We start from the raw sequence: 115085 nt of genomic DNA, 5'->3' as shown, positions 1-115085 counted from the left end.
GGCACCGAGGGTAATGCCGATGCCGAACAGCGGGTGATGAATCACCGAAGCCCACGCCCCTTGCCAGTCGAAAAGCATCAGGACTCCTCCGACGCAGGCGCGTGACGTTTGACCAGGCGCTGCATCAGCACGCCGGCAAAGGCCATCGACAGGATCAACGACAGCACCAGCGCGCCGACAATCGCCCAGAAATCCGCGGCAATGTCGCTCGCATAAACCATCACACCCACCGCCGGCGGCACCAGCAGCAATGGCAGATAACGCAGCAGACTGCCGGCCGCGAGATTCAGCGGCTCGCCGACTTCACCGCGAACAATCAGGAAAACCAGCAACAGCAACAGACCGATGATCGGCCCTGGCAGTATCGGCAACAGCAAATGATTGAGCGCCGTACCGAGCAATTGAAACAGCACCAGCAGGGTCAGGCCACGTAGCAACATCCGACATCTCCGTCTTACTTTCCACTGTGCAAGTCGCCCGCATTATAAGCACGCCTGCGCTATGAATCGGCATTCGCCAAAAGCATGGTCGGTTGACCGGAGCAAATCGCCATGATGATCTACAGTGGTTCGCAGGGAGGTCAAATCCCCCCACCTGAAAAACTATAAAACCGATGAACCCAAGGAGAGTCTCAATGCCCTATGTTCCAGTTGCAGAGCTCAAAGATTATGTCGGCAAGGAACTCGGACGTTCCGAATGGCTCACCATCGATCAGGAACGCATCAACCTGTTCGCCGAAGCCACCGGTGATTATCAGTTCATTCACGTCGACCCGGTCAAAGCCGCTCAGACGCCTTTCGGCAGCACGATTGCCCACGGTTTCCTGTCGTTGTCGCTGATCCCGAAATTGATGGAAGACATCCTGATCCTGCCGCAAGGCGTGAAGATGGTCGTCAACTACGGCCTGGACAGCGTGCGTTTCATCCAGCCGGTCAAGGTCAACTCGAAAGTCCGGCTCAAGGTCGATCTGGGCGAAGTGACCGAGAAAAAGCCTGGCCAGTGGCTGCTCAAAGCCACCGCGACACTGGAGATAGAAGGCTCGGAAAAACCGGCCTATATCGCCGAGCCACTGTCGCTCTGCTTCGTGTAATCGTTCCGGATGCGAAGCAGCGCACGCTGTTTCGCGTCAACACTGGTTTTACCGGCTGCATTAGTTCACATAGCTGCGGCATACTCGGTCGCCTAATTGCCCGGATCCCGCTATGCGCTCAATTGCACGTCTTGCACCCCTTGCCTTGACCCTGATGCTCACCGCTTGCGGCGACGGCGAATCGCTGTTGCCGCCGGATGCGCGCCTGCCCGATGGCGGACGCTATCGCGGTGAACTGGTCGATGGCTTGCTGCAAGGTCAGGGCCGCGTCGACTACCCCAACGGCAGTTGGTATGCCGGGCAGTTCGACAAGGGCCAGTGGCATGGTCAGGGCGAATGGCATGGCAGCAATGGCGAGATCTATCGCGGGCAGTTCCAGCAAGGCCTGTTCGACGGCCAGGGCCGCCTGACCACCAACGCCAGCAGTTACACCGGCGGCTTCAAGCAAGGCCGCCGCGACGGCGAAGGCACCCTGAAAGAAAACGCCATGACCTACCGTGGCGAATTCAAGGCTGACCAGTATTCCGGGCTCGGTCGTCTGGAAATGGACGACGGCAGCTCCTATCAGGGCCAGTTCGCCCACGGCAAACCGAACGGCGAGGGTCAGCGCGGCGACTCCAGCGGTAATTCATTCACCGGGCATTTCGTCAACGGTCAGCTGGAAGGCAACGGTACGTTCAACAGCGCTGACGGCGACATCTATGTCGGCGGCTTCAAGAACAATCAGCTGCACGGCAAAGGCCGTTACGAAAACGCTGACGGCGATGTCTGGCTTGGCCAGTTCAAGGAAGGCGCACTGACCGGCAAGGGCGAGTTGATCGGTGCCGACGGCAGCCACTACATCGGCGCGTTCAGCGACTGGCGCTTCAGCGGGCAGGGCCGTTTGAACCTGTCTGATGGCAGCTTCTACATTGGCGGTTTCGACAACGACAGCTACTCCGGACGCGGCACGCTGGTGCTCACCGATGGCAGCGTCATGAGTGGCACCTGGATCAACGGCCAGCGCGTGCGCGACGCCGACGGCAAGTTGCTGCCCGACACCCTCGAACTCGGTTTGCTCGCTCAGGGTCGCCTGCTCGAAGACGCGTTGGCCGCCATCCCCGCGTCGACCCCGGCGGTCGAGCTGTACACCCTGACCCTCGGTGGCGACGGCAAGCAAAGCGTGTTCCTGCGCGAGTCCGATTATGTCGCCAACATGCTCAACACGCGCTTTGGTGCCTATGGCCAGATCCGTCTGGTCAACCACCGTGACCACCTCGGCGACCGGCCGATGGCCACCCGCGAGAACCTGCGCCGCGCCGCGCAAACCCTCGCCGAACGCAGCGGCCCGGAAGATCTGCTGTTCATCTACCTGACCAGCCACGGCACCGCCGAGCATGAACTGGTGCTCGACCAGCCACGCATGGAGCTGGCCGACCTGCCCGCCGACGAACTCGCCGCCGTGCTCGCCCCGCTGAAAAACCGCGACAAGATCATCGTGATTTCTTCGTGCTACTCCGGCGGGTTCATCCCGGCGCTGAAAGACGAGCGCACGCTGATCATGACCGCCTCGCGCGCAGACCGGGTGTCCTTCGGCTGCTCGGAAGAAGCCAACTTCACCTACTTCGGTGATGCGCTGTTCGCCCAAGCGCTGAACCAGACCGATGATCTGGAGCAAGCCTTCAAACTGGCCAAGGCCAACGTCGCCGAGCGTGAACTGGCGGACAATTTCGAGGCGTCAGAGCCGCAGATCTGGGCGCCGAAAACCGTGCTGGCGCACTGGCAACTGCTGCGCAAACAGCAAGCAAGAAAAGCTTTGCAAAGTGCTGCATTGAACGACGGGGCGATAAAGAGCAACTAAGCTGAACAGTATCAAGGGAGAGACACTATGTACTTGACGCCTCAGCACGTATTGCTTGCCGGAGCCACCGGTTTGACCGGTGAACATCTACTCGACCGTTTGCTCAACGAGCCAACGATTTCTCGCGTGCTCGCCCCTTCGCGTCGACCCTTGGCGGAACATCCGCACCTGGAAAACCCGGTGGGGGATCCGCAGGCGTTTCTGCCGCAGCTCAGCGGCCGCGTCGATATCGCCTATTGCTGCCTCGGCACCACGATCAAGCAGGCCGGCTCGGAAGCGGCGTTTCGCGCGGTGGATCTGGACATGGTCGTGGCGTTCGCCAAACGCGCGCGGGAGATGGGTGCGCGGCATCTGATTGTGATCAGCGCGATTGGCGCCGATCCGAAATCATCGGTTTTCTACAACCGTATCAAAGGCGAAATGGAGCAGGCGTTGCGTGCGCAGGACTGGCCGCAACTGACCATTTGCCGGCCATCGCTGTTGTTGGGTGAGCGGACTGAACCGCGTCTGGCCGAGCAACTGGCCGGGCCGTTGTCGAAGCTGATTCCGGGTAAATACCGTGGCATCGAGGCCTGCCAATTGGCGCGGGCGATGTGGCGGTTGGCGCTGGAAGAGCAGGATGGTGTGCGGGTGATCGAGTCGGATGATTTGCGCAAGCTCGGCAAATAATCTATAGCGCCCGGAAGAAAGCTTTCGCGAGCAGGCTCGCTCCCACATTTGCACCGCGTCCCCCTGTGGGAGCTAGCCTGCTCGCGAATGGAGTGCGCAGCGCTTCCCTACAATCCGCCAGTTGCCTGAAAACTCACGCCAATCACCGTGAGCAACGACAGCGGCAACAACAGCGTATCAAGCAAAGCACTCGCCGGCAGATCTACCCCCGGATAACTCGGCGCTTCAGCCCCGAACCGATCCATCGCGCAGCACCCGCCATTCATTGCGTACAAATCCAGCCGCGTCCCGGAGTACACCACTGGTGCCCCCGGTTTGGCCGCATCCAGCGTGCGTGCCGTGGCGCACCCGCTCAGCAACAACGCCAGCCCGATCAACAGCAGCTTATTCATCACTGCTCAGATGATGCTCGCCCCAACGCGGCAGCATGTCCTGAGGAATACCGAGCAGATTGAGAATTCGCGCCACGACGAAATCGATCAGGTCGTCGATGGTCTGCGGCTGGTGATAGAACCCCGGCGAGGCCGGCAGAATCGTCACGCCCATGTTCGACAGCTTGAGCATGTGCTCCAGATGAATGCTCGAATACGGCGCCTCGCGCGGCACCAGAATCAACTGGCGACGCTCCTTCAAAGTGACATCGGCGGCGCGTTCGATCAGGTTGTTGCAGGCGCCCGTGGCAATCGCCGATAGCGTGCCCGTGGAGCACGGCACCACGACCATCGCCGCCGGAGCGCCCGACCCCGAGGCGACCGGCGACATCCAGTCTTCCTTGCCGTACACGCGGATCTGCCCGGCGGCGGCCCCGGTGTATTCGGTCAGGAATGCCTGCATCATCTGCGGCTTGGCCGGCAGCGTGACATCGGTCTCCGTAGCCATGACCAGTTGTGCAGCTTTCGAAATCAGGAAATGCACTTCGCGGTCTTCCCGCACCAGACAATCGAGCAGGCGCAAACCGTACTGCGCACCGGACGCGCCGGTCATCGCCAGCGTAATGCGTTCGGGGCCATTGCTCTCAAAACGAGTGTTCATTGCAGCGCCTCGGCGAGTTTGCCGTGCAAGCCGCCGAAGCCGCCGTTGCTCATGATCACCACGTGCGTGCCGGGTTGGGCCTGGCTCTTCACGCGTTCGATGATGCCTTCCAGCGAATCGCTGACAATCGACGGCACTTTGCACAGCGCGGCGGTGCCGGCCAAGTCCCAACCGAGGTTGGCCGGCGCATACCAGATCACTTGGTCGGCATCGACCACACTGTCCGGCAAACCGTCACGGTGGGCACCGAGCTTCATCGAGTTGGAGCGCGGCTCGATGATCGCGATAAGTGGCGCGTCGCCGATGCGTTTGCGCAGGCCGTCGAGGGTGGTCGCAATCGCAGTCGGGTGGTGGGCAAAGTCGTCGTAGATGGTGATGCCGCGGACTTCGGCGACTTTCTCCATGCGGCGTTTGACGTTCTTGAACGCACTCAACCCGGCGATGCCCATCGACGGCACCACACCAACATGACGCGCCGCCGCCAGAGCGGCCAATGCGTTGGCGACGTTGTGCTGACCGGTCAGCTCCCACTCGACGGTGCCTTGCGACACGCCTTCGAACATCACCTCAAACGCCGAACCGTCTTCGCTGAGCAGTTTGACTTGCCACTGACCGCCGGCACCGGTGGTTTGCACCGGGGTCCAGCAACCCATTTCGATCACACGTTGCAAGGCCGGCTCGGTAGTCGGGTGGATAACCAGGCCTTCACTCGGGATGGTGCGCACCAAGTGGTGGAATTGCCGCTCGATCGCCGGCAGATCCGGGAAGATGTCGGCATGATCGAACTCAAGGTTATTGAGGATCGCGGTGCGCGGACGGTAGTGAACGAATTTCGAGCGCTTGTCGAAGAAGGCGCTGTCGTACTCGTCGGCCTCGATCACGAAGAACGGCGTGCCGCCCAGACGTGCCGATACCGAGAAATTCTGCGGCACGCCACCGATCAGGAAACCCGGGCTCATGCCAGCATGTTCCAGGACCCAGGCGAGCATGCTGCTGGTGGTGGTTTTGCCGTGCGTACCGGCAACCGCCAGCACCCAGCGACCTTGCAGCACGTGGTCAGCCAGCCACTGCGGGCCGGACACATACGGCAGGCCTTTGTTCAGCACATATTCCACCGCCGGATTGCCGCGCGACATGGCGTTGCCGATCACCACCAGATCCGGCGCCGGATCGAGCTGCGCCGGGTCATAACCCTGCGTCAGCTGAATGCCCTGGGCTTCAAGCTGTGTGCTCATCGGTGGATAGACGTTGGCGTCGGAGCCGGTCACGTGATGGCCCAGCTCTTTGGCCAACACCGCCATGGAACCCATGAAAGTCCCGCAGATACCCAGAATATGAATGTGCATAGTCGACCTCGTAAAACATGGCCGCAGGTTAGCGTAGGGAAGGGGAAATCGCACTCTTTAGCTGAGGGGCGGGGCTGGTTTGGCCTGGCATTTGGGTTCGCCTGTAGATTGCGGCCCCTCACCCCAGCCCTCTCCCGAGGGAGAGGGAGCCGATCTGCGTCGTTTTCAAATCCTGAGTTCGGCTCGATATTTCAGGTCGGCGTAGATCAGTAGATCTGACTCGGCCAGTCCACTTTTCGGCGGGAGAGGGAGCCGATCTCGGTCGCGTTCAAATCCTTGAGTTCGGCTCTGTAACTCAGGTCGGCGTAGATCAGTAGAGCGACTCGGTCAGTCCCCTCTCCCTCTGGGAGAGGGCTAGGGTGAGGGCCTTCTAACTGACTCGCCGCTCAATCCCATGCTTACGCAGCTTTCTATAAAGGGTATTGCGGCTGACCCCAAGCTGCTCAGCCGTTTGCGTCATATGCCACCGCGTCTGCTCCAAAGTTTTAAGCAGGGCAATCCGCTCGGCGTCAGCCAGTGGGTGTTCGCCAGACTCGGTTGGCGGAAGGACTGGACGCCCCTGCCGAATCATCACCGGCAAATCCTCAATCCCGACCCGCCCTTCATCACACAACGCCGCCAACGTGCGCAGCACATTGCGCAACTGCCGCACATTGCCCGGCCAATTAAAGGCAAGCAAAGCCTGACGCGCCGGTTCCTCGATGACTATCGTTTCACCGCCCGCCTCCTCGGCCAGCAGAAAATCCAGCAACTGCGATTTATCACTACGCTCGCGTAATGCCGGCAACGCCACTTCCAGGCCGTTGAGCCGGTAATACAAATCCTCGCGGAAGCTGCCATCCGCGACCCGCTCCAGCAGATTGCGGTGGGTGGCACTGATGATCCGCACGTTGACCGACTCCGGCTCGCCGCCGATCGGCACCACCTGACGATCCTCCAGAACTCGCAACAGCCGAGTCTGCAAGGCCAGCGGCATGTCGCCGATTTCATCGAGGAACAACGTCCCGCCATCGGCCTGCTGCAGCTTGCCGCGCATGCCGTCCTTGCGCGCGCCGGTGAAGCTGCCGCCGCGATAGCCGAACAGTTCGCTCTCGATCAGGCTTTCAGGAATGGCCGCGCAGTTGAGCGCAACGAAGGCTTTGGCGGAGCGTTGGCTGGCCTGATGCACAGCCTTGGCGAAAGCTTCCTTGCCGGAGCCGGTTTCGCCGTTGATCAGCAGCGGTACATCACGTTCGAAGACGCGCAGGGCTTTGCAGAAGTCTGCCTGCAACGCCTCATCACCGAGACAGATACCCGACAGGCGCGGCGCCTGCGCCACAGCCGGCGTCGCGGCCATCGGTACAGCTTTGCGCGACTCACCGCGCAGCACGGCAAATAAATGCCTCCCGTCACGAGTGCGCAGCGGCCAACTGGCACTGGCATGGGCACTGGCGCGGCCAAGCAACTCATCCAGCGAACAATCGAAGAACGCCTCGACCGGTTTACCGAGCAAGCCGCCACGAATATGCCCGAGCAGGTTTAGCGCACTCTGGTTGACCGCGCTGATCCGCCCTTCCCCGTCAAACGCCAGCAAGCCCTCGCTGAACAACCCGACCGATTCGGCTTGCAGATGAAAGCGCAGCAACCATTGGTTATCGAAACAGCGCAGGAAGTAGCAGCTCTCGATCATCTTCGCCGACAGATTGACCAGCGCCATAGTGTGGAACTGGCTCTGCCGCGAAACGTCGTGGCGCGCCGACGACACGTCGAGCACCGCCAGCAGTTCGCCATGCGGGTCGAACACCGGGCTCGCCGAGCAGGTCAGGCCGGTGTGGCGACCGCGAAAGTGTTCATCCTGATGAATGGTCAGGGCCTGACGTTCAACCAGGCAGGTGCCGATGCCGTTGGTGCCTTCGCAGGCTTCGCTCCAGTCGGCACCCAGCCAGAGACCGGCGCGTTCGAAGATCTTGCGTTCGGCCGGCGCGGTGACGCAGTTGAGGATCACCCCGCGCGCGTCGGTCAGCAATACCGCGTGGCCGGCGCCGGAGAGTTGTTGATGCAGGCTGCTCATTTCATTGCCGGCGATCTGTAGAACCTGCTGCAGACGTTCGCGGCTTTCCAGTACCCGGCCGTGTTCGAGCACGGTTGGCGCCATGCTCAGCGCCGGGTCGAGGTGGTAGTCCTCCAGACAGCGCAGCCACGAACGGGCAATCGACGGATCGGCACCGGGTCCGTACAGGTGCGGTTTGCCCTGGGTTGCGGTGAGAACCTGTCGGGCATGGCGACTCAAATGGTTGTCGTGCATTTCTTATTGTTCTCCCCGAGGCTCGACGGCCCAATGCTGAGGTGACGCCCAGCATCCTCCAGCCACCGACGCATTGCAATGCTGGCAAGACTGCCCGGTCATCAGCTGTACCGAAAGCGGTACAAACTGTCACCCCAACTGTACCGAAACCGTCACAGGCAAAATCCACTCGTCCGAGGAAAACCTGCCAAGCCCTTGATTTACCTGCGCTGCACGGCAGTGGCCCGACCTTTGCTCTACGCTTATAGCAAGCGCACTTGCGCGTTTCTCTAATAAGTACAAAGCCAAGGAGAACATCATCATGCGTTACGCTCACCCCGGTACTGAAGGCGCCAAAGTCTCGTTCAAAGCCAAGTACGGTAACTACATCGGCGGCGAGTTCGTCGCGCCTGTCAAAGGTCAGTACTTCACCAATACCTCGCCAGTGAATGGCCAGCCGATTGCCGAATTCCCCCGCTCCACTGCCGAAGACATCAACAAGGCACTGGACGCCGCCCACGCCGCTGCCGACGCGTGGGGCGCGACCTCCGTGCAGGCGCGCTCGCTGATCCTGCTGAAAATCGCCGATCGCATCGAACAGAACCTCGAACTGCTGGCGATCACCGAAACCTGGGACAACGGCAAAGCCATCCGCGAAACCCTTAACGCCGACATCCCCCTGGCCGCTGACCATTTCCGCTACTTCGCTGGCTGCCTGCGCGCCCAGGAAGGCAGCGCCGCCGAAATCGATGGCAACACCGTGGCGTATCACATTCATGAACCGCTGGGCGTGGTCGGTCAGATCATCCCGTGGAACTTCCCGATCCTGATGGCCGCGTGGAAACTCGCGCCAGCGCTGGCAGCGGGCAACTGCGTGGTGCTCAAGCCTGCCGAGCAAACCCCGCTGGGCATTACCGTGTTGCTGGAACTGATCGGTGATTTGCTGCCGCCAGGCGTGCTGAACATTGTTCAGGGCTATGGCAAAGAAGCCGGCGAAGCGCTCGCGACCAGCAAACGCATCGCCAAGATCGCCTTCACGGGCTCGACCCCGGTCGGCTCGCACATCATGAAATGCGCCGCCGAAAACATCATTCCGTCGACCGTGGAACTGGGCGGCAAATCGCCGAACATCTTTTTCGAAGACATCATGCAGGCTGAGCCGACCTTCATTGAGAAAGCCGCTGAAGGTCTGGTGCTGGCGTTCTTCAACCAGGGCGAAGTCTGCACCTGCCCTTCCCGCGCACTGGTACAGGAATCGATCTACGACGAGTTCATGGCCGTCGTGATGAAGAAAGTCCTGCAAATCAAACGTGGCGATCCGCTGGACACCGACACCATGGTCGGTGCGCAGGCGTCCGAGCAGCAATTCGACAAAATTCTTTCGTACCTGGAAATTGCCAAGGGTGAAGGCGCTGAGTTGCTGACCGGTGGCAAGGTAGAAAAACTCGAGGGCAATCTGTCGACCGGTTATTACATCCAGCCGACCCTGCTCAAGGGCACCAACAAGATGCGCGTGTTCCAGGAAGAAATCTTTGGCCCGGTGGTGAGCATCACCACGTTCAAGGACGAAGCCGAAGCGCTGGCGATCGCCAACGACACCGAGTTCGGCCTCGGCGCCGGTCTGTGGACCCGCGACATCAACCGCGCCTACCGCATGGGTCGCGCGATCAAGGCTGGCCGCGTGTGGACCAACTGCTACCACCTGTATCCGGCGCATGCCGCGTTTGGCGGATACAAGAAGTCTGGTGTTGGGCGTGAGACGCACAAGATGATGCTCGATCACTACCAGCAGACGAAAAACCTGCTGGTGAGCTACGACATCAATCCGTTGGGCTTCTTCTAAGCGGATCGGGGGCGAGGCAGTCGTTTCTGCATCGCCCCTCAGATAGCTTTCGCGAGCAGGCTCGCTCCCAAAGGGAACTGCGTGCACCTGCAATGTTCGACTCGACACAACGCCAATGTGGGAGCGAGCCTGCTCGCGAAAGCTGTGTGCCTTTCAACCCCATGATTCCTGACGGAATGATCGGGCCAATAAAACAATAAGAACGGTGAAACCTATGCCTAGCGAATCCCCGGCTGGCGCTCCGGCGACCGGCGCCTCCGTCGACTTTGAAAAAGTCGGATCGGATTACTTTCAACAACGCGAACTGAAAAAAGGTGCCGCCGGCTGGGTACTGCTAGTGGGCCTGGGCGTTGCCTACGTGATTTCCGGTGACTATGCCGGCTGGAACTTCGGCCTCGCACAGGGTGGCTGGGGCGGCATGTTCCTGGCGACGCTGCTGATGGCCACCATGTACCTGTGCATGTGCTTTTCTCTGGCCGAGTTGTCTTCGATGATCCCTACCGCTGGCGGTGGCTACGGTTTTGCCCGCAGTGCATTCGGGCCGTGGGGCGGGTTTCTCACCGGCACCGCGATTCTCATCGAATACGCCATTGCCCCTGCGGCTATCGCGGTGTTCATCGGTGCCTACTGCGAATCGCTGTTCGGCATCGGCGGCTGGATGATTTATCTGGCCTTCTACATCATTTTCATTGCCATCCACATTTTCGGGGTCGGCGAAGCGCTCAAGCTGATGTTTGTCATCACCGCCGTCGCCGCGCTGGCGCTGGGGGTGTTTCTGGTGGCGATGGTGCCGCATTTCGACGTCGCCAACCTGCTCGACATTCCGGTCACTGCCGCGGCGGGTGCCAGTCCGTTTCTGCCATTCGGTTATGTTGGCGTCTGGGCGGCGATTCCCTATGCGATCTGGTTCTTTCTTGCCGTTGAAGGCGTGCCGCTGGCCGCCGAAGAAACCAAAAACCCCAAACGTGACCTGCCGCGCGGCTTGATCGGCGCCATGTTGGTGCTTCTGATGTTTGCCCTGCTGATTCTCATCGTCGGTCCCGGCGGTGCGGGTGCCAATTCGTTGCTGACCTCCGGCAACCCGTTGGTCGAGGCGTTGAGCAGAGCCTATGGCGGCTCGACCTGGATGGGCAGTTTCGTCAACCTCGTGGGGCTGGCCGGACTAATCGCGAGTTTTTTCTCGATCATCTACGCGTACTCGCGGCAGATTTTCGCGCTGTCCCGGGCCGGCTACCTGCCACGCAAACTGTCCGAAACCAATAAAAGCAAGGCACCGGTCCTGGCGCTGGTGATTCCCGGCATCATCGGTTTCGGCCTGTCGCTGACCGGCCAGGGCGATCTGCTGATTCTGGTAGCGGTGTTCGGCGCAACCATTTCCTACGTGCTGATGATGGCCGCGCACATCACCTTGCGGATTCGCCGCCCCAAAATGGACCGGCCGTACCGCACACCGGGCGGCATCTTCACCTCCGGCGTGGCCTTGGTGCTGGCGTGCATCGCCGTGGTCGCGGGCTTCCTGGTCGACCCACGGGTGGTAATCGGTGCCGCCGTCATCTATGGAGTGTTAATTGCTTACTTTGCGTTCTACAGTCGACATCACTTGGTAGCAGGCACGCCGGAGGAAGAGTTCGCGGCGATCCAGAAGGCTGAGCAAGCCTTGCACTGAGTGCCGACAATCCCGGCGCAGGCTCGGTCTGCGCCGTCACGGAGAATTGTGTATGGCCAGTTTCGCTCACACGGTCGGCGCCCAGACCTATCGCTTCGACAGCCTCAAGGACGTCATGGCCAAAGCCAGCCCGGCGCGTTCCGGGGACTTTCTCGCAGGCGTCGCCGCCCTAAACGACGGCGAACGCGTGGCCGCGCAAATGGCGCTGGCCGACATTCCGCTCACGCATTTCCTGCAAGAAGCGCTGATTCCCTATGAGACCGATGAAGTCACTCGGCTAATCATCGACACCCACGACAAACAAGCCTTTGCCGTGGTCAGCCACCTCACCGTGGGCGGCTTTCGTGACTGGCTGCTCAGCGACGCCGCCGACGAAACCAGCCTGCGCAACCTCGCCCCCGGCCTGACCCCGGAAATGGTCGCGGCGGTGTCGAAGATCATGCGCGTGCAGGATCTGGTGCTGGTGGCGCAAAAGATTCGCGTGGTGACAAAGTTTCGCGGCACCCTCGGTTTGCGCGGACGCCTATCGACCCGCCTGCAGCCGAATCACCCGACCGACGAACCGTCCGGCATCGCCGCGAGCATTCTCGACGGCCTGCTCTACGGCAACGGCGATGCGATGATCGGCATCAACCCGGCCACCGACAGCATCGCCTCAATCTGCGCAATGTTGGAAATGCTCGACGCGATCATCCAGCGCTACGACATCCCGACCCAGGCCTGCGTGCTGACCCATGTCACCACCTCCATCGAGGCGATCAACCGTGGCGTGCCGCTGGACCTGGTGTTCCAGTCAATTGCCGGTACCGAAGCGGCCAACGCCAGTTTCGGCATCAACCTGAATGTCTTGCAGGAAGGCTATGACGCCGGCCTGAGCCTGAATCGCGGCACTCTCGGGCAGAACCTGATGTATTTCGAGACGGGTCAGGGCAGCGCGCTGTCGGCCAACGCCCACCACGGCGTCGACCAACAGACCTGCGAGACCCGAGCCTACGCGGTGGCGCGACATTTCAAGCCGTTCCTGGTGAACACGGTCGTAGGATTTATCGGCCCGGAGTACTTGTACAACGGCAAACAGATCATCCGCGCCGGCCTCGAAGATCACTTCTGCGGCAAGCTGCTCGGCGTGCCGATGGGTTGCGATATCTGCTACACCAACCACGCTGAAGCCGATCAGGACGACATGGACACCTTGCTAACCCTCTTGGGTGTGGCCGGGATCAACTTCATCATGGGCATCCCCGGCTCCGACGACATCATGCTCAATTACCAGACCACTTCGTTCCACGACGCGCTCTACGCTCGGCAGACCCTGGGCCTGAAACCGGCGCCGGAGTTCGAACAATGGCTGGCCAACATGGGCATCTTCACGCAAGCGGACGGCAAGGTTCGCTTTGGCAACAACTTGCCGCCGGCCTTCCGCCAGGCGCTGGCGCAACTGGGATGAGTCACATGGAAAAACCGCCCGTGGACCTGCAAAACCCTTGGCTGGAACTGCGCCGCCTGACGCCTGCGCGGATCGCCCTCGGCCGCACCGGCACCAGCCTGCCGACCACTGCGCAACTGGATTTCCAGTTTGCCCATGCTCAGGCGCGGGATGCCGTGCATCTGCCGTTCGACCATGCCGGGCTCAGCGCGCAGCTGAGCGAGCGCGAGCGCGACTCCTTGTTGCTGCACAGCGCGGCAGTAGACCGCAACAGCTACCTGCAACGCCCGGATCTGGGGCGCAAACTGAGCGATGACTCGGCCCGGCAATTGCGCGATTACGCGGCCGCGCATCCGGGCGGCGTCGATCTGGCGATCGTCGTGGCTGACGGCTTGTCGGCGCTGGCGGTGCATCGGCATACATTGCCGTTTCTGACCCGACTGGAAGAGCAAATGAGCGCTGACGGCTGGTCGATGGCGCCCGTTATCCTGGTGGAACAGGGTCGCGTTGCCGTCGGTGATGAAATCGGCCAATTGCTCGGCGCAAAAATGCTGGTGATGCTGATCGGCGAACGCCCGGGACTCAGCTCGCCAGACAGCCTGGGTTTATATTTCACCTACAATCCAAAGATCGGCCTGACCGACGCCTACCGCAACTGCATCTCCAATGTGCGGCTCGAAGGCTTGAGCTACGGCATGGCGGCGCACCGCTTGCTGTACTTGATGCGGGAAGCGTGTCGCAGACAGCTGTCGGGCGTGAATCTGAAGGACGAAGCACAGGTTCAGACGCTGGAGTCGGACGCCGGTGCGGACATGAAAGGAAATTTCCTACTCAGCCCGCCCCCTACCTGAACCGTTTCCGCATTGCGTTTCTGCGCCGGTTTCAGGCAGGATCGATGCACGGCCGCACGGGTTTCCCATCGCCGTCAGAGCAGTTGAAGACAGCCACTTGAAGACGAGACCTATCATGCGGATTATTCAAGCGACCCTCGAACATCTGGATTTACTGACTCCGTTGTTCGTCAAATATCGCGAGTTCTACGGTTCCCTGCCTTACCCGGATTCCTCCCGCGCCTTTCTTGAAAAGCGTCTGCGTCGCAAGGAATCGGTGATCTATCTGGCCTTGGCCGATGATGACGACAAGAAACTCATGGGCTTCTGTCAGCTCTATCCAAGCTTCTCCTCGTTGTCACTCAAACGCGTGTGGATCCTAAATGACATCTATGTCGCCGAAGATGCACGCCGCCAACTGGTCGCCGACAACCTGATCCGCACTGCGAAGAAAATGGCCAAGGAAACCCAGGCCGTGCGCATGCGTGTTTCCACCAGCAGCAACAACGAAGTGGCGCAGAAAACCTATGAATCCATCGGATTCAAGGAAGACACCGAGTTCAAGAACTACGTGCTGCCGATCAGCGAAGAACTCTGACTGCAAGTGCAACGTGTGATGAGGGAGCCCGCTCCCTCAGGCACCCCGAATGCTTCCTGACAATTGTTCACACCTCGACATCCCTCGCTACAAAACCGACGCGCTTTTCATCCTTCAGACCGTATAATCCCGATCTTTCCGGCTTGTAAGAAAAACTACACCCCGCTGTAGGCTTACACGAAGTCATCCGCACATGCCTGCCGAGTCGGGCCGTCAAACAGGTGCCCCCATGGATTTCAACCCGCTCGACCTTATCCTGCATCTCGATGTATACCTCGATTTGCTGGTGAACAACTATGGGCCATGGATCTACGCCATCCTGTTTCTGGTGATCTTCTGTGAAACCGGACTGGTAGTGATGCCGTTCCTGCCGGGTGATTCGCTGCTGTTCATCGCCGGTGCCGTTGCGGCGGGCGGCGGTATGGATCCGGTGCTGCTGGGCGGACTGTTGATGCTCGCGGCCATACTGGGCGACAGCACCAACTACGTGATCGGACGAACGGCTGGCGAGAAACTGTTCAGCAACCCGAACTCGAAAATCTTCCGTCGCGATTACCTGCAAAAAACCCACGATTTCTATGACAAGCATGGCGGCAAGACCGTGACGCTGGCGCGCTTCCTGCCGATCATCCGTACCTTCGCGCCGTTCGTCGCCGGCGTAGCGAAGATGCCATACCCGCGTTTCTTCGGTTTCAGCGTGTTGGGCACCATCCTATGGGTCGGCGGTCTGGTGACGCTGGGTTACTTCTTCGGCAACGTGCCGTTCATCAAGAAAAACCTGTCGTTGCTGGTGGTGGCGATCATTCTGCTGTCGCTGGTGCCGATGATCCTTGGCGTGGTTCGCAGCCGTTTCGGCGGCACCAAAGCGCAATCGCACTAGGCCGATGTGGTCGCTGAGCGCCTGGCGTCGCCGGCGCATTCTGGCGAAGCACCCGATTGCCGACAACATGTGGCAACGGGTGCGGCATCACCTGAGCTTCCTTGATGGCATCAGCGCTGCCGAAGATCAGTGGCTGCGCGAAGCCTGCGTACTGTTCCTCGAAGACAAACACCTGAGCGCTCTGCCCGGCGTCGAACTGCATCAGGAACAACGCCTGCTGCTCGCCGCCCAGGCACAATTACCACTGCTCAATCTGGGCGATCTGAACTGGTATCAGGGTTTCCACGAGATCGTGCTCTACCCCGACGACTTTCTCAGCCCGCAACGTCATCGCGACGCCAGCGGTGTCGAGCACGAATGGGACGGCGAACACAGCGGCGAGGCTTGGCAGCAGGGGCCGATCATCCTCGCCTGGCCGGGCGTGATGGCCAGTGGTGGCTGGGAAGGCTATAACCTGGTCATCCACGAACTGGCGCACAAACTCGACATGCTTAACGGCGACGCCAACGGCCTGCCGCCACTGCACGCCGACATGCGTGTCAGCGACTGGGCAGACGTCATGCAAAAGGCTTACGACGATCTCAACCGTCAGCTCGACCATGACCCTGACGCCGAAACCGCCATTGATCCCTACGCCGCCGAGAACCCGGCCGAGTTCTTCGCCGTCACCAGCGAGTACTTTTTCAGCGCCCCGGATCTGTTGCACGAGGCTTATCCACAGGTGTATGCGCAGCTGCAGCTTTTCTACCGTCAGGACCCGTTGAGCCGGTTGCGGCAACTTCAGGCCACAGACCCGGTCTATCAGGCTCACGACTAAGGTCTGCACGACTTTCGGTACATGGCATCGACGGCAGAATATGCCTATAATCGCCGCCACTTTTTGGTCAATCCGGCCAAGTGTTTTTGGTCAACTACGGGGGCAACGCCCAATGAGCTACAGCAAGATTCCGGCTGGCAAAGACCTGCCGAACGACATCTACGTCGCGATCGAGATTCCGGCCAACCACGCGCCGATCAAATACGAAATCGACAAAGACAGCGATTGCCTGTTCGTTGACCGTTTCATGGCCACCCCAATGTTCTACCCGGCCAACTACGGTTACATCCCGAACACCCTGGCTGACGACGGTGATCCCCTCGACGTGCTGGTTGTGACCCCTTACCCGGTTGCTCCAGGCTCGGTGATCCGCGCGCGTCCAGTCGGCATCCTGAACATGACCGACGACGGCGGCGGCGATGCCAAAGTCATCGCAGTCCCACACGACAAGCTGTCCCAGCTGTACGTCGATGTGAAGGAATACACCGACCTGCCGCCACTGCTGATCCAGCAGATCGAGCACTTCTTCGCGAACTACAAAGATCTCGAAAAAGGCAAATGGGTCAAGATCGAAGGTTGGGCCGGTGCAGACGCCGCCCGCGAAGCGATCACCAAGTCGGTTGCCGCCTACAAAGGCTAAGCACCTGCGCCACGCGTGAGGCTTGAAGAAAACCCCGGTTGATCCGGGGTTTTTTGTGCTCGGGAAAAGTTGTCTTAAACAGAGTGTTTATGACGGACTACAGAAAAGTTTTAGCCTGTGTAATTTCCCACAAGATCGCCTTACATCCCGTCGCAAAATTCAGCCCGTTTTTGAACGTCCGGTTTATTCAAACCGCTCTGGCACGGCCGTAGACTCCGTGTTTATGAGAAAGAACACTAGCGGTCCAAGATTCAAGGCACTCCTGGAAGCTGCGAACATCTCGACGACGGGTTTCGCAAAGTTCTGGGGCACGGAAGCCCAAAATGTCCACAACTGGTACACCCGGGGCGTCCCGGCGTATCGCATGGAAGAAGTCTCACGCCTGCTGTCCGTCAACAGCGAATGGCTGAAAACCGGCCAAGGCACAAAAGAGCTGCCAAGCCTGACTCCGCCTGCCAGCAACGGCGACAGCTTTGACGCCCATGATCCACAGGGCGCGTATAGATTCATCCATCCCAACGACATCGAACTGGCCTTCTTCAAAGAAACGCCACTGACCAACGGTTCCGACAAAACCCACGTCATTCAGGACCCGGACCTGTCCATCCGCCTGCTGCGTGCACAGGTTGATCAACTGGAGATCCGCCCCGCCGATGCCATCTGCGCGCACATGATCGGCAACAGCATGGCCGAACGTATCGAGGACGGCTCCGTCGTCGCGATCGACCGCGGCCTGACCCAAGTCGTCGATGGCGAGATCTACGCTATCGAACACGACGGCATGCTGCGCATCAAATACCTGCACCGCATGCCCGGAAACGGCCTGCGCCTGCGCAGCCACAACAGCGCGGAATACCCGGACGAAGTGTTCCGCCCGGCGCAGATCGAAGAGCAACGGATTCACATATTGGGCTGGGTGTTTTGGTGGTCGACCGTGAGCAAGCGGCGGCCGGTGGTGCCGTTTCTCTGACTTGATGCGGTTTGTCGACCCTGCACAGAACCCTGTGGGAGCGAGCCTGCTCGCGAAGAGGCCCGGACAATCGGTACAAATCCCGGATTTCTGGCGTAGAAGTCGCTCTAAACCGCACTTCAGACTGGGAATCCCAAGCAAAACTCAGTATCCTGCGCCCCACATTTGCGCATCGACCCGCCCCGCGGCTCAGAGAGCGCCCGACGCGGCAGACCAACGTCTGACCAAGTCCCACAGCCGGACGCAGATCCGGATGTACGTTTTGAAGGCTGGCAAGGCTTACCAAAAATAGGCCAAGCCAGTCCCCGAGAAGCCGGCCACAAGCCGGCTTTTTAATGCCTGCAAAAAAACACGTTTACCTTGGCGAGCTTGACTCAACACTTGCCAACCCTAACCCCCTCAGTGCTAAATCCTGCCCAACACCCACCCCCTCTTTTTTTACCCGCATCCCCGACCCCGGCCGGATTCCGGTATTGAGCCTCACGGGAATCCATGGAATGGCCCTGCATATCCCGACCCTGCTGGTCGTTTCGGTCTTCGTCTTCTTTTTGATGGGGCTTTTGACGCTGCACGCCTGGTATCGCGAAACCCGCGAGCCGCCACTGGCGTACCTCGGCAGCATGATGCTGCTGGGCGCCTTGGGCGTGGTATTGGTCAGTTGGCGTGATCGAGGGGTCGACTTCATTCCCATTGTGTTCGGCAATGTTGTTCTATTGCTCAGTGCAGCGCTGAACTGGACGGCCATGCGCACGCTGGTCGGACGCAGACCGTCAGTGTCCGGCATTCTGGCGGGGGCGTTCGCCTGGCTGACCTTGTGTCTGATTCCCGCCTTCTACGAGTCGATGCCAAATCGGGTTTTAATCTACTCCTTGCTGGCATTCGGTTACGGCGTGCTGACAACGCTAGAGCTCTGGCGCAGCCGCCACACTCTGAACGTCGCGTTTATGCCGGCGCTGGTGCTGACCGTTTTGCACACGGTGTTCTACGCCGTTCGCAGTGCGACCGATGAAGGGCTGCCGGTGACAAAGGCGCTGCTGGGCAGTGGCGAAGGCGTGCCGTTTTTCTCGTTCATGCTGTTCGAGTCGATGCTGTATGTCATCGGTATCGCCTACATCACCCTGGCGATGGTCAAGGAGCGTGCCGAGCTCAAGCTCAACGCGGCGGCGTTCAGCGATCCGCTGACGGGCATTGGCAATCGTCGCGCGTTCATGATGAACGCCGGGCAGTTGCTTACTGAAAGCCAGCAACACGCAGAACCGGCGGCTTTGCTGCTTTGTGACCTGGATAACTTCAAGCGTCTGAATGACACCTATGGCCATCCCGTTGGGGATCAGGCGTTGATCGCGTTCGGCCGGATCGTGGTCGAGAGCCTGCGCAAGGAAGATGTTTGCGGGCGGATCGGTGGTGAGGAGTTTGCTTGTCTGCTGAACAATTGCGATGAGCAGACTGCATTGGAGATAGCCGAACGGATCCGTCGCTCGTTTTCCCAATTATCGATTCTTGAGCTGGGTTTGCTCAGCGTCAGCATCGGCGTGGTGACCACCCGTGAATCCGGCTACGACTTGTCACGCCTGCTCTCGGAAGCGGATCAGGCGCTATACGGCGCCAAGGATCAGGGGCGCAATCGTGTACAGACGTTGCGCTCGCTGTACCTGACGCTGATGTAACTCTTGAAAGCCAGCCATTTCGGCTCAAGCAAGCGTTGCGATGTCTAAACTGAAATAGCCTCCGTTACCGAATCAACAAGCGGGAATCTCTGTTTCAAGCGCTCAATCGTCCAACGCCATTTAGGTGTAGTAGGCCGACAAATCGTATTTTGGTTACCAAACATCCCTATTTCCCGCACAGCCTGTTCTAGCGGAACGGTCTCAAGCCACTCAATCGGAACGAAGTATTCACACCGCTCTGGGTCATCCACAAACTCAGCGTGATATTTCGCACGTTTTGCAACCTCAAGCACAGGTCGCTCAATCCCATTCTGTAAAACCGTAAACGCCTCTGCAGGCGTGACGGTTCCACGAACCAGTCCAACGCCAACGTAGCCTTTTTGAGGAATGTTGACCCAAACTCGATCCCCCGGCGCTAAGACCTGCAACGTCTTGCTGTACCAAGTACCGCCGCCACCGGCAATAAATCCAAACTCTACTGCGTCAGCCCAAGAGCGAGAGATGGAATCCCCAAACGAGCAATAGAACTCGCCATTCCAAGGTTCGTTATGACCTTCGCTCGTCGACACCGCGTTGACTTGAGTATGAACTGGGTCAAGCAGCCAGGATCGACTCAACAATTGTTGGTCGCCAGCTTCGAAAATCTGAAAACACAAAACGTTAATCGGAATATCTCGTTTGCTTAGGTATTCAACGATTCGCTCACTGCTGGAATCCAACTCCGTGGCGACAATAATCAATTGATGGGTTTTGTTCAGTTCATCTTCATCCAGTACACGCCCAAAGCTAGCTAAAAAATCTACGTCCAAACTGCAGCCGGGTTTGAAACGTTTGTAGATTTCTGCGATTTCATCCCCCCGCAAACTTTCTACCCAAGCCGCGTAATCCAAGGTCTGAGCGACGACTTCTCTAGGAGTACGATCACGTTTGAGCTCAATCAAGACCAACGCGCCATCAGGTGCAATGGCCAACAAATCGATTCGCCCTCCGGCACCAGTATTTTCTTGCCGACCTATCAGCATCCATTCATCCAAGAGAATGCTGGGCGAACTGATGATCATCTCTTCCAGCAGCTGCTCACTTGCCAACCTGCTCTGACGCAGCTTGTTCGGTGACAGTCCAAACCGTCCAGACATCCGTTTTGATGGGCAAGTGATGTGTCCTTAAAAATCTTATGGATGCTAATTCAATAATTTGGTCAGCAACCTGCTGACCAATCCCCCTCACGGATAACTGAATGACTTCACCAGCGTCAGCTCTCCCACCGCGCGCATAGGGATCAGAAACGTCTCCATCTTCTCGCTCGGCGTGCCCTCTTCGGTAATCACCGTCACCTGCGCCGTGGTCAGCGCCTGCACCGCCTCATCGCCGCCCTCGTCGTCCCCGCGATAGCCACCGCCGTAATAATTCACATACACCAGATACTGGCCCTTGATCGGCGCCGGCATGGCGAAGATTTCCGGGCCGTAACCGGTGGTGACGTCGACGTCGAGCGCGGCGCCGTTGGCGGCGCTGCGGTTGCCGTACCAGATGTGTGCGCCGTCGGGGGTGACGAGGTGCAGGTCGAGGTCGGTGCCGTCGCTGTCCCACGCCAGCAGTACGCGCAGTTTGGCCGGGGTGGCGCCGCCGCTGGTGTTGAGGAATTGCGTGCGGTGGCGTTGTTGGCCGTCAGGGCTGCGCACTTCGACGCTGTTACTGCCGTTGGGGAACGAGAACGGGCGGTCGAAGTGGCCGCTGTCGTCGATTTTCAGCGGCATGCTCACGCCGTTGACGATCAGGCGGCCGGGGTCGTTGTCCTTCCGCGCCGCTTTGATCTCGCCGCTGATGCGCGCGGTGTTGGCCTGGCCGACCGGGGTGTTGACCGATGAGGCCGGGTAGTTGACGGTCTGGCGGAAGCTTTCGCCCTCGCCTTCCGGTGCGCCGCTGCGCCAGCCGCCGACCGGGGTGTCGAGTTTGACGCTGTCGGCGGCCATCGCCGGCGATAGCGCGGTCAAGGTGCAGAGCAGCAGCAAGACCTGTGGATAACGGAGTGTCATGGTCTATTCCAGCAAAAGGTGACGGGCAAGCCCTTCGATGTAGGTTTCATCCTGGCCGTTGGGATGCGCTTCAAAAGCCAGGTGCAGATATTCGTGGGTCAGGTCGAGGCGATCCTGCAAAGTCAGCACGCCGCGTACGTAAATGCGTTGGCGTTCACGGTCGACGAAGGGACGGCCGAAGGCGAGTTTGCACACGGCGAAGGTGCTGACTTCGTTGTAGCCGGTTTCGCTTTCCAGCTTCGGGCGCCAGCCACGTCGCTGTTTCTGCAGCCAGTCTTGCGCGGCGGGCAGCGCTTCGCAGGAAGCGACCGGGTTGTCCCAACGGCTAAGGCTGGCGCGCGGATAGGCATGTAGCAGAATCGCGTCGTAACGCTGACCGGCATTAGCTTGCGCGACGGCTTGTTGCCAGGCGAGTTTGTCCGGGCCGGGTTGATCGGAGTGATAGGTGACGGTGCTGCCGGCCAGTACCAGGTCTGCCGTCCAGGCGGCGATCTTGCGGGATTCGGCCGAGGCTGGACGCGGGGCGACGCGCTGGCGATTGCTGCTGTCATCGATGCTCAGGCAGTCGCCGTTACGTGTGGCGTTTTGCAGCAGATAAGTGCGGATCGCTACGGCCAACGCCTTGGCCGCTTCGGCGGGTTCGGATTTGGCTTCGCGCTCAAGGACGCGAGCGACATATTCGTCGCGATCAAGCCTTGCGACGAGTTTGTCGTTGAGCAGAAACAGTTCGCCGTCGCTGTGGATATCCAGCGCGTTGCCGTTGGCGAATTCGACGCGGTAGTCGCCATGCAGCGGGCCGGAATTCACTACCTGCTCGCCAGCCAATACACGCCTAAGTGGATAGCGTGAAAACAGACCGACCTGAACACAACGCCCCGCCTCTGCCGGCCAAGCCGCAGGTAACACCGTCGCTAGCGCTTGCCCGTAATGACGTAAAACCATCTGACTAGTGCCGCGCCCGCCTGCCCAGACCGGCGAGCCATCAGCCGTCCAGCCAGCGAATCCACCCTGTCGCGATTGCGGATCCTGATCACCGAGCCAGCTCCAGGTTTTCACCCGTAGACGTCCGCCAAGTTCACCAACGACATTGCCATCCGCCGCATTCAGCACTACATCGAGTAGCACTCGACGTGCCTGATCCTGAGCCGGCAAAGTGGCCAATACTTTCAGCAACTCAACCACGGAAACCCGTTGCGCCGGCTGCACCGACGGCAAGTCGAGCAACCACGACGGCGCCTGCCGCGCCTGCCAATAGGTACGCCAATCCGCCGCTGCAATCCCCAACCGCGCCGGCTCAAAATACAACCCGCAGGATTTCACCAGCGCCTGATCGCGCTCGATCTTGCCGCCCGCCGAGCAGCAATAAACCTCTTCCTTCGACTGCCCGCGACACTCATACGCCGGCTCCCGCGCGCCGGTGTCCACCAGCCACGCGTAGACAAACAATTTCCACAGACTGCCCAACGGCGTATCCAGCGATGACGGCAACGGCTCACGCTTGATCAGTTGCGTCTGACTCAACGACAACAATTCGCCCTTATAGGCCACGCGCAACGGCTCATCCTGCGCTGTCGCCAGCGCAGGCATCACACACATCAGCAGCCACAGCAGCGGCCGGGTCATGTCAGTTGACCGTGACCTGACCGAGGGCGGCTTTCGCTTCCTGGGCCTGATGCTGCGGTGCGTAGACCTGCTTGAAACGCACCGGCGGCAAGTTGAACTGGCCCTTCTGCGAGAAGCGCACCAAGTGGCGCAGGCGCAACTCGCCGCTCAGCGCATCGACCGGCACCGCGTAGGCCAACTGGCCCGGTTCGAAACGCGCCTTCTCCAGCGCAGTCGGTTCGTTGCCGTCCTTGCCCTGCAACTTGATGCCCCACGTCGTGCGCTCAACATCAGCGCCCGGTGGCAGTGGCACTTCGAGCATGCCGTAGCGCAGTGGTTTCGGCGCTTTGCTGGTGAGGATCACTTCGTCCAGATACAGGCTGTCGCTGGACAGCGGCTTGGTGCCGACCGGCTCCAGTTTGAAGGTGAACGCTTCGTCGCCCGGCACCAGTCGCGACACGCGTCGGGTGATGGTCACGGCCATTGGATCGACTGCCGGTTGCTGGGTCTGGAAGCTCAGCGCCGCGCGCAATGGACGCTCTTGCGTGCCGGACACTGTCAACACGCTCGGCACCGGAGTGGCGCCCTGCCAAGTCCAGTACATCTCACCGGTTGCACCGTAGTTTTTCTTCCAGCCTTCACCCGGCGTCAAGGCAATGGTCGGCGAAGCCTGAGCGATACTGCGTTGCAGCCAAGTCAGTGCCAGCGCACGTTCGAGGGTCGATTGCTGCGGCAACAGTCGTTGCAACAGCACTTGCGCACGCGCCTGATCGAACGGTTGCAGCGACAGGTTCAGCGCCTCGGCAAACGGCTGCGAACTGACCGACAGACGCTGTTGTGCAGCGCCCACCTGACGATTGAACGCGTCAGGCAAGGCGACTTTCGACTGAGTGGCCAAAGAGGCGGTTAACACCCGTGCCGCTGCCAGACCGAGCGCCGAATCCGGATCACTCATCACCAGACTGTCTTCGCCATCGTCCATCAGCGTTTCAGCGTTGCCTTCGCCGGCCTTGGCCAGATCGTCCATCAAACCGCTGAGCAACGTGTTCACCGGCAAATGCATCTGCTTGGCGAACGACAGAATCAGCGCCCGTTGCAGCAACGGCGTGTTCGGCGCCTGCTTGGCGTAAACCTCCAGCACCCGCTGCCAGTGCTCCGGCGGCAGGGTCAGCTCCAACACTTGGCTGGCATTCCAGTCGGCGTAATAGGCGTAAGCGGTGAGGAACGCATCCGGCTCACCGTCGTAACCCCACCAGGTGAAACTCGCCGATGGCCCGGCCATTTGCACCAGACGCAGACGGCTGTTCTGCATGATCAGGCGCAAGCGATCACGGATCTGCGGATTCGACGCCAGCGACGGATAAGCGATGCTCAATGGCAGCAAACGACTGGCCGTCTGCTCGACGCCGCCGTACGGATAGCTGAGCAGATCATCGAGTGCCGAGCGGAACAACGCTTGCGGACTGTCATCCAGACGCAGGCGAATATCCGTGGCATCCGCCGGCAGGCTCAACGGCGTGTCACCACTGGCGACATCGAGGCTTTGCGTCTGCGTCACTTGCCAGCCGTCACCGGTCGCACTCAGGCGCACGGCGAGAGAGTCGGCAGTCTTGCCGTCCTGCACCAGCTCCGCCGTCCACTCGCCGGAAGCCAGGGCGAATGCCGGCAGCGGTAGGTAGTTGATGCCGTTGTTGAGGGTCACAGGGACACGCTGTTCAGCGCCTGCGTAGTGAGTGACCAGTTCAGCCTTGACCGGTTTCTCGGCCTGACTGAACGCGAACACACCGAGTTGCGGCTGATCGCCTTTGCGGAATTTGCTCGGGCCGCTCCACTTCAGATACAGCGGTTTTTCCGAGCGAACGAACTGCTTCCTCTGTCCGACCTGACCGTCATCGGCGATCGCGCGGGCGGTGATGCGCCAGCGGGTCAGCGAGTCCGGCATCTTGAAAGTGAAGCGGGTTTTGCCGTCGGCACCGGTCAACAACTCTGGCTGCCATGCGGCGGTATCGATGTCTTCACGACGCGGCCGCTCCAGCACTTTCACCCCGCGCTCGCTGCGGTTGGCTTTACCCGGTGCGCCGGGGCTACCCGGCAACGCGACGTCGTAACTGATGAACGACAGACTCGCGCTGGTGCGCACGTTGTTGCGGCGCGGGTGATAGAAGAACTGGTCGATGGTCGGCGCGACTTCCGGTTGCAGCGCATAAACCATTTCGTCAACGACGCTGACGGTCAGATGCGCCGGAACGGCTTTGCCGGCGAACTGCGTGGTCAGGTCAACAGTGACCGTGTCGCCCGGCAGATACACCGCTTTGTCGGTGTTGATCGCCACGTCGATTTGCGGCGCGACCACTTTGATCCCGGCGTTCTGAAAGCTGTACTGACCGCCCTTGGTGTACAGCACGGAGAAGGTCAGGTTCGGTGCAAAGTTGTCCTTCACCGGGATGCGCGCGCGGTATTGAGTGTCGCTGAGTTTTTCCAGTTTCAGCCAGTCGCCGCCCTTGGCCAGCAGCGCGGTGTCTTCGACCTTGTCGCGTTCCAGCGAAAGCAATGCATCGCTGACCGTTTCCGGGAAGGTGATCAGCGCCAGAGCTTCATCGCCAGCCTTGTACTCAGGCTTGTCGAGGACGATTTCCACAGTGCCCGGCACTGCTTTGACGCCATCGCCAGTGACCGAATGACCGGTGGCGCCGAGGACGCGACCGTGTTGATCTTTCAAGGTCAGGTTGTAAGTACCCGGACGCTCGAAAGCGAGACTGAAGCCTTTATCCGTCGCCGCCAGTTTGCCTTCACCGGTGCTCTGGTCTTCCAGACGCACCCAGCCATACGTGCTCGGCGTCACCGCTTTGCTTTGCTCGGTGCCGCCCTCGTTGGCGTAGCTGAACGCAACCTTGTCGCCGACTGCACTGAAGCGTTGCGGCGCGCTAACGCGGAAGCTCGCGGCGCCACGGTCGATGAGGACTTCCTTGGTGGTCTTGACCCGATACGCCGCGCCATCGCTGGCAAACACGGTGAGCATGTAGCGGCTCGGGTTGTCGGCGGCCGGCAGGTCGAGGGTCGCGTTGCCTTTGCTGTCGGTGGTCAGTTCGGTGCTGGTCAGTTCCACCGGGAATTGCCCGAGGTATTGCAGCTCGTTGTCGACCATCGACAGTTGCTGAGCGCGCAGGCTCAGGGTCAGTTTGGCGTTGGCCACCGGTTTGCCGTCCGGATAGAGCAACACCAGACTGCCTTTGACCGGCTCGCCGGTGCGGTAATCCTGCTTGGCCAGGTTCAGCGAAATTTCAAAATGCGGTTTGATGTATTCGGCCACACGGAAGGCGCTGCTGTAGGCCTGATCCTTATAGTTGAACCGAATCTCGTAACCGCCCGCCACCGCGTTGTCCGGCAACTGGAAACGGCCCTGAGTACCGGCCTTCGAATCGAGTTTCAGGTCAAGATGTTGCAGCTCGGTGCCGGTGGCGTCGAGCACGCTGACCGTGACATCCGCCGCGCCCGGCAACACCGAATCCCGCGCGTTCTTGAACTCACGACCGACGATTTTCAGCGACACCCAATCACCCGGGCGATACAGCGGCCGATCGGTGAAGGCATACAGTTTGGTGTCGTAGATTTCGCTGTCGTAATAGAAGTTTTCAGAAACAAAGACGCCGCCCTCTTCATCCTCGCCGATGACGAACGAACGCTCCGGGCTGACGTGTTTCAGGCGTAGCAAGCCATCGGCATCGGTCGCGCCACTGCTCATCACGCCGAGGCCGTCAGTCCACAGCACATTGACCTTCGGTACCGAATTGCCTTCGTGTTTGCGCGCGGCCCAGACCAGCAATTCGTCGCCGGCAATCTTGCTCACTGCGACGGTGTTGGAAACGAAAACCATGGTGGTCGCGCGGTACTTGCCGATCAATGCTTCGACCAGATACAGACCCGGCTTCAGATTGCCCAACGGGATGTAAACGTTGCCCGGCGCGACACTGACGAAATCGCTGGAGGAGCCGGCCAGATTGACCCCGGCCGGCGGCTGAATCGGCTTGGCCTGCCACAACGGATAACGGAACTGGCTGACCACCGGTAGACCCGGAATCAGAGCAAATTGCGGTTGCGCGTCGTACGGCGTCGGTGCGGCGATGGCATTGCCCATCTTCAGTTCCGGCACTTCTTCGGTGACCTGTTTGCGCGACTCATAGGAGAAAGCACGCTGCATCACCCGACGAGATTTGCGGTACCAGTTGTCCCACAAGTAAGCGAGGGTGTTGGACAGGCCTTCACCCTTGAATTGGCCGTCGCTGACCACGCGGTGCAGGTTCTTCTGGCGCTTGAGGAAATCCAGCGGTTTGTCGATGCGATACACGCGAATGTCGACGCCGCCGTACGGTTCCATGCGAAAACGACGGTAGTCACGACCCGGCGCTTCGAGGCGCACCATCGCCTGCTCGTCCGCCGCGAAACTACTGTCGGCGAGGAGGAAAAAGCTCTCACCGGACACCGGCGTATAGCCGCTCGGCTCAACCGAATCTTCGGCGTTAACGGTCGCCAATGGCAGCAACAGCGCCAGCAGCAAAGGAATTCGGGAGCAAAGTCGCAACATGCGGGCACCGGTCATTGGGAGAGAAAGTTCAGTCGATAGACGCCGATGAAGTTGGGGTTGGCTGCGTCGGGTATCCATCGGGTGTCCTTCCATGTCATGAGTTGCTGCAGGCTTGCCGAACGCATGCCGTTGTCTGTGGGAGTAGTGGTGCCGGTGTGATAGGCGATGTAGCGGCCCATCCAGATCATCAGGTGCTGGTCGTCGCCCTGATCGAAAAACATCAAGTCACCGGGCCGTGCTTGCGACACATCGCGGCTGACCAGGTGGCTGTTGAACTGAATCAGTTTAATCGCGTTGACGTACGGCCCGACCTTGCCACCGCCCTGCTGCCATTGCTGGGCGAGCTTGCGTTGCTCATCACTGAGCGAAAGCTCCGGCGGCAGATAACGATTGGACAGGCCATTGCTACGCAGCCATTTGTCGTCGTGGACTTTCAGCGCTTCGTTGGCGGCAAAACGCACCAGCCCGGCACAGTCTTGCTGATACCAGCGCGGGCTCGGGCCTTGGCTCAGTTGCTCTTGGGCAATACGCACGAACCAGGCGCGAAACACCTGGGACTGCGCCGGATCCAGTGCCGGCGTTTCAACGGCGCGGGCGCCCGCGCTGAGTAACAGCGCGAGCAGGCCGAGGCTGCGGATCAGTGTCGTCACAGCGCTTTCCATTCCAGCGGCAACCACTGCCAGTGGCCGTCAGGCTCGCTGCCTTCAGGCAAAGTCAGGGCATATTTGCCGTAGCCGCCGAGGGTACGCAGTTTCGGAATCAGGTAGGTTTGCGCGGCGTTATAGAACACCGGTTCCATGTCCTGCGGCAGGCTATCGAGGGTTTCTTGCTGCATCAGTTGCGCCATCGAATCCGGACCGAAATAGATCGGCATCAGCACATCTTTGGGCAGCACGTCGGCCATCGGCGGGAAGCGTTTGTCGAGGGTGCCGAGGGCCTTGTCGACCAATTTGTCGTCGAGGGAAAACAGCAGTGTCGAGCCGTGACGGGCGAGGCTGACTTTCATGAACGCCTTGCCGCTGATTGCGTCCGGGTTCTCGGCAGTCTTCGCCGCATACGGGCCGAAGTTGGAACTGACCTGACGCTGCCAGACATGGTTCTGGCCTTCTTGTTTCTCGACCACGGGGAAGACGTTTTCTTCGACGTTGGCTTCGAATGCGCCGACCATCGAACCGAACAGTTTGCCGAGGTCGCCATCGAGTTTACTGCTGTCCTCGTCTTTCAGACTGGCCACCAACAATGGCGTGTACAAACGCGAATCGGCGTACCAGCACAGGCCTGCCGCGCCGGCCACATGTTCGGTGAGGGTCTGCGCTACCGCTTCTTCGGCGCCGAGTTTTACCAGCAATGGTTTTTGCGGTTCGGCCGCGACCGGCAAGGTTACGCAGGCACTGGCGCCCAGCGGCATTGCTTGCCAGACCGGTTTGAAATCGAAGTCGGGCTGATTGTCCAGCTCGTCCATGGCGAGGTAGCTGTGCCAGCCCTTGTCGTCCATGTCGAAGCGCAGCCCGGCGAAGTTCGGGATGAAACGTTGATAACCCATGGCCAGAACGCTGGAGTTGACCGACAGGCGTTGTTTGGTTTCCGGGGCTTTCGCCGGCAGACCGAACGCTTCGGGGAACAGTTTTTCGCCATTGAGCAGCGCCGCCAGCGCTTGTGGCGAGACATGGCCCGATTCTTCGGAGACGCCGCTTTCGGGGTCGTAATACTTGGCCGGATTTGACAGCACCACCAGTTTGTCGCCGTGAGAGGCGAACAACAGGGCTTTGCTGGCGTTATAGGTCAACTGATACAGCGGCACGCTATCGCCGCCGACTTTGAGTTCGCCCATCTGACTGAGCTGCGTGTCATCCAGCGCTACTTTCGCCAGCGGCTCGAGCAGTTTCGCCAGCCCACCACGGTCCATCACCAGCAGGAAATCTTTCAAGCGCCCATCCGCGCCACGCCACAGCGCAACGTCGGCTGGCTGATCGAAAAGTTGCTCGATCAGGCTGTCCTGCAGTTTCAGGTCATGCTCGTAGATGATCCGGCGCAGACTGCCGATCAAGCCGAGGCGATCAGCATGGGTCTCGTAATAGAAGACGAAATCCTCGGTGAGCGTGGCCTTGAGGAACGGCACCGTCAGCAGGTCCTTGGGCAACTGACTCAGCGAGCGGGTCTCCAGCAACGCGTCCGGACGGCTCAGGCCAAGCTTGTCACTGGCCAATTCCGCCGGCGGTGCCTTGGGCTTGAGCAGCAGCCAGCCAAAACCACCCGCCACGCCGGCCACCAGGCATAACCCGGCCAGGAGCAAAGGCCAGCGCCGCGAAGGTTTGGCCGCTGGCGTGTCGGCAGCCGGAGTAACAGTGTTATCGCTCATCTTCTCGCTCATTTCCCAAAGCTCAGGATTTCATCCGTGGCGGAATGCTTAATAGTTGAAAGTCTTGACCAGCAGCAGATCACCGATCGCCCGCAGGGGCACGATGAACGTTTCGCGTTTTTCGTCGACGGTGTTTTCGTTGAGCACCAGCGTGATTTGCGAGGTGATCACCTCGTTCTGGTTGCTGGTCTCCTCGAAGTTATAGCCGCCGTTGCCGAAGTTGCCCCAATAGTTGACGTAAACCAGATAGGTGCCGTGCAACGGCGCGGTCATGGTGAACATTTCCGGGCCCGGGCCATCGACGCCATCAGGGTCCAGACCACCGCCATTGCTCAGTGCCGGCTGCGCCCAGAACGCATGCTGACCGTCGGGCGTGACAATGTGCAGATCGAGCTCGGCTTTCGGATCGTCCCATCCCAAGACAAGACGAATACGCGCCGGCGTGCGCAAATTGTTTGCTTCATAAAATTGCACGCGCTTGAGCGACTGGCCCTCGGCGCTGATCACCTCGACACTGTTGGAGCCGGCGCCGAACGCGTACGGCCGGGCGAAACGGCCCTGGTCGTCGGTGTACAGATTCAGTGGATTGCCATTTACGGCGAGACTGTGCGGCGGGCGCATATGGCCGATGGCCTTGAGCTGGCCCTGGATCATCGTGCGATTGCGCTGGATGCCGCGATCGATCGGCGGCGTCGGGTAGGCGACTTGCGGGTTTTCCGTGCGGTCGAGCAAGCCCTGATAGCGCCAGCCGCCGACCGGCTCCGACAACTCGGCACTCGGCGCAGCCAGCAACGCGGGCGCGCAGGACAACCCGATCAACAGCCAAAGAAATGAACGCATGTGATGCCTCCTGCCATGCCTGAACGAAACCTTGCACCCGATCCTCGGTACTTCACAGCGGTGAAACTGCGTTTCGTCTGAAAGACCCGTGACTATGGGGTCGTAGAAGGCGCGAAGATTAGCGATTCGGCGGTTTTTTAACAATCAGATACATGTGCTGTTGCTGTAGGAAACCTGCTTTTTAAGGGGCGTGAGCCGAATAGAGAGATTATTCGGCTCACAAAATGAGCCGAATAGGTTTCAGCTTTCCAGAATCGCCTCAGGAAAAAGGGCCGGTCGCACCCCGCTCATTTGCCCATACCCCCCCTATCTGCTAGTGTCGCGCCGGTTTAACGTCAACCGGAAATCGCCGCCATGGCCCGCAAAAAAGCTGCACTGGATTTCGAACAGTCCCTCGCCGACCTGCAAACATTGGTCGAGCGTCTGGAGAACGGTGAATTGTCGCTGGAAGACTCGCTGACCGCTTTCGAGCAGGGCATCGGTCTGACCCGAGATTGCCAGGCAGCGCTGGCGCAGGCCGAGCAGAAGGTGCAAGTGCTGCTGGAGCGCGATGGCGAACTCGCCGAGGAACCCTTCGACGCGGAACAGCCAGAATGATTGCGGCGTATACGGCGACCAGCCAGACCCGGGTCAACGCAGCGCTGGAAACCCTTTTCAATGCGCCGCTGCCAGAGTTGGCGCGGCTTTACGAAGCCATGCGCTACAGCGTGATGAACGGCGGCAAACGCGTGCGCCCGCTGCTGGCCTACGCCGCGTGCGAAGCGCTCGGTGGCAGGGCTGAACAGGCCAACGGCGCAGCCTGCGCGGTTGAGCTGATCCACGCTTATTCGCTGGTGCACGACGATTTGCCGGCGATGGACGACGACGATCTGCGTCGCGGCCAGCCGACCACCCACAAGAAATTCGATGAAGCCTGCGCGATTCTGGCCGGCGACGGTTTGCAGAGTCTGGCGTTCAGCGCCCTGCTCGACCCGCGCCTGAGCGATTGCAGCAGTGACATCCGCCTGCAAATGGTCACCGCACTGGCTAACGCCGCTGGTCCGGCAGGCATGGTCGGCGGTCAAGCCATCGACCTCGGTTCGGTCGGCCTCAAACTCGATCAGAAAGCCCTCGAACAGATGCATCGGCACAAGACCGGCGCGCTGATCGAAGTCAGCGTCAAACTCGGCGCCCTGGCCAGTGGTCGTGCCGAGCCGGATGAACTCAAAGCCCTGCAGACTTATGCACAGGCCATCGGCCTGGCCTTTCAGGTACAGGACGACATCCTCGACGTCGAAAGCGATACCGAAACCCTCGGCAAACGCCAGGGCGCCGATATCGCTCGGGACAAGCCGACCTACCCGGCGCTGCTCGGTCTCGACGCCGCCAAGGCCTACGCCCTGGAACTGCGCGATCAGGCCCTGCACGCCCTGCGACCGTTTGACGCGGCCGCCGAGCCATTGCGCGAACTGGCCCGGTATATCGTCGAGCGGCGCAACTGACGGCGTATCCGCCAAAAAAGACCAACGCGTGGGCAGGGGGCGATGCATCAGGTAAACTGCCGCATCTTCTATACCTATAACGATTCGCCTGATGCCCACGACGTTTCATGAGATTCCCCGCAAGCGCCCGACCACGCCCCTGCTCGACCGCGCGAACACGCCGGACGGCCTGCGCCGGTTAGGCGAAGCCGAGCTGGAAACCCTGGCCGATGAGTTGCGCCTGGAATTGCTCTACACGGTCGGTCAGACCGGTGGGCATTTCGGTGCCGGCCTGGGCGTGATCGAGCTGACCATTGCGTTGCATTACGTCTTCGACACGCCGGATGACCGGTTGGTGTGGGACGTGGGTCATCAGGCGTATCCGCACAAGATCCTTACCGGTCGCCGTGAGCGCATGGAATCGCTACGCCAGAAGGACGGCATTGCTGCCTTCCCGCGTCGCGCCGAGAGCGAGTACGACACCTTTGGCGTCGGCCACTCCAGCACCTCGATCAGCGCTGCGCTGGGTATGGCGATTGCCGCCCGCCTGCAGAACAGTGATCGCAAGGCAATCGCAGTGATCGGCGACGGTGCGTTGACCGCCGGCATGGCTTTCGAGGCGCTGAACCATGCGCCGGAAGTCAACGCCAACATGCTGGTGATCCTCAACGACAACGACATGTCGATCTCGCGCAACGTCGGCGGTCTGTCGAATTATCTGGCGAAAATCCTTTCCAGCCGCACCTACGCAAGCATGCGAGAGGGCAGCAAGAAAGTCCTGTCGCGCCTGCCCGGCGCCTGGGAAATCGCTCGTCGCACCGAAGAATACGCCAAAGGCATGCTGGTTCCCGGCACGCTGTTCGAAGAGCTGGGCTGGAACTACATCGGCCCGATCGACGGCCACGACTTGCCAACGCTGATCGCCACGCTACGTAACATGCGTGATCTGAAAGGCCCGCAGTTCCTGCACATCGTCACCAAGAAAGGCAAAGGCTTCGCCCCGGCGGAAGTCGACCCGATCGGTTACCACGCCATCACCAAACTCGAACCGCTGGACGCTCCGGCCGCCGCGCCAAAGCAGGCCAGCGGGCCGAAATACTCGGCGGTGTTCGGCGAGTGGCTGTGCGACATGGCGGCGGCTGATCCACGTCTGGTCGGGATTACCCCGGCGATGAAGGAAGGCTCGGACCTGGTGGCGTTCAGCGAACGCTTCCCGCTGCGCTATTTCGACGTGGCGATTGCCGAGCAACATGCGGTGACGTTTGCGGCCGGCATGGCCTGCGAAGGCGCGAAACCGGTCGTGGCGATCTACTCGACATTCTTGCAGCGCGGTTATGACCAACTGGTGCATGACGTGGCGGTGCAAAATCTCGATGTGCTGTTCGCCATCGACCGTGCAGGTTTAGTCGGCGAAGACGGCCCGACCCACGCTGGCAGCTTCGATCTGTCGTACCTGCGCTGCATCCCGGGCATGGTCATCATGACCCCGAGCGATGAAAACGAACTGCGCAAGATGCTCACTACCGGCCACCTGTACAACGGCCCGGCGGCAGTGCGTTATCCGCGCGGCAGCGGTCCGAATGCGACCATTGAGAAAGACCTCGAGCCGATCGAAATCGGCAAGGGCATCGTCCGTCGCCAGGGCAGCAAAGTCGCCCTGCTGGTATTTGGTGTGCAACTAACCGAAGCGCTGAAAGTTGCCGAGAAGCTGGATGCCACCGTGGTCGACATGCGTTTCGTCAAACCGCTCGACGAAGAGCTGGTGCGCGAGACTGCCGACAGCCACGAATTGCTGGTGACCATCGAAGAGAACGCGATCATGGGCGGCGCTGGTGGCGCGGTCAGCGAGTTCCTCGCGCGCGAGAACATTCTCAAGTCGATGCTGCATCTGGGCTTGCCGGATATCTACGTTGAGCACGCCAAGCCTGCGCAGATGCTGGCCGAGTGCGGGCTGGATGAGGCCGGGATCGAAGCGTCGATTCGTCAGCGTCTGGCCTTACTCGACAAGTAAACGCAATACTCTTGTGGGAGCGAGCCTGCTCGCGAATGCGGACTGTCAGTCAAATCAGGGCTGACTGATACACCGCATTCGCGAGCAGGCTCGCTCCCACATTTGATTTGAGTACACCTGAAACACCAGTGGAACGTCCATGAAACTCTCGCGCCTCGCCCTGCCCTTCTTTCTGCTGCCAACCGCCAACGCCCTCGCCGACAGCTTCGAGCGTAACCAGGCACTGAAACTGCCGGACATGCTGATCTCAGCCAACCGTCAGGTCGAAGCCCGCAACGACAGCAGCGCCGCCAACACGGTGTTCACCCGCGAAGACATCGACCGCCTGCAACCGAGCGACGTGCCGGACTTGCTGCGTCGCGTGCCGGGCGTGCAAGTGGCGCAGGCCGGCGGGCGCGGCAGTCTGCCGGGAATCTACATTCGCGGCACGCAGTCGGCGCAGAGTCTGGTGCTGGTCGATGGCCAGCGTATCGGCAGTTCGACCTCTGGTGACAGCAACCTGCAGCACCTGAACATAGAGCAGATCGAACGGGTGGAAGTGCTGCGCGGTTCGCGTTCGGTGATTTACGGCAGCGATGCGATTGGCGGGGTGATTCAGATTTTCACTCGACGCGGCACTGAGCAAGGCTTGCAGCCACGGATGCACGTCGGTTTCGGCAGCAACCAGACTTGGGAACGCAGCCTCGGCTTGTCCGGTGGCGATGAGAAAACCCGCTTCAACCTCGGCGCCAGTCTGGATGAAACCGCGGGGATTGACCGTACTCATGAGTCGTACCCGAGCGATGGCGATCACGATGCCTATCGCAACAAATCCGTCAGCCTGAGCCTCAGCCATGCGCTGACCGATGACATCGAAATCGGCGCCAATCTGCTGGATAACCGTGGCAAGGGCGAGTTTGACAACCCGTTCGGTAGATACGACTTCGCGACGGATCAGTCCTACCAGCAGCAGCCCTACAGCGATTTCAACGTCAGCAGCGTCAGCAGTTACATCGATGCGCGGGTCAACGAGATCTGGAAAACCCGCGTCGAGTTCGGCCACACCGAAAACCGCGAAAAGACCCTCGACAAGCTCAGCGACGAACGCACGGTGTTCAACACGTACCGCGATTCGGTGAATTGGCAGAACGACCTGACACTGGACGCGCGCAACAGCCTGATCCTCGGCGGCGACTGGTACGAAGACCGGGTCAACAGCAGCACCGCGTTTGACGAGGACAGCCGCTGGAACCGCGCAGCATTCATCCAGCACCGTTATCAGGCCGACAGCTTCTCCACCGAACTGGGCTTGCGCCACGACGACAACCAGCAATTCGGCAGCCAGAACACCTGGAGCGGCACGTTCACTCTGCCGCTGAATCCGGACAACGACTTGCTGTTGAGTTACAGCGAAGGTTTCCGCGCGCCGACCTTCAACGACCTGTACTACCCGGACTTCAGCAACCCGGATCTGAAACCGGAAACCTCGAAAAGCTACGAGCTGCAATGGCGCAGTCAGTTGACCGACAGCAGTCGCCTGGAAGCGTCGATTTACCGTACCGACCTGGAAGACGCGATCATCTTCGGCAGCAATTCACGCCCGGAGAACGTCGCTTCGGCGCGAATCAACGGCTTTGAAGCAGCGCTGAAGCAGGAACTGTTCGGTTGGCAGAGCAACCTCGGCGTTTCGATCATCGATCCGCGTGATCGTGATAGCGGGCACACTTTGGCGCGTCGCGCACGGCGGACGTTGAGTTGGGATCTGGATCGCCAGTTGGATCAAGTCAGCCTCGGTGCCAGTTGGCAGGCGGTCAGCAGCAGTTATGACGACAAGGACAATACGCAGGCGCTGGGTGGTTATGCGCTGTTCGGCTTGCGCAGCAGTTGGGCGTTGAACCGCGAGATCAAGCTGGATCTGAAAATCGATAACGTTTTCGACAAGGGCTACAGCCGGGCGAATTACAGCTATGACGGCAGGCAGTATGGTTATCGCGAGGAAGGTCGGGTGTGGATGTTTGGGGTGACCTGGACTCCCGAAATCCACTGAAATCCACTGTAGGAGCTGCCGAAGGCTGCGATCTTTTGATCTTGATCTTCGGCGATTCCGACTCAGTCAAACAGCAAAATCAAAAGATCGCAGCCTTCGGCAGCTCCTACAGGGTTACCTGTCAGGCGCGATCAATTGGCAGAGTTTGGCGGTAGCGCTGATCATTTGGCCGCTTGGGCGTTCAAGGCCTTTGTCGGTGATCAGCAACAGATTACCTCGCTTCACCGCCGCCACCTGTGGCCAGGTTTTCCACGCATTCAACTGCGCCTGATCACTCGTCAGAATCACTTCCGGATCTCTCTGCAATACCGCTTCGATGCTGACTTGTGGCGCAGGTAAGGCCAGATCACTGAACACATTCCGCGCCCCGCACACTTCCAGCGCATCGCTGATGACTTGCCCGCCACCGACGGTGTACAGCGGCTTGTCCCAGACCTGATAAAACACCCGCAACGGCACGTCCCGGCGATAGCGCTGGCGCAGTTCTGCGAGTTGTTTACGCAACGCCGCCGCCCGTTTCACCCCACGTTCAGGTCGTCCCAACTGCGCAGCAATGGCTTCAATCTGGGTAGTGAGCTGCTCGAAGGAATGCGGTTCGGCGACGAAGGTCGGGATGCCCAGACGCTTCAACTGATCACGCTGCGCCGGGCCGACGCTGCCGGGCCACAGCAACAACAAATCAGGCTTGAGGCTCAGTAGCTGTTCCATGTCGAGTTGGCCATAGCGGCCGACAGAGGGGACGCTGGCAATTTCAGCCGGCCGCTCACCGGCATCGAGCACACCGACCAACAGATCAGCCGAATCCAGTTCAACGACGATTTCAGAAAGAGACGGCGCGAGGCTGACCACCCGCAGGCTCGCCAGCACCGGAGTCGAGACGGCCAGCAGCAGAACCGCCAGCCACAGACGGCGCATCAGCCGAGTTGACGCGGGATACGGTAGAGATAAAACAGTACCGCCGTGGACAACGCCAGCAGCATCAACGGAACGGCTTCAAGACCGACGAACACTGCCAGTGCGCCGATCCACGCCGGCAAGGCTGCCGCGAGAAAAGCCGCACGACGACGGGCTGCGAGGGCAATCCACGCGGCCGGTTCATCCGGGGTATCGAGGGCTTTTTGCGTGGCGATCAGCGCATGTTTATAGCGCCCGAAAAACTTCAGACTGACAAACATCGACGCGACGCCGGCAATGAAAAACGGCATCGCCAGTACTGGCAGAATCCCTTCGCCCTGACCAAACAGCGCGTTGAGCACGAACAACGGCACCAGCGCCAGCGCGAGGTATTTCCACCAATCGACCGACAATCGGCGCCGCACCTGACCGCGAGTCACGCGCGATCAACCTCGCCCTGATGCTCATTGCCCATCATGTGGTCGAGCTTGCTGGCCTTGGTTGCCAGGTAGAGTTTGTTGTGCGGGTTGTGGCCGGTGTGCAGCGGCACGCGCTCGGCAACGGTAATGCCCATGTCGGTCAAGGCTTTGACCTTGCGCGGGTTGTTGGTCATCAGGCGCAGGGATTTCACGCCCAGGTGCTCCAGCATCGGCAGGCACATGGCGTAGTCGCGCTGGTCAGCAGCAAAGCCCAGACGCTCGTTGGCTTCAACGGTGTCGGCGCCGCCGTCCTGCAGTTCGTAAGCACGGATCTTGTTCAGCAGACCAATACCGCGACCTTCCTGACGCAGGTACAGCAGCACGCCTCGGCCTTCGCGGGCGATGGCTTTAAGCGCGCCTTCCAGTTGCGAACCGCAGTCGCAGCGCTGGCTGAACAAGGCATCGCCCGTCAGGCATTCGGAGTGCAACCGGCCGAGTACCGGGGCACCGTCGGCAATCTCACCCAGGCTCAGTACGACGTGCTCGCGGCCGGTGGCTTCATCGAGAAAACCGTGCATGGTGAATTGCGCAAAAGGTGTTGGCAGCTTGGAAGCGGCGACAAAGACGACAGGCACCGGTGTGCTCCTGATCTAAAGAGTCTGAAAATTCGCAGGCCGGCATTGTAACAGCAGGTTCCTGCACACGCTTAGGCTGAATTATCGGGCATAACGATCAAAAAGTTTGATAACAACCCGGTCGACATGGATCCCTGTAGGAGCTGTCGAGTGAAACGAGGCTGCGATCTTTTGATCTGGTTTTTGAATCAAGATCAAAAGATCGCAGCGTGCCGCAGCTCCTACAGGGGATTCGTCGCGCCCGTAGTGAAGGGATAGGGCTGCTTCCACTTCTCGAAGATTGGCTTCAACTCGCCGCTCTTCATCAGTTGCTCCATACGCTGGTCATACAGCGCCATCAGCGCTCGCGCCTGTGGAGTGTCGGCAAAGCCGAGAAACAGCGGCAGCTCGGCCAAGTGTGAATGGCGATACTGCGCTGGATCGGCTGCGGTTTTCACCACCGCTTCAATCTCGGTCAGCGCATCGATGTAGTAATCCGCCCGCCCCTGCTTGAGCATCGACAAAATACCGGTACGCCGTTGGATCGGGTTGTAACGCTTGATATTCGGCAGGTAGTTTTCGTAACGATAACCGCGCACCCAGGCCAGACGATATTTGCCCAGCGTCGCCAGGGTCGGCACCGGATTGCTTGCCAGACCCAGCGCATAAATATGGTCGGAATCGAAATTCCAGTGCGGATACAGCACCTGATCGGCTTCGTCGCGGTAGGAGCCAACCAGCGCGTCAACCTCCTTCAACTGCACCAGCCCGACCGAACGGGTGTAAGGCACGCTGCGGATATCCAGCTTGACCCCGGCCGGTTCGAACACTTTGCGCAACACGTCCCAACCGAGGCCATGGCCATCGGCGGCGGTGTAGTCTTCCCAGTCTTCGCTGGCCAGATGGATGACCGCCGGCGTCGGCGCAACTTCCTGCGCACCGGCCACGGTACTCAGCAAAGCCAAAACCACTAACGCCAACCAGCGTCGAGCCATCCCTCGTCCCCTCACTTGACCCCGATATCCCTTGGAATCAGGCGAAAACCCACACCAGACCCTGCATCGCCAGCCAGGCAAACACACCGGCCAGCACGTCATCGAGCATGATCCCGACGCCGCCATGCACATGCCGGTCGATCCAGCGAATCGGCCATGGCTTGAGAATGTCGAAGAAGCGGAACACCAGAAAACCCGCGAGCAACCAGTACCAGCCTTCCGGTACCAGCCACAGGGTGATCCACATCCCGACCATTTCGTCCCAGACGATGCCTTCGTGGTCGTGTACCCGTAGATCGTCGGCGACCTTGCCGCACAGCCAGAAGCCGAACAGCATGGTGATCCCGAGCATCAGCCAGTACCCCCAGTCGGGCAGCATCTGCCACAACGGAATAAAGGGTAGCGCAACTAACGAACCCCACGTGCCCGGGGCTTTCGGCAGGGTGCCGGAACCAAAACCGAACGCGAGGAAATGCCAGGGATTGCGCCAGACCGACGGCGGAACGAATTCGGCCGGAACCTGTTTCGGGTGATCTGTCACGGTGTCTCCTGAAAATGTTGATAACCGCGGATTTGCGGGGTGATGTCGTGCCCTTCGCGGTCCAGCAGGACCACGCCCTGACCTTCTGAAACACGACCGATCACGTGAATCGGCCAGCCATTGGCCAGCAGCACCGGCAACTCGACGGACGGCAGGGTGAACGCCAGCACGTAATCATCGCCACCGCTCAGCGCTGCACGCTCGGCGCCACGCTGACCGAGAAACGCCACTAAAGCATCCGACAGCGGTACGCGCTCGCGTTCAATCTCAAGTCGCACCTTCGATGCCAGTGCGATGTGGCCACAGTCGGCGAGCAGGCCGTCGGAGATGTCCAGCGCCGACGTGGCTTTGCCACGCAGGGCCTGGCCGAGGGCGAGTTGCGGTTGTGGCGACCAGTAATGATCGAGCAGCGGTTGGGCGATATGAGATTCGGCGTCACGCTGACGCAACACCAGCGGCAGAGCGCCGGCGGCATTGCCCAGCTCACCGCCGACACAGAGCAAATCGCCCGGTTGCGCACCGCTGCGGGTCAGCGCCTGACCCGCCGGCACTCGACCAAACACAGTCACCGTCAGACTCAACGGCCCGCGCGTGGTATCGCCGCCGACCAGCGCGACGCCGCAACTCTGCGCCATACGGTTCAAACCGTGGGCATAGGCTTGCAGCCAATCGGCAGTCACCGTCGGTACAGTCAGGGCAAGGGTAAAGGCAACGGGCGTGGCGCCCATGGCGGCCAGATCGCTGACCGCGACGGCCAGCGAGCGCTGACCGAGCAGAAACGGATCGCAGGGGTCGGCGAAATGCACACCGGCCACCAGCGTATCGGTAGAGATCGCCAACTGTTCCCCGGGGGGAACAGCAAGCAAGGCGCAATCGTCGCCGATCCCCAGAGCAACGCCTTCGCCGCCCTGCGCACAGGGCGCGGCGGCGAAGAAATTGCGGATCAGCTCGAATTCGCCCATTGAGGTTTCAAGCGCGATTTAGCGCTTGAACGCCTTCACTTCAGCTTCACGCAGGCGCGGGGCCAGCTTGTCGAGCACGCCGTTGACGAACTTGTGACCGTCGGTGGAACCGTAGACTTTCGCCAGTTCGATCCCTTCGTTGATCACAACGCGGTACGGCACGTCGACACGTTTGAGCAGTTCCCAGGTCGACAGGCGCAGTACGCACAGTTCAACCGGGTCCAGCTCTTCGATGGTCAGGTCCAGGCACGGCGCCAACGCAGTGTCGATCTCGGTCAGACTGGCCGGAACACCGTGCAGGATGTCGTGGAAGTAGCTGGCATCGGCGAAGGTGAAATCGTTATCGACGCGGAACTGCGCTTCGATTTCGTTCAGCGAAGTACTGGCCATGTGGCGCTGGTACAACGCTTGCGTCGCCAACTGACGGGCAGCGCGGCGCTTTTCACTTTTCGAAGGCTTGCCGGCGTCAGTTGGACGCGGTTCGCGCGGGTTGAAACGATCGCTTTCGTCGCTAATCACTTGGCCTCCAACTGTGCCAGCAGGCTGACCATTTCCAGTGCGGACAGGGCAGCTTCGGCACCTTTGTTACCGGCCTTGGTGCCGGAACGTTCGATGGCTTGCTCGATGGAATCAACGGTCAGGACGCCGAAAGCGACCGGCACGCCGAACTCCATGGAGACCTGGGCCAGGCCCTTGGTGCACTCGCCTGCCACGTATTCGAAGTGCGGAGTACCGCCACGAATGACCGCGCCCAGTGCAATGATTGCAGCGAACTCGCCTTTCTGGGCGACTTTCTGCGCAACCAGCGGGATTTCGAAGGCGCCAGGTGCGCGGATGATGGTGATGTCGCTTTCGCTCACGCCGTGGCGAACCAGGGCATCAACTGCACCGCTGACCAGGCTTTCAACCACGAAGCTGTTGAAGCGGCCCACTACCAAAGCGTAGCGGCCTTTAGGGGCGATGAAGGTACCTTCGATGGTCTTCAGGGTCATTCGTCAGTTCTCTTAAAGAGCCGGGACGCGTCTGCTACGCGTCCCTCAGTGATTTATTTGCCGCGAATTCGGGTCCGGAAACAACCGGTCATTATTCGGAGGGCACGTATTCTACAACTTCCAGATCGAAACCGGATATCGCATTAAATTTCATTGGTGCAGACATCAAGCGCATTTTGCGTACACCGAGGTCACGCAGGATCTGCGAACCGGCACCGACGATGCTGTAAGTCGTCGGTTTTTTCGGCGCGGCCTGATCACCGGTTTCACGGATGTGCGCCAGCAACACGTCGCCATCGAGCGGGTGACCGAGCAACAGCACCACACCGCTGCCCGCCTCGGCAACTGCCGCCATGGCGGCGCGCAGGCTCCAGCGGCCGGGTTGTTTGACCATCAGCAAGTCACGCAGCGGATCCATATTGTGCACGCGAACCAGCGTTGGCTCTTCGGCGCAAACAGTGCCCAGGGTCAGCGCCATGTGCACGTCGCCTTCCACGGAATCACGATAGGTCACCAGGTTGAATTGGCCCAGTTCGCTGTCCAGCGGCTGCTCGGCAATCCGCTGAACGGTACGTTCGTGGATCATCCGGTAGTGAATCAGGTCGGCAATGGTGCCGATCTTGATGTTGTGCTCAGCGGCGAACGCTTCCAGCTCAGCGCGACGGGACATGGTGCCGTCGTCGTTCATCACTTCGCAGATCACCCCGCTCGGCTCGAAACCGGCCATGCGCGCGAGGTCGCAAGCGGCTTCGGTGTGACCGGCGCGAGCGAGGGTGCCGCCGGCCTGAGCCATCAACGGAAAGATGTGGCCCGGGCTGACGATGTCTTCAGCCTTGGCGTCTTTGGCGGCAGCCGCTTGCACAGTGCGCGCACGGTCGGCGGCGGAGATACCGGTTGTTACGCCTTCGGCCGCTTCGATCGAGACGGTGAACTTGGTGCCGAAGCCGGAACCGTTGCGCGGCGCCATCAGCGGCAGCTTCAACAGTTCGCAGCGCTCGCGGCTCATCGGCATGCAGATCAGGCCACGGGCGTGCTTGGCCATGAAGTTGATGTGCTCGGCCTGGCAGCATTCGGCGGCCATGATCAGGTCGCCTTCGTTCTCGCGGTCTTCGTCATCCATGAGGATGACCATCTTGCCTTGGCGGATGTCTTCAACCAGTTCTTCGATGCTATTGAGCGCCACAAGGCACCCCCTTCAGTCAGGATTTGAGATAGCCATTGGCGGCCAGAAAGCTTTCAGTAATGCCGCCAGCGCTCGGCTCTGCCGCCTTGTCACCGAGCAGGAGACGCTCCAGATAACGCGCCAGCAAATCGACTTCCAGATTCACCCGGCGACCTGGCTTGTAGGACGCCATGATGGTTTCGCTCAGGGTGTGCGGAATGATCGTCAGCATGAATTCGGCGCCATCGACTTCGTTCACGGTCAGGCTGGTGCCGTCGACGGTGATCGAGCCTTTATGGGCGATGTACTTGGCCAGTTCCTTCGGCGCGCGAATGCGAAATTCCACGGCGCGGGCATTGTCGCTGCGCGAGACGATTTCGCCGACACCGTCGACGTGGCCGCTGACCAGGTGCCCGCCGAGACGGGTGGTCGGGGTCAGGGCTTTTTCCAGATTGACCGGGCTGCCGCTTTTCAGGTCGTTCATGGCGGTGCAGTCGAGGGTTTCACGGCTGACGTCGGCGGCAAAGCCGTCGCCCGGCAGCTCAACAGCGGTGAGGCAGACGCCGTTGACCGCGATGCTGTCGCCGAGTTTGACGTCGCTCAGGTCGAGCTTGCCGGTGGCGACGTGGACCCGCACATCACCGCCCTTTGGGGTCAATGCGCGGATACTGCCGATGGATTCGATGATGCCGGTAAACATGGGGTTCTCCTTGAGAACTGGGCCAGCGCTAACGCGATGGCCGGGAATTATACGCTCGCCGAACGGACAGGGATGGCAGTGACTCGCCAGTCATCGCCGACCGCACGAATTTCAGTGATTTTCAGCTCCGGCGCATCCTTCATATGGGCCAGCGGCCAGTCCAGCAATGGACGCGCCGTGGAACCGAGAAACTTGCCGGCGATGAAGATCACGAATTCGTCGACCAGACCGAGCTGAGCAAAGGCGCCGGCCAAGCGTGGGCCGGCCTCGACCAGCACTTCGTTGGTGCCACGGTTGGCCAGTTCGATGAGTAATTGATGCAGATCGACCTGACCATCGTCACCCGGCACGATCAGGCACTCGGGGCCGTGAGCGTATTGCTCTTCGATCGCGACGCAGGTGGCGACCAACGCTGGGCCTGCCTTGAAGAACGGCGCATCCAGCGGCACCCGCAGGCGGCCGTCGATCAACACGCGCAGTGGCGGACGGCTCATGGCCAATGCGGTTTGTTCGGCATCCAGACCCAACTCATCGGCCCGCACAGTCAAACGCGCTCCATCGGCCAGCACGGTGTCGGCGCCGGTCAGGACCACGGCGGCCTGGGCGCGCAAACGCTGGACGGCCGAACGTGCGGCCGGGCCGGTGATCCATTGGCTCTCGCCATTTTCCATCGCCGTGCGACCATCGAGGCTCATGGCCAATTTGACCCGCACGAACGGCAAGCCGTGTTCCATGCGTTTTAGAAAACCTTGGTTGAGCTTGCGCGCTTCAGCTTCGAGCACACCACTTTCAGTGGCGATACCGGCATCGGCCAGACGCTGCAAACCACGACCGGCGACTTGCGGATTCGGATCGCGCATCGCCGCTACGACTCGGGCGACACCGGCATTCACCAGCGCATCGGCGCACGGCGGCGTACGCCCGTGGTGGCTGCACGGTTCTAAAGTCACGTAAGAGGTGGCCCCACGGGCCAGCTCACCGGCGGCGCGCAGGGCATGGACTTCAGCGTGCGGTTCGCCGGCGCGTTCATGCCAGCCTTCGCCGACAATCTGCCCGTCACGTACCACCACACAGCCAACCCGTGGATTGGGGTGGGTGGTGTAGTGGCCTTTGCGCGCCAGTTCCAGCGCACGCGCCATGAAGTGAGCGTCGAGGATGGCCTGCTCGGCGACGGTGGTCATTCTTTCACCGGTTCGCGAGCGAGGCGGTCGATTTCTTCGCGGAATTCGTTGAGATCCTGGAAGCGCTTGTATACCGAAGCGAAACGGATGTAGGCGACTTCATCAAGCTTTTGCAGCTCGGCCATGACCAGTTCGCCGACCACAAGGGATTTGACCTCGCGTTCGCCGGTGGCGCGCAGCTTGTGCTTGATGTGAACCAGAGAGGATTCGAGGCGCTCGACGCTCACCGGACGTTTCTCCAGCGCGCGTTGCATGCCGGCGCGGAGTTTTTCTTCGTCGAACGGTTGGCGGCTGCCGTCGGTTTTGATCAGGCGCGGCAACACCAGTTCGGCCGTCTCGAACGTCGTGAAACGCTCGCCGCAGGCCAGGCATTCACGCCGGCGGCGCACCTGTTCGCCCTCGGCGACCAGACGCGAGTCGATGACCTTGGTGTCGTTGGCACCGCAGAAGGGACAGTGCATGGTGGCTGGCAACAAAAAAAGGGAGGGCCATGGTAGCGCATCCCGGTGGCAAGACAAGCCATAGGCTTTGCGGTATACAGAACGGCATGATCGTTTGATCCATGGATTTCATTTTGCCGGAGCATCCAATGCCGTTACGTCCGCTCGTTTTGCTCAGTCTTTTCAGCCTGCTGGTGGCCTGTGGCAGCGATGCACCCAAGCCCCAGCCGCCAACGCCTGGCCCGGCGCCGCAGCAAGCGCAGAAAAAAGCCAAGGAAGCCGCCGAGCTTGGCCCGCTGCCGGCCTATCAGCGCGAACTGAGCGGCACCCTGCAAGGCGTGCCTGCCGGCGCCGAAGTCGAACTGGCGCTGCTGGTGATAGATGAAAAGGATCGCCCGCAACAGTTGCTCGCCAGTTCCAGCCTGATCGGCAATAACCAGATCCTGCCGTTCCGCCTGCGTTTCAACCCGGACGCATTTCCCGCCGGTGCGCGGGTTGAATTGCGTGGCCGCGCCAGCCAGTCCGGCCAGTTGATCCTGCACCTGCCGTCGCAAACCATCACCCAGCCGACCACTCAGGCGCTGGGCCAGCTGCAATTTGTCAAAGCACCATGACTGCACCGCTCGACCTGCAACAGGCGTTAGGTGAATTGCTCGGCGACGCCAGACTCAAGGTCTGTGCGTTGCCAGACGTTGATTTACAGCTATGGCTGATCGATGGCGACAACATGGATCGCCAATTCAGTCAGGAAGAAATTCAGCGAATTCTGCACGAGCCACCGTACTGGGGTTTCTGCTGGGCCAGCGGTCTGGCGGTGGCGCGCTATCTGGCGGAGTTTCCCGAATGGGTGCGTGGCAAGCGCGTGCTGGATTTCGGCGCGGGTTCCGGGATTGCCGGGATCGCGGCGGTGAAGGCCGGCGCGCTGGAAGTGGTGGCGTGCGATCTCGATCCGCTGGCGATTGCCGCGTGTCGGGCGAATGCCGAGCTGAATGATGTGCAGATGAGTTATTCGACGGATTTCTTTGCCGAGGCGGATCGCTTTGATCTGATTCTGGTGGCGGATGTGTTGTATGACCGGGCGAATCTGCCGTTGCTCGATGCGTTTTTAAGTCGTGGCCGTGAGGCGCTGGTGGCGGATTCGCGGGTTCGGGATTTTCGCCATCCGTTGTATGAGCGCATCGAGATGCTTGAGGCGATGACGTTGCCGGATCTGGCTGAGCCGGAAGAGTTTCGGCATGTCAGCCTTTACCATGCGCGGCGTGATTGAAATCGTTAAAAGATCGCAGCCTTCGGCAACTCCTACAGGTGCAATGCGTGTCCGCGTGTAGGAGCTGCCGAAGGCTGCGATCTTTTGCGCCACCGCTTATAGTGCGTTCATTAACGTATTGACGAGATCCCCCATGAGTGAGCAAACGCCGTACATCTTCGACGCCACGACGGCCGATTTCGACCAGTCGGTGATCGAGGCTTCTTTCAACAAACCGGTGCTGGTGGACTTCTGGGCCGAATGGTGTGCGCCGTGCAAGGCGCTGATGCCGATGCTGCAAGGTATTGCCGAGAGCTATCAGGGCGAGTTGCTGCTGGCCAAGGTCAACTGCGACATCGAGCAGGACATCGTCGCCCGCTTCGGTATTCGCAGCCTGCCGACCGTGGTGCTGTTCAAGGACGGTCAACCGGTCGACGGCTTTGCCGGTGCACAACCGGAATCCGCCGTACGCGCGCTGCTTGAGCCACATGTGCAGATGCCGCCACCGGCCGCCGCCGATCCGTTCGAACAGGCTCAGGCGTTGTTTGATGACGGCCGTTACGCCGACGCCGAAGCGGCGCTGGTGGTGATGCTCACTGAAGACAACACTAACGCCAAGGCGCTGATTCTCTACGCGCGTTGCCTGACCGAACGTGGCGAACTGGACGAAGCGCAAACCGTGCTCGACGCAGTCAAAAGCGATGAGCACAAGGCTGCACTGGCCGGGGCCAAGGCACAGATCAAGTTCCTCGGACTTGCTCGTGATCTGCCGGACGCCGCCGATCTGAAAGCACGCCTGGCGAAAGATCCGCAAGACGATGAGGCGGTGTATCAACTGGCGATTCAGCAACTCGCTCGCCAGCAGTATGAAGCGGCGCTGGATGCACTACTGAAGCTGTTCATCCGCAACCGCAGCTACAGCGAAGGCCTGCCGCACAAAACCTTGCTGCAGGTGTTCGAGCTGCTGGGCAATGATCACCCGCTGGTGACGGTGTACCGCCGCAAGATGTTTGCTGCGCTTTATTAAGATCAAAAGAACGCAGCCTGCGGCAGCTCCTACATTGGGATCGTGTACCCCTTGGAGCTGCCGCAGGCTGCGATCTTTTGCAACTCACTCGATCCAGCTGTAGAGCGGCGTATCCCCGCCGCTCACCACTTTCACGTCCGCACTATGGCGCAGGCGCACCAGCAAGCGCTTGCCTGCCACCGCGCTGCCGGTCAGCCCTTCCAGTTGATCAAGCAGATCCGGACCGCTGAGCTGCCCAGCCTTGCGCAAAAGGTCCTTGGCCAACTGCCACAAGGCATCGTCCTGATTCAGCGGTTTCGCTGCCGGAGCTGACGCGAGCGCTTCAGATTGCGCAAGCGGCGCCTGCCCATTCAGCGCCGAACCGAGCTTCGCCCAGTCGCCTTCATCCAGTTCCACCGTCAAGTCCACCGGCACGTCGCCGACGGTTCCGCGTATCCGCAACATTGAGTTCGCTCCCGCACTTTTCTGACCTGCATGCTCCCACGGGACTTGTGCAACGCCAAGCGCACGGGCAAACTCTGCGCACTTTCGTTATAAGATTACATAACAAACTCTTCACTTTACTTCCCGGAGACCGCCATGCGTCGTCTGCTGCTCGCTTTGCCGTTTGCCCTGTTGCCGCTGGCCATCGCCCATGCGGCTGATGAGCATGACCACGATCACGACCATGAACACGGCAGCCTCGGCGCGCATGAACATGGCGTGGGTCGCCTGAACGCTGCGCTCGACGGCCAGACCCTGGAGCTGGAGCTGGAAAGCCCGGCGATGAACCTCGTGGGTTTCGAACACATTGCGACCACGGATGCCGATAAAGCCAAAGTCGCTGCCGCCCGCGCGCAACTGGAAAAACCCTTGGCCCTGTTCAGCCTGCCTGCTGCTGCCGGTTGCAAAGTGGTCAGTCAGGAACTGGAAAGCCCGTTGTTCGGCGACAAGCCGGATGCCGATGACCATGACGACGATGAAGCGGACAAGGACGGTCACGAGCATCACCACGACCATAGCGAAATCCACGCGCACTATCAGTTCAACTGCGCCACACCGGGTGCGTTGAAGACTCTGGATCTGGCGAACGTCTTCAATACCTTCCCGGCGACGCAGAAAATTCAGGTACAACTGATCAGCGCCAGCGGCCAGCAAGGCACCGAAGTGACGGCCAAGGCTGCCGCGCTGAAATTCTGATCACTCCCTAAATCCCCTGTAGGAGCTGTCGAGTGAAACGAGGCTGCGATCTTTTGATTGTAAAAAACCAAGATCAAAAGATCGCAGCCTTCGGCAGCTCCTACAGGGGGTTCAGTGTCCAACCATGAAACTGGTGCCATGACCCAAGCACTCATCGAACTGTCCGACCTGGGCTTCAACTGGCCCGGTCACCCGCCGTTGCTGGACATCCCGGCGTTTCGTCTGGAAGCCGGCGAAACCCTGTTCCTCAAAGGCCCCAGCGGCAGCGGCAAGACCACCCTGCTCGGTCTGCTCGGCGGCGTGCAGAAGCCCGGTCGCGGCAGCATTCGTCTGCTTGGCCAGGAACTCACCGAACTCTCCGCGGGCGCTCGCGACACTTTTCGCGTCGACCACACTGGCTACATTTTCCAGCAGTTCAACTTGCTGCCATTCCTCTCGGTGCGCGAGAACGTTGAACTGCCGTGTCACTTTTCCAAGCTGCGCGCGCAACGGGCGAAACAGCGTCACGGCAGCGTCGACCAAGCCGCTGCCACCCTCCTCTCCCACTTGGGCCTGAAGGATGAAAGCATCCTCAGTCGTCGTGCTGATTCACTGTCGATCGGCCAACAGCAACGGGTTGCCGCCGCACGCGCATTGATCGGCCAACCCGAGCTGGTGATCGCCGACGAACCGACTTCGGCACTGGATTACGACGCCCGGGAAAACTTCATTCGCCTGCTGTTCGCCGAATGCCGCGAGGCCGGATCGAGTCTGCTGTTCGTCAGCCATGACCAGAGCCTGGCGCCACTGTTCGACCGTCACCTGTCCCTGGCCGAACTCAATCGCGCCGCCACGTCTGCCGAGGTCTGAGATGTATCTGTTTCGTCTGGCCATGGCCAGCCTGGCCAACCGCCGCTTCACCGCTTTGCTCACGGCTTTTGCCATCGCCCTCTCGGTATGCCTGTTACTCGCCGTTGAGCGAGTACGCACCGAAGCCAAAGCCAGTTTCGCCAGCACCATCAGCGGCACCGACCTGATCGTCGGCGCCCGCTCCGGCTCGGTGAACCTGTTGTTGTACTCGGTATTTCGCATCGGCAACGCCACCAACAACATTCGCTGGGACAGCTTCGAACACTTCGCCAGCAACCCGAAAGTGAAGTGGGCGATCCCGATGTCCCTCGGCGACTCCCATCGCGGCTACCGGGTGATGGGTACCACTGAAGCCTATTTCGAGCATTACCAGTACGGTCGCCAGCAACACCTGGCACTGGCCGATGGTCGCGCGTTTGCAACCGATCCGTTTGAAGTGGTGCTGGGTGCCGAGGTCGCGGATGCGCTGCATTACAAACTCGGCGACCAACTGGTGCTGGCCCACGGCGTGGCGGCGATCAGTCTGGTCAAGCACGACGACAAACCGTTCACCGTGGTCGGTATTCTCAAGCGCACCGGCACCCCGGTCGATCGCACGCTGCACATCAGCCTCGGTGGTATGGAGGCAATTCACATCGACTGGCACAACGGTGTGCCGGCACGCGGCAATGGCCGGATCAGCGCCGATCAGGCACGCAACATGGACCTGACGCCGCAAGCGATCACCGCGTTCATGCTCGGCCTCAACAGCAAGATTTCCACCTTTGCGCTGCAACGCGAGATCAACGAATTCCGTGGCGAACCGATGCTGGCGATTCTGCCGGGCGTGGCGTTGCAGGAGTTGTGGAGTCTGATGAGCACCGCCGAAAAAGCGCTGTTCGTGGTCTCGTTGTTCGTGGTGCTGACCGGGTTGATCGGCATGCTCACGGCGATTCTCACCAGCCTCAACGAACGGCGCCGCGAGATGGCGATTCTGCGCTCAGTCGGGGCGCGACCGTGGCATATCGCGAGCCTGTTGGTGCTCGAGGCGTTCGCCCTGGCGCTGACCGGGGTGATTGCCGGGGTAGCTCTTTTGTACATCGGCATCGCTGCAGCGCAAGGTTACGTGCAGGCCAATTACGGTTTGTATCTGCCGCTGGCATGGCCGAGCGAGTATGAATGGACGCTGCTCGGTGGCATTCTGGCCGCCGCGCTGCTGATGGGCAGCGTGCCGGCCTGGCGCGCTTATCGCCAATCCCTGGCCGATGGCCTGTCGATCCGTTTATGAGGATGTTCACCATGCCCCGCGCTGCACTCGCGCTGCTGTTGTTGATCGCCCTGCCCGTGTGGGCAGCGGCGCCGAAAGACCTGACGTGGTCGGAAATGATCCCGCCGGACGCCGCGCCGGAAGTGCCGAACATGACCCCGCTGCATGACATGTCGAAGATGAGCGACGCGCTCTCCGCTGAATCCGCGCCTGCGGCGAAGCAGGACCTGCCGAATGCGCCGGTGGTGAAGGCACTCGACGGTCAGAATATTCGTTTGCCGGGCTACATCGTGCCGCTGGAAGTCAATGAAGAGGGGCGTACCACCGACTTCTTGCTGGTGCCGTATTTCGGCGCGTGCATCCATGTGCCGCCTCCGCCGTCGAACCAGATCGTGCATGTGAAAAGCGAGTTGGGCGTGAAGCTTGATGAGCTGTATCAACCGTACTGGGTCGAGGGGCCGTTGCAGGTCAAAGCATCGAGCAGCGAACTGGCGGATGCCGGGTATCAGATGGATGCCGACAAGATTTATGTGTATGAGCTGCCGGAGTGAATCCGGCGGTTTTGTGCTGCTTGATCCATCGTCTTCGCGAGCAGGCTCGCTCCCACAGGTGATCACATTCCAGGGTGGGAGCGAGCTTGCTCGCGAAGGGGCCCGCAAAGGTTCCGCAAAAGTCTGCCCCTTCACTGTTTCATTGAGCTGAGTCAAAAGACCGTATCAGTTGGCTTCGTACCATAGGACATCGAACATTTTTAACGTCCTTTCGGAGCCCCAATGAACAAGTCCTTGCTCAGCGCTTCGCTGTTTGCCCTCGCGCTCGCAGCCCCGCTCGCCCATGCCCACGAAGCCGGTGACATCCTCATTCGTGCCGGTGCGATCACCGTCAACCCGAAGGCCGACAGCTCCAGCGTCAAGGTCGATCAGGGCCCGTTGAGCGGCACCAATCTGGGCGGCAAGGCGACCATGAGCAGCGACACCCAACTGGGTCTGAACTTCGCCTACATGCTCACTGATCACGTCGGCCTCGAACTGCTCGCGGCAACGCCGTTCGAGCATGACGTCAAGCTCAAAGGCACTGCCCTGCCAGCGGCCAATGGCAAGCTCGGCACCCTGAAACACTTGCCGCCAACTCTCAGCGTTGTGTACTACCCGCTGGATTCGAAGTCGCCGTTCCAGCCGTATGTCGGTGGCGGTATCAACTACACCTGGATCTATGACGAACACGTCGGCAGCGAAGCCAGCGCCAACGGTTTCAGCAACTTCAAGGCGAAAAACTCCTGGGGTCTGGCTTGGCAGGTCGGTGCTGACTACATGCTGACCGACAACATCATGCTCAACGCCCAAGTGCGTTACATCGACATCGACACCCGCGCCACCGTCGAGAACAACGCCGTTGCACCAGGCACTCGCGCACGGGTCAACGTCGATGTGGATCCGTTCATCTACATGGTTGGCTTGGGCTATAAGTTCTAAGTCGAGTTATCGAACGTTCACGTGGTGGTGAATGAGGCTTGGTGGCGAGCAGGCATAGAACTGACGGCGACCGTACGCAGTTGATCGGGGGATAACATTCCCTCGCCACAGGAGTAGCGACATATTCCGGCCGTGAAAAAGGCGCCTGTCAAAGGGCGCCTTTTTCATGTCCGCTGGAAACCTGTGGCGTGAGTTGAATCTCCCCCCTCACCCCAGCCCTCTCCCTCAGGGAGAGGGGGAAAGGGAGCCGATTTGTGTGCTTTTCAAATACGAGTTCGACTCGATATTTCAGGTCGGTGCATTTCTCACAAACGCTACAGTCAGTCCCCTCTCCCTCTGGGAGAGGGCTAGGGTGAGGGGCTCTTTTCAGGAGCGCCCCAACAACCGCGCCAACCCCACACTCATCGGTGTCTGCTGCGGCAGCTTGAAGCGCTCCAGCAAACGAGCGTTGTTCGCCCGCGAATGCCGGATGTCACCGGAGCGCGCCGGGCCGTAGCTGACGGGCGGCAGTTCGCCGACCACCGCTTGCAATGCTTCAAGCATTTGCTTGAGGCTCATCGCCTGATTCCAGCCGACGTTCACCGGGCCGACTTCCACCTCAGGCTTTTCGATCGCCTGCACCAGCAGATCTACCAGATCCTCGACGTACAGGAAATCACGCGTCTGCTCACCATCACCGAACACCGTAATTGGCAGACCTTTCTGCGCGCGTTCGCTGAAGATGCTGATCACCCCGGAGTACGGCGAGGACGGATCCTGGCGCGGGCCGAAGATGTTGAAGAAGCGGAAAATCACCGGCTCCAGGCCATGCTGGCGGCGATAGAAGTCGAAATAGTGTTCGCCCGCCAGTTTGTCCGAGGCGTAAGGCGTCAGCGGGGCTTTGGGCGTGTCCTCATCTATCGACTCGCCCTCACCATTGTTCCCGTACACCGCTGCGCTTGAGGCATACACCACACGCTTGACCCCGGCCAGACGCATGGCTTCGCAGACGTTCAGCGTGCCGATGAAATTGCTCTGGTGAGTTTTCACCGGATCATCCACCGAGGCCTGCACCGAAGCCACGGCTGCCAGGTGAGCGACCGCACTGCAGCCTTGCATCGCCTTGGCCACCAGCGCCGCATCAGCGACGTCACCAACAATCAGTTCAACCTGTGGATTGTCCAGCGGCAGGTTGCTGCGTTTACCCGTCGACAAGTCGTCGAGGATGCGCACCGAATGCCCCTTGGCGAGCAAGGCATCGGTCAGGTGCGAGCCAATGAAGCCGGCTCCGCCGGTGATTAAAACAGTCCCTTCAGCCATGACGGTAGAACCTATCCAGTAAGCCCGGGAGTGCGGCACGCCAGGCGCGCGGCTTGATCCCGAAAGTGTGCAGAATTTTCTTGCAGGCCAGCACCGCGTGTTGCGGCTCTTCGGCAGCGTCCGGCCGCGCGGCGTGAGCCTGAGCGGTCGGCGCTTCGATCGCCAGCGCATGCAGGCTTCGTGCTTCAGTGAGAATCGCCTGGCCCAGTGCCAGCGGTGTGGTCGCTTCGTGGCCGGCGTAGTGGTAAGTGCCCCACAGCGGCGCGGCGCAATCGAGTTGCTTGAGTACCGAAATGATCACTCGCGCGGCATCATCGACTGGTGTGGGGTTGCCACGACGGTCATCGGCCAGGAGCAATTCCTCAGGTTGTTCGGCCCGTGCGAGGAAGCGCCCGAGCGTGCCATCGGGACTGTCATCGAGCAGCCAGCCGAACCGCAGCAGGACATGCTGCGGGCAAGTGGCGCGAACGCTTTGTTCGATGCGCCACAACGCCTGACCGCGCAGGCCGAGGGGCACCGGTTCGTCTTTTTCGCTGTACGCCGTGGCACGCGAACCATCGAACACCCGATAACTGGAGGGCTGGACGAGGACGATATTGTGGTGCTGGCACAGTTCGGCCAGACGCTCGATCGCCCGCTCCTGCCCGGCCATGCGGCTTTCGCTGACGGTTTCGGCCTGGAACCAGTCGAAATAGTAGGCGAGGTTGATCAACGCATCGGGACGGGTGTCGTCGAGCAGTTGCGTCAGGCTCGCGGCATCCCAGCCGTGTTCGGGCGGGCGGGGGGCGAGGAAACCGATGTCTTCCTCCGCACCGAGGCGAATCAGCGCCTGCCCAAGGGCATTTCCGCCGCCCAGTAACATAAGGCGCATTCGCATAGAGTCAGCAGGCCCAGTCTGATTGGAACGATGGCTTTAGCGACGGATCTCGTGGAACCGTCGTCGATAATTACCGGAATCGTTGCATTTTGCGGGTTTAGTGCGCAACCGTCATCCGTAAAGTGCAGATCGCCGGGATTTGTGTCGTCCCGACCGGCCCCTTCGCGAGCAGGCTCGCTCCCACATGGGATTTTGCGGTGCACAAAAATCCACTGTGGGAGATTCTATGGTTCATGCCTAGCCCCTAAACGGCTTTAGGTGAGTATTCGCTCTGGTTTTTCAACAGAGCAAATACCACCCGCGCAAGCTTGCGGGCTAGTGCAACCAGTGCTTGGGTAGTGCTCAGTCCGCGCTCTCTCAAAGCCTCATAAAATCCTTTCCACGCCGAGGTTCGGCTCGCCGCCATTGCAGCGTTGTGCAGCAACCGACGCGCCTCTGAGTCGCCTCGTTTGGTCAGGCAGCGACGGCCTTTCTTTTTGCCTGAGTCAGATATGCGCAGATCCAGGCCTAGAAAGGCGATGAAAGCGTCGGCATTCTTGAAGTCCCCACGCTGAAAGGATGCGAGCAAGCGGGCACCGGTCAACGTACCGATGCCTTCTACCTTCATGCAACGCTTGAGCTGAGCACCTAAATCGGCTTCGTCTATCTGCGTCAGGATCGTTTTCTCCAGCAGGATTTCCAGTCTTTGCATGGCGTTTATCTGATTTTTGAAAGCGGTTTTGAGCAACGGCTCATTCTCCCAGCTCTGCTTGAGGCTGACACGAGCCTGGACCAGAGCCGCACGGCGCCGGAAAAGACTGATGAGCCGGCAATACAAGGGCGACGGCGGTGTCCAAGGGCGTAAGTGGTCCCCTTCGTTTGTGAGATAACGGGCCAGTAATCGGGCATCCAGCGCATCAGTCTTCGCGCGAACGTTCACGCCTTTGCGGTAATGGCTGAGCTCATAACCGCCAACCATATAGATCACGCACCCATCGGCATGCGCCAGATCAGCAAATTCCTGGTGATAGATATTGGTGGCTTCGATGGCGATTGCCACTGGCTTGGCTACAGTTTTGAGCCATTTTTTGATTGCTGCTTTGGTGTTAGAGATTGTCTCGAGATGATCTGATTCGGCGCAATAAATCACCAGTTCATCCTTGGCGACATCAACCCCGATGATCGACTGAGTAGTAGCGACGGGCATTGCCATGAGAAATCCTCCGGGCTAAGGTTTGAACACTTGAAGGGTTCACCCAGAGGCGCAGGCTTGTTCCTATCGTCGGTCTAGGCCAGATGCATTCTTTATCGGCGCTTGGGTGAAAGGAGGAGGGTGAAATCTCCCACGGTCTGTACTGCGCTAACAGTCAGAATCGAGCCTTGTCCCTCCTCCTCCCTTCAAGTCCTACCATACAAGCGAGCCTGCTCGCGAAGAGGTCCGGCCAGACGCTGAAGATCTCAGCGGTACTTGCATCTTCTCCCCAGCGCCCGCATAACTTAAGCCATGAATCTGCCCATCCCCACGGACGCGGCCCTGGCAGGCTTTCACCCCGCCGTCAGCGCCTGGTTCAGCAAAACCTTCCCGACGGTCACCGCCGCCCAGGCCCGCGCATGGCCATTGATCCGCCAGCGCCGCTCGACGCTGATCGCCGCTCCCACCGGCTCGGGCAAAACCCTCACCGCGTTTCTCGCTGTGCTCGACGACCTCGTGCACCGTGGCCTGGAAAATCCCGACGGCCTGCCCGATGAAACGCTGGTGGTCTATGTCTCGCCACTGAAGGCGCTGTCCAACGACATCCGCATCAACCTGCAAAACCCGCTGGCCGGAATTACCGGGCAACTACGGCAGATGAATCTGCCCGAACTGGAAATCACCACCGCCGTGCGCACCGGTGACACCCCGCAGAAAGAACGCGCGGCCATGCGCAAGTCGGCGCCGCACATTCTGGTGACCACGCCGGAATCACTCTATGTGCTGCTCGGATCCGAATCCGGGCGAAAAATGCTCGGCACCACGCGCACGGTGATCATCGATGAAATCCACGCGATGGCCGCCGGCAAGCGCGGCAGTCATCTGGCGCTGAGCCTTGAGCGCCTGCAAGCGCTGTGCGCCGAACCGCTGACCCGCATCGGCCTCTCCGCCACCCAGAAACCGGTTGAAGCCGTAGCGCAATTCCTCGTCGGCCATGATCGCCCCTGCGAAATCATCGACATCGGCCACGCCCGGCCACGGGATCTTGGCATCGAAGTGCCGCCCGTGCCGTTGTCGGCCGTCATGGCCAATGATGTCTGGGAATTGGTCTACGACCGCCTCGCCGAACTGGCCCGTGAGCACCGCACCACGCTGATTTTCGTCAACACCCGGCGACTGGCCGAGCGCCTCAGCCGGCACCTCAGCGAACGCCTCGGCAAGCACGCGGTGGCGGCGCACCACGGCAGTCTGGCCAAGGAGTTTCGCCTCGACGCCGAACAACGCCTCAAGCGCGGCGAGCTACAGGTGTTGATCGCCACCGCCTCGCTGGAATTGGGCATCGACATCGGCGAAGTCGATCTGGTCTGTCAGATCGCTTCACCGCGCTCCATTGCCGGATTTTTGCAACGGGTCGGTCGTTCCGGTCACCAGGTGGGCGGCACGCCCAAGGGTCGCCTGTTTGCCACCACCCGCGACGACCTGATCGAATGCACCGCCCTGCTCGACAGCGTGCGCCGCGGCGAACTCGATACCCTGCACATCCCGGTCGCGCCGCTGGACGTGCTGGCGCAGCAGATCATCGCCGAAGTCAGCTGTCAGGAATGGTCGGAGGACGCCTTGCTGGCGATGTTCCGCCAAGCCTCGCCCTACCGCGATCTCGACGAAAAACACTATCAAGCGCTGCTGAGCATGCTCGCCGAAGGCTACAACGGTCGCCAAGGCATCCGCAGCGCCTACCTGCACCGCGACGCCGTCAGCCGCACCTTGCGTGGCCGCCGTGGTGCGAAACTCGCTGCCGTGACCAGCGGCGGCACCATCCCCGACAACGCCGATTACAGCGTGATGCTTGAGCCGCAAGGCTTGAACATCGGCAGCGTCAACGAAGACTTCGCGGTGGAAAGCATTGCCGGCGATGTGTTTCAGCTCGGCAATACCTCCTACCGCATCCTGCGCGTGGAAACCGGCAAGGTGCGCGTCGAAGATGCCCACGGCCAGCCGCCGACCATTCCATTCTGGCTCGGCGAAGCACCGGGGCGCAGCGATGAACTGTCGGCTGCCGTGGCGCGTCTGCAAGCGCAGCTCGACGAACTGCTCGGCGCCAGCCCCGGCGACCTGCAACCGGCGCTCGACTGGCTGATCGACACCCTCGGCCTCAACCGCGCCAGCGCCGAACAACTGGTCGAATACCTCGCCCGTGCCCGGCAAACTCTCGGCGCCCTGCCCTCGCAGGACACGCTGCTGATGGAGCGGTTTTTCGACGAGTCCGGCGGCACGCAATTGATCATCCATTCGCCGTTCGGCAGCCGCATCAACCGCGCCTGGGGTCTGGCCTTGCGCAAGCGGTTCTGCCGCACCTTCAACTTCGAATTGCAGGCTGCCGCCAGCGAGGACGCCATCGTGCTGTCCCTGTCCACCAGCCACAGTTTTGAACTCGATGACATCTGGCGTTACCTGCACAGCAACAGTGCCGAACACATTTTGATCCAAGCGGTGCTCGATGCGCCGCTGTTCGGCGTGCGCTGGCGCTGGAATGCCGGGGTGGCGCTGGCGTTGCCGCGTTTTACCGGTGGGCGCAAAGTTGCGCCGCAGTTGCAGCGGATGAAAAGCGAAGACCTGATTGCCAGCGTGTTTCCCGATCAGATTGCCTGCCTGGAGAACCTCGCCGGTGAACGCGAAATTCCCGAGCACCCGTTGATCGAGCAGACACTGGACGATTGCCTGCATGAGGCGATGGACAGCGAAGGCTGGCTCAATCTGCTGCGGCGAATGGAGCGTGGCGAGGTGCGTTTGATCAGCCGTGATTTACCGGCGCCCTCACCGCTCGCGGCAGAAATTCTCAGTGCGCGGCCGTACACCTTCCTCGACGATGCTCCGCTGGAAGAGCGTCGCACCCAAGCGGTGATCAACCGGCGCTGGAGCGATCCGCAATCGACCGATGATCTCGGTGCACTGGATGCCGACGCGATTGCCGCCGTGCGCGAAGAAGCCTGGCCGACGCCGAATGCTGTGGATGAAATGCATGAGGCGCTGATGAGCCTGGCGTGCATCAGCGAGGCTGAAGTGCAAGCGAACGAAGGCTGGCGTGCATGGCTGGAAACCTTGGCGAGCAGCGGGCGCGCCTGCCGTTTGCAGATCGACGCCGAGCATTGCTTGTGGCTGCCTCGCGAACGCCTGACTTGCCTGCAAGCACTTTATCCACAGGCTAGATTGCAACCCGAACTGGAGGCGTTACCGGGATTTGATGAAACCTGGACATTCGATGAGGCGGTGATCGAAGTGCTCCGCGCCCGTCTCGGTGCCTTCGGCCCGTTACCCATAACCGCAATTGCCGAACCTCTTGCGCTGCCAACCACTCAAGTAGCTCAAGCCCTCGCTCAACTGGAACGCGAAGGTTACGTGCTGCGTGGTCAGTTCACGCCCGGATTGGGGGTAGAAGAATGGTGCGAACGGCACCTGCTCGCGCGTATTCATCGCTACACGGTCAAGCGCCTGCGCCGGGAAATCGAACCGGTAGCGCTGCAGGATTTCATGCGTTTCCTGTTCGACTGGCAGCATCTGTCGCCCGCGACGCGCGGTCAGGGCAGTGCCGTGTTGCCGGCAATTGTCGGCCAGTTCGAAGGCTACGCAGCGGCCGCTTCGGCGTGGGACAGCGACATTCTCCCGGCGCGTTTGAAGGACTATTCGCCGAGCTGGCTGGATGAGTTGTGCCGCAACGGCAAACTGGTGTGGACGCGCCTCAGTGCCCGGCAGAAAGTCAGCGGCACGGCGTTGCGCAGCACGCCGATTGTATTGCTGCCGCGCAGTCAGGTCGGCTTATGGAGTGCGCTGGCGGAACAGACGCCGGTGAATGAACTGTCGCCGAAAACCCATAAGGTCTTTGAGGCCTTGAGCCAGCACGGCGCGTTGTTTTTCGATGAGCTGATCCATGAAGCGCACCTGCTGCGCACCGAACTGGAAATCGCCTTACAGGAACTGGTCGGCGCCGGCCTGGTGAACGCTGACAGCTTCGCCGGCCTGCGCGCGCTGATTACCCCGGCGAGCAAGCGCCAGCAGCACAGCAGTCGGCGTGGGCGTGGGGCGTTTATCGGTGGGATGGATGATGCCGGGCGCTGGGCCTTGCTGCGGCGCGGGGCGGCTGTGGATAACAACGAAACCCTTGAACATGTCGCGATGACACTGTTGCGGCGTTACGGCGTGGTGTTCTGGCGTTTGCTGGAGCGTGAGGCGGACTGGTTGCCGAGTTGGCGCGAGTTGCTGCGCACGTTTCATCGGCTGGAAGCGCGCGGCGAGATTCGCGGCGGGCGGTTTGTCAGTGGTTTGGCGGGGGAACAGTTCGCCTTGCCCGAGGCGATTCCGTTGTTGCGCGAAGTTCGACGGCGACCGCATGACGGCAGTCTGGTCGCGGTGTGCGGGGTAGATCCGCTGAACCTGGCCGGGACGTTGTTGCCGGGGGTAAAAGTGCCGGCGTTGGTGAGTAATCGGTTGGTGTATCGCGATGGTTTGCCGGCGGCGGCGGAGATTGCCGGCAAGACGCAGTTCTGGCTGGAGCTGGATCCGATCGCTATGGAGCAGGTGCGCGGCAAATTGATCCGGCATTGAGGGTGTTTGCGCTGAAGTCTTCGCGAGCAGGCTCGCTCCCACAGTTTGATCGCGTTCCCCCTGTGGGAGATTCTATGGTTGAGGGGAAGCCCTCAACTGACTTTTGTCTGATATTCGCTTTGCCCTTTCAGCAAGGCGAATACCACCCGAGCAAGTTTGCGAGCCAGCATCACCAACGCCTGCGTGGTGCTGAAACCCCGTGCTCTTTGGGCTTCGTAAAACCCTTTCCAGGCTATCGTACGGCTAGCCGACATCGCTGCGTTGTGCAAAAGTCGGCGGGCCTCGGGGTCTCCGCGCTTGGTCAAGCTGCGGCGACCGTCCTTTTGCCCTGATTTCGATACCCGTAAATCCATGCCCAGGAAGGCGATAAACGCATCCGCGTTGCTAAATTCCCCCCGCTGAAACGCCGTGAGCAGGCGCGCTCCGGTCAGAAATCCAATGCCCTCAACTTTCAGGCAACGCTTCAATTGGCAGAGCAAACCGGCTTGTTTGAGCTGATCGTTGATCGTCTTTTCGATCATCGTTTCAAGCCGCTGCATGGATTTTATTTGTTCAGCAAAAGCTGCCTTCAACAGCGGCTCATTCGACCAGCTCTGCACCAGACCGACCCTTGCCTGGACCAAAGCCGCGCGGCGGCGGAAAAGGCTCAGGAGCTGGCGGTACAGCGGTGATGGCGGGGTCCAGGGGCGCAACTCCTCGGCTTCGTTCTTCAGGTAACGGGCCAGCAGCTTGGCGTCCAAGGCGTCGGTTTTGGCGCGGATCTTCACGCCTTCGCGGTAATGTTTGAGTTCATAGCCACCCACCATGTAAATCGTGCAACCGGCCGCATAGGCCAAATCAGCGAATTCCAGGTGGTAGATGTTGGTTGCCTCAATGGCAATAGACACGGGGCCGAGCAAGGCCTTCAGCCACTGCTTGATGGATGTTTTGGTGTTGGGAATCGCTTCAAGCAGATCGCTATCGGCCTGATAAATCACCAGTTCATTTTTGGCGACATCCACGCCAACGATCGGATTTGATAGAGCGACTGGCATTGCCACAGGATTTCCTCCGGGATAAGGTTTGAGCACTTGAAGGGCTCACCCAGAGGCGCAGGCTTGTTCCTATCGTCGGTCTAGCCAGATGCATTCTTTATCGGCGCTTGGGTGAAAGGAGGAGGGGCGAAATCTCCCACGGTCTGTGCTGCGTCAACAGCCAGAATCGAGCCTTGTCCCTCCTCCTCCCTTCAAGTCCTACCATACAAGCGAGCCTGCTCGCGAAAGGGCCAGACCTCCCGCCACAATCCGGCAGTTAAGTCCGCGATTCCTGCGGCAACTCGCTCGCCACCACAGCCCCCTCTTGCTGCGACCGCTTCGGCAACAAAACCTGCTGTGGATAAGTCTGCGCGAAATGCACGGTCGCGGTGTTATCCACAAGCTTCTTCAAACGCTGGTTGAACGCCCGGCTCACCGCATACTGCCCGCCCGACACCGTACGGAATTGCGCCGTCAGCACCACGCCGTTCAAATCCATTTTGTCCACGCCAAACACATCCAGCGGCCCTTGCAGGTTGTACTTGAGGAACGGGTCTTCGCGGATCGAATCGCCGGTCTCGCGGATCAACTCGATGGCCTTATCCACGTCCGTGTCGTAGGTGAACTGCACCGAGAAAAACGCAAAGGCAAACTGCCGCGATTGGTTGGTCACTGCTTTGATCTGACCAAACGGCACCGAGTGCACAAAGCCCTTGCCGTCACGCAGACGCAGGGTGCGAATGGTCAGCCCTTCGACGGTGCCGGCATGGCCCGAATCGAGCACCACCCAATCGCCAATCGATAGGGTGTCTTCAATGATGATGAACAGCCCGGTGATCACGTCCTGCACCAGTTGCTGCGAACCGAAACCGATGGCCAGACCGACCACTCCGGCACCGGCCAGCAGCGGCGCCACATTGATCCCCAGATTGGCCATGGTGGTGATTGCGCAGATCACCACAAGGATGATTTTGATCGCGTTGCGCAGCAGCGGCAGGATGGTTTTCACCCGCGTACTCGGCTGGCGCGCCGCGCGTTTGCTGAGCGGCGGTTTCAGTGCTTCCTGAATCGCCGTGTCGAGTACCACCCACAGTAACCACGTCACCAGGAAGATCAGACCGATGCTGCTCAGCGCGTTGCTGATCGCCCGGCCGACCGTACTGCTCTGGGCAAAATCGAGCAGCGACACGCCCCAGATCCGCCCGAGAATATCGATGAAGGCGATAGCGATGACGATCCGCAGCAAGGCATGCAAGAGGCTGAGAAAACGTTCCTTGTAGGCGCTGCTGCGCTGGATCGCTTCGGCTTTTCGTGACTTGAACAAGTGCTGCAGGATCGTGCTGAGGAATACCGTGCCGATTAACAAAACCGTGGTGAACAACGCGCAACGCAGGGCCTTCTGATTGTCCTCGCCGATGCCGATCAGATTGACCGCCGAGACCAGCACCATCAACACGATTGGCCAATACCACAGCCCCGAGAAAATCCGCAGCGACTCCTGCAACGAGGGTTGTTTCAGCCGCTGACTCAGTGAACGATTGCGGATCAGATGCGCCACCGGACGACGAAGGCGAATCACCAGCAAACCAAAAATTATCGAGGCGATCAGCCCGGTGAACACCGCGATACTGCTGGTGATGTTACCGCCCAGTTGACGGGCGATCTGCGGGCTGGTCAGCGCATCGCTGAGGGCGGCGAGGAAACCGATCAGAAACAGTGGTCGAGGACAGTAATTGCGGATGATCCGCGCCGCCGGACGTTTATGGCCGACGTTGAACATCACCACCACGCACAACAACATCGAGGTGGAAAAGATGCCGCTGCTGGTGGCGTAGGCCAGACACAGCGCCAGCGCGCGTCCCACGGAGGCTTGCAGAAAATGGCTGACATATAACGTCAGCGGTAGGCAGATCAGCGCCGGCACGGTGTACGGCAGCAAGTAACCAATCAGGTCCTGACTGCGCTGGCGGGTACGCAACCAGCGGCCCTCGCGCAGGCGTTTGGTCAACAGGCTGCCGAGCACGGTGAGCAGCGCGAAACTGCCGAGCCAAGTGCCGGACAAAGAGAGGAAATCCCCAGCGACGCTCCAGCCCGAGCGATTCGACGGTTGATTGACCAGTTTGTCGACTTCATCGGCGGCGCGATCGGCGCGCAGGCGCCAGGCGTCGACCAAGTGTTCGTTGAGATCGAGTTTGTCTTGTACATCATCGATGCTCGAACTGATCGCACCGAGCAGCCCGCCCTGCACAATCGGTTCGGGTTTGGCCGCTTCTTCGGTGGCGGCCGGGACGCCCGGTAGCGCGGCGGCGTCGATTTCACTGGCGCCGAGAAACAGCAGTGCTCCCAGCAGAATGGCGATCCTGAACTTGACCAAAACTCCGATCTCCCTTGGCTGAACCTGTAAGGAACTGATCGGTAATTGCACAGCAAGTTCAAGAGCACCCTCACCCCAGCCCTCTCCCAGAGGGAGAGGGAGCCGACCGAGTTGCCTTCGAAAAGTACATCGACCTGCAAGTTCGGAGTCGAACTCAAACCCTGAAGATCAGCTCCCCTCCCCCTCGCCCTCTCCCTGCGTGAGAGGGAGCTGACCGAGTTGCCTGCGAGAAGTACACCGACTTGCAAGTCCTGAGTCGAACTCAAATCCTAAGAACCCTGAAGATCAGCTCCCTTCCCCCTCGCCCCCTTTGGGGGAGAGGGTTGGGGTGAGGGGGAGCGCTTTTGATCTTCGCCTTGGACGTGACCGTCCGTAATACCGTCGAAACTTTCCCGCCCCGCCCGCAGTCATCAAAAGATACCGGCAACACGAGGACTTTCGACGGGAGGGCGGCATGGCAACGATTCACATCGGTATTTCCGGCTGGCGCTACGCACCGTGGCGCGGGGACTTCTACCCCAAGGGACTGGCGCAGAAACGCGAATTGCAGTTCGCGTCGCGAGCGGTCAACAGCATCGAAATCAATGGATCGTTTTACGCCCTGCAACGGCCCGAACGTTACGCGCAGTGGTACGCCGAAACACCCGATGACTTCGTCTTCAGCGTCAAGGCGCCGCGCTTCATCACCCACATCCGTCGCTTGCGCGAGATCGAAAAACCACTGGCGAATTTCTTCGCTTCGGGAATTCTGGAACTCAAGGAAAAGCTCGGGCCGATCCTGTGGCAGTTCCCGCCGAACTTCAAATTCGAGCCTGAGCGCTTCGAACACTTCCTCGCATTATTGCCCCACGACACCGAAGCCGCCGCCACCCTCGCCCATCAACACGATTCGCACCTGCACGGCCACGCCAGCATGAAAGCCTGGCGCAAAAAGCCGCTGCGCCATGCCGTGGAAATCCGCAACGAGACTTTCATCGATCCGGAGTTCGTACGCTTGTTGAAACGCCACAACACCGCGCTGGTGATCGCCGACACCGCAGACAAATGGCCGTACCGCGAAGACCTCACCAGCGACTTTGTCTACTTGCGCCTGCACGGTGCCGAAGAGCTGTACGCCAGTGGCTACACAGCACCGGCACTCAAACGCTGGGCCGAGCGCATTGACGCTTGGCACCACGGCGAGCAACCGAAAGATGCGAACCTGATCGCCCCCCGACTGAAGCCGCGCGCGCGCAAATCCCGAGAGGTGTTCTGCTATTTCGACAACGACATCAAAGTCCGCGCGCCGTATGACGCGCGCGAACTGCTACATCGTTTCGACCTGGATAAAGACCTCGCCACCACCCCCGGTGAACCTGTTGCCGAAGGGGTACTGCCATGAGCATTCCAGAACCGGTCGGTTTCACCGATGAGGGCTCCGTGGTCGCGCCGTCAGTGCGCACGTTTACCGTGCTTACGGTGAATACCCACAAGGGTTTCACCGCGCTCAACCGGCGTTTCATCCTGCCGGAACTGCGCGAGGCGGTGCGCAGCGTCGCCGCCGATGTGGTGTTTCTGCAGGAAGTCCACGGTACCCACGAACAGCATCCCAAGCGCTACAACAATTGGCCGACGATGCCGCAGTACGAATTCCTCGCCGACAGCCTCTGGCCACAATTCGCCTATGGGCGCAACGCGGTGTACCCGGAGGGCGATCACGGCAACGCGCTGCTGTCGAAATTCCAGATCATCCGTCACGACAATCTCGACGTGTCGATCAGTGGCCACGAGAACCGTGGCCTGTTGCATTGCGTGCTGCGTCTGCCCGGTGACGGCACCGAGGTGCATGCGATCTGCGTGCACCTGGGCCTGCGTGAAAGTCATCGCAACGCCCAGTTGGACTTGCTCATGCAACGCTTGGCGGAACTGCCTGACGACACACCGGTGATCGTCGCCGGTGATTTCAATGACTGGCGCCAGCGCGCCGATGCCCAACTCAAGCCCTGTGGCCTGCGCGAAGTATTTGCCGAGCATCAGGGCAAACCGGCGCGCAGTTTCCCGGCGCGCCTGCCGACACTGCGACTCGACCGTATTTACGTGCGCAACCTCAAGGCCAGCCGGCCGAAAGTCCTGGCGAACCGGCCTTGGTCGCACCTTTCCGACCACGTTCCTTTATCGGTAGAGATAGAACTATGAGCAGCGCGCCGCTGGAGAAGTCCGCCGTGGAACCGGTAACCATCAACCCGCCGATACGCGAGCCCGGCCAGGTTGATGTCGAGTACAGCTGGCAGGGCAATAATCGCGTTGAGTTGCTGGAGAACGGCGAGGAGTATTTCCCGCGAGTGTTCGAGGCGATGCGCGCGGCGAAGAGTGAAATCCTCCTCGAGACCTTTATCGTTTTCGAAGACAAGGTCGGCGCCGAGTTGCAGGAGATTCTGATCGACGCCGCGCGACGAGGCGTGCGTACCACCGTCAGCCTCGACGGCTTTGGTTGCGGCGAGTTGACCACCGCTTATCTCACCGCGCTGAGTGAAGCCGGTGTGCATCTGCAAATCTTCGATCCGGCACCGAAACACCTGGGCATCCGCACCAATTGGTTTCGCCGTTTGCATCGCAAGATCGTGGTGGTCGACGGCCTGATCGCGTTTATTGGCGGGATCAACTTTTCTGGCGATCACCTCGCTGATTTCGGCCCTGAAGCTAAACAGGATTACTCAGTGGAAGTTCAGGGCCCGGTCGTCGCTGACATCCACCATTTTGCCCTACTGCAAAGTGGTCGTCCCGGACGCGCACGCTTCTGGTGGCAACGTCGGCGCCAGCGCCGCGCGGAGATGGCTTTCGAAGACCACGACGGCCAGGTGCGTCTGGTATTCCGCGATAACGACCAGCACCACTCCGATATTGAAGATGTGTATTTGCAGGTACTTCGCCGTGCCAAACGCCGGGTCGTGATCGCCAACGCCTACTTCTTCCCCGGTTATCGCTTGCTGCGGGAAATCCGTAACGCGGCGCGGCGCGGGGTTGAGGTACGCCTGATTCTGCAAGGCCAGCCAGACATGCTGGTGGCCAAACTGGCGGCACGCATGACCTACGACTACCTGCTCAAGGCCGGGGTGCAGATTCACGAATATTGCCAGCGACCGCTGCACGGCAAAGTGGCGCTGGTCGACGAAGAGTGGAGCACCGTCGGTTCGAGCAATCTCGACCCGCTGAGCCTGTCGCTGAACCTGGAAGCCAACGTGCTGATCCGCGACCGCGCCTTTAATCAGCACTTGTTCGAGCGCCTCGAAGACCTCAGTCAAAACCATTGCAAAGCCATGGATGCCAGCAAGTCTCCGCGTGGACGCATCTGGCACATGACCGTGGGGTTTCTGGTGTTCCACTTTTTGCGGCATTTCCCGGCGATGGCCGGTTGGTTGCCAGCGCATAAACCCCGGCTCAAGCCATTTCGAGGTAACACGCCATGAGCCATTCCGAAGCGCAATCGAGCGGCCACTCGGCAACAGCGACTCACTCGAAATGGAGTCGCTGGAAGCGCCCGTTGACCCTGCTGTTTTTCCTCGCACTGATCGTGTTGCTGACGCTGTTCGCCACGCGCATCGAATGGGCCGAAGTGCTGCAAACCCTCGCCGACTTCAAGGTGCGCACGCTGATCATCGCCGCCAGCCTGACCCTGCTGAGCTTTCTCGTGTACGCCAGTTTCGACCTGATCGGCCGCACCTACATTCGTCAGGACCTGACCTGGAAACAGATTCTGCCGGTAGGAATCATCAGTTATGCGTTCAACCTCAATCTGAGTGCCTGGGTCGGCGGCATCGCCATGCGTTATCGGCTGTATTCGCGCCTTGGCGTGAGCAAAAGCAACATCGCCAAGATTCTCGGCTTGAGCCTGGCGACCAACTGGTTCGGCTACATGACCATTGCCGGCGTGGTGTTCAGCAGCGGATTGGTGACGATGCCGCCGGGCTGGAAAATCAGCAGCAGTGCGCTGCAAGGCATCGGCGTGTTGTTACTGCTGATCAGCGCCGGCTATCTGGCGGCGTGTCAGTTTTCCAAACGTCGCGAATGGTCGATTCGCGGGGTGGAAATCAATCTGCCGTCGCTGCGCATGGCGGTCCTGCAACTGCTGTTGGGGGCATTGAACTGGTCGCTGATGGCGGCGGTGATTTTCACCTTGTTGCCGAGCAAACTGGATTATCCGCTGGTGCTGGGGGTGCTGTTGATCAGTGCGATTGCAGGGGTCATTACACATATTCCGGCGGGGCTTGGGGTGTTGGAAGCGGTGTTTGTCGCGTTGCTGCAACACGAGGCTTCGCGCGGCAGTCTGGTAGCGGGGTTGCTGGCATATCGGGCGATTTATTTTCTGTTGCCGCTGTTGATTACGGTGGTGATGTATCTGGTGGTTGAAGCGAAGGCGAAGGCGCTGCGAATAGAGAAGAAACCTTCCTGAGGGAGTTGGTGAGTTTGAAAAAGCTATCGCGAGCAGGCTCACTCCTACAAGTGAACGCATTCCAAAATGTAGGAGTGAGCCTGCTCGCGATAGCGTTCGAACGAACAACAAAGCTCATGCTGATTGAATAATGCTCAACCGCTCACCCACGACCATCTCGGTAATCCAGTCCACCAGAATCGAGGTGTACGCCTGCTGCGACACCGGCTCGCTCAGCGCATGATCGGCGCCATCGATAATCCGGTGCGTCAGTGAATGCGTCTGCTGGCACGCCGCGCGGTAACTCATGATTGCCGCGTGGGGCACGTAATCGTCGGTTTCCGATTCGACCAGCAACACATCACCAGTGAATTGCGAACAGGCATGCAGCGCGCGGTTAGTGTCCGCGCGCACCAGCGTGCTGCGATAATCACGCAGATCAGCCTTGTCCAGCTCACGCTTGGGCGTGTGCCATTGCTCATCGCGATACAGTGCCGGCACGCGCAACGCCAGCCAGCGCACCGGGCGCAGCGAAGTCAGGATCGAAGCCAGATAACCGCCATAACTGGTGCCGACCACGGCGATCGCCGAGGTGTCGAGCGCCGGATGCGCGAGCAAGCGGTCATACGCCGCGAGCAGATCGCGCAGATTGTCTTCGCGAGTGACACGGGTCAGCGGAATTCCGGTACCGCCAGTGTGCCCGCGCAAGTCGAAGGTCAGGCACACACAGCCGAGACCGGCGATGCCTTTGGCGCGCTCAAGGTCGCGCTCCTGACTACCGCCCCAACCATGGACAAACAACACCCCCGGGACTTTCGATTTGGGACTGAGAAATGTCCCGCTCATCTGTTCATCATCAATGTCGATTTGAATGCTTTCGCTTCTAGCCGTCATAGGATTTGACCGTAACGTATTTGAGGAGAAATTCGCTGTTCTCAGCCGGGCCGCGATAGACCTCGATGGCATCCGCCGGCAACGGCTGATCGATGTAGGTTTCTACCGAAGACACACGGATCGCGCGCATCCCCGGATCGTTGACGAAGCTTTGCAACGCGGCAACTTCAGCACTGCTGGCACCGCCCATGCGCCAGGATTGTTCGAGTACGCCGCTGCGGGATTTGCCGTTGCTGTCCAGGCCCTGAGCGATATCGTAGTTACGCCGCGAAGCATAGAAGCGCGGATAGGCTTGATTGGCGGCCGCGTCGAAAACCTGCGCCTGCTCAATGGCCAGACGCACATCGTCGGGCAGGTCGAGCTTCAGCAGTTCGTCATAATTACCTTGCACCACCAGCAGATTCGAGCCGCCGTAGACCTCTTCACCGTGGGCATCCTTGGTCAAGTATTGATCACCGCAGTAGCTCAACACTCTGCCGCCGATGAATGACTGGCCGACGCTGTGGGTGACGACATCGCTCAGGTCCTGCTCCAGCACCACGCCTTCGCTGAACTGCTTTTCAATGTCAGGGCGGGCAAGGATTTCGTCGAAGGCATCCAGGCTTTTGATCACTTCCTGCCCGCGACCGGCGCAGGCGTGAACCGGTTTCAAACGAATCGGGCCGTTGTACAGCAAATGCTCGGCAGCCGGCCGCGCATCCTCCAGCGAGAACACGCTGAGCCCGTCGAGCACCACATTGCGCGTTCGCTCGGAAAATAATGGCGACCAGCCTTGCGGCGCCTGAGCCAGATGACTGCGCAAACCGTGGCTGATGGCTTTGGTGCAGATGAAATCGTGCTCGACAAAGCCACCCCACAAATCGTCGGGGCCTCTGATACCAAGTTGCTGAGCACTGGCAGTGCCAACAATGGTTTGCGTCGGTAGCAGATACAGATCACGGCCGCGATGTTTGTCCGGATCGTAACTGCCGCCGAATTTGCATCCGAGAATCTGCGCCAGCCATCGTGCCAGCGCCTTGTTGGTCTGTACCTCATGCTGCGGCGCATCAGGGCGCACCGAGTGAGCGACGACGATTTTCCTGCGGGGTGTCGGGGTCATGCGTCCCCCTTCCATCGGTTCGATGACTGTAGCGGTGAGAGGTGCAGAGATCAGGCCAACGGCCGGTCTACGAAAATCCTAGTCCAATCAGAAACTTACCAGAAACGTGCTGGCACCACGCCTGTTTCAATCTGCACGACCGCGCGCAAAACTCCGGCAAATTGCACGATCCCATAGTCCTATACAGTTCAATGTGGGAGCGAGCTTGCTCGCGAAGGCGCCGAGTCAGGCGACATCAAACTTACAGCCTCCACCGCTTTCGCGAGCAAGCTCGCTCCCACATTAGGTAATGGATGCTTTCGAGATTGGGGACACACCAAACCGCGCCCGATAATCACTCGGCGCCAGCCCGGTAATCTTCTTGAAGATCGCGCGAAACGCGCCCGGATCCTGATAGCCCACAGTCCACGCAATGTGATCGATCGTGCCATTGCTGAACTCAAGCATCTCGCGCGCCTTGCCCACCCGCAGATGCTGGCAGTACTCGGTCGGTTTCAACCCGCTCGCCGCGCGAAACCGCCGCAGAAAAGTGCGCTCCTCCAGGCCTGCCCGCTCGGCCATCGCCGTCAGCGAAACATCCGTCGCGCCGGTGCTTTGCAGCCAGTGCTGAACCTTGAGAATCGCCGCATCGCCATGACCGAGAATCGGCGCAAAGTTACTGCCGCACTCACTGGCGCTGTCACTGTGCTCTATCACCAGAAATCGCGCGGTGCCGGTGGCAATGCTCGGCCCGAGCAACCTGTCGACCAGACGTAATCCCAGCTCCGACCACGCCATCAGTCCGGCGGTGGTGATCAGGTCGCCGTCATCGACAATCGGTGTATCGGCCTTGAGCCTGATGTTCGGATATCGCTCGGCGAAAGTCTTGGCCGAGGTCCAGTGAGTGGTGGCGCTGCGGCCGTCGAGCAGACCGCTTTCAGCCAACATCAGCGAGCCTACGCAAACCCCACCCAGCGTCGCACCGCGGGCGTGTTGATCGCGTAACCATTGCATCAGGCTGGCCGGCGCTTGCGCCGCCGAGAACCCGCCGATCGATGGCGGAATCAGCACCGCCAGCAAAGCGCTGTCGTCCCCTGGATGGCTGGCGTAAATCCGCGTTGGCGGCTGATCACCTTCGACCTGCCAGTGACTGACCCGCAGCACCGGCAACTGCGCGGCCTGATGCTCAGCGGCAATCCGGTTGGCCACCGCAAACAAATCCGTCAGACCATGCACCGCCGCCATTTGCGCGCCGGGATAGATCAGCACGCCCAATTCAGCGATGGCGGCCCTTTCTGCGCCCATTGTCAGTTTTCCCCTGTCTATTGTCGGTGCGGCCAATCCTCGAAGCGCTGGCCAGGGCCAATACTGAAGCCACTTCCAGCCAACACATCGAGGACACACCAATGGCCAAGCAAGCGCTCATCGTAGTCGATATCCAGAACGACTACTTCCCTCAAGGCAAGTGGCCGCTGGCCGGTGCTGATGCCGCCGCCGACAACGCCGCCCGGCTGATCGCCGCGTTCCGCGAGGCCGGCGATTCTGTAATACACATTCGCCACGAATTCACCTCAGCCGACGCGCCGTTTTTCACCCCAGGTTCCGAAGGCGCCAAGCTGCATCCGAAAGTGCTCAATCGCGCTGATGAACCGGTGGTGCTCAAACACTTCGTCAACTCGTTCCGCGAAACCGAACTGCAAGCAATCCTCGACGAACAAGGCATCAAGGAACTGGTAGTGGTCGGCAGCATGAGCCACATGTGCGTTGACGGCATTACCCGTGCCGCAGCGGATCTGGGTTATGCCGTCACAGTGATTCACGATGCCTGCGCCAGCCGCGACCTGGAGTTCAATGGCCTGACGGTGCCGGCCGCCCATGTTCACGCTGCTTTCATGTCGGCACTCGGTTTCGCCTACGCCAGCGTGGTGTCCACTGACCAATTCCTCTCCTCCCAGCGCTAAGCAATATTCTGCAAAAACACCGGGCCCGCCTTGCAGCGGGTCTTTTTTCGTCTGTCATAAAAATCTCACGCGTGAGCCATTGATGGCACTTTGAATTGGTTGTAGTGTGGCTCACGCGTGAGATGTTCATAACCGAGCCACTGCCATGAAAAGCCGTTCCCCCACCGCGAAATCAGAGAGCCCCAAGGGAGAGCGTGCGAAAGCGTCCACGAAAAAACCGTCGAGCTTCTATATGAAGCAGATGCGCGCGGGCCTGGCCGCTGCCGGTTATGTGAAACACGAAACTTGGGTGCTTCCCGAAAACCGAAGCTTGCTCAAGCAAATGGAGCAACAGCTACGCCAACCGATTCTGGCTGGCTCTTTCATGTCGGAGAATTACATGAGCGCAGGCAACAACTGGACCATCGATAGCCTCTTCAACGCCCTCAAGGCCCTGGACGAGGTGGCTTCGCAAGAAATCACACTGTCGCTGATCCAGAGCTCCGAACCCAGCATCAAGCTGGAAATGAACGAATTCGGCGGTCTGCCGATTCACATCGCCCTGGCCGGCCAGCAGATCATCGTCGACACCGTGCTGGTGGACATCGATTCGATCTCGGACGTAGCGGCCTTCAACGACGCCGTGTTGCGCAGCCGGGAAATGTTCCCGCTGTCGTCGATCGGTATCGAGTCGATGCCGAACGGGCAGACCGTTTACAACATGTTTGGCGCCCTCAGCGCCGACTCGAGCCTGACCAACGTCGTTACCGAGGTGAAAACCCTGGTCGACAACGTGCAGCGCGCGAGCGAAGCCTTCGAACACTTCTTCAAGTAATCAACAGGGAATATCCAATGACTCAGTCCATCTGGAGCAAGTTGTTCACCGCACTGCGCGGCGGCGCCAATGAAGTCGGCGAAGCGATCGCTGACCAACAGGCCCTGCGCATCCTCGACCAGGAAATTCGCGATGCCGACAGCGCGCTGTCGAACGCCCGTCGCGAACTGGTCACCATCATGGCCAAGCACAAACTGGCCGCTGACCGCGTGAGCGAGTACGACGCCAAGATCAAGGATCTGGAAGCCAAAGCGGTCTCGGCGCTGAACGCCGGCCGTGAAGACCTCGCGCTGGAAGTGGCCGAAGCGATTTCGACCCTGACCAACGAGCTGGATGTTGAGAAAAAGCAGAGCGACGAATTCGGCACCTACGCCGAAAACATGCGCAAAGACATCAGCAAGGCCGAGTCGCGGATCAAGAGCCTGCGCCAGCAAGTGGACATGGCCAAGGCCCGCGAAAGCGTGCAGAAAGCCCAGGTCAGCGCGTCCATCGCCAGCGGTGGCGCCAATGGCAAACTGGAAACCGCCGTCGGTACGTTGAACCGTCTGCAAGCCAAGCAGCAGCAACGCGCGGCTGAACTGAGCGCTGCCGACGAACTGGCCGACGCTTCGACCGGCAACGATCTGGAACGCAAACTGCGCGACGCCGGCATCACGCCGAACGAAGGCAGTGCCAATGCGATTCTTGAGCGCCTGAAGCAAAAGTCCGCTCAGTAATCACTGCGGAAAAAAAACTGTGGGAGCGAGCTTGCTCGCGAAAGCGTCGTATCAGTCGACATCAATGTTGGCTGACACGCCCTCTTCGCGAGCAAGCTCGCTCCCACAGGGTTTATGGCGTGGAAATCGCTATCCTCGTTCGCCGCTCAGCCCGGTACACTAGCCACGCTTTTTTCGCCGACGAACACCTCCACCCGCTTCAAGGAACGTACCCATGGGATGGTTTAAAGACTTGCTGGGCACCAGCAACTGGCAGACCGCTGCGCCAACACCGACCGTTGCCAGTGGCCCACTCGGCATGGCGCAAGGCAAGGCTGTCAGGTTCGATACGACGCTGGCGCTGTTGCTCGACGGTTCGACCACGGTGCGCGTGCCCTTTGATCAGGCGATCTGGAGCCACGGCTGGGTAGACCTCGGCCAGTCCAATAAACTGCACCGCTATTACATGAATGACGAGGACTTCTGGCTGCAGATCCACGTCACCGGTGACGACCAGATCGAATCGGTCACCCTGTTCAACTACCTCAGTTACGTGACGGTCAACAGTGACGCCGAACTGCACCGCCTGGCCGGCCCCAACAGCTCGATCGGTCTGCCGACCTACACCCACGAAGGTGTCGAATACACCCGCGAGTGGGGCACTGAACAAGGCCAGACAGAACTCGTGCCGATGACCGAACAAGTGGTCAATCCGGACGAGAGCTACACCATCGAACACCACTCCATGCTTTATGCGCGCGAGACCGGCCTGACCGATCGCCGCGAATTGCTGCTGTTCTCCGTCGAACAAGATGAAGAAGGCACCGTCAGCCTGAGCACCTCGCTGGGCATTTCGCTGTACACGACAGATCTGAGCACCATTTAAAAAAGGAAGTTTTACATGCTGGAAGTGCTGGCCGTTTCCCTGAACAAAACCGCGCTGGTCGGTTTCGTCGTCTACCTCATCGGCGCCGTACTGCTGTTCATGCTGTTTCAATTCGTCTACACGCGCATCACGCCGCACAAGGAATTCGAGCTGATTCGCTCCGGCAACGTTGCCGCTGCCATCGCCCTGGCCGGCGCGCTCATCGGCTTCGCGATTCCGGCCAGTAACGTGATCGCGTTTTCGGTCAACGTCCTCGACTTCGTACTGTGGGCGGTGATTGCCGCCGTCGTGCAACTGCTGGCGTTTCTTGCCACGGGTCTGGTGCTCAAAGGCACCTCCCAGCGTATCGCCAACGGTGAAATCGCCTCCGGCATCTACGTCGCGGCGGTCGCGATCAGCGTCGGCATGCTCAACGCGGCGTGCATGACACCGTCTAACTGATCGGCAGGAAGCCTTCGATGAAACGCAGCAAATACGTTCAGCTGTCCCTCGCGGCCTCGGTGGCGATGGCCATTTCCGGCCAGGTGACAGCCGCGGATCAACCGCGCAATTTCCAGAGTCTGGAACAGTGTGTCGACGCCGAAGTGGCTGCCGATGTCTGCTCCAACGCCTACGTCGCCGCCCTGACCGAACACCGGCGCATCGCCCCGGCTTACGACGACAAGGCCAAGTGCGACGCGGACTTCGCCGCCGACTGGTGTCAGAAGAACTCCGACGGCCGCTTCGTGCCGAAACTCGGCGGCTTCAAAGTGCCTGCGAACGGTGAGCCGGCGCAGAACCTCGGCGCCATCGCCGATGCCCAAATGCCCGCCGGTGACGCGACAGCGCAGCATGTGCAAAGCACTTCGCACGTTTCCAGTGGCAGTGGCGGTGGTGGAAATGGCTGGCTAACCGGCTGGCTGATCGGCAACGCGATGAGCAACAACGCCGAACGCACGGTTTACCGCGATCGCGAAACGCGCCAGCCATACAACACCTCGACGCAGTACCGCAGAGCCGAAACCACGACGCGCAGCCAAACGGATTACGAGAGCAGCAAAAGCAAACCGGTCAACGTGGCTTCTTCGACGTCACGCGGCGGCTTCGGCAGCCAGTCCAGCGCCCGTAGCGGTTGGGGTGGCTGGGGCAGCAGTCCTGGTTCTGGTCGTTCGAGCAGTTGACGATGAAGAAGATCTTCTGCGCCGAGCGCCCCGACTGGAAACAGACCGCCGAAAGCCTCGGCTTCATGTTCCACACCATCGACGACGAGCCGTACTGGGACGAAAGCGCGTACTACCAGTTCACGCTCGCGCAAATCGAAAACGATCTCGAGGATCCGACCACCGAACTGCACGAGATGTGCATGGACCTGGTCGACCGTGTGGTGCACAGCGAAGAACTGCTGGGTCGCCTGAGCATCCCGGCGCCGTACTACGACATGATCCGAACCTCCTGGCTGGAAGGTCATCCGCATCTGTACGGCCGCATGGACTTTTCCTACAGCGGCAACGGCCCGGCAAAACTGCTGGAGCTCAACTACGACACACCGACCAGTCTTTATGAAGCAGCGGCGTTCCAGTGGGGCTGGCTGGAACAATGCATCGAGCGCGGCACGCTGCCGCGTCATGCCGACCAGTTCAACAGCATCGACACTCAGTTGCATCGGGCCTTCGCCGAATTACAGCTGAAGCGGCCGTTCTACTTTGCCTCGATGAAAGACTCGGTCGAAGACAAGGGCACCACGGATTACCTGCGCTTGATCGCCGAGAAAGTCGGCATCGAATCACGGCACATCGATATTGAAGATATCGGTTTGACGGCTGAAGGGCGTTTCGTCGACCTGGAAGATCGCTGGATTCCGCACCTGTTCAAACTGCATGCCTGGGAATTCATCTTCCACGAGCCCTTCGGCGCGGCGATTGCCGAGTGCGATACGCAGTTTTTCGAACCGGCGTGGAAGGCGATCCTGTCGAACAAGGGGGCACTGCCGTTGCTGTGGGAGATGCACAAGGGCCATCCAAATCTGCTGGCGGCGCATCTCGACCCGAATCCGGCCAGCATCGTGCCCAAGGGCTGGGTACGCAAGCCGTACTTTTCCCGGGAAGGCGCCAACATTGAGCTGCAAACGGCTGATGGTCTGATCGTCAAAGAGGACGGGCCCTACACTGATGCGCCGTTTATCCTGCAAGAATTTGCGCCACTTCCGAAGTTTGGTGAGAGTTACACGCTGATCGGTTCGTGGGTGATTGGCGATCAGGCAGCGGGGATTGGTGTACGGGAAGACAACAGCCTGATCACCAAAGATTCGAGCAGGTTTCTGCCGCATCTGATCCTCGACTGAACCACAGATCCTGCTCGCCCCTACAGTTGATCGGGGATGACCATAAGTTTTCACCCAACAAAAAGGCCCGTCGTTTAAGCGACGGGCCTTTTTATTTGCAGCGGTTTACAACAGCAAATCAGAACGGAATATCGTCATCAAAGCTGTCGAAATCCGGAGCCGGTTGCGGTGCGGCCTGTTGTGGAGCCGGGGCCGAACGCTGCTGTGGAGCCGACTGCTGCGGACGGGGAGCCTGCTGACGTGGCGCAGATGGAGCCGACTGCTGGTAGTTGTTGCCACCGCCTTGTTGATCGCCCTGTTGTGGACGGCCGCCGAGCAGTTGCATGGTGCCTTGCATGTCGACCACGATTTCGGTGGTGTAACGCTTGATACCGTCTTTTTCCCACTCACGGGTCTGCAGCTTGCCTTCGATGTAAACCTGCGAACCCTTGCGCAGATATTCGCCGGCGATTTCCGCAACCTTGCCGAACATCGAAACACGGTGCCACTCGGTCTTCTCGACCTTCTGACCGGTTTGCTTGTCGGTCCACTGTTCGCTGGTGGCCAGACTCAGGTTGGTCACGGCGTTACCGTTAGGCAGGTAGCGAACTTCGGGATCCTGGCCGCAAGTGCCGACCAATATGACTTTGTTAACCCCACGGGCCATAACGTTCTCCTAGGCTTCGCAAGCAGCCCCGGCCGGGTTGTTCACCAGGCGTTCGAGGGTGTCGCGATCCACTAATTCTTTGTCCAGTTTGATGTAAACAGCCGCTTCGTCAGCAACTATCACTGCATCGGTTACCCCTACGAGGGCCTTGAGGCGCTCGACCAGACCCGCTTCGCGGATCGCCTCGGGCGACAACGGCAAGCGCAGGCTCGTCACGTAGGGAGGTTCGCGCATGGTAACAGCAAAGGCCAACCAAAGTGCAGCCAGCCCGGCACATCCAAGGAACACAACCGACAGACCGCCATGCTGAAACAGCCAGCCGCCGAGTATCCCGCCGAGTGCCGATCCGAGGAACTGGCTGGTGGAATACACGCCCATGGCCGTGCCCTTCCCGCCTGCCGGTGAAACCTTGCTGATCAGCGACGGCAATGAAGCCTCCAGCAGATTGAACGCAGTGAAAAACACCACCGTGCCGATCACCAGAGCCCGCAGGCTGTCGCCGAACTGCCAGAAGAATAGCTCAGTCAGCATCAGCGTCATGACGGCGCCGAGCAAAACTCGTTTCATTTTGCGTTTCTTCTCACCATAGATGATGAACGGGATCATGGCGAAGAACGAAATCAGCAGCGCGGTGAGGTAGACCCACCAGTGCTGCTCCTTGGGCAAACCGGCTTTTTCCACCAGTGCCAGTGGCAGCGCGACGAAGCTCGACATCAACATGGCATGTAACACAAAGATGCCCAGGTCGAGGCGCAGCAGGTCCGGATGCTTGAGCGTCGGCATCAAGGCCTGACGCGCCACACCGGATTCACGATGCTGCAGCGGGCCCGTGGAGCGCGGCACCATGAACATGATGATCAGGATCCCGACCAGCGCCATGCCACCTGTAGCGAGGAACAATCCGGAAAGGCCGAAAGCACGGGTCAGCAGTGGCCCGACCACCATGGCCACGGCAAACGACAGGCCGATGGTCATACCGATCATCGCCATCGCTTTGGTGCGATGTTGCTCGCGAGTCAGGTCGGAGAGCAGTGCCATGACCGCAGCAGAGATTGCTCCGGCACCTTGCAGGATCCGGCCGGCAATCACGCCCCAGATCGAATCGGCCTGAGAGGCCAGCACGCTGCCGAGCGCGAAGACGATCAGCCCGAGGTAAATCACCGGGCGACGACCAATGCGGTCAGAAATGATCCCGAACGGAATCTGGAAAATCGCCTGAGTCAGGCCGTAAGCGCCGATGGCCAACCCGATCAGCGCCGGGGTCGCTCCAGCCAGATCCATGCCGTAGGTCGCCAGTACCGGCAACACCATGAACATGCCCAGCATACGGAAGGCGAACACCAGGGCCAGACCGCTCGCCGCGCGGGTCTCGCTGCCACTCATGCGTTCGCTGTGGGGATCGTGCATGGAAAAACCTCGTGTGAACCGGCGGCGATTCTACCAGTCCCATCGAAAGACGGGGTAGATCGCGACGCTTTGACGCGTATAGATGAAACTCTCTTCATCCAGGGTAAAAAACCCTTCGTTTGATAGTGTGCATCCATCCAGTATTTGCCCGTATACTCCTACGTTTTCGACGCCCGCCGAGCGAGGCCACTTTGGACAAGATCCTGATACGTGGGGCCCGTACCCACAACCTGAAGAACATCGACCTGACCCTGCCACGGGACAAGCTGATCGTCATCACCGGCCTGTCCGGATCCGGCAAGTCGTCCCTGGCCTTCGACACACTGTACGCCGAAGGTCAGCGCCGCTATGTCGAATCGCTGTCGGCCTACGCCCGCCAGTTCCTGTCGATGATGGAAAAACCCGACGTCGACACCATCGAAGGCCTGTCGCCGGCGATCTCCATCGAACAGAAGTCGACCTCGCACAACCCGCGCTCCACGGTCGGCACCATCACCGAAATCTACGACTACCTGCGTCTGCTCTACGCCCGCGTGGGCACGCCGCGCTGCCCGGATCACGACATTCCGCTGGAAGCACAAACGGTCAGTCAGATGGTTGACCTGGTGCTGGCGCAACCGGAAGGCAGCAAACTGATGCTGCTGGCGCCGGTGATCCGCGAGCGTAAAGGTGAACACCTTTCGGTCTTCGAAGAGCTGCGCGCACAAGGTTTCGTTCGCGCCCGGGTCAACGGCCGCATCTGTGAGCTCGACGAACTGCCGAAACTGGATAAACAGAAGAAGCATTCGATTGACGTGATCGTCGACCGTTTCAAGGTACGCGCCGATCTGCAGCAACGCCTGGCCGAGTCTTTCGAGACTGCGCTGAAACTGGCGGACGGCATTGCACTGGTCGCGCCGATGGACGATGAGCCGGGTGAAGAGATGATTTTCTCCGCGCGCTTTGCCTGCCCGATCTGCGGCCACGCCATCAGCGAACTTGAGCCGAAGCTGTTCTCCTTCAACAACCCGGCTGGCGCTTGCCCGACCTGTGATGGCTTGGGCGTGAAGCAGTTCTTCGACATCAAACGGCTGGTCAACGGCGACCTGACCTTGGCCGAGGGTGCGATTCGCGGCTGGGACCGGCGCAACGTCTATTACTTCCAGATGCTCGGCTCACTGGCCTCACACTACGGTTTCAGCCTCGAAGTACCGTTCAACGAACTGCCGGCCGATCAGCAGAAATTCATCCTGCATGGCAGCGGCTCGCAAAACGTCGACTTCAAATACCTCAACGACCGTGGCGATATCGTCAAACGCTCTCACCCGTTCGAAGGCATCGTGCCCAACCTTGAGCGTCGCTACCGCGAGACCGAGTCGGCGAGCGTTCGTGAAGAGCTGGCCAAGTTCCTCAGCACTCAGTCCTGCCCGGATTGCCGTGGCACTCGCCTGCGTCGTGAAGCGCGGCACGTATGGGTTGGCGAGAAGACATTGCCGGCAGTGACCAATCTGCCTATCGGCGATGCTTGCGAATACTTCGGCCAGCTGAAGATGACCGGCCGCCGTGGCGAGATCGCGGACAAGATTCTCAAGGAAATCCGTGAGCGTCTGCAGTTCCTCGTCAACGTCGGTCTCGATTATCTGTCGCTGGATCGCAGCGCTGACACCCTTTCCGGTGGTGAAGCACAACGTATTCGTCTGGCCAGCCAGATCGGTGCTGGCCTGGTGGGTGTTTTGTACATCCTCGACGAACCGTCCATTGGTTTGCACCAGCGTGACAATGATCGACTGCTCGGCACGCTCAAGCACCTGCGCGACATCGGTAACACGGTAATCGTGGTCGAGCACGACGAAGATGCGATTCGCTTGGCTGACTATGTCGTCGATATCGGCCCGGGCGCCGGGGTGCACGGCGGGCAGATCGTTGCCGAAGGCACGCCGGCCGAAGTCATGGCGCATCCGGACTCCCTGACCGGTAAATACCTTTCAGGCCGGGTGAAGATTGAAGTGCCGGCCAAACGTACACCGCGCAACAAGAAGCTAAATCTGTCGCTCAAAGGGGCGCGCGGTAACAACCTGCGTAATGTCGATCTGGATATCCCGATCGGTCTGCTGACGTGCGTCACCGGCGTGTCCGGTTCGGGCAAATCGACACTGATCAACAACACGCTTTTCCCGCTCAGCGCCACGGCGCTCAACGGCGCGACGACCCTGGAAGCGGCAGCGCACGACAGCATCAAAGGCCTGGAGCATCTCGACAAAGTCGTCGATATCGACCAGAGCCCGATTGGCCGTACACCGCGCTCTAACCCAGCGACGTATACCGGGCTGTTTACGCCGATCCGTGAACTTTTCGCCGGTGTGCCCGAGTCACGCTCCCGTGGTTACGGCCCCGGGCGTTTCTCCTTCAACGTCAAGGGCGGTCGCTGCGAAGCTTGTCAGGGCGATGGCCTGATCAAGGTTGAGATGCACTTCCTGCCGGACATCTACGTGCCGTGCGACGTGTGCAAGAGCAAGCGCTACAACCGCGAAACCCTTGAGATCAAATACAAGGGCAAGAGCATCCACGAAACCCTCGAAATGACCATCGAGGAAGCCAGGGAGTTCTTCGATGCGGTGCCGGCGCTGGCGCGCAAGCTGCAGACGTTGATGGATGTCGGTCTGTCGTACATCAAGCTCGGACAGTCGGCGACGACGCTGTCCGGCGGTGAGGCGCAGCGGGTCAAGCTGTCTCGCGAACTGTCCAAGCGTGACACCGGCAAGACCCTGTACATCCTCGATGAGCCGACCACCGGTCTGCACTTCGCGGATATCCAGCAGTTGCTTGATGTGTTGCATCGACTGCGCGACCACGGCAACACCGTGGTGGTGATCGAACACAACCTCGACGTGATCAAGACTGCCGACTGGCTGGTGGACCTGGGGCCGGAGGGCGGCTCCAAAGGTGGGCAGATCATTGCCACCGGCACGCCGGAAGATGTGGCCGAGATGAAGCAATCTCACACCGGCCATTACCTCAAGCCGTTGTTGATCCGTGATCGGGCTTAAACGCCGGGCATGAAAAAGCCCCTGTCACTTCATCAGTGACAGGGGCTTTTTGGTATCGATTGCAATCAGGAAGTGTGGGATTGCAGATAGTTCTCGAGACCGATCAGTTTGATCAGGCCCAACTGCTTTTCCAGCCAGTAGGTGTGATCTTCTTCGGTATCGTTGAGCTGAACGCGCAGGATCTCGCGGCTGACATAGTCTTTGTGCTGCTCGCACAGCTCGATGCCTTTGCACAGTGCGGCGCGTACTTTGTACTCAAGGCGCAGATCGGCTTCGAGCATCTCCGGCACAGTGGTGCCGACATCCAGATCATCCGGACGCATGCGCGGCGTGCCTTCGAGCATCAGAATCCGGCGCATCAACGCATCAGCGTGACCTGCCTCTTCTTCCATCTCGTGGTTGATTCGCTCGTAGAGCTTGGTGAACCCCCAGTCCTCATACATCCGCGAATGAACGAAATATTGATCACGCGCGGCCAGTTCGCCGGTCAGCAACGTGTTGAGGTAATCGATTACGTCTGGGTGGCCTTGCATCGCCCTACATCTCCCTACTTGAAAGTCTGTAGTTTGAACCAACCTGACTGGAAGGTCACCCGTTACGCGCAATAAAAGCGAAGATATTCTGAGAAAAGCAGCCTAAATAACGCAAAAACCGCCCAAATGAGGGCGGTTCTGCTTCTCGTTTAGACTTCGTTAAGCTGTACGTTGAGCAGCTTTGCGATTGCTTCTCCATACGCCGGGTCGGCTTTGTAGAAATGCTGCAGCTGACGATCGACCACATCACTGGAAACGCCCGACATGGCACCAGCGATATTGCTGACCAGCAATGCTCTCTGCTCGTCGCTCATCAGTCGGAACAGCGCACCGGCGTGGCTGTAGTAATCGGTATCCTCGCGGTGATCGTAGCGATCTGCAGCACCGCTCAAGGCCAGTGCAGGTTCAGCGTAACGCGGAGCTTGTTTCGGCGCTTCGGTATAGCTGTTCGGTTCGTAGTTAGGCGCGGCACCACCGTTGCTGCCGAACGCCATCGAGCCGTCGCGCTGGTAAGTGTTCACCGGGCTACGTGGCGCGTTCACTGGCAACTGCTGGTGATTGGTACCCACGCGATAGCGGTGAGCATCGGCATAGGCGAACACGCGACCTTGCAGCATGCGGTCTGGCGAGAGACCAACGCCTGGGACCATATTGCTCGGGCCGAACGCGGCCTGCTCGACTTCAGCGAAGTAGTTCAGCGGGTTGCGGTTTAGCTCCAGCTCACCGACTTCGATCAGCGGGAACTCCTTCTGCGACCAGGTCTTGGTCACGTCGAACGGGTTCTCGTAATGCGCCGCGGCCTGGTCCTCAGTCATGATCTGGATGCACACGCGCCATTTCGGGAACTCACCGCGCTCGATTGCTTCGAACAGATCTCGCTGGGCGTAATCCGGATCGGTGCCGGCCAACCGCGCTGCATCGGCCGGCGCCAGATTCTTGATGCCCTGCTTGGTCTTGTAGTGCCATTTGACCCAGTGACGCTCACCTTTAGCGCTGATCAGGCTGTAGGTGTGGCTGCCGAAGCCGTGCATGTGACGGTAGCCGTCAGGAATGCCGCGGTCAGAAAACAGGATGGTGACCTGATGCAGCGCCTCAGGTGAATGTGACCAGAAGTCCCACATCATCTGCGCGCTTTTCAGGTTGCTTTGCGGCAAGCGTTTTTGCGTGTGGATGAAGTCAGGAAATTTAAGTGGATCACGGATGAAGAATACGGGCGTGTTGTTGCCAACAATGTCCCAGTTGCCTTCTTCGGTGTAGAACTTCAACGCGAAACCGCGTGGATCGCGCTCGGTATCTGCCGAACCACGTTCTCCACCCACTGTAGAAAAGCGCAGGAACGTCGGTGTTTGCTTGCCAACAGATTCAAACAATTTGGCGTTGGTGTACTCGGTAATGTCACGAGTCACAGTAAACGTACCGTAAGCACCCGAGCCTTTGGCGTGGACACGACGCTCAGGGATGTTTTCACGATTGAAGTGCGCAAGCTTCTCGATCAGGTGAAAATCGTCGAGCAGCAGTGGGCCACGCGGGCCGGCGGAGCGAGAATTCTGGTTATCAGCGACAGGTGCGCCACTGGCGGTCGTAAGCGTTTTGATCTGGCTCATACGGTCTTCTTCCTCTGTCAGTCTTGAAACTGCCGGCTAATCGGCTTGCTGGGAAGTATCGATCATCCATGTGACAGCTACAAATTCATTAACTTGCAGACATCGATAGATAATTACTAATTATGTTTCCCAGCCCATAGTGACAAGAGAGACATGTCAGAAGCTTGTATGAACAGCGCATTTTCTTGCAGGCACAAAAAACCGGGCACTAGGCCCGGTTCTTTGTTTCAGACTGACGTCTTACTCGGCGGATACAGCTTCGCCAGCAGTAGCACGATCAACCAACTCGACGTACGCCATAGGTGCGTTGTCGCCAGTGCGGAAACCGCACTTGAGGATGCGCAGGTAGCCACCCTCACGGGTAGCGTAACGCTTGCCCAGGTCGTTGAAGAGCTTACCAACGATAGCTTTCGAACGAGTACGGTCGAAAGCCAGACGGCGGTTAGCCAGGCTGTCTGTCTTGGCCAGAGTGATCAGCGGCTCAGCAACGCGACGCAGTTCTTTGGCTTTTGGCAGAGTAGTTTTGATCAGCTCGTGCTCGAACAGCGACACCGCCATGTTTTGAAACATGGCCTTGCGGTGCGAGCTGGTGCGGCTCAGGTGACGACCACTTTTACGATGACGCATGGTTCATTCCTTACCAAACACTACGTTCGGTGATTACGACGATCAGGCAGTCGCCTTGTCGTCCTTCTTAAGACTTGCAGGCGGCCAGTTGTCGAGGCGCATGCCGAGGGACAGACCGCGGGAGGCCAGAACGTCCTTGATTTCAGTCAAGGATTTCTTGCCCAGGTTCGGAGTCTTCAACAGCTCCACTTCGGTGCGCTGAATCAGGTCACCGATGTAGTAGATGTTTTCCGCCTTAAGGCAGTTAGCCGAACGTACAGTCAGTTCCAGATCGTCAACCGGGCGAAGCAGGATCGGATCGATCTCGTCTTCCTGCTCGACAACCACTGGCTCACTGTCACCTTTGAGGTCGACGAACGCAGCCAACTGCTGTTGCAGAATGGTTGCAGCGCGGCGGATAGCCTCTTCAGGATCCAGAGTACCGTTGGTTTCCAGATCAATAACCAGCTTGTCCAGGTTAGTACGCTGCTCGACACGGGCGTTTTCCACCACGTATGCGATACGGCGAACCGGGCTGAACGAAGAGTCAAGCTGCAAGCGACCGATGCTGCGGCTTTCGTCTTCATCGCTCTGACGCGAGTCTGCTGGTTCATAACCACGACCACGAGCTACGGTGAGCTTCATGTTCAGGGCGCCGTTAGACGCCAGGTTAGCGATTACGTGATCGGGGTTAACGATCTCGACATCATGATCCAGCTGAATATCGGCAGCGGTAACCACCCCCGAACCCTTCTTCGACAAGGTCAGCGTAACTTCGTCACGACCGTGCAGCTTGATGGCCAGACCTTTAAGGTTCAACAGGATTTCAATTACGTCTTCCTGTACACCTTCGATGGCGCTGTACTCGTGGAGCACACCGTCAATCTCGGCCTCGACTACTGCGCAGCCGGGCATTGAGGACAACAGGATGCGTCGCAGCGCGTTGCCCAGGGTGTGGCCAAAACCACGCTCGAGAGGCTCGAGTGTGATCTTGGCGCGGGTTGGACTGACAACCTGCACATCAATATGGCGGGGTGTCAGGAACTCATTTACCGAAATCTGCATGGATGCACCTATTTTCTAGCCCTTACTTGGAGTAGAGCTCGACAATCAGGCTTTCGTTGATGTCGGCGGACAGATCACTGCGAGCAGGAACGTTCTTGAAAACGCCCGACTTCTTCTCAGTGTCTACTTCTACCCATTCTACGCGGCCACGTTGGGCACACAGATCGAGAGCTTGGACAATGCGAAGTTGGTTTTTTGCTTTCTCGCGAACTGCAACCACGTCACCAGCACGAACCTGATACGACGGAACGTTTACGGTCTGACCGTTAACGCTGATCGACTTGTGCGATACCAGTTGACGGGATTCGGCACGAGTCGAACCAAAGCCCATACGATATACAACGTTGTCCAGACGGCATTCGAGCAGTTGCAGCAGGTTTTCACCGGTTGCACCTTTCTTGCCAGCAGCTTCTTTGTAGTAGCCGCTGAACTGACGCTCGAGAACGCCGTAGATACGACGGACCTTCTGCTTTTCACGCAGTTGGGTGCCGTAGTCGGACTGGCGACCGCGGCGTTGGCCGTGGATACCAGGTGCTGCTTCAATGTTGCACTTCGATTCGATCGCGCGCACGCCGCTCTTCAGGAAGAGATCGGTGCCTTCGCGACGAGCGAGTTTGCATTTTGGACCAATGTAACGAGCCATTCTTTACAATCTCCTGGATTACACGCGGCGCTTCTTCGGCGGACGGCACCCGTTGTGCGGGATTGGCGTCACATCGGTGATGCTGGCGATCTTGTAGCCACAGCCGTTCAAAGCGCGGACTGCGGATTCACGACCTGGACCTGGACCTTTGACGTTGACGTCGAGGTTTTTCAGGCCATATTCCAGCGCAGCTTGACCAGCACGTTCAGCAGCTACTTGAGCAGCAAACGGGGTGGACTTGCGGGAACCGCGGAAACCCGAACCACCAGAGGTAGCCCAAGAAAGCGCGTTACCTTGACGGTCGGTGATGGTCACGATTGTGTTGTTAAAAGAAGCATGGATGTGGGCGATGCCATCAACCACTGTCTTTTTAACTTTTTTACGAGGACGAGCAGCAGGTTTTGCCATGATTAATTTCCTGTCGATTCGCGTGGGCGATTACTTGCGGATCGGCTTACGCGGACCTTTACGGGTACGCGCGTTAGTCTTGGTACGCTGACCGCGTACTGGAAGACCACGACGATGACGCAGACCACGGTAGCAACCGAGGTCCATCAAACGCTTGATTTTCATGTTGATTTCGCGACGCAGGTCACCTTCAGTGGTGAACTTCGCCACTTCGCCACGCAATTGCTCAATCTGCTCGTCGCTCAGATCTTTGATCTTTGCGGCTGGGTTTACCCCAGTCTCTGCGCAAATTTTCTGCGCAGTAGTGCGACCGACACCATAGATGTAGGTCAGCGAGATAACAGTGTGCTTGTTATCTGGAATGTTAACGCCTGCAATACGGGCCATTCAGTGGGACTCCAATTGACAGCTACCTACGCCCCGGAAGCCAAGAAATAGGGCGCGAGATAATATCGCTGTAATAACAAATAATCAACCCGGCAGCGCACTAGCTGCCGGGCTTCAAGCGGATCACACTCAGCCTTGGCGCTGTTTGTGACGCGGTTCCGCGCTGCAAATTACTCGAACAACACCTTCGCGGCGAATAATCTTGCAGTTACGGCACAGCTTTTTCACCGATGCACGAACTTTCATCACCAACTCCTCGAACCTTATGGGTACTCAGCGCAACATGCCGCTGCCGTAACCCTTCAGGTTGGCTTTCTTCATCAGGGATTCGTACTGGTGCGAAACGAGGTGCGATTGTACTTGGGACATGAAGTCCATCACAACCACGACCACGATCAGCAACGAGGTCCCGCCAAGGTAGAACGGAACGTTTGCTGCAACCACCAGGAACTGGGGCAACAGGCACACGGCCGTCATGTAAAGAGCACCGAACATGGTCAAGCGAGTCAGAACGCCATCAATGTAGCGCGCAGACTGCTCACCTGGACGGATGCCCGGAATAAAGGCACCGGACTTCTTCAGGTTTTCCGCTACGTCTTTCGGATTGAACATCAACGCCGTATAGAAGAAGCAGAAGAAAATAATCCCTGCACTAAACAGCAGAATATTCAACGGCTGACCAGGAGCGATCGACTGCGAGATGTCCTGCAACCAGCCCATACCTTCAGACTGACCAAACCAGGCACCCAGCGAAGCCGGGAACAGCAAAATGCTGCTCGCGAAAATAGCCGGAATAACACCAGCCATGTTCACTTTCAGCGGCAAGTGGCTTGTCTGCGCAGCAAAAACCTTGCGGCCCTGCTGACGCTTGGCGTAGTGAACAGCGATACGACGCTGACCACGCTCAATGAACACCACAAAACCGATAATCGCTACTGCCAGCAAACCGATGGCAACCAGGGCGAAGATGTTGATATCACCCTGACGCGCAGACTCGAAAGACTGCCCGATTGCTCTCGGAAGACCGGCGACGATACCCGAAAAAATCAACATCGAGATACCGTTACCTACACCACGCTCAGTAATCTGCTCACCTAGCCACATCATGAACATCGCACCAGCCACAAAAGTGGATACCGCGACGAAATGGAAGCCAAAGTCACCAGTGAACGCAACGCCCTGCCCCGCCAGACCAATGGACATGCCAATAGCCTGAACAAGAGCGAGGACGACGGTGCCGTAGCGGGTGTACTGGCTGATCTTGCGACGGCCAGCTTCACCTTCCTTCTTCAACTGCTCCAGCTGCGGGCTGACGGCGGTCATCAGTTGCATGATGATCGAAGCCGAAATGTACGGCATGATCCCCAGTGCAAAGATGCTCATCCGTTCCAGCGCGCCGCCGGAGAACATGTTGAACAAGCTAAGAATGGTCCCCTCATTCTGTCGAAACAGGTCTGCGAGTCGGTCCGGGTTGATACCTGGAACCGGGATGTGTGCGCCTATTCGGTAGACGATAATCGCCAGGAACAGAAAACGCAGACGAGCCCAGAGTTCAGACATACCGCCTTTGCCGAGCGCAGAGAGAGCACCTTGCTTAGCCATTTATTCCTCGAACTTGCCGCCAGCTGCTTCGATAGCCGCACGCGCACCTTTGGTGGCGCCGATTCCCTTGCCGATAGTGACAGCGCGAGTCACTTCACCGGACAGCATGATTTTCACACGCTGTACGTTGACGTTGATCACGTTGGCATCTTTCAGGGACTGCACGGTGACGATGTCGCCTTCCACTTTAGCCAGCTCGGACAAACGCACTTCTGCGCGATCCATGGCTTTCAGGGAAACGAAACCGAACTTCGGCAGGCGACGATGCAGCGGCTGTTGACCGCCTTCAAAGCCTGGAGCGATGGTGCCACCGGAGCGGGAGGTCTGACCTTTGTGGCCACGGCCACCAGTCTTACCCAAACCGCTACCGATACCACGGCCCGGACGATGCTTTTCACGACGGGAACCCGGCGCTGGACTCAGATCATTGAGTTTCATCGATTAACCCTCGACACGCAGCATGTAGTAAGCCTTGTTGATCATCCCGCGATTCTCGGGAGTATCCTGGACTTCTACAGTGTGACCGATGCGACGCAGACCCAGACCCTTAACGCACAGTTTGTGGTTAGGGATGCGGCCGGTCATGCTTTTGATCAGCGTTACTTTTACGGTAGCCATGATCAGAAGATCTCCTTGACGCTTTTGCCACGCTTGGCGGCAATGGATTCAGGAGACTGCATAGCCTTCAAACCTTTGAAAGTGGCGTGAACCACGTTTACCGGGTTAGTCGAGCCGTAGCACTTGGCCAGAACGTTCTGAACGCCAGCAACTTCGAGGACAGCACGCATAGCGCCGCCAGCGATGATACCGGTACCTTCAGAAGCAGGCTGCATGTACACCTTCGAAGCGCCGTGAGCGGACTTCATTGCGTACTGCAGAGTGGTGCCGTTCAGATCAACTTGGATCATGTTGCGGCGAGCAGCTTCCATTGCCTTCTGGATCGCAGCAGGCACTTCACGCGACTTGCCACGGCCGAAGCCAACACGCCCTTTACCATCACCAACCACGGTCAACGCAGTGAAAGTGAAGATACGGCCGCCTTTAACGGTTTTGGCTACGCGGTTAACTTGAACCAGCTTCTCAATGTAGCCTTCGTCGCGCTTTTGGTCGTTATTTGACATAACTTAGAACTCCAGCCCAGCTTCACGAGCAGCATCAGCCAGCGCTTTAACGCGGCCGTGGTACTTGAAGCCAGAGCGGTCGAAAGCCACTTGCGAGACGCCAGCGGCCTTAGCACGCGTAGCGACCAGCTGGCCAACCTTTGTGGCCGCGTCGATGTTGCCAGTGGCGCCATCACGCAGTTCTTTATCCAAAGTCGAGGCGCTTGCCAGGACTTTGTTGCCGTCGGCCGAGATGACCTGGGCGTAGATGTGCTGCGACGAGCGGAACACGCAGAGACGCACGACTTCGAGTTCGTGCATTTTCAGGCGTGCTTTGCGAGCGCGACGCAGTCGAGTAACTTTTTTGTCGGTCATTTGCTATGCCCTACTTCTTCTTGGCTTCTTTACGACGGACGACTTCGTCCGCGTAGCGCACACCTTTGCCTTTGTACGGCTCTGGTGGACGGAAGTCGCGGATCTCAGCGGCCACTTGACCTACCAGCTGCTTATCGATGCCCTTGATCAGGATATCGGTCTGGCTAGGAGTCTCAGCGGTGATGCCTTCCGGCAGTTCGTAATCCACTGGGTGCGAGAAGCCAAGGGCCAGGTTCAGAACCGTGCCTTTTGCTTGCGCCTTGTAACCAACACCGACCAGCTGGAGCTTGCGCTCGAAGCCTTGGCTTACGCCTTGGACCATGTTGTTTACCAACGCACGCGTGGTACCGGCCATTGCGCGAGTTTGTTGATCGCCATTGCGAGCAGCGAAACGCAGCTCACCAGCTTCTTCAACGATCTCAACGGACGAATGGATGTTCAGTTCAAGAGTGCCCTTGGCACCCTTCACCGAAAGCTGTTGGCCTGCGAATTTTACTTCGACACCGGCTGGCAGCTTAACGGGGTTCTTAGCGACGCGAGACATGCTTATCCCCCCTTAGAACACAGTGCAAAGAACTTCGCCGCCGACACCGGCAGCGCGCGCAGCACGATCCGTCATCACACCTTTGTTGGTGGAGACGATAGACACGCCAAGACCGCCACGAACTTTCGGCAGATCTTCAACGGACTTGTACTGACGCAGGCCTGGACGACTAACGCGCTTCACTTCTTCGATAACCGGACGGCCTTCGAAGTACTTCAGCTCGATGGACAACGACGGCTTAGCGTCGGTGGTGATCTGAAAATCCGCGATGTAACCTTCGTCCTTCAGGACTTTTGCTACAGCCACCTTCAGCGTGGAAGACGGCATGCTTACGACAGACTTTTCAGCCATCTGGGCATTACGGATTCGAGTTAGCATGTCCGCTAACGGGTCCTGCATACTCATGGGCTAGACGCTCCTAATACAGAAAAATTAGCCTTGCGGCTACTACTTGTCGCCGAGAACTTCCGGGTATGAAAAACACGGGCTCAGGCGAGCCGGTCATTCTAGACACACCCCAGAAATGAATCAAGCCCCAAAAGGGGCTTGATTCAGATTCAAGGCCACCGATGGTCAGGTTCTTGCGAACCCGAACATCGAGACTTTGACAGCAATTACCAGCTGGCTTTAACCAGACCTGGTACGTCACCACGCATTGCAGCTTCACGCAGCTTGTTACGGCCAAGGCCGAACTTGCGGTAAACGCCGTGCGGACGACCAGTCAGGCGGCAACGGTTACGCATGCGCGCAGCGCTTGCGTCACGTGGTTGCTTCTGCAGTGCTACGGTAGCTTCCCAACGCGCTTCTGGACTTGCGTTCAGATCGACGATGATAGCTTTCAGCGCTGCACGCTTGGTGGCGTACTTGGCAACAGTGAGCTGACGCTTCAGCTCACGGTTTTTCATGCTCTTCTTGGCCATTTTCCTACTCCAATCAGTTGCGGAACGGGAATTTGAAAGCACGCAGCAGAGCGCGGCCTTCATCATCGTTCTTGGCAGTGGTGGTCAGGGTAATGTCCAGACCGCGGAGAGCATCGATCTTGTCGTAGTCGATTTCCGGGAAAATGATCTGCTCTTTCACGCCCATGCTGTAGTTACCACGACCATCGAAGGACTTGGCATTCAGGCCGCGGAAGTCGCGAACCCGAGGCAGGGAGATCGACAGCAGACGATCCAGGAACTCATACATACGCTCACGGCGCAGAGTCACCTTGACGCCGATCGGCCATCCTTCACGGACTTTAAAGCCAGCGATGGATTTACGAGCGTAGGTCACAACGACTTTTTGGCCGGTGATCTTTTCCAGGTCAGCAACAGCATGCTCGATGACTTTCTTGTCACCAACAGCTTCGCCCAGACCCATGTTCAGGGTGATCTTTGTAACGCGTGGAACTTCCATCACGTTCGAAAGCTTAAGTTCTTCCTTAAGCTTCGGTGCGATTTCCTTCCAGTAAATCTCTTTTAGTCGTGCCATGGTCTTCTACCTAGCAGTGTTCAAGCATCAACCGCTTTTTGGGTCGACTTGAAGACACGAATTTTCTTGCCGTCTTCTACTTTGAAACCAACGCGGTCAGCCTTGTTGGTTTCGCCGTTGAAAATGGCGACGTTAGAAGCGTCCAGTGGAGCTTCTTTTTCGACGATACCGCCTTGTACGCCCGACATCGGGTTAGGCTTGGTATGACGCTTGACCAGGTTCAGACCACCAATAACCAGACGGTTATTAGCAAGAACCTTAAGCACCTTACCGCGCTTACCTTTGTCTTTGCCGGCGATCACGATGATCTCGTCGTCACGACGAATCTTTTGCATGTCGGATCTCCTTACAGCACTTCTGGGGCGAGCGAGACGATCTTCATGAACTTCTCAGTACGAAGTTCACGGGTCACTGGCCCAAAGATACGGGTGCCGATCGGCTCTTGCTTGTTGTTCAGAAGAACAGCAGCGTTGCCATCAAAGCGGATAATGGAGCCATCAGCACGACGTACGCCGTGACGAGTGCGGACTACAACAGCAGTCATCACTTGGCCTTTTTTCACTTTACCGCGAGGAATTGCTTCCTTCACGGTAACTTTGATGATGTCACCGATACCAGCGTAACGACGATGGGAGCCACCCAGCACCTTGATGCACATAACGCGGCGAGCGCCGCTGTTATCGGCCACATCGAGCATGGATTGAGTCTGAATCATATAATTTCTCCGACCCCTAGTCCTTAGACTTCCACAGCGCGTTCGAGAACATCAACCAGCGCCCAAGACTTGGTCTTGGCCAAAGGACGAGTTTCACGAATAGTGACTTTGTCGCCGATGTGGCACTGATTGGTTTCGTCGTGCGCGTGCAGCTTAGTCGAACGCTTAACGTATTTACCGTAGATCGGGTGCTTAACGCGACGCTCGATCAGTACGGTGATGGTTTTGTCCATCTTGTCGCTGACAACACGGCCAGTCAGCGTACGGACAGTTTTTTCGGCTTCAGCCATGATTACTTACCTGCCTGCTGGTTGAGCACAGTCTTCACGCGAGCGATGTCACGCTTAACTTGCGAGAGCAGATGAGACTGCCCCAACTGGCCAGTTGCTTTCTGCATACGCAGATTGAACTGGTCGCGCAGCAAGCCGAGCAGTTGCTCGTTCAGCTGCTGTGCGGATTTTTCACGAAGTTCATTCGCTTTCATCACATCACCGTCCGTTTAACAAAGGCGGTGGCGAGCGGCAGCTTTGCAGCAGCCAGGGCAAAAGCCTCACGCGCCAGCTCTTCAGAAACACCCTCGATTTCATACAGGACTTTGCCTGGCTGAATCTGGGCAACCCAGTACTCCACACTACCCTTACCTTTACCCATCCGAACTTCGAGTGGCTTCTTGGAAATAGGCTTGTCCGGGAATACACGGATCCAGATCTTGCCGCCACGTTTAACGTGACGGGTCAGAGCACGACGCGCTGACTCGATCTGACGAGCGGTGAGACGACCACGAGCTACAGACTTCAGCGCGAACTCGCCGAAGCTGACTTTGCTACCGCGCTGAGCCAGACCACGGTTGTGGCCTGTCATCTGCTTGCGGAACTTCGTACGCTTAGGTTGCAACATTTGGCGTACCCCTTACTTAGCAGCTTTTTTACGAGGCGCTGGTGCTTGTGGTTTCAGCTCTTCTTGGCGACCACCAATTACTTCGCCTTTGAAGATCCAAACCTTTACACCGATCACACCGTAAGTGGTGTGAGCTTCGTAGTTGGCATAGTCGATGTCGGCACGCAGGGTGTGCAATGGCACACGACCTTCGCGATACCATTCAGTACGTGCGATTTCAGCACCGCCGAGACGACCGCTCACTTGGATTTTGATGCCTTTGGCACCAATGCGCATGGCGTTCTGAACGGCGCGCTTCATAGCGCGACGGAACATTACACGACGCTCCAGCTGCTGAGCTACGCTCTGCGCAACCAGCATACCGTCGAGCTCCGGCTTGCGGATCTCTTCGATATTGATGTGCACAGGCACACCCATTTGCTTGGTCAGGTCCTGACGCAGTTTCTCAACATCTTCACCTTTCTTCCCGATAACGATACCCGGACGAGCGGTGTGGATGGTGATACGTGCAGTTTGGGCCGGACGATGGATATCGATACGGCTTACGGACGCGCTTTTTAGTTTGTCTTGGAGATACTCACGCACTTTCAGATCTGCGAACAAATAGTCCGCATAAGTCCGACCGTCTGCGTACCAGACGGAGGTGTGCTCCTTGACGATTCCCAGGCGAATGCCAATGGGATGTACTTTCTGACCCATCTCTTCGACTCCGTTACTTGTCAGCAACCTTGACAGTGATATGGCAAGACCGCTTGACGATGCGATCAGCACGGCCTTTGGCACGTGGCATGATGCGCTTCAGCGAACGCCCTTCGTTGACGAAAACGGTGCTGACTTTAAGGTCATCAACGTCTGCGCCTTCGTTATGCTCGGCGTTGGCTACGGCCGACTCCAGCACTTTCTTCATGATCTCGGCGGCTTTCTTACTGCTGAAAGCCAACAAGTTGAGCGCTTCGCCCACCTTCTTCCCGCGGATCTGGTCGGCGACCAAGCGGGCTTTCTGGGCGGAGATTCGAGCGCCCGACAACTTAGCGGCTACTTCCATTTCCTAACCCCTTAACGCTTGGCTTTCTTGTCAGCCACGTGCCCACGATATGTGCGGGTACCGGCGAACTCGCCCAGTTTATGGCCGACCATGTCTTCGTTCACGAGAACTGGGACGTGCTGACGACCGTTATGTACGGCGATGGTCAGACCGACCATCTGTGGCAGGATCATCGAACGACGCGACCAAGTCTTAATTGGTTTGCGATCGTTCTTTTCCGCCGCCACTTCGATCTTCTTCAGTAGGTGAAGATCAATAAAAGGACCTTTTTTCAGAGAACGTGGCACTGTCGTATCCCTCTATTTACTTGCGACGACGGACGATCATTTTGTCGGTACGCTTATTACCACGAGTCTTCGCGCCCTTAGTCGGGAAGCCCCATGGCGATACCGGATGACGACCACCAGAGGTACGACCTTCACCACCACCATGCGGGTGGTCAACCGGGTTCATGGCAACACCACGAACGGTTGGGCGAACGCCACGCCAGCGTTTGGCACCAGCTTTACCCAGCGAACGCAGGCTGTGCTCGGAGTTCGAGACTTCGCCCAGGGTCGCACGGCATTCAGCCAGGACTTTACGCATTTCACCGGAACGCAGACGCAGGGTAACGTACACGCCTTCACGAGCGATCAGCTGAGCCGAAGCACCAGCGGAACGAGCGATCTGTGCGCCTTTACCTGGCTTCAGTTCGATGCCGTGTACGGTAGAACCGACTGGAATGTTGCGCAGTTGCAGAGCGTTGCCTGGCTTGATTGGAGCCAGAGCGCCCGCGATCAGCTGGTCACCAGCACTCACGCCTTTAGGGGCGATGATGTAGCGGCGCTCGCCGTCTGCGTAGCAGAGCAGTGCGATGTGAGCAGTACGGTTTGGATCGTATTCGATACGCTCGACAGTGGCGACGATGCCATCTTTGTCGTTGCGACGGAAATCGACCATACGATAATGCTGCTTATGACCACCACCGATGTGACGCGTGGTAATACGGCCATTGTTGTTACGACCACCAGTCTTCGATTTTTTCTCGAGCAGCGGTGCGTGAGGAGCGCCTTTATGCAGCTCCTGGTTGACCACCTTGACCACAAAACGGCGGCCAGGGGAAGTCGGTTTGCATTTAACGATTGCCATGATGCACCCCTTCCTTACTCAGCACTGCTGCTGAAATCGAGATCTTGGCCTGGCTGAAGGGAGATAACTGCCTTCTTCCAGTCATTACGCTTGCCCAGACCGCGAGCAGTGCGCTTGCTCTTACCCAGAACGTTCAGGGTAGTGACGCGCTCTACTTTCACGCTGAACAGGCTTTCGACGGCCTTCTTGATTTCCAGCTTGGTTGCATCAGTAGCAACCTTGAAAACGAACTGGCCTTTCTTGTCTGCCAGAACCGTAGCCTTCTCGGAAACGTGCGGGCCAAGCAGAACTTTAAATACGCGTTCCTGGTTCATCCCAGCAGCTCCTCGAATTTCTTCACGGCCGACACGGTGATCAACACCTTGTCGTATGCGATCAGACTAACTGGATCGGAACCTTGAACGTCACGTACATCTACGTGCGGCAGGTTACGAGCAGCCAGGTACAGGTTCTGATCAACAGCGTCCGACACGATCAAAACGTCGGTCAGGCTCATGTTGTTCAGTTTGCCCAGCAGGTCTTTGGTTTTCGGCGTTTCAACAGCGAAATCCTGAACCACGACCAGACGATCAGTACGCACCAGCTCAGCAAGGATGGAACGCATTGCTGCGCGATACATCTTCTTGTTCAGCTTCTGGGAGTGATCCTGTGGACGAGCTGCGAAAGTGGTACCGCCGCCACGCCAGATTGGGCTACGGATAGTACCGGCACGAGCACGGCCAGTACCTTTCTGACGCCATGGGCGCTTGCCGCCACCACGAACGTCGGAACGGGTCTTTTGCTGCTTGGTACCTTGACGGCCGCCGGCCATGTAGGCCACGACTGCTTGGTGAACCAGCGTCTCATTGAACTCGCCGCCAAACGTCAGTTCGGAAACTTCGATCGCTTGAGCGTCATTTACATTTAATTGCATGTCAGCTTCCCCTTAACCGCGAGCCTTGGCTGCTGGACGTACAACCAGGTTGCCGCCAGTAGCGCCAGGAACAGCACCCTTGACCAACAACAGATTGCGTTCAGCGTCCACGCGCACTACTTCCAGGGACTGCACGGTCACGCGCTCAGCGCCCATATGACCGGACATTTTTTTGCCCTTGAATACACGACCAGGAGTCTGGCACTGGCCGATAGAGCCTGGGACGCGGTGGGATACGGAGTTACCGTGGGTGTTATCTTGCCCGCGGAAATTCCAACGCTTGATCGTACCCTGGAAGCCTTTACCCTTGGACTGACCGGTTACATCAACCAGCTGACCAGCGGCGAAGATTTCAGCGTTGATCAGATCGCCAGCCTGGTACTCGCCTTCTTCAAGACGGAATTCCATGGTAGTGCGACCAGCGGCAACGTTCGCCTTGGCGAAGTGGCCAGCCTGAGCTGCTGTTACACGCGAAGCGCGACGCTCGCCGACAGTGACTTGCACTGCACGATAGCCATCGGTCTCTTCAGTTTTGAACTGGGTGACGCGATTCGGTTCGATCTCAATGACCGTGACCGGAATGGAGACACCTTCTTCGGTGAAAATACGGGTCATACCGCATTTACGACCGACTACACCAATAGTCATGTTGTAAACCTCATGAGTGTACGGGGCTTTCACCCGCTATGGCCGCCCATTTCAGAGCGTTACACGACTAAGACCGAGTCTTAGCCGAGGCTGATCTGCACTTCCACACCGGCCGCAAGATCAAGCTTCATAAGTGCATCAACGGTTTTATCCGTTGGCTGGACGATGTCCAGAACGCGCTTATGAGTGCGGATTTCGTACTGGTCGCGCGCGTCTTTGTTGACGTGCGGAGAAACCAGAACGGTGAACCGCTCTTTACGGGTAGGCAGTGGAATTGGACCACGCACTTGAGCACCAGTACGTTTCGCGGTTTCCACGATTTCCTGGGTTGATTGGTCGATCAGGCGATGGTCAAAAGCCTTCAACCTGATACGGATTTGCTGATTTTGCATTGGATTTCAGACTCCGGCTGCTATTCCCACCGAGCGCAATACGCCCGTTAAAAGGAGGCGCAATTCTATAGACGCCCCAGATAGGTGTCAACCCAATAAAAAAGCCCCCGCTGAGCGGGGGCTTTCACATCATCAAGCAATCTCTATAAAAGAGAATTACGCGATGATTTTGGCTACGACGCCAGCGCCGACGGTACGACCGCCTTCACGGATAGCGAAACGCAGGCCATCTTCCATTGCGATGGTTTTGATCAGGGTAACAGTCATCTGAATGTTGTCACCTGGCATTACCATTTCAACGCCTTCTGGCAGCTCGCAGTTACCAGTCACGTCAGTAGTACGGAAGTAGAACTGTGGACGGTAGCCTTTGAAGAACGGAGTGTGACGACCGCCTTCTTCCTTGCTCAGAACATAAACTTCTGCGGTGAAAGTGGTGTGCGGCTTAACCGAACCCGGCTTAACCAGAACCTGACCACGCTCAACGTCGTCACGCTTGGTACCACGCAGCAGAACGCCGCAGTTCTCGCCAGCACGACCTTCGTCGAGCAGCTTGCGGAACATTTCAACACCGGTGCAAGTAGTAACGGTGGTGTCACGCAGACCAACGATTTCCAGCGGATCTTGAACGCGAACAATACCGCGCTCGATACGACCAGTCACAACAGTACCGCGACCAGAGATCGAGAATACGTCTTCGATTGGCATCAGGAACGGCTTGTCAGTCACGCGAACTGGTTCTGGGATGTAGCTGTCCAGAGTTTCAACCAGTTTCTTGACGGCAGTGGTGCCCATCTCGTTGTCGTCTTTGCCTTCCAGAGCCATACGAGCCGAACCGATGATGATTGGAGTGTCATCGCCCGGGAAGTCGTAGGTGGACAGCAGGTCGCGAACTTCCATCTCAACCAGTTCCAGCAGCTCAGCGTCGTCTACCAGGTCAGCCTTGTTCAGGAAAACCACGATGTACGGAACGCCAACCTGACGGGACAGCAGGATGTGCTCACGGGTTTGTGGCATCGGACCATCAGCGGCCGAGCAAACCAGAATAGCGCCGTCCATTTGAGCAGCACCGGTGATCATGTTCTTCACATAGTCAGCGTGACCTGGGCAGTCAACGTGAGCGTAGTGACGGATCTTCGAGTTGTACTCAACGTGTGCGGTGTTGATGGTGATACCGCGAGCTTTCTCTTCCGGTGCGCTGTCGATCTTGTCGAAGTCAACGATTGCGGAACCGAAAACTTCGGAGCAAACGCGAGTCAGAGCAGCAGTCAGAGTGGTTTTACCGTGGTCAACGTGACCAATGGTGCCAACGTTGACGTGCGGTAGGGAACGATCAAATTTTTCTTTAGCCACGACAATTAACTCCTAGCCTAAAGGGGCTGAATCAGCCTTGTTTTTTGGTTACGGATTCGACGATGTGCGACGGAGCCGTATCGTATTTTTTGAATTCCATAGAGTAGCTTGCGCGACCCTGGGACATGGAACGAACGTCGGTCGCATAACCGAACATCTCACCCAGTGGAACCTCGGCACGGATAACCTTGCCGGACACTGTGTCTTCCATACCCTGGATCATGCCGCGACGACGGTTAAGGTCGCCCATCACATCACCCATATAGTCTTCAGGCGTAACAACCTCTACAGCCATGATCGGCTCAAGCAACTCACCACCGCCCTTCTGGGCCAGTTGCTTGGTCGCCATGGAGGCAGCCACTTTAAACGCCATCTCGTTGGAGTCGACGTCGTGGTAAGAACCATCGAACACGGTAGCCTTCAGGCCGATCAGCGGATAGCCGGCAACAACGCCGTTCTTCATCTGCTCTTCGATACCCTTCTGGATAGCCGGGATGTATTCCTTAGGAACCACACCACCTACAACTTCGTTCACGAATTGCAGACCTTCCTGACCTTCGTCAGCGGGAGCAAAACGGATCCAGCAGTGACCGAACTGACCACGACCGCCGGATTGACGAACGAACTTGCCTTCGATTTCACAGTTCTTCGTGATGCGCTCACGATAGGAAACCTGAGGCTTGCCGATGTTGGCTTCGACGTTGAACTCACGGCGCATCCGGTCAACCAGGATGTCCAGGTGCAGTTCGCCCATGCCGGAGATGATCGTTTGACCAGTCTCTTCATCAGTTTTAACGCGGAAAGACGGGTCTTCCTGAGCAAGTTTGCCCAGAGCGATACCCATTTTTTCCTGGTCATCCTTGGTCTTAGGCTCTACGGCAACCGAAATAACCGGCTCCGGGAAGTCCATGCGAACCAGGATGATTGGCTTGTCAGCGTTGCAGAGGGTTTCACCAGTGGTGACGTCCTTCATGCCGATCAGGGCCGCGATGTCACCAGCGCGCACTTCCTTGATCTCTTCACGGGCGTTTGCGTGCATTTGCACCATACGACCCACGCGCTCTTTTTTGCCTTTAACCGAGTTGATCACGCCGTCGCCGGAGTTCAACACGCCCGAGTAAACGCGGACGAAGGTCAAGGTACCCACGAATGGGTCGGTAGCGATCTTGAACGCCAGAGCCGAGAACGGCTCCGCATCGTCTGCATGACGCTCCAGCTCGATTTCCTCGTTATCCGGGTCAGTACCCTTGATAGCAGGAATGTCGGTTGGCGCAGGCAGGAAGTCGATAACGGCGTCGAGAACCAGGGGAACACCCTTGTTCTTGAACGAAGAACCGCAAACAGCCAGTACGATTTCGCCGGCGATAGTACGCTGACGCAAAGCAGCTTTGATCTCTACGATCGACAGCTCTTCGCCTTCCAGGTACTTGTTCATCAGCTCTTCGTTGGCTTCAGCAGCAGCTTCAACCATGTTGTTGCGCCACTCTTCAGCCAGCTCTTGCAGCTCAGCAGGGATGTCCTTGCGAACAGGGACCATACCTTTGTCAGAGTCGTTCCAGTAGACAGCTTGCATGTTGATCAGATCGATCTGACCCTGGAAGTTGTCTTCTGAACCGATGGCCAACTGGATTGGCACCGGAGTGTGACCCAGACGCTGCTTGATCTGACCGATCACGCGCAGGAAGTTGGCGCCGGCACGGTCCATCTTGTTCACGTAAACAAGACGTGGAACGCCGTACTTGTTGGCTTGACGCCATACGGTTTCCGACTGAGGCTCAACACCCGAAGTACCGCAGAATACAACGACAGCGCCGTCGAGTACGCGCAGGGAGCGTTCAACTTCAATAGTGAAGTCAACGTGGCCCGGAGTATCGATTACGTTGAAGCGATGCTCGTCTTTGTACTGCTTCTCGGAACCTTTCCAGAAGGCGGTAATAGCAGCAGAAGTAATGGTAATACCACGCTCCTGCTCCTGAACCATCCAGTCTGTGGTCGCGGCGCCGTCATGCACCTCGCCCATTTTGTGACTTTTGCCGGTGTAAAAAAGGACGCGCTCGGTGGTGGTGGTTTTACCAGCATCCACGTGAGCGACGATACCGATGTTACGGTAGCGGCTAATCGGAGTAGTACGAGCCATAAAGCCCTCGCAAAATTAGTGAAGCTAAAATTAGAAGCGGTAGTGCGAGAAAGCTTTGTTAGCTTCAGCCATACGGTGCACGTCTTCACGCTTCTTAACAGCAGCACCTTTACCTTCAGCAGCATCCAGCAGTTCGCCAGCCAAACGCAGAGCCATAGACTTCTCGCCACGCTTACGGGCGAAGTCTACCAACCAGCGCATTGCCAGAGCGTTACGACGGGAAGGACGAACCTCGACCGGAACCTGGTAAGTAGCACCACCAACGCGGCGCGACTTCACTTCGACCAGCGGAGCGATGGCGTCGAGTGCTTTTTCGAAGAGTTCCAGGGGATCGGTGCCAGCCTTACGGGTCGCAACGGTTTCCAGGGCACCATAAACGATACGCTCGGCAACGGCTTTCTTGCCGCTTTCCATAACGTGGTTCATGAATTTGGCGAGGATCTGGCTTCCGTATTTCGGATCGTCCAGAATCTCACGCTTTGCTGCTACGCGACGTCTTGGCATGATAAGCCCTCAAGCGGTCTTCAGGTTAGCTCGGGACAGATCCAATGGATGCGTGCCCGACCTTACTCTTATCGACTCAATAAAATGAAAATCTGCAAAACGGCCGATTACTTCGGACGCTTGGTACCGTACTTCGAACGACCCTGGTTACGACCTTTAACGCCGGAAGTATCCAAAGAACCGCGAACGGTGTGGTAACGAACACCTGGCAAGTCTTTTACACGACCGCCGCGGATCAATACCACGCTGTGCTCTTGCAGGTTGTGACCTTCACCACCGATGTACGAGGAAACCTCGAAACCGTTGGTCAGGCGCACACGGCATACTTTACGCAGTGCCGAGTTAGGTTTTTTCGGCGTGGTGGTGTACACACGGGTGCACACGCCACGACGTTGCGGGCAGTTCTGCAGCGCAGGTACGTCGGATTTCTCGACGATACGCTTACGCGGCTGACGTACCAGCTGGTTGATAGTTGCCATCTACTAGCTCCACTGTTGTCTTGCGACGCTATTGTCTTGCAAGAAAAGCAAAATGGCAGGAACGAATTCCCGCCAAATTTAGGGGATCAAGAGTCTAAAGAGGATCTTGCCCCCAGTCAAGGCAAGGCCCCGACCTCCCCGCCCCTCGAACCTCGACAAATTGTCTCGATTCGATGAACGGAGCGACCAGGGCCTTACGCTCATTTATCGCAGAACTCAGTTACCGCTCGAGTTCAGCGCTTCGGTCAGTGCAGCTTCCACTTCACTGGCGCTTACGCGCAACGGCTTGTCTGCTTCACGACGACGCTTGCGCTCGCTGTGATATGCCAGGCCGGTACCAGCCGGGATCAGACGACCCACGACAACGTTTTCTTTCAGGCCGCGCAGGTAGTCGCGCTTGCCGGTGACTGCCGCTTCGGTCAGTACACGGGTGGTTTCCTGGAAGGAAGCCGCCGAGATGAACGATTCGGTGGACAACGACGCCTTGGTGATACCCAGCAGAACGCGAGTGTACTTGGAGACGAACTTGTCTTCGCCACCCAGACGCTCGTTCTCTACCAGTACGTGAGTCAATTCCATCTGGTCGCCCTTGATGAAACTGGAATCGCCGGATTCAGCGATTTCAACTTTACGCAGCATCTGACGCAGGATGGTCTCGATGTGCTTGTCGTTGATCTTCACGCCTTGCAGACGGTAAACGTCCTGGATCTCGTTGACGATGTACTTGGCCAGCGCGCTCACACCCAGCAGACGCAGGATGTCGTGCGGATCGCTTGGGCCGTCGGAGATTACTTCGCCGCGGTTTACCTGTTCGCCTTCGAACACGTTCAGGTGACGCCACTTCGGAATCAGCTCTTCATACGGATCGCTACCGTCGTTCGGGGTAATAACCAGACGGCGCTTGCCTTTGGTCTCTTTACCGAACGCGATGGTGCCGCTGACTTCAGCCAGAATCGACGCTTCTTTCGGACGACGCGCTTCGAACAAGTCGGCAACACGCGGCAGACCACCGGTGATGTCGCGGGTCTTCGACGTTTCTTGCGGGATACGAGCGATAACGTCACCGATCGCGATCTTCGCACCATCCGCTACACCGACCAGGGCGTTGGCTGGCAGGAAGTACTGAGCGATAACGTCAGTGCCTGGCAGCAACAGATCCTTGCCGTTGTCGTCGACCATCTTCACTGCTGGACGGATTTCTTTGCCCGCAGCTGGACGATCTTTCGCGTCAAGTACTTCAATGTTGGTCATACCGGTCAATTCGTCAGTCTGACGCTTGATCGTGATGCCTTCTTCCATGCCCACGTAGGTCACGGTACCTTTCATTTCGGTAACAATCGGGTGGGTGTGCGGATCCCACTTGGCCACGATTGCGCCAGCGTCGACCTTGTCACCTTCTTTAACCGAAATCACAGCACCGTACGGCAGCTTGTAACGCTCGCGCTCACGACCGAAGTCATCAGCGATGGCCAGCTCACCGGAACGGGACACAGCAACCAGGTGACCGTCCACTCGCTCCACGTGCTTCAAATTGTGCAGACGAACGGTACCGCCATTCTTCACCTGAACGCTGTCCGCAGCGGAAGTACGGCTTGCCGCACCACCGATGTGGAACGTACGCATCGTCAGCTGAGTACCCGGCTCACCGATGGACTGGGCAGCGATAACGCCGACCGCTTCACCGATGTTCACTTGGTGACCACGAGCCAGATCACGGCCGTAGCACTTGGCGCAAATGCCATAGCGGGTTTCGCAGCTGATCGGCGAACGCACGATCACTTCGTCGATGCTGTTCAGCTCGATGAATTCAACCCACTTCTCGTCTACCAGAGTACCGGCCGGAACGATAACGTCCTCGGTGCCTGGCTTGAATACGTCACGGGCAATAACACGACCCAATACGCGCTCACCCAACGGCTCTACAACGTCACCGCCTTCAATGTGCGGAGTCATCAGCAGACCGTGTTCGGTGCCGCAATCGATCTCGGTTACAACCAGATCCTGCGCAACGTCTACCAGACGACGAGTCAGGTAACCGGAGTTCGCAGTTTTCAACGCGGTATCCGCCAGACCTTTACGAGCACCGTGAGTCGAGATGAAGTACTGAAGTACGCTCAAACCTTCACGGAAGTTCGCAGTAATCGGCGTTTCAATGATGGAACCGTCTGGCTTGGCCATCAGACCACGCATACCGGCCAGCTGACGAATCTGTGCTGCGGAACCCCGCGCACCCGAGTCAGCCATCATGTACATCGAGTTGAAGGACTCTTGGTCGACTTCGACGCCATGACGGTCGATGACTTTCTCTTTCGAGAGATTGGCCATCATCGCCTTGGAGACTTCGTCGTTCGCTTTCGACCAAAGGTCGATCACTTTGTTGTACTTCTCGCCCTGGGTTACCAGGCCGGAGGCGTACTGGCTCTCGATCTCTTTCACTTCGTCGGTGGCAGCACCGATGATGCGGGCTTTTTCATCCGGGATAACGAAGTCGTTAACACCGATGGAAACGCCGGAGATGGTCGAGTAAGCGAAACCGGTGTACATCAACTGGTCAGCGAAGATCACGGTCTCTTTCAAACCAACCACGCGGTAGCACTGGTTGATCAGCTTGGAGATCGCCTTTTTCTTCATCGGCAGGTTGACGACGTCGTACGACAGACCTTTTGGCACAACCTGGAACAGCAGCGCACGGCCGACAGTGGTGTCGACGATACGGGTACCGCTCACGCTGTTGCCGTCACGGTCGTTGACGGTTTCGTTGATACGAACCTTGACCTTGGCGTGCAGTGCGGCTTCGCCGGCACGGAACACACGGTCAACTTCCTGCAGATCCGCGAACACACGACCTTCGCCTTTGGCGTTGATCGCTTCACGAGTCATGTAGTACAGACCCAATACAACGTCCTGCGACGGAACGATGATTGGCTCACCGTTGGCTGGCGACAGAATGTTGTTGGTCGACATCATCAACGCACGCGCTTCGAGCTGGGCTTCCAGCGTCAGCGGTACGTGCACGGCCATTTGGTCGCCGTCGAAGTCGGCGTTGTACGCGGCGCAGACCAGAGGGTGCAGCTGGATAGCCTTACCTTCGATCAGTACCGGTTCAAACGCCTGGATACCCAGACGGTGAAGGGTCGGTGCACGGTTGAGGAGAACCGGGTGTTCGCGAATCACTTCAGCGAGAACGTCCCAAACCTCTGGCAGTTCGCGCTCGACCATTTTCTTGGCCGCTTTGATGGTGGTCGCGAGACCACGCATCTCGAGCTTGCCGAAAATGAACGGTTTGAACAGCTCGAGAGCCATCTTCTTCGGCAGACCGCACTGATGCAGACGCAGAGTCGGGCCTACGGTAATTACCGAACGACCGGAGTAGTCAACACGCTTACCGAGCAAGTTCTGACGGAAACGACCTTGCTTACCCTTGATCATGTCAGCCAGGGATTTCAGAGGACGCTTGTTCGAACCGGTGATAGCGCGGCCACGACGGCCGTTGTCGAGCAGTGCATCGACAGCTTCCTGCAACATACGTTTTTCGTTGCGCACGATGATGTCCGGAGCGGACAGGTCCAGCAGGCGCTTCAAACGGTTGTTACGGTTGATCACTCGACGATACAGATCGTTGAGGTCGGAAGTCGCGAAACGACCGCCGTCCAGTGGGACCAGTGGACGCAGATCTGGCGGCAGAACCGGCAGAACGGTCAGCACCATCCACTCTGGCAGGTTGCCGGAACCCTGGAAGGCCTCCATCAACTTCAGACGCTTGGACAGCTTCTTGATCTTGGTTTCGGAGTTGGTTTGCGGAATTTCTTCACGCAGACGGCCAATCTCGTGTTCCAGGTCGATAGCGTGCAGCAGTTCACGGACAGCTTCAGCACCCATACGGGCGTCGAAGTCGTCACCAAACTCTTCCAGCGCTTCGAAGTACTGCTCGTCGTTCAGCAGCTGACCTTTTTCAAGGGTGGTCATGCCTGGATCGATAACGACATAGCTCTCGAAGTAGAGAACGCGTTCGATATCACGCAGGGTCATGTCCATCAGCAAGCCGATACGGGACGGCAGCGATTTCAGGAACCAGATGTGGGCAACCGGCGAAGCCAGTTCGATGTGTGCCATGCGCTCACGACGAACCTTGGCCAGTGCAACTTCAACGCCGCACTTCTCGCAGATCACACCACGGTGCTTCAAGCGCTTGTACTTACCGCACAGGCACTCGTAATCCTTTACCGGGCCAAAGATCTTGGCGCAGAACAGACCGTCACGCTCAGGTTTGAACGTACGGTAGTTGATGGTTTCCGGCTTTTTAACTTCACCGAACGACCATGAGCGGATCATCTCAGGCGAGGCCAATCCGATACGGATGGCGTCGAACTCTTCGACTTGACCCTGGTTTTTCAGCAAATTCAGTAGGTCTTTCAAGGCCTTTCCTCCTGGCGGAGCAGAGAGCGGGCAATCCTGCCCCGCTCTCGATTCGCGTCACGTGTTATTCGGTTTCCAGATCGATATCGATGCCGAGGGAACGAATTTCCTTGATCAACACGTTGAAGGACTCGGGCATGCCCGGCTCCATACGGTGATCGCCATCCACGATGTTTTTGTACATCTTGGTACGGCCGTTCACATCGTCCGACTTCACTGTGAGCATTTCTTGCAGAGTGTAAGCAGCACCGTATGCTTCCAGTGCCCAGACCTCCATCTCCCCGAAACGCTGACCACCGAACTGCGCCTTACCACCCAGCGGCTGCTGGGTAACCAGGCTGTACGAACCGGTAGAACGAGCGTGCATCTTGTCGTCTACCAAGTGGTTCAGCTTCAGCATGTACATGTAGCCAACGGTAACTGGACGCTCGAATTTGTTGCCGGTACGGCCGTCTGTCAGCTGCATCTGGCCGCTTTCCGGCAGGTCTGCCAGTTTCAGCATGGCCTTGATTTCGCTTTCCTTGGCGCCGTCGAACACTGGAGTGGCCATTGGAACGCCGCCACGCAGGTTCTTCGCCAGATCGAGGATTTCCTGATCGGAGAAGCTGTCCAGATCTTCGTTACGACCGCCGATCTGGTTGTAGATCTCGTCCAGGAAAGTACGCAGTTCAGCGACTTTACGCTGCTCTTCGATCATCCGGTTGATCTTCTCGCCCAGACCTTTGGCCGCGAGGCCGAGGTGGGTTTCAAGGATCTGACCAACGTTCATACGCGAAGGTACGCCCAGTGGGTTGAGGACGACGTCGACCGGGGTGCCATTGGCATCGTGCGGCATGTCTTCAACCGGCATGATCACGGAGACCACACCTTTGTTACCGTGACGACCGGCCATCTTGTCGCCCGGCTGGATGCGACGACGGATTGCCAGGTAAACCTTGACGATTTTCAGCACACCTGGAGCCAGGTCATCACCCTGCTGCAGTTTGCGCTTCTTGTCTTCGAACTTGTCGTCCAGCAGACGGCGACGATCAACGATGTAGGCCTGAGCCTTCTCGAGCTGCTCGTTCAGAGCATCTTCAGCCATGCGCAGTTTGAACCACTGACCATGCTCAAGACCGTCGAGAACTTCATCGGTGATGTCCTGACCTTTCTTCAGACCTGCGCCGCCTTCAGCCTTGTGGCCTACCAGAGCGGAACGCAGACGTTCGAAAGTTGCGCCTTCAACGATACGGAACTCTTCGTTCAGATCCTTGCGAATCTCGTCCAGCTGGGACTTCTCGATCGACAGAGCACGAGCATCACGCTCAACGCCGTCACGAGTGAAGACCTGTACGTCAATGACAGTACCTTTGGTACCGGTAGGTACACGCAGGGAGGTGTCTTTAACGTCGCTGGCTTTTTCACCGAAGATTGCACGCAGCAGTTTTTCTTCCGGAGTCAGCTGGGTCTCGCCTTTCGGAGTGACTTTGCCGACCAGGATGTCGCCCGCGCCAACTTCAGCACCTACGTAAACAATACCGGCTTCGTCCAGCTTGTTCAGTGCAGCTTCACCCACGTTCGGGATGTCTGCAGTGATTTCCTCAGGCCCAAGCTTGGTGTCACGTGCCACACAGGTCAGTTCCTGGATGTGGATCGTGGTGAAACGGTCTTCCTGAACCACACGCTCGGACAGGCAGATGGAGTCTTCGAAGTTGAAGCCGTTCCATGCCATGAACGCGATGCGCATGTTCTGACCCAGTGCCAGTTCACCCATGTCGGTGGACGGGCCGTCGGCCATGATGTCGCTACGCTGAACGCGATCACCCTTGCTCACCAGCGGACGCTGGTTGATGCAGGTGTTCTGGTTCGAGCGGGTGTATTTGGTCAGGTTGTAGATGTCGACACCAGCTTCGCCGGTTTCAACTTCGTCATCAGCAACACGAACCACGATACGGCTGGCGTCTACGGAGTCGATCACGCCACCACGACGAGCCACGACGCAAACGCCGGAGTCACGGGCTACGTTACGCTCCATGCCGGTACCTACCAGCGGCTTGTCAGCGCGTAGGGTTGGTACAGCTTGACGCTGCATGTTCGAACCCATCAACGCACGGTTGGCGTCATCGTGCTCGAGGAACGGAATCAGCGACGCTGCTACCGAAACTACCTGCTTCGGCGAAACGTCCATCAAGGTGACTTCTTCAGGCGCCTTAACGGTGAATTCGTTCAGGTGACGTACGGCTACCAGTTCGTCGATCAGGACTTTCTGGTCGTTCATGGTCGCCGAAGCCTGCGCGATCACGTGATCAGCTTCTTCAATAGCGGACAGGAACACGATCTCGTCGGTGACCACACCCTCTTTCACCACGCGGTACGGGCTTTCCAAGAAGCCGTACTGGTTGGTGCGAGCGTAAGCAGCCAAGGAGTTGATCAGACCGATGTTCGGACCTTCCGGCGTTTCAATCGGGCATACACGACCGTAGTGAGTCGGGTGTACGTCACGGACTTCAAAGCCTGCGCGCTCACGAGTCAGACCACCAGGGCCGAGTGCAGAGACACGACGCTTGTGGGTGATCTCGGACAGCGGGTTGTTCTGGTCCATGAACTGCGAGAGCTGGCTGGAACCGAAGAACTCTTTCACCGCCGCAGCCACTGGCTTGGCGTTGATCAGGTCTTGCGGCATCAGGCCTTCGCTTTCAGCCATCGACAGACGCTCTTTGACCGCACGCTCAACACGTACCAGGCCAACGCGGAACTGGTTCTCGGCCATTTCGCCTACGCAGCGAACACGACGGTTACCCAGGTGGTCGATGTCATCGACGATGCCTTTACCGTTACGGATGTCGACCAGAGTCTTCAGTACCGCGACGATGTCTTCCTTGCACAGCACGCCCGAACCTTCGATCTCGGTACGACCGATACGACGGTTGAACTTCATCCGGCCGACCGCAGACAGGTCATAGCGCTCAGGGCTGAAGAACAGGTTGTTGAACAGGGTTTCGGCAGCGTCTTTGGTTGGCGGCTCGCCTGGACGCATCATGCGATAGATTTCGACCAGCGCTTCCAATTGGTTGCTGGTGGAGTCGATCTTCAGCGTGTCGGAGACGAACGGACCGCAGTCGATGTCGTTGGTGTACAGAGTTTCGATGCGAACAACGCCGGACTTGGCAATTTTTGCCAGGACTTCAGTGTTCAGCTCGGTGTTGCACTCTGCCAGGATTTCGCCGGTAGCCGGGTGCACGATAACCTTGGCGGTAGTGCGACCGAGGACGTAGTCCAGAGGCACTTCCAGGGTCTTGATGCCGGCTTTTTCGATCTGGTTGATGTGGCGCGCGGTAATACGGCGGCCCGCTTCAACGATGACCTTGCCCTTCTCGTCCTGAATATCCAGAACCGCAATTTCACCACGCAGACGCGAAGCAATCAGTTCCAGGCTGAGGGTTTCGCCGCTCAGGTGGAAAACGTTGGTGGTGTAGAAAGCGTCCAGCACTTCTTCAGTGGTATAGCCGAGCGCGCGCAGCAGTACCGATGCCGGCAGCTTGCGACGACGGTCGATACGCACGAACACGCAGTCTTTCGGGTCGAACTCGAAGTCCAGCCACGAACCGCGGTAAGGAATGATGCGCGCGGAGTACAGCAGTTTGCCGGAGCTATGCGTCTTGCCGCGGTCGTGGTCAAAGAACACGCCCGGGGAACGGTGCAGCTGGGAAACGATTACACGCTCGGTACCGTTGATTACGAAGGTACCGTTCTCAGTCATCAGGGGAATTTCACCCATGTAGACTTCTTGCTCTTTGATGTCCTTGATCGCTTTGTTCGACGATTCTTTGTCGAAAATGATCAGGCGCACTTTTACCCGCAAAGGTACGGCGAAAGTTACACCGCGCAATACGCATTCTTTGACATCAAATGCCGGTTCGCCCAGGCGATAACCGACGTACTCCAGCGCAGCATTGCCGGAGTAGCTGATGATCGGGAAAACGGATTTGAAGGCCGCATGCAGGCCCACGTCGCGGAACTGATCTTTAGTCGCTCCCGCTTGCAAGAATTCACGATACGAATCCAGCTGGATGGCCAGGAGGTAAGGCACATCCATGACGTCCGGCAACTTGCTAAAGTCCTTGCGGATACGTTTTTTCTCAGTATATGAGTAAGCCATCAGCGTTCCCCAGCTTGGTCACCTGCTTGTTTGGCCCCTCCCGACGGGAGCAGCCAGAAAATCGTGCAAACCCCATGGTTTGCGCCACCGCATCGGGTGGTTACAGCGCCTTTATCAGCACCGACCCAGTCGGCTGCCAATAACGGAAAAAGGCCGGTGGCAAGAGCCACCAGCCATCAGCCTGTCGCTTGACGCTCGGGCTGGAGGAGCAAAGTCGATACTTATTTCAGCTCGACTTTAGCGCCTGCTTCTTCCAGCTTCTTCTTGGCGTCTTCAGCCGCTTCTTTCGAAACGCCTTCAGCTACAACCTGAGGAGCGCCGTCTACTTTCTCTTTGGCTTCTTTCAGGCCCAGACCGGTCAGTTCACGAACTGCCTTGATCACGTTAACCTTCTTCTCGCCAGCTTCCAGCAGAACAACGTTGAACTCGGTTTGCTCTTCAACAACAGCGGCGGCAGCAGCTGGACCAGCAGAAGCAGCGGCAGCGGATACGCCGAACTTCTCTTCCATTGCCTTGATCAGCTCAACGATTTCCAGAACCGATTTTTCGCCGATTGCGTCGATGATTTGTTCGTTAGTCAGAGACATGACTTATTTCCTGAATTGGGGGATAGCCTGGAGGCCATCGAAATAAACAAAAATACGCGAGAGAGGAAACGCTCAGCCTCAGGCTGCAGCAGCTTCTTTCTGGTCGCGAAGTGCCGCCAGAGTACGAGCCAATTTGCTGGTAGCGCCTTGAATCACGCTCATCAGCTGGGAAATTGCTTCGTCACGGGTCGGCAGGCTTGCCAGAACGTCGATCTGATTAGCTGCGAGGAACTTGCCCTCGAACGCAGCTGCCTTGATCTCGAACTTGTCCTGACCTTTAGCAAACTCTTTGAACAGACGAGCAGCAGCGCCCGGGTGTTCGTTGGAGAATGCGATCAAGGTCGGGCCGGTGAACACGTCGTTGAGAACACTGTATTCAGTGTCAGCAACAGCGCGCTTGAGCAGGGTGTTACGTACAACACGTACGTAAACGCCAGCTTCACGAGCCTCTTTACGGAGTCCGGTCATTGCGCCTACTGTTACGCCACGTGCATCAACCACGACAGCGGACAGAGCGACTTTGGCAGCCTCGTTGACTTCAGCGACGATGGCCTTCTTGTCTTCGAGATTAATTGCCACGGGTTTAACTCCTGCTTGTTACCGTTTCATTCGATCGAAACCGAATGTCGTTTTGGTGTCTGATTCGGTAAGGAACCGGGAGCACCATCTGCGTAGGCTTATGGTTTAAGACTTGCGTCGCCTACGGTCTTGGATAGCCCCCGCCAGGCAGGGACCCCAATCTTTCAATTGGCGCGAAAACAATCGCGCCAACCTTTGTCTTACGCGTCCAGCGAGCTCTGGTCGATAACCAGACCTGGGCCCATAGTGGTGCTCAGGGTAACGCGCTTGACGTAAATACCTTTCGAGGAAGCTGGCTTGATACGCTTCAGATCTGCGATCAGGGCTTCAACGTTTTCCTTCAGCTTGACGGCGTCGAAGCCCATCTTGCCAACGGAAGTGTGAATGATGCCGTTTTTGTCGGTGCGATAACGAACCTGACCAGCTTTAGCGTTTTTAACCGCGGTAGCTACGTCTGGAGTTACGGTACCAACCTTAGGGTTAGGCATCAGACCACGTGGGCCGAGGATCTGACCCAGTTGACCTACAACGCGCATGGCATCCGGGGATGCGATCACTACGTCATAGTTCAGGTCGCCGCCTTTCATTTCGGCAGCCAGGTCGTCCATACCTACACGGTCAGCGCCGGCAGCCAAAGCGGCCTCAGCAGCTGGACCCTGAGTGAACACAGCAACGCGAACAGTCTTGCCAGTGCCGTGTGGCAGCACAGTAGCGCTACGAACAACCTGGTCGGATTTACGCGGGTCTACACCCAGGTTTACAGCAACGTCGAACGACTCGCTGAACTTGACAGTCGACAGCTCAGCCAGCAGAGCAGCGGCATCTACAATGTTGTAGGCCTTGCCTGCTTCGATTTTGCCGGCGATAGCCTTTTGACGCTTGGTCAGCTTAGCCATTACACACCCTCCACGTTAAGGCCCATGCTACGAGCAGAACCGGCGATAGTACGCACGGCTGCATCCATATCAGCTGCAGTCAGATCCGCGTTTTTGGTTTTCGCGATTTCTTCCAGCTGAGCACGGGTAACGGTGCCAACCTTAACGGTGTTCGGACGAGCGGAACCGCTGGTCAGACCGGCCGCCTTCTTCAGCAGAACCGAAGCCGGGGTGGATTTGGTTTCGAAAGTGAAACTACGGTCGCTGTAGACAGTGATGATCACTGGAGTCGGCAGACCTGCTTCAAGACCCTGAGTACGGGCGTTGAAGGCCTTGCAGAATTCCATGATGTTCACGCCGTGCTGACCCAAAGCAGGACCAACAGGTGGGCTTGGGTTAGCCTGAGCGGCCTTCACTTGCAGCTTGATGTAAGCGGTAATTTTCTTGGCCATGAGGCACTCCAATTACGGGTTCGAACGCCTCGAAAGGCTCCCCGGTTACTTGCGCGTTTATCCCAGTGACGACAAAACCCCACAGCCTAGGGCTGCGGGGTTGGGATGCTTGTCCAGTTAGACCTTTTCGACCTGACTGAACTCCAACTCTACCGGGGTAGAGCGACCGAAAATGAGCACTGCCACTTGGATCCGGCTCTTTTCGTAATTAACTTCTTCAACAACGCCATTGAAATCAGCGAATGGACCGTCATTGACTCGCACCGTCTCACCTGGCTCGAAGAGAGTCTTCGGCTTAGGCTTGTCGCTACCATCAGCAACACGACGCAGAATTGCTTCCGCCTCTTTATCGGTGATCGGCGCAGGCTTATCGGCAGTACCGCCAATAAAACCCATCACCCGAGGTGTATCCTTGACCAAGTGCCAAGTACCCTCATTCATATCCATCTGAACCAGCACATAACCTGGAAAGAACTTGCGCTCGCTTTTGCGTTTCTGGCCATTACGCATTTCAACCACTTCTTCAGTGGGAACCAGAATCTCGCCGAAGCCATCTTCCATGCCAGCCAGCTTTACGCGCTCGACCAGCGAGCGCATCACATGCTTCTCGTAACCCGAGTAAGCATGCACAACATACCAACGCTTAGCCACGGGACACCCTTAGCCGACAATCAAGGAAACAAGCCAGCCGAGCAGGGAATCAAGCCCCCACAACAGCAACGCCATAACCAGAACAACAGCCACCACAATCAGGGTGGTCTGCGTGGTTTCTTGGCGAGTTGGCCAAACGACTTTACGAATCTCGGTGCGAGCTTCCTTAACGAGTACAAAGAAAGACTTGCCCTTCGCAGTCTGCAGGCCTACAAAGGCAGCTACAGCAGCAATGACAAGCAAAGCGAGTACACGGTACAGGATCGGCGAAGCAGAGTAATACTGATTGCCAACAACGCCAACAACCACCAAAGCGACAACTACAAGCCACTTGAGCAGATCGAAGCGAGAGCCTTGAGCTTCAGCTTTAGGAGTCATCTATGAAGATCCTGTGAAAAGAAAGCCAGACACACCAAGTGAATCTGGCAGGTCAGGAGGGAATCGAACCCCCAACCTACGGTTTTGGAGACCGTCGCTCTGCCAATTGAGCTACTGACCTAAAACAAAATCAGGCCGACCATTATGCCGGCCCGAAAAATACATTACAACCACTTACTCGATGATTTTAGCTACGACACCAGCGCCGACGGTACGACCGCCTTCACGGATAGCGAAACGCAGGCCATCTTCCATTGCGATGGTTTTGATCAGGGTAACAGTCATCTGAATGTTGTCACCTGGCATTACCATTTCAACGCCTTCTGGCAGCTCGCAGTTACCAGTCACGTCAGTAGTACGGAAGTAGAACTGTGGACGGTAGCCTTTGAAGAACGGAGTGTGACGACCGCCTTCTTCCTTGCTCAGAACGTAAACTTCTGCAGTGAACTTGGTGTGCGGCTTAACCGAACCCGGCTTAACCAGAACCTGGCCACGCTCAACATCGTCACGCTTGGTGCCACGCAACAGAACGCCGCAGTTCTCGCCAGCACGACCTTCGTCGAGCAGCTTGCGGAACATTT

Annotated in this window: 116 protein-coding genes, 1 tRNA gene and 1 pseudogene (2 of these 118 cut by a window edge); 38 read left to right on the top strand and 80 right to left on the bottom strand. The window is 58.6% G+C overall.

The features are described from left to right. Positions 1–78, bottom strand: the 5' portion of a protein-coding gene (locus ACI514_RS29070) for an LrgB family protein (RefSeq protein ID WP_077574679.1). It extends 639 nt beyond the left edge of the window; the window shows 78 of its 717 coding nt (coding positions 1–78); the start codon lies at positions 76–78; its stop codon lies beyond the left edge, outside the window. Further along, positions 78–440, bottom strand: a complete 363-nt coding sequence (locus ACI514_RS29065) for a CidA/LrgA family protein (RefSeq protein ID WP_160059557.1) — start codon at positions 438–440, stop codon at positions 78–80. The genes ACI514_RS29070 and ACI514_RS29065 overlap by 1 nt, the downstream gene beginning before the upstream one ends. A 194-nt stretch (positions 441–634) precedes the next feature. Between ACI514_RS29065 and ACI514_RS29060 the strand changes: the two genes are divergently transcribed. The 3 genes from ACI514_RS29060 to ACI514_RS29050 all read left to right on the top strand — a co-directional run bounded on the left by ACI514_RS29060 (position 635) and on the right by ACI514_RS29050 (position 3599). After that, positions 635–1090: a MaoC family dehydratase gene (locus tag ACI514_RS29060; protein WP_064390755.1), complete on the top strand. Its 456-nt coding sequence runs from the start codon at positions 635–637 to the stop codon at positions 1088–1090. 112 nt (positions 1091–1202) lie between these two features. Then, positions 1203–2930 carry a C13 family peptidase gene (locus tag ACI514_RS29055; protein ID WP_405122805.1) on the top strand — a complete coding sequence of 576 codons (1728 nt, stop codon included), beginning with the start codon at positions 1203–1205 and terminating at the stop codon, positions 2928–2930. 27 nt (positions 2931–2957) lie between these two features. Beyond that, a complete protein-coding gene (locus ACI514_RS29050) occupies positions 2958–3599 on the top strand; it encodes an oxidoreductase (RefSeq protein WP_160059559.1) in 642 nt (213 codons plus the stop codon). Between the two features lie 107 nt (positions 3600–3706). Here ACI514_RS29050 and ACI514_RS29045 read toward each other — a convergent pair whose 3' ends face one another. The 4 genes from ACI514_RS29045 to ACI514_RS29030 form a co-directional block, all read right to left on the bottom strand. Then, complete coding sequence (locus tag ACI514_RS29045; protein WP_160059560.1) at positions 3707–3991, bottom strand: YceK/YidQ family lipoprotein; 285 nt, start codon at positions 3989–3991, stop codon at positions 3707–3709. After that, complete coding sequence (gene ubiX, locus ACI514_RS29040; RefSeq protein WP_034153751.1) at positions 3984–4631, bottom strand: flavin prenyltransferase UbiX; 648 nt, start codon at positions 4629–4631, stop codon at positions 3984–3986. Before ubiX ends, ACI514_RS29045 begins: the two co-directional genes overlap by 8 nt. Beyond that, a complete protein-coding gene (gene mpl / locus ACI514_RS29035; RefSeq protein ID WP_077574683.1) occupies positions 4628–5977 on the bottom strand; it encodes a UDP-N-acetylmuramate:L-alanyl-gamma-D-glutamyl-meso-diaminopimelate ligase in 1350 nt (449 codons plus the stop codon). The genes ubiX and mpl overlap by 4 nt, the downstream gene beginning before the upstream one ends. A gap of 370 nt (positions 5978–6347) precedes the next feature. Further along, a complete protein-coding gene (locus ACI514_RS29030) occupies positions 6348–8261 on the bottom strand; it encodes a sigma-54-dependent Fis family transcriptional regulator (protein ID WP_405122804.1) in 1914 nt (637 codons plus the stop codon). Positions 8262–8562: 301 nt separating this feature from the next. Between ACI514_RS29030 and ACI514_RS29025 the strand changes: the two genes are divergently transcribed. From ACI514_RS29025 to ACI514_RS28980, 10 genes are all read left to right on the top strand, one after another. Further along, complete coding sequence (locus ACI514_RS29025) at positions 8563–10083, top strand: aldehyde dehydrogenase family protein (protein WP_405122803.1); 1521 nt, start codon at positions 8563–8565, stop codon at positions 10081–10083. A gap of 214 nt (positions 10084–10297) precedes the next feature. Then, positions 10298–11749 carry an ethanolamine permease gene (gene eat / locus ACI514_RS29020; RefSeq protein ID WP_160059562.1) on the top strand — a complete coding sequence of 484 codons (1452 nt, stop codon included), beginning with the start codon at positions 10298–10300 and terminating at the stop codon, positions 11747–11749. 52 nt (positions 11750–11801) lie between these two features. Continuing rightward, a complete protein-coding gene (locus ACI514_RS29015) occupies positions 11802–13196 on the top strand; it encodes an ethanolamine ammonia-lyase subunit EutB (protein ID WP_160059563.1) in 1395 nt (464 codons plus the stop codon). Continuing rightward, positions 13193–14026: an ethanolamine ammonia-lyase subunit EutC gene (gene eutC, locus ACI514_RS29010; protein WP_405122802.1), complete on the top strand. Its 834-nt coding sequence runs from the start codon at positions 13193–13195 to the stop codon at positions 14024–14026. The genes ACI514_RS29015 and eutC overlap by 4 nt, the downstream gene beginning before the upstream one ends. Before the next feature lie 115 nt (positions 14027–14141). Continuing rightward, positions 14142–14603 carry an N-acetyltransferase gene (locus tag ACI514_RS29005; RefSeq protein ID WP_007910890.1) on the top strand — a complete coding sequence of 154 codons (462 nt, stop codon included), beginning with the start codon at positions 14142–14144 and terminating at the stop codon, positions 14601–14603. 229 nt (positions 14604–14832) lie between these two features. Further along, positions 14833–15483: a DedA family protein gene (locus tag ACI514_RS29000; protein ID WP_007910892.1), complete on the top strand. Its 651-nt coding sequence runs from the start codon at positions 14833–14835 to the stop codon at positions 15481–15483. A gap of 4 nt (positions 15484–15487) precedes the next feature. Further along, positions 15488–16300, top strand: coding sequence for a zinc-dependent peptidase (locus ACI514_RS28995; protein WP_405122801.1), 813 nt, complete (start codon positions 15488–15490; stop codon positions 16298–16300). 112 nt (positions 16301–16412) lie between these two features. Beyond that, a complete protein-coding gene (gene ppa / locus ACI514_RS28990) occupies positions 16413–16940 on the top strand; it encodes an inorganic diphosphatase (protein ID WP_003205933.1) in 528 nt (175 codons plus the stop codon). Positions 16941–17163: 223 nt separating this feature from the next. After that, complete coding sequence (locus tag ACI514_RS28985) at positions 17164–17910, top strand: helix-turn-helix transcriptional regulator (protein ID WP_405122800.1); 747 nt, start codon at positions 17164–17166, stop codon at positions 17908–17910. Between the two features lie 497 nt (positions 17911–18407). Further along, positions 18408–19577 (top strand): diguanylate cyclase, encoded by a 1170-nt coding sequence (locus ACI514_RS28980; RefSeq protein ID WP_405122799.1) that lies wholly within the window; start codon positions 18408–18410, stop codon positions 19575–19577. 44 nt (positions 19578–19621) lie between these two features. Here ACI514_RS28980 and ACI514_RS28975 read toward each other — a convergent pair. The 7 genes and pseudogenes from ACI514_RS28975 to ACI514_RS28945 form a co-directional block, all read right to left on the bottom strand. After that, positions 19622–20729, bottom strand: a pseudogene (locus ACI514_RS28975) (nuclease). Positions 20730–20800: 71 nt separating this feature from the next. Next, positions 20801–21613 carry a YfaP family protein gene (locus ACI514_RS28970; protein WP_405122798.1) on the bottom strand — a complete coding sequence of 271 codons (813 nt, stop codon included), beginning with the start codon at positions 21611–21613 and terminating at the stop codon, positions 20801–20803. A 3-nt stretch (positions 21614–21616) separates the two neighbouring features. Beyond that, positions 21617–23236 (bottom strand): DUF2300 domain-containing protein, encoded by a 1620-nt coding sequence (locus ACI514_RS28965; RefSeq protein ID WP_405122797.1) that lies wholly within the window; start codon positions 23234–23236, stop codon positions 21617–21619. Position 23237: 1 nt separating this feature from the next. Continuing rightward, positions 23238–27812 (bottom strand): alpha-2-macroglobulin family protein, encoded by a 4575-nt coding sequence (locus ACI514_RS28960; RefSeq protein WP_405122796.1) that lies wholly within the window; start codon positions 27810–27812, stop codon positions 23238–23240. Then, positions 27809–28459, bottom strand: coding sequence for a DUF1175 domain-containing protein (locus ACI514_RS28955; protein WP_405122795.1), 651 nt, complete (start codon positions 28457–28459; stop codon positions 27809–27811). Before ACI514_RS28955 ends, ACI514_RS28960 begins: the two co-directional genes overlap by 4 nt. Continuing rightward, positions 28444–30156 carry a DUF2138 domain-containing protein gene (locus ACI514_RS28950; RefSeq protein ID WP_405122794.1) on the bottom strand — a complete coding sequence of 571 codons (1713 nt, stop codon included), beginning with the start codon at positions 30154–30156 and terminating at the stop codon, positions 28444–28446. The genes ACI514_RS28955 and ACI514_RS28950 overlap by 16 nt, the downstream gene beginning before the upstream one ends. A 48-nt stretch (positions 30157–30204) precedes the next feature. Beyond that, a complete protein-coding gene (locus ACI514_RS28945) occupies positions 30205–30996 on the bottom strand; it encodes a YfaP family protein (RefSeq protein WP_405122793.1) in 792 nt (263 codons plus the stop codon). A 354-nt stretch (positions 30997–31350) separates the two neighbouring features. Between ACI514_RS28945 and ACI514_RS28940 the strand changes: the two genes are divergently transcribed. The 4 genes from ACI514_RS28940 (at position 31351) to ACI514_RS28925 (ending at position 36493) form a co-directional block, all read left to right on the top strand. After that, the gene (locus ACI514_RS28940; RefSeq protein WP_003228627.1) at positions 31351–31593 is read left to right on the top strand and encodes an exodeoxyribonuclease VII small subunit; all 243 of its coding nucleotides are present in this window, start codon (positions 31351–31353) and stop codon (positions 31591–31593) included. Beyond that, entirely contained in the window at positions 31590–32477 is an 888-nt protein-coding gene (ispA, locus tag ACI514_RS28935; protein WP_160059588.1) for a (2E,6E)-farnesyl diphosphate synthase, read from the top strand. The genes ACI514_RS28940 and ispA overlap by 4 nt, the downstream gene beginning before the upstream one ends. A 91-nt stretch (positions 32478–32568) precedes the next feature. Next, complete coding sequence (gene dxs / locus ACI514_RS28930) at positions 32569–34467, top strand: 1-deoxy-D-xylulose-5-phosphate synthase (RefSeq protein ID WP_160059589.1); 1899 nt, start codon at positions 32569–32571, stop codon at positions 34465–34467. Positions 34468–34606: 139 nt separating this feature from the next. Then, the gene (locus tag ACI514_RS28925) at positions 34607–36493 is read left to right on the top strand and encodes a TonB-dependent receptor domain-containing protein (RefSeq protein WP_405122792.1); all 1887 of its coding nucleotides are present in this window, start codon (positions 34607–34609) and stop codon (positions 36491–36493) included. A gap of 114 nt (positions 36494–36607) precedes the next feature. Here ACI514_RS28925 and ACI514_RS28920 read toward each other — a convergent pair whose 3' ends face one another. From ACI514_RS28920 to nrdR, 12 genes are all read right to left on the bottom strand, one after another. Then, complete coding sequence (locus ACI514_RS28920) at positions 36608–37408, bottom strand: cobalamin-binding protein (RefSeq protein WP_160059591.1); 801 nt, start codon at positions 37406–37408, stop codon at positions 36608–36610. Continuing rightward, positions 37408–37827 (bottom strand): MFS transporter, encoded by a 420-nt coding sequence (locus tag ACI514_RS28915; RefSeq protein ID WP_122661425.1) that lies wholly within the window; start codon positions 37825–37827, stop codon positions 37408–37410. The genes ACI514_RS28920 and ACI514_RS28915 overlap by 1 nt, the downstream gene beginning before the upstream one ends. After that, on the bottom strand, positions 37824–38441 hold the full coding sequence (ribA, locus tag ACI514_RS28910; protein ID WP_016984117.1) for a GTP cyclohydrolase II: 618 nt from the start codon (positions 38439–38441) through the stop codon (positions 37824–37826). The genes ACI514_RS28915 and ribA overlap by 4 nt, the downstream gene beginning before the upstream one ends. 221 nt (positions 38442–38662) lie before the next feature. After that, complete coding sequence (locus ACI514_RS28905) at positions 38663–39415, bottom strand: ABC transporter substrate-binding protein (RefSeq protein WP_160059593.1); 753 nt, start codon at positions 39413–39415, stop codon at positions 38663–38665. A 37-nt stretch (positions 39416–39452) separates the two neighbouring features. Next, positions 39453–39956: a phosphatidylglycerophosphatase A gene (locus tag ACI514_RS28900; RefSeq protein ID WP_011336134.1), complete on the bottom strand. Its 504-nt coding sequence runs from the start codon at positions 39954–39956 to the stop codon at positions 39453–39455. Then, the gene (gene thiL, locus ACI514_RS28895; protein WP_405122791.1) at positions 39953–40918 is read right to left on the bottom strand and encodes a thiamine-phosphate kinase; all 966 of its coding nucleotides are present in this window, start codon (positions 40916–40918) and stop codon (positions 39953–39955) included. The genes ACI514_RS28900 and thiL overlap by 4 nt, the downstream gene beginning before the upstream one ends. A gap of 18 nt (positions 40919–40936) precedes the next feature. Then, entirely contained in the window at positions 40937–41437 is a 501-nt protein-coding gene (gene nusB, locus ACI514_RS28890; RefSeq protein WP_034153728.1) for a transcription antitermination factor NusB, read from the bottom strand. Then, entirely contained in the window at positions 41434–41910 is a 477-nt protein-coding gene (gene ribE / locus ACI514_RS28885) for a 6,7-dimethyl-8-ribityllumazine synthase (protein ID WP_003228649.1), read from the bottom strand. The genes nusB and ribE overlap by 4 nt, the downstream gene beginning before the upstream one ends. 91 nt (positions 41911–42001) lie before the next feature. Continuing rightward, on the bottom strand, positions 42002–43093 hold the full coding sequence (gene ribBA, locus ACI514_RS28880; protein WP_034153727.1) for a bifunctional 3,4-dihydroxy-2-butanone-4-phosphate synthase/GTP cyclohydrolase II: 1092 nt from the start codon (positions 43091–43093) through the stop codon (positions 42002–42004). Positions 43094–43109: 16 nt separating this feature from the next. After that, the gene (locus ACI514_RS28875) at positions 43110–43772 is read right to left on the bottom strand and encodes a riboflavin synthase (RefSeq protein ID WP_150694725.1); all 663 of its coding nucleotides are present in this window, start codon (positions 43770–43772) and stop codon (positions 43110–43112) included. Between the two features lie 47 nt (positions 43773–43819). Beyond that, entirely contained in the window at positions 43820–44953 is a 1134-nt protein-coding gene (ribD, locus tag ACI514_RS28870; RefSeq protein ID WP_405122790.1) for a bifunctional diaminohydroxyphosphoribosylaminopyrimidine deaminase/5-amino-6-(5-phosphoribosylamino)uracil reductase RibD, read from the bottom strand. After that, a complete protein-coding gene (gene nrdR, locus ACI514_RS28865; protein ID WP_007910946.1) occupies positions 44950–45414 on the bottom strand; it encodes a transcriptional regulator NrdR in 465 nt (154 codons plus the stop codon). Before nrdR ends, ribD begins: the two co-directional genes overlap by 4 nt. A gap of 128 nt (positions 45415–45542) precedes the next feature. Between nrdR and ACI514_RS28860 the strand changes: the two genes are divergently transcribed. The 3 genes from ACI514_RS28860 to trxA all read left to right on the top strand — a co-directional run bounded on the left by ACI514_RS28860 (position 45543) and on the right by trxA (position 47666). Then, on the top strand, positions 45543–46007 hold the full coding sequence (locus tag ACI514_RS28860) for a YbaY family lipoprotein (RefSeq protein WP_026000529.1): 465 nt from the start codon (positions 45543–45545) through the stop codon (positions 46005–46007). Beyond that, positions 46004–46660: a class I SAM-dependent methyltransferase gene (locus tag ACI514_RS28855; protein WP_405122789.1), complete on the top strand. Its 657-nt coding sequence runs from the start codon at positions 46004–46006 to the stop codon at positions 46658–46660. Before ACI514_RS28860 ends, ACI514_RS28855 begins: the two co-directional genes overlap by 4 nt. 133 nt (positions 46661–46793) lie before the next feature. After that, the gene (gene trxA / locus ACI514_RS28850; protein ID WP_160059597.1) at positions 46794–47666 is read left to right on the top strand and encodes a thioredoxin; all 873 of its coding nucleotides are present in this window, start codon (positions 46794–46796) and stop codon (positions 47664–47666) included. An 84-nt stretch (positions 47667–47750) separates the two neighbouring features. On the opposite strand, the gene ACI514_RS28845 is transcribed toward trxA, so the two are convergent. Next, entirely contained in the window at positions 47751–48110 is a 360-nt protein-coding gene (locus ACI514_RS28845; protein ID WP_160059598.1) for a hypothetical protein, read from the bottom strand. Between the two features lie 135 nt (positions 48111–48245). Between ACI514_RS28845 and ACI514_RS28840 the strand changes: the two genes are divergently transcribed. The 5 genes from ACI514_RS28840 (at position 48246) to ACI514_RS28820 (ending at position 52412) form a co-directional block, all read left to right on the top strand. Further along, positions 48246–48845, top strand: coding sequence for a DUF2796 domain-containing protein (locus tag ACI514_RS28840; protein ID WP_405122788.1), 600 nt, complete (start codon positions 48246–48248; stop codon positions 48843–48845). 138 nt (positions 48846–48983) lie between these two features. Then, positions 48984–49694, top strand: coding sequence for an ABC transporter ATP-binding protein (locus tag ACI514_RS28835; RefSeq protein ID WP_160059600.1), 711 nt, complete (start codon positions 48984–48986; stop codon positions 49692–49694). Between the two features lies 1 nt (position 49695). Further along, positions 49696–50961, top strand: a complete 1266-nt coding sequence (locus ACI514_RS28830; protein WP_405122787.1) for an ABC transporter permease — start codon at positions 49696–49698, stop codon at positions 50959–50961. Positions 50962–50972: 11 nt separating this feature from the next. Further along, positions 50973–51491 (top strand): DUF3299 domain-containing protein, encoded by a 519-nt coding sequence (locus tag ACI514_RS28825; protein ID WP_095122223.1) that lies wholly within the window; start codon positions 50973–50975, stop codon positions 51489–51491. A gap of 222 nt (positions 51492–51713) precedes the next feature. Continuing rightward, entirely contained in the window at positions 51714–52412 is a 699-nt protein-coding gene (locus ACI514_RS28820) for an OmpW family protein (protein WP_007910962.1), read from the top strand. A 366-nt stretch (positions 52413–52778) separates the two neighbouring features. Here ACI514_RS28820 and ACI514_RS28815 read toward each other — a convergent pair whose 3' ends face one another. The 3 genes from ACI514_RS28815 to ACI514_RS28805 form a co-directional block, all read right to left on the bottom strand. Then, positions 52779–53711, bottom strand: a complete 933-nt coding sequence (locus tag ACI514_RS28815; protein WP_160059602.1) for an NAD-dependent epimerase/dehydratase family protein — start codon at positions 53709–53711, stop codon at positions 52779–52781. Next, a complete protein-coding gene (locus ACI514_RS28810) occupies positions 53704–54588 on the bottom strand; it encodes a sugar nucleotide-binding protein (RefSeq protein ID WP_160059603.1) in 885 nt (294 codons plus the stop codon). The genes ACI514_RS28815 and ACI514_RS28810 overlap by 8 nt, the downstream gene beginning before the upstream one ends. Before the next feature lie 244 nt (positions 54589–54832). Then, complete coding sequence (locus tag ACI514_RS28805) at positions 54833–55780, bottom strand: IS110 family transposase (RefSeq protein WP_405122027.1); 948 nt, start codon at positions 55778–55780, stop codon at positions 54833–54835. A 291-nt stretch (positions 55781–56071) separates the two neighbouring features. On the opposite strand from ACI514_RS28805, the gene ACI514_RS28800 reads away from it, so the two are divergent. Beyond that, positions 56072–60358: a DEAD/DEAH box helicase gene (locus tag ACI514_RS28800; protein WP_405122786.1), complete on the top strand. Its 4287-nt coding sequence runs from the start codon at positions 56072–56074 to the stop codon at positions 60356–60358. 92 nt (positions 60359–60450) lie between these two features. Here ACI514_RS28800 and ACI514_RS28795 read toward each other — a convergent pair whose 3' ends face one another. After that, entirely contained in the window at positions 60451–61392 is a 942-nt protein-coding gene (locus ACI514_RS28795) for an IS110 family transposase (protein ID WP_405124250.1), read from the bottom strand. Positions 61393–61648: 256 nt separating this feature from the next. Next, positions 61649–63745: a mechanosensitive ion channel family protein gene (locus ACI514_RS28790; protein WP_160059605.1), complete on the bottom strand. Its 2097-nt coding sequence runs from the start codon at positions 63743–63745 to the stop codon at positions 61649–61651. Positions 63746–64199: 454 nt separating this feature from the next. On the opposite strand from ACI514_RS28790, the gene ACI514_RS28785 reads away from it, so the two are divergent. From ACI514_RS28785 to ACI514_RS28770, 4 genes are read left to right on the top strand one after another with little or no spacing between them, the layout of a single operon-like run. Further along, positions 64200–65126, top strand: a complete 927-nt coding sequence (locus tag ACI514_RS28785) for a DUF72 domain-containing protein (RefSeq protein WP_160059606.1) — start codon at positions 64200–64202, stop codon at positions 65124–65126. Then, positions 65123–65920: an endonuclease/exonuclease/phosphatase family protein gene (locus ACI514_RS28780; protein ID WP_160059607.1), complete on the top strand. Its 798-nt coding sequence runs from the start codon at positions 65123–65125 to the stop codon at positions 65918–65920. The genes ACI514_RS28785 and ACI514_RS28780 overlap by 4 nt, the downstream gene beginning before the upstream one ends. Then, positions 65917–67191: a cardiolipin synthase ClsB gene (clsB, locus tag ACI514_RS28775; protein ID WP_160059608.1), complete on the top strand. Its 1275-nt coding sequence runs from the start codon at positions 65917–65919 to the stop codon at positions 67189–67191. The genes ACI514_RS28780 and clsB overlap by 4 nt, the downstream gene beginning before the upstream one ends. Further along, on the top strand, positions 67188–68174 hold the full coding sequence (locus ACI514_RS28770; protein ID WP_405122785.1) for a lysylphosphatidylglycerol synthase domain-containing protein: 987 nt from the start codon (positions 67188–67190) through the stop codon (positions 68172–68174). The genes clsB and ACI514_RS28770 overlap by 4 nt, the downstream gene beginning before the upstream one ends. Before the next feature lie 114 nt (positions 68175–68288). On the opposite strand, the gene ACI514_RS28765 is transcribed toward ACI514_RS28770, so the two are convergent. From ACI514_RS28765 to ACI514_RS28755, 3 genes are all read right to left on the bottom strand, one after another. Beyond that, the gene (locus ACI514_RS28765; protein WP_016983578.1) at positions 68289–69047 is read right to left on the bottom strand and encodes a S9 family peptidase; all 759 of its coding nucleotides are present in this window, start codon (positions 69045–69047) and stop codon (positions 68289–68291) included. After that, a complete protein-coding gene (locus ACI514_RS28760) occupies positions 69037–70146 on the bottom strand; it encodes a DUF3182 family protein (RefSeq protein ID WP_160059610.1) in 1110 nt (369 codons plus the stop codon). The genes ACI514_RS28765 and ACI514_RS28760 overlap by 11 nt, the downstream gene beginning before the upstream one ends. A 282-nt stretch (positions 70147–70428) precedes the next feature. Continuing rightward, positions 70429–71430, bottom strand: a complete 1002-nt coding sequence (locus tag ACI514_RS28755; RefSeq protein ID WP_405122784.1) for a GlxA family transcriptional regulator — start codon at positions 71428–71430, stop codon at positions 70429–70431. Between the two features lie 101 nt (positions 71431–71531). On the opposite strand from ACI514_RS28755, the gene ACI514_RS28750 reads away from it, so the two are divergent. The 7 genes from ACI514_RS28750 to ACI514_RS28720 all read left to right on the top strand — a co-directional run bounded on the left by ACI514_RS28750 (position 71532) and on the right by ACI514_RS28720 (position 76801). Continuing rightward, a complete protein-coding gene (locus ACI514_RS28750; RefSeq protein ID WP_160059612.1) occupies positions 71532–72086 on the top strand; it encodes a cysteine hydrolase family protein in 555 nt (184 codons plus the stop codon). 145 nt (positions 72087–72231) lie between these two features. Next, positions 72232–72900, top strand: coding sequence for a YjfI family protein (locus ACI514_RS28745; RefSeq protein ID WP_102901728.1), 669 nt, complete (start codon positions 72232–72234; stop codon positions 72898–72900). A 17-nt stretch (positions 72901–72917) separates the two neighbouring features. Beyond that, a complete protein-coding gene (locus ACI514_RS28740) occupies positions 72918–73616 on the top strand; it encodes a PspA/IM30 family protein (RefSeq protein WP_038362095.1) in 699 nt (232 codons plus the stop codon). 214 nt (positions 73617–73830) lie between these two features. Then, positions 73831–74481: a DUF2491 family protein gene (locus ACI514_RS28735; protein WP_160059613.1), complete on the top strand. Its 651-nt coding sequence runs from the start codon at positions 73831–73833 to the stop codon at positions 74479–74481. Between the two features lie 15 nt (positions 74482–74496). Beyond that, on the top strand, positions 74497–74922 hold the full coding sequence (locus tag ACI514_RS28730) for a DUF350 domain-containing protein (protein ID WP_160059614.1): 426 nt from the start codon (positions 74497–74499) through the stop codon (positions 74920–74922). Between the two features lie 17 nt (positions 74923–74939). Next, entirely contained in the window at positions 74940–75641 is a 702-nt protein-coding gene (locus tag ACI514_RS28725; protein WP_405122783.1) for a DUF1190 domain-containing protein, read from the top strand. A gap of 2 nt (positions 75642–75643) precedes the next feature. Then, positions 75644–76801 (top strand): glutathionylspermidine synthase family protein, encoded by a 1158-nt coding sequence (locus ACI514_RS28720; RefSeq protein WP_160059616.1) that lies wholly within the window; start codon positions 75644–75646, stop codon positions 76799–76801. A gap of 118 nt (positions 76802–76919) precedes the next feature. Here the strand turns inward: ACI514_RS28720 and ACI514_RS28715 are convergent, their stop codons facing one another. Together ACI514_RS28715 and ACI514_RS28710 are read right to left on the bottom strand one after the other, a co-directional pair. Next, positions 76920–77447: a single-stranded DNA-binding protein gene (locus tag ACI514_RS28715; protein ID WP_127929967.1), complete on the bottom strand. Its 528-nt coding sequence runs from the start codon at positions 77445–77447 to the stop codon at positions 76920–76922. Between the two features lie 9 nt (positions 77448–77456). Further along, complete coding sequence (locus ACI514_RS28710; protein ID WP_405122782.1) at positions 77457–78854, bottom strand: MFS transporter; 1398 nt, start codon at positions 78852–78854, stop codon at positions 77457–77459. Positions 78855–79045: 191 nt separating this feature from the next. Here ACI514_RS28710 and uvrA point away from each other — a divergent pair, with 191 nt between their 5' ends. Then, positions 79046–81880 carry an excinuclease ABC subunit UvrA gene (gene uvrA, locus ACI514_RS28705; protein WP_160059618.1) on the top strand — a complete coding sequence of 945 codons (2835 nt, stop codon included), beginning with the start codon at positions 79046–79048 and terminating at the stop codon, positions 81878–81880. Positions 81881–81945: 65 nt separating this feature from the next. On the opposite strand, the gene bfr is transcribed toward uvrA, so the two are convergent. The 44 genes from bfr to tuf (ACI514_RS28485) all read right to left on the bottom strand — a co-directional run. Next, positions 81946–82413 (bottom strand): bacterioferritin, encoded by a 468-nt coding sequence (gene bfr, locus ACI514_RS28700; protein ID WP_007918444.1) that lies wholly within the window; start codon positions 82411–82413, stop codon positions 81946–81948. A gap of 149 nt (positions 82414–82562) precedes the next feature. After that, positions 82563–84017 (bottom strand): catalase, encoded by a 1455-nt coding sequence (locus tag ACI514_RS28695; RefSeq protein WP_405122781.1) that lies wholly within the window; start codon positions 84015–84017, stop codon positions 82563–82565. A 240-nt stretch (positions 84018–84257) separates the two neighbouring features. Continuing rightward, on the bottom strand, positions 84258–84644 hold the full coding sequence (gene rplQ / locus ACI514_RS28690; RefSeq protein ID WP_007918448.1) for a 50S ribosomal protein L17: 387 nt from the start codon (positions 84642–84644) through the stop codon (positions 84258–84260). A gap of 42 nt (positions 84645–84686) precedes the next feature. Beyond that, positions 84687–85688: a DNA-directed RNA polymerase subunit alpha gene (locus ACI514_RS28685; protein WP_003186012.1), complete on the bottom strand. Its 1002-nt coding sequence runs from the start codon at positions 85686–85688 to the stop codon at positions 84687–84689. Between the two features lie 22 nt (positions 85689–85710). Beyond that, entirely contained in the window at positions 85711–86331 is a 621-nt protein-coding gene (gene rpsD, locus ACI514_RS28680; protein ID WP_003176404.1) for a 30S ribosomal protein S4, read from the bottom strand. An 18-nt stretch (positions 86332–86349) separates the two neighbouring features. Beyond that, on the bottom strand, positions 86350–86739 hold the full coding sequence (gene rpsK / locus ACI514_RS28675) for a 30S ribosomal protein S11 (RefSeq protein WP_002555466.1): 390 nt from the start codon (positions 86737–86739) through the stop codon (positions 86350–86352). Between the two features lie 30 nt (positions 86740–86769). Beyond that, entirely contained in the window at positions 86770–87126 is a 357-nt protein-coding gene (gene rpsM / locus ACI514_RS28670; RefSeq protein WP_009045849.1) for a 30S ribosomal protein S13, read from the bottom strand. A gap of 129 nt (positions 87127–87255) precedes the next feature. Beyond that, positions 87256–87372, bottom strand: coding sequence for a 50S ribosomal protein L36 (gene rpmJ / locus ACI514_RS28665; RefSeq protein ID WP_002555468.1), 117 nt, complete (start codon positions 87370–87372; stop codon positions 87256–87258). 27 nt (positions 87373–87399) lie between these two features. Further along, entirely contained in the window at positions 87400–88728 is a 1329-nt protein-coding gene (gene secY, locus ACI514_RS28660) for a preprotein translocase subunit SecY (protein WP_003228718.1), read from the bottom strand. After that, a complete protein-coding gene (gene rplO / locus ACI514_RS28655) occupies positions 88729–89166 on the bottom strand; it encodes a 50S ribosomal protein L15 (RefSeq protein WP_003228720.1) in 438 nt (145 codons plus the stop codon). 3 nt (positions 89167–89169) lie between these two features. Beyond that, positions 89170–89346: a 50S ribosomal protein L30 gene (rpmD, locus tag ACI514_RS28650; protein WP_003176408.1), complete on the bottom strand. Its 177-nt coding sequence runs from the start codon at positions 89344–89346 to the stop codon at positions 89170–89172. 2 nt (positions 89347–89348) lie between these two features. Further along, positions 89349–89849 (bottom strand): 30S ribosomal protein S5, encoded by a 501-nt coding sequence (gene rpsE / locus ACI514_RS28645; protein ID WP_003186035.1) that lies wholly within the window; start codon positions 89847–89849, stop codon positions 89349–89351. Positions 89850–89852: 3 nt separating this feature from the next. Beyond that, positions 89853–90203: a 50S ribosomal protein L18 gene (rplR, locus tag ACI514_RS28640; RefSeq protein WP_003186037.1), complete on the bottom strand. Its 351-nt coding sequence runs from the start codon at positions 90201–90203 to the stop codon at positions 89853–89855. Between the two features lie 10 nt (positions 90204–90213). Next, positions 90214–90747: a 50S ribosomal protein L6 gene (rplF, locus tag ACI514_RS28635; RefSeq protein WP_003176412.1), complete on the bottom strand. Its 534-nt coding sequence runs from the start codon at positions 90745–90747 to the stop codon at positions 90214–90216. Between the two features lie 12 nt (positions 90748–90759). Beyond that, positions 90760–91152 carry a 30S ribosomal protein S8 gene (gene rpsH, locus ACI514_RS28630; protein ID WP_007918458.1) on the bottom strand — a complete coding sequence of 131 codons (393 nt, stop codon included), beginning with the start codon at positions 91150–91152 and terminating at the stop codon, positions 90760–90762. Between the two features lie 209 nt (positions 91153–91361). Next, entirely contained in the window at positions 91362–91667 is a 306-nt protein-coding gene (rpsN, locus tag ACI514_RS28625) for a 30S ribosomal protein S14 (protein ID WP_007918460.1), read from the bottom strand. A 13-nt stretch (positions 91668–91680) separates the two neighbouring features. Then, entirely contained in the window at positions 91681–92220 is a 540-nt protein-coding gene (rplE, locus tag ACI514_RS28620) for a 50S ribosomal protein L5 (RefSeq protein WP_003176415.1), read from the bottom strand. Positions 92221–92240: 20 nt separating this feature from the next. After that, complete coding sequence (gene rplX, locus ACI514_RS28615) at positions 92241–92555, bottom strand: 50S ribosomal protein L24 (protein ID WP_003176416.1); 315 nt, start codon at positions 92553–92555, stop codon at positions 92241–92243. A gap of 11 nt (positions 92556–92566) precedes the next feature. Then, positions 92567–92935 carry a 50S ribosomal protein L14 gene (rplN, locus tag ACI514_RS28610; RefSeq protein WP_002555479.1) on the bottom strand — a complete coding sequence of 123 codons (369 nt, stop codon included), beginning with the start codon at positions 92933–92935 and terminating at the stop codon, positions 92567–92569. A 23-nt stretch (positions 92936–92958) separates the two neighbouring features. Then, positions 92959–93225: a 30S ribosomal protein S17 gene (gene rpsQ / locus ACI514_RS28605; RefSeq protein WP_003176419.1), complete on the bottom strand. Its 267-nt coding sequence runs from the start codon at positions 93223–93225 to the stop codon at positions 92959–92961. Positions 93226–93227: 2 nt separating this feature from the next. Further along, positions 93228–93419 (bottom strand): 50S ribosomal protein L29, encoded by a 192-nt coding sequence (rpmC, locus tag ACI514_RS28600; protein WP_002555481.1) that lies wholly within the window; start codon positions 93417–93419, stop codon positions 93228–93230. Further along, positions 93419–93832, bottom strand: a complete 414-nt coding sequence (rplP, locus tag ACI514_RS28595; protein WP_007896757.1) for a 50S ribosomal protein L16 — start codon at positions 93830–93832, stop codon at positions 93419–93421. The genes rpmC and rplP overlap by 1 nt, the downstream gene beginning before the upstream one ends. Before the next feature lie 12 nt (positions 93833–93844). Next, entirely contained in the window at positions 93845–94531 is a 687-nt protein-coding gene (gene rpsC / locus ACI514_RS28590) for a 30S ribosomal protein S3 (RefSeq protein ID WP_003176422.1), read from the bottom strand. A 13-nt stretch (positions 94532–94544) separates the two neighbouring features. After that, a complete protein-coding gene (gene rplV, locus ACI514_RS28585) occupies positions 94545–94877 on the bottom strand; it encodes a 50S ribosomal protein L22 (protein WP_003103908.1) in 333 nt (110 codons plus the stop codon). A gap of 11 nt (positions 94878–94888) precedes the next feature. Then, the gene (gene rpsS / locus ACI514_RS28580) at positions 94889–95164 is read right to left on the bottom strand and encodes a 30S ribosomal protein S19 (RefSeq protein WP_003228731.1); all 276 of its coding nucleotides are present in this window, start codon (positions 95162–95164) and stop codon (positions 94889–94891) included. A 16-nt stretch (positions 95165–95180) separates the two neighbouring features. Next, entirely contained in the window at positions 95181–96005 is an 825-nt protein-coding gene (gene rplB, locus ACI514_RS28575; protein WP_003228734.1) for a 50S ribosomal protein L2, read from the bottom strand. Positions 96006–96019: 14 nt separating this feature from the next. Next, entirely contained in the window at positions 96020–96319 is a 300-nt protein-coding gene (gene rplW, locus ACI514_RS28570; RefSeq protein ID WP_002555488.1) for a 50S ribosomal protein L23, read from the bottom strand. Continuing rightward, positions 96316–96918: a 50S ribosomal protein L4 gene (gene rplD / locus ACI514_RS28565; protein WP_007918468.1), complete on the bottom strand. Its 603-nt coding sequence runs from the start codon at positions 96916–96918 to the stop codon at positions 96316–96318. The genes rplW and rplD overlap by 4 nt, the downstream gene beginning before the upstream one ends. A 12-nt stretch (positions 96919–96930) precedes the next feature. Beyond that, positions 96931–97566, bottom strand: coding sequence for a 50S ribosomal protein L3 (gene rplC, locus ACI514_RS28560; protein ID WP_003228738.1), 636 nt, complete (start codon positions 97564–97566; stop codon positions 96931–96933). Positions 97567–97646: 80 nt separating this feature from the next. Beyond that, positions 97647–97958, bottom strand: coding sequence for a 30S ribosomal protein S10 (rpsJ, locus tag ACI514_RS28555; protein ID WP_003186070.1), 312 nt, complete (start codon positions 97956–97958; stop codon positions 97647–97649). A 156-nt stretch (positions 97959–98114) separates the two neighbouring features. Next, a complete protein-coding gene (gene tuf / locus ACI514_RS28550) occupies positions 98115–99308 on the bottom strand; it encodes an elongation factor Tu (protein WP_007918472.1) in 1194 nt (397 codons plus the stop codon). A 31-nt stretch (positions 99309–99339) separates the two neighbouring features. After that, on the bottom strand, positions 99340–101445 hold the full coding sequence (gene fusA / locus ACI514_RS28545; protein WP_007950179.1) for an elongation factor G: 2106 nt from the start codon (positions 101443–101445) through the stop codon (positions 99340–99342). A gap of 30 nt (positions 101446–101475) precedes the next feature. Next, entirely contained in the window at positions 101476–101949 is a 474-nt protein-coding gene (gene rpsG / locus ACI514_RS28540) for a 30S ribosomal protein S7 (protein ID WP_007916467.1), read from the bottom strand. A gap of 107 nt (positions 101950–102056) precedes the next feature. Continuing rightward, complete coding sequence (rpsL, locus tag ACI514_RS28535) at positions 102057–102428, bottom strand: 30S ribosomal protein S12 (protein ID WP_003186084.1); 372 nt, start codon at positions 102426–102428, stop codon at positions 102057–102059. A 216-nt stretch (positions 102429–102644) separates the two neighbouring features. Next, positions 102645–106844: a DNA-directed RNA polymerase subunit beta' gene (rpoC, locus tag ACI514_RS28530; RefSeq protein WP_016984189.1), complete on the bottom strand. Its 4200-nt coding sequence runs from the start codon at positions 106842–106844 to the stop codon at positions 102645–102647. A 64-nt stretch (positions 106845–106908) separates the two neighbouring features. After that, positions 106909–110982 carry a DNA-directed RNA polymerase subunit beta gene (gene rpoB, locus ACI514_RS28525; RefSeq protein WP_160059620.1) on the bottom strand — a complete coding sequence of 1358 codons (4074 nt, stop codon included), beginning with the start codon at positions 110980–110982 and terminating at the stop codon, positions 106909–106911. Positions 110983–111203: 221 nt separating this feature from the next. After that, positions 111204–111569 carry a 50S ribosomal protein L7/L12 gene (rplL, locus tag ACI514_RS28520; RefSeq protein WP_007916477.1) on the bottom strand — a complete coding sequence of 122 codons (366 nt, stop codon included), beginning with the start codon at positions 111567–111569 and terminating at the stop codon, positions 111204–111206. Between the two features lie 78 nt (positions 111570–111647). Further along, positions 111648–112148 carry a 50S ribosomal protein L10 gene (gene rplJ / locus ACI514_RS28515; RefSeq protein WP_007916479.1) on the bottom strand — a complete coding sequence of 167 codons (501 nt, stop codon included), beginning with the start codon at positions 112146–112148 and terminating at the stop codon, positions 111648–111650. A gap of 200 nt (positions 112149–112348) precedes the next feature. After that, a complete protein-coding gene (gene rplA / locus ACI514_RS28510; protein ID WP_007916481.1) occupies positions 112349–113044 on the bottom strand; it encodes a 50S ribosomal protein L1 in 696 nt (231 codons plus the stop codon). Continuing rightward, entirely contained in the window at positions 113044–113475 is a 432-nt protein-coding gene (gene rplK / locus ACI514_RS28505; RefSeq protein WP_003228756.1) for a 50S ribosomal protein L11, read from the bottom strand. Before rplK ends, rplA begins: the two co-directional genes overlap by 1 nt. Before the next feature lie 117 nt (positions 113476–113592). Then, complete coding sequence (gene nusG / locus ACI514_RS28500; protein ID WP_007916492.1) at positions 113593–114126, bottom strand: transcription termination/antitermination protein NusG; 534 nt, start codon at positions 114124–114126, stop codon at positions 113593–113595. 9 nt (positions 114127–114135) lie between these two features. After that, the gene (secE, locus tag ACI514_RS28495) at positions 114136–114504 is read right to left on the bottom strand and encodes a preprotein translocase subunit SecE (protein ID WP_007916493.1); all 369 of its coding nucleotides are present in this window, start codon (positions 114502–114504) and stop codon (positions 114136–114138) included. Between the two features lie 45 nt (positions 114505–114549). Further along, a tRNA-Trp gene (locus ACI514_RS28490) sits at positions 114550–114625 on the bottom strand. 53 nt (positions 114626–114678) lie between these two features. Then, on the bottom strand, positions 114679–115085 hold the 3' end of the coding sequence (gene tuf, locus ACI514_RS28485; protein ID WP_053124324.1) for an elongation factor Tu. Its footprint extends 787 nt past the window's final position; the window shows 407 of its 1194 coding nt (coding positions 788–1194); its start codon lies beyond the right edge, outside the window; it ends in the stop codon at positions 114679–114681.

It is taken from the genome of Pseudomonas sp. M20 (assembly GCF_045037865.1).
GTDB lineage: Bacteria > Pseudomonadota > Gammaproteobacteria > Pseudomonadales > Pseudomonadaceae > Aquipseudomonas.
The sequence above is the reverse complement of the archived record's forward strand: the minus strand, read 5'-3'. Positions and strand labels throughout refer to the sequence as shown.

Bases quoted from the DNA above. Each gene is read 5' to 3' on its own strand.
- ACI514_RS29065 (WP_160059557.1), bottom strand. From the start codon at position 440: ATGTTGCTACGTGGCCTGACCCTGCTGGTGCTGTTTCAATTGCTCGGT.
- ACI514_RS29060 (WP_064390755.1), top strand. From the start codon at position 635: ATGCCCTATGTTCCAGTTGCAGAGCTCAAAGATTATGTCGGCAAGGAA.
- ACI514_RS29055 (WP_405122805.1), top strand. From the start codon at position 1,203: ATGCGCTCAATTGCACGTCTTGCACCCCTTGCCTTGACCCTGATGCTC.
- ACI514_RS29050 (WP_160059559.1), top strand. From the start codon at position 2,958: ATGTACTTGACGCCTCAGCACGTATTGCTTGCCGGAGCCACCGGTTTG.
- ACI514_RS29045 (WP_160059560.1), bottom strand. From the start codon at position 3,991: ATGAATAAGCTGCTGTTGATCGGGCTGGCGTTGTTGCTGAGCGGGTGC.
- ubiX (WP_034153751.1), bottom strand. From the start codon at position 4,631: ATGAACACTCGTTTTGAGAGCAATGGCCCCGAACGCATTACGCTGGCG.
- mpl (WP_077574683.1), bottom strand. From the start codon at position 5,977: ATGCACATTCATATTCTGGGTATCTGCGGGACTTTCATGGGTTCCATG.
- ACI514_RS29030 (WP_405122804.1), bottom strand. From the start codon at position 8,261: ATGCACGACAACCATTTGAGTCGCCATGCCCGACAGGTTCTCACCGCA.
- ACI514_RS29025 (WP_405122803.1), top strand. From the start codon at position 8,563: ATGCGTTACGCTCACCCCGGTACTGAAGGCGCCAAAGTCTCGTTCAAA.
- eat (WP_160059562.1), top strand. From the start codon at position 10,298: ATGCCTAGCGAATCCCCGGCTGGCGCTCCGGCGACCGGCGCCTCCGTC.
- ACI514_RS29015 (WP_160059563.1), top strand. From the start codon at position 11,802: ATGGCCAGTTTCGCTCACACGGTCGGCGCCCAGACCTATCGCTTCGAC.
- eutC (WP_405122802.1), top strand. From the start codon at position 13,193: ATGAGTCACATGGAAAAACCGCCCGTGGACCTGCAAAACCCTTGGCTG.
- ACI514_RS29005 (WP_007910890.1), top strand. From the start codon at position 14,142: ATGCGGATTATTCAAGCGACCCTCGAACATCTGGATTTACTGACTCCG.
- ACI514_RS29000 (WP_007910892.1), top strand. From the start codon at position 14,833: ATGGATTTCAACCCGCTCGACCTTATCCTGCATCTCGATGTATACCTC.
- ACI514_RS28995 (WP_405122801.1), top strand. From the start codon at position 15,488: ATGTGGTCGCTGAGCGCCTGGCGTCGCCGGCGCATTCTGGCGAAGCAC.
- ppa (WP_003205933.1), top strand. From the start codon at position 16,413: ATGAGCTACAGCAAGATTCCGGCTGGCAAAGACCTGCCGAACGACATC.
- ACI514_RS28985 (WP_405122800.1), top strand. From the start codon at position 17,164: ATGAGAAAGAACACTAGCGGTCCAAGATTCAAGGCACTCCTGGAAGCT.
- ACI514_RS28980 (WP_405122799.1), top strand. From the start codon at position 18,408: ATGGCCCTGCATATCCCGACCCTGCTGGTCGTTTCGGTCTTCGTCTTC.
- ACI514_RS28970 (WP_405122798.1), bottom strand. From the start codon at position 21,613: ATGACACTCCGTTATCCACAGGTCTTGCTGCTGCTCTGCACCTTGACC.
- ACI514_RS28965 (WP_405122797.1), bottom strand. From the start codon at position 23,236: ATGACCCGGCCGCTGCTGTGGCTGCTGATGTGTGTGATGCCTGCGCTG.
- ACI514_RS28960 (WP_405122796.1), bottom strand. From the start codon at position 27,812: ATGACCGGTGCCCGCATGTTGCGACTTTGCTCCCGAATTCCTTTGCTG.
- ACI514_RS28955 (WP_405122795.1), bottom strand. From the start codon at position 28,459: ATGGAAAGCGCTGTGACGACACTGATCCGCAGCCTCGGCCTGCTCGCG.
- ACI514_RS28950 (WP_405122794.1), bottom strand. From the start codon at position 30,156: ATGAGCGATAACACTGTTACTCCGGCTGCCGACACGCCAGCGGCCAAA.
- ACI514_RS28945 (WP_405122793.1), bottom strand. From the start codon at position 30,996: ATGCGTTCATTTCTTTGGCTGTTGATCGGGTTGTCCTGCGCGCCCGCG.
- ACI514_RS28940 (WP_003228627.1), top strand. From the start codon at position 31,351: ATGGCCCGCAAAAAAGCTGCACTGGATTTCGAACAGTCCCTCGCCGAC.
- ispA (WP_160059588.1), top strand. From the start codon at position 31,590: ATGATTGCGGCGTATACGGCGACCAGCCAGACCCGGGTCAACGCAGCG.
- dxs (WP_160059589.1), top strand. From the start codon at position 32,569: ATGCCCACGACGTTTCATGAGATTCCCCGCAAGCGCCCGACCACGCCC.
- ACI514_RS28925 (WP_405122792.1), top strand. From the start codon at position 34,607: ATGAAACTCTCGCGCCTCGCCCTGCCCTTCTTTCTGCTGCCAACCGCC.
- ACI514_RS28920 (WP_160059591.1), bottom strand. From the start codon at position 37,408: ATGCGCCGTCTGTGGCTGGCGGTTCTGCTGCTGGCCGTCTCGACTCCG.
- ACI514_RS28905 (WP_160059593.1), bottom strand. From the start codon at position 39,415: ATGGCTCGACGCTGGTTGGCGTTAGTGGTTTTGGCTTTGCTGAGTACC.
- thiL (WP_405122791.1), bottom strand. From the start codon at position 40,918: ATGGGCGAATTCGAGCTGATCCGCAATTTCTTCGCCGCCGCGCCCTGT.
- ribE (WP_003228649.1), bottom strand. From the start codon at position 41,910: ATGACCCTGAAGACCATCGAAGGTACCTTCATCGCCCCTAAAGGCCGC.
- ACI514_RS28875 (WP_150694725.1), bottom strand. From the start codon at position 43,772: ATGTTTACCGGCATCATCGAATCCATCGGCAGTATCCGCGCATTGACC.
- ribD (WP_405122790.1), bottom strand. From the start codon at position 44,953: ATGACCACCGTCGCCGAGCAGGCCATCCTCGACGCTCACTTCATGGCG.
- nrdR (WP_007910946.1), bottom strand. From the start codon at position 45,414: ATGCACTGTCCCTTCTGCGGTGCCAACGACACCAAGGTCATCGACTCG.
- ACI514_RS28860 (WP_026000529.1), top strand. From the start codon at position 45,543: ATGCCGTTACGTCCGCTCGTTTTGCTCAGTCTTTTCAGCCTGCTGGTG.
- ACI514_RS28855 (WP_405122789.1), top strand. From the start codon at position 46,004: ATGACTGCACCGCTCGACCTGCAACAGGCGTTAGGTGAATTGCTCGGC.
- trxA (WP_160059597.1), top strand. From the start codon at position 46,794: ATGAGTGAGCAAACGCCGTACATCTTCGACGCCACGACGGCCGATTTC.
- ACI514_RS28845 (WP_160059598.1), bottom strand. From the start codon at position 48,110: ATGTTGCGGATACGCGGAACCGTCGGCGACGTGCCGGTGGACTTGACG.
- ACI514_RS28840 (WP_405122788.1), top strand. From the start codon at position 48,246: ATGCGTCGTCTGCTGCTCGCTTTGCCGTTTGCCCTGTTGCCGCTGGCC.
- ACI514_RS28835 (WP_160059600.1), top strand. From the start codon at position 48,984: ATGACCCAAGCACTCATCGAACTGTCCGACCTGGGCTTCAACTGGCCC.
- ACI514_RS28830 (WP_405122787.1), top strand. From the start codon at position 49,696: ATGTATCTGTTTCGTCTGGCCATGGCCAGCCTGGCCAACCGCCGCTTC.
- ACI514_RS28825 (WP_095122223.1), top strand. From the start codon at position 50,973: ATGCCCCGCGCTGCACTCGCGCTGCTGTTGTTGATCGCCCTGCCCGTG.
- ACI514_RS28820 (WP_007910962.1), top strand. From the start codon at position 51,714: ATGAACAAGTCCTTGCTCAGCGCTTCGCTGTTTGCCCTCGCGCTCGCA.
- ACI514_RS28815 (WP_160059602.1), bottom strand. From the start codon at position 53,711: ATGGCTGAAGGGACTGTTTTAATCACCGGCGGAGCCGGCTTCATTGGC.
- ACI514_RS28810 (WP_160059603.1), bottom strand. From the start codon at position 54,588: ATGCGAATGCGCCTTATGTTACTGGGCGGCGGAAATGCCCTTGGGCAG.
- ACI514_RS28805 (WP_405122027.1), bottom strand. From the start codon at position 55,780: ATGGCAATGCCCGTCGCTACTACTCAGTCGATCATCGGGGTTGATGTC.
- ACI514_RS28800 (WP_405122786.1), top strand. From the start codon at position 56,072: ATGAATCTGCCCATCCCCACGGACGCGGCCCTGGCAGGCTTTCACCCC.
- ACI514_RS28795 (WP_405124250.1), bottom strand. From the start codon at position 61,392: ATGCCAGTCGCTCTATCAAATCCGATCGTTGGCGTGGATGTCGCCAAA.
- ACI514_RS28785 (WP_160059606.1), top strand. From the start codon at position 64,200: ATGGCAACGATTCACATCGGTATTTCCGGCTGGCGCTACGCACCGTGG.
- ACI514_RS28780 (WP_160059607.1), top strand. From the start codon at position 65,123: ATGAGCATTCCAGAACCGGTCGGTTTCACCGATGAGGGCTCCGTGGTC.
- clsB (WP_160059608.1), top strand. From the start codon at position 65,917: ATGAGCAGCGCGCCGCTGGAGAAGTCCGCCGTGGAACCGGTAACCATC.
- ACI514_RS28770 (WP_405122785.1), top strand. From the start codon at position 67,188: ATGAGCCATTCCGAAGCGCAATCGAGCGGCCACTCGGCAACAGCGACT.
- ACI514_RS28765 (WP_016983578.1), bottom strand. From the start codon at position 69,047: ATGACGGCTAGAAGCGAAAGCATTCAAATCGACATTGATGATGAACAG.
- ACI514_RS28760 (WP_160059610.1), bottom strand. From the start codon at position 70,146: ATGACCCCGACACCCCGCAGGAAAATCGTCGTCGCTCACTCGGTGCGC.
- ACI514_RS28755 (WP_405122784.1), bottom strand. From the start codon at position 71,430: ATGGGCGCAGAAAGGGCCGCCATCGCTGAATTGGGCGTGCTGATCTAT.
- ACI514_RS28750 (WP_160059612.1), top strand. From the start codon at position 71,532: ATGGCCAAGCAAGCGCTCATCGTAGTCGATATCCAGAACGACTACTTC.
- ACI514_RS28745 (WP_102901728.1), top strand. From the start codon at position 72,232: ATGAAAAGCCGTTCCCCCACCGCGAAATCAGAGAGCCCCAAGGGAGAG.
- ACI514_RS28740 (WP_038362095.1), top strand. From the start codon at position 72,918: ATGACTCAGTCCATCTGGAGCAAGTTGTTCACCGCACTGCGCGGCGGC.
- ACI514_RS28735 (WP_160059613.1), top strand. From the start codon at position 73,831: ATGGGATGGTTTAAAGACTTGCTGGGCACCAGCAACTGGCAGACCGCT.
- ACI514_RS28730 (WP_160059614.1), top strand. From the start codon at position 74,497: ATGCTGGAAGTGCTGGCCGTTTCCCTGAACAAAACCGCGCTGGTCGGT.
- ACI514_RS28725 (WP_405122783.1), top strand. From the start codon at position 74,940: ATGAAACGCAGCAAATACGTTCAGCTGTCCCTCGCGGCCTCGGTGGCG.
- ACI514_RS28720 (WP_160059616.1), top strand. From the start codon at position 75,644: ATGAAGAAGATCTTCTGCGCCGAGCGCCCCGACTGGAAACAGACCGCC.
- ACI514_RS28715 (WP_127929967.1), bottom strand. From the start codon at position 77,447: ATGGCCCGTGGGGTTAACAAAGTCATATTGGTCGGCACTTGCGGCCAG.
- ACI514_RS28710 (WP_405122782.1), bottom strand. From the start codon at position 78,854: ATGCACGATCCCCACAGCGAACGCATGAGTGGCAGCGAGACCCGCGCG.
- bfr (WP_007918444.1), bottom strand. From the start codon at position 82,413: ATGCAAGGCCACCCAGACGTAATCGATTACCTCAACACGTTGCTGACC.
- ACI514_RS28695 (WP_405122781.1), bottom strand. From the start codon at position 84,017: ATGAGCCAGATCAAAACGCTTACGACCGCCAGTGGCGCACCTGTCGCT.
- rplQ (WP_007918448.1), bottom strand. From the start codon at position 84,644: ATGCGTCATCGTAAAAGTGGTCGTCACCTGAGCCGCACCAGCTCGCAC.
- ACI514_RS28685 (WP_003186012.1), bottom strand. From the start codon at position 85,688: ATGCAGATTTCGGTAAATGAGTTCCTGACACCCCGCCATATTGATGTG.
- rpsD (WP_003176404.1), bottom strand. From the start codon at position 86,331: ATGGCTCGTTACATTGGTCCAAAATGCAAACTCGCTCGTCGCGAAGGC.
- rpsK (WP_002555466.1), bottom strand. From the start codon at position 86,739: ATGGCAAAACCTGCTGCTCGTCCTCGTAAAAAAGTTAAAAAGACAGTG.
- rpsM (WP_009045849.1), bottom strand. From the start codon at position 87,126: ATGGCCCGTATTGCAGGCGTTAACATTCCAGATAACAAGCACACTGTT.
- rpmJ (WP_002555468.1), bottom strand. From the start codon at position 87,372: ATGAAAGTTCGTGCATCGGTGAAAAAGCTGTGCCGTAACTGCAAGATT.
- secY (WP_003228718.1), bottom strand. From the start codon at position 88,728: ATGGCTAAGCAAGGTGCTCTCTCTGCGCTCGGCAAAGGCGGTATGTCT.
- rplO (WP_003228720.1), bottom strand. From the start codon at position 89,166: ATGAAACTCAATGATCTGAGTCCAGCGCCGGGTTCCCGTCGTGAAAAG.
- rpmD (WP_003176408.1), bottom strand. From the start codon at position 89,346: ATGGCTACCGTAAAAGTAACGCTGATCAAAAGCATGACCGGCCGCATC.
- rpsE (WP_003186035.1), bottom strand. From the start codon at position 89,849: ATGTCAAATAACGACCAAAAGCGCGACGAAGGCTACATTGAGAAGCTG.
- rplR (WP_003186037.1), bottom strand. From the start codon at position 90,203: ATGACCGACAAAAAAGTTACTCGACTGCGTCGCGCTCGCAAAGCACGC.
- rplF (WP_003176412.1), bottom strand. From the start codon at position 90,747: ATGTCTCGCGTCGCTAAGAACCCCGTTAAGCTGCCAGCCGGTGTCGAA.
- rpsH (WP_007918458.1), bottom strand. From the start codon at position 91,152: ATGAGTATGCAGGACCCGTTAGCGGACATGCTAACTCGAATCCGTAAT.
- rpsN (WP_007918460.1), bottom strand. From the start codon at position 91,667: ATGGCCAAGAAGAGCATGAAAAACCGTGAGCTGAAGCGTCAGCTCACT.
- rplE (WP_003176415.1), bottom strand. From the start codon at position 92,220: ATGGCACGACTAAAAGAGATTTACTGGAAGGAAATCGCACCGAAGCTT.
- rplX (WP_003176416.1), bottom strand. From the start codon at position 92,555: ATGCAAAAGATTCGTCGTGACGACGAGATCATCGTGATCGCCGGCAAA.
- rplN (WP_002555479.1), bottom strand. From the start codon at position 92,935: ATGATTCAGACTCAATCCATGCTCGATGTGGCCGATAACAGCGGCGCT.
- rpsQ (WP_003176419.1), bottom strand. From the start codon at position 93,225: ATGGCTGAAGCCGAAAAAACTGTCCGTACGCTGACTGGCCGTGTTGTC.
- rpmC (WP_002555481.1), bottom strand. From the start codon at position 93,419: ATGAAAGCGAATGAACTTCGTGAAAAATCCGCACAGCAGCTGAACGAG.
- rplP (WP_007896757.1), bottom strand. From the start codon at position 93,832: ATGTTGCAACCTAAGCGTACGAAGTTCCGCAAGCAGATGACAGGCCAC.
- rpsC (WP_003176422.1), bottom strand. From the start codon at position 94,531: ATGGGTCAGAAAGTACATCCCATTGGCATTCGCCTGGGAATCGTCAAG.
- rplV (WP_003103908.1), bottom strand. From the start codon at position 94,877: ATGGAAGTAGCCGCTAAGTTGTCGGGCGCTCGAATCTCCGCCCAGAAA.
- rplB (WP_003228734.1), bottom strand. From the start codon at position 96,005: ATGGCAATCGTTAAATGCAAACCGACTTCCCCTGGCCGCCGTTTTGTG.
- rplW (WP_002555488.1), bottom strand. From the start codon at position 96,319: ATGAACCAGGAACGCGTATTTAAAGTTCTGCTTGGCCCGCACGTTTCC.
- rplD (WP_007918468.1), bottom strand. From the start codon at position 96,918: ATGCAATTAAATGTAAATGACGCTCAAGCGATCGAAGTTTCCGAACTG.
- rplC (WP_003228738.1), bottom strand. From the start codon at position 97,566: ATGACTATTGGTGTAGTCGGTCGTAAATGCGGTATGACCCGTATTTTC.
- rpsJ (WP_003186070.1), bottom strand. From the start codon at position 97,958: ATGCAAAATCAGCAAATCCGTATCAGGTTGAAGGCTTTTGACCATCGC.
- fusA (WP_007950179.1), bottom strand. From the start codon at position 101,445: ATGGCTCGTACTACTCCGATTAGCCGCTACCGTAACATCGGTATCGTC.
- rpsG (WP_007916467.1), bottom strand. From the start codon at position 101,949: ATGCCAAGACGTCGCGTAGCAGCAAAGCGTGAGATTCTGGACGATCCG.
- rpsL (WP_003186084.1), bottom strand. From the start codon at position 102,428: ATGGCAACTATCAACCAGCTGGTACGTCAGCCGCGTAAGCGTATCGTC.
- rpoB (WP_160059620.1), bottom strand. From the start codon at position 110,982: ATGGCTTACTCATATACTGAGAAAAAACGTATCCGCAAGGACTTTAGC.
- rplL (WP_007916477.1), bottom strand. From the start codon at position 111,569: ATGTCTCTGACTAACGAACAAATCATCGACGCAATCGGCGAAAAATCG.
- rplA (WP_007916481.1), bottom strand. From the start codon at position 113,044: ATGGCTAAGCTGACCAAGCGTCAAAAGGCTATCGCCGGCAAAATCGAA.
- rplK (WP_003228756.1), bottom strand. From the start codon at position 113,475: ATGGCCAAGAAAATTACCGCTTACATCAAGCTGCAAGTGAAGGCCGCT.
- secE (WP_007916493.1), bottom strand. From the start codon at position 114,504: ATGACTCCTAAAGCTGAAGCTCAAGGCTCTCGCTTCGATCTGCTCAAG.